Genomic DNA, 112,802 nt, shown 5'->3' with positions numbered 1-112,802 from the left:
GAACCCGCCGATGGCGACGTACAGCGGGGTCCGGGTGTCCTGGAGACCGCGCAGGACGCCGGTCGCCGCCAGGACGACCAGCATCGCGGGGATGCCGAGGCTGGATATCCGCAGATAGGTGATCGCGTACGGCGCGGCGGTGTCGGAGGCGCCGAAGATGTCGACGAGCCAGGGCGCCAGGGGGAGGGTGATGGCGATGACGGCGGCGCCCAGCAGCAGGGCGAGCCAGATGCCGTCCACGCCCTGACGGATGGCCGCCTGAAGATCGCCGGCGCCGACGCGGCGGGCGACGGCGGCCGTGGTGGCGTAGGCGAGGAAGACGAAGATGCTCACGGCCGTGGTCAGCAGGGCCGCCGCGATGGCCAGACCGGCGAGCTGCGGAGTGCCGAGATGGCCGACGATCGCGCTGTCGACCATCAGGAACAGCGGCTCGGCGACGAGGGCGCCGAAGGCGGGTACGGCGAGCGCGACGATCTCGCGATCGTGCCGGCGCCGGTCGGCATTGGGCGGTCCGGCTGTCGGCGCGCCGGACTTGGATGGGCCGGCCTCGGACCGGCTGTCGGGCCCGGACCCGGGTGCCGTGGGGACCTGTGTCATGCGGTCAATCTAATCTTCCACAGGTAAGAGATGCAATGGGGAATTGATCCTTACCGTCTGGGGAGAACCGGGCGCTGCTGTGCGCCGTTTGCTCGGATCTTGGACCAGCTTGAAAAGTTTTTCTCCCCCACAGCCGGTGGACGGAGAAAGTCCAGCTCAGAGGGGGTGTGGCGGCGAGGTCGCGAGGTTGTCCACAGAGCTGTCCCCCGGTCCGTGCACAGGTTCGCCGGGGTTCTCCACAGCATATGGTCCTTCGTCCACATGGCCTGTGGATAACCAGATTGGCGGACGGTCCCCGCAGGCCTACCGTGGACCGGCGTCCGACGTGCCGGAACCGGAGTCAGGCCACTCGATTTGTCAGTGCGGTGCCGTAGAAAGAGTGGCACGGCCAGGGCCTGTCGTGTGGATCGGGCCGCGAGCCAGGCAAGATCCACACGACAGGCCCTAGGTCCGCTGGGCGGACGGGAGGAGGTGGCCCGATGAGCATCCCCGAGCCATTGGACGACCCCTGGACCGAAGCCGGGCCGAGCGATCGTCTGCCTGCCTCCCGCCAGCGCCGCGGTGAGGCGAAGGGCCGCGACGAGCAGCACGAGCGCGGCAGGGACAACGCGTCGTGGGACGGCGGATCGCCCGGCTTCGAGCGGGTGCCTCCCCAGGATCTGGACGCCGAGCAGTCCGTCCTCGGCGGCATGCTCCTCTCCAAGGACGCCATCGCCGACGTCGTGGAGATCATCAAGGGTCACGACTTCTACCGGCCCGCGCACGAGACGGTCTTCCAGGCGATCCTCGACCTGTACGCGAAGGGCGAGCCGGCCGACCCCATCACGGTGGCCGCAGAGCTGACCAAGCGCGGTGAGATCACCCGGGTCGGCGGAGCGTCGTATCTGCACACGCTGGTCCAGTCGGTGCCGACGGCGGCGAACGCGTCGTACTACGCGGAGATCGTGCACGAGCGCGCGGTGCTGCGGCGCCTCGTCGAGGCCGGCACCAAGATCACGCAGATGGGATACGCGGCGGACGGCGACGTCGACGAGATCGTCAACTCCGCCCAGGCCGAGATCTACGCGGTCACCGAACAGCGCACCAGCGAGGACTATCTGCCCCTCGGCGACATCATGGAGGGCGCGCTCGACGAGATCGAGGCGATCGGTTCACGCAGCGGTGAGATGACGGGCGTGCCGACGGGGTTCACGGACTTCGACTCGCTCACGAACGGGCTGCACCCGGGCCAGATGATCGTCATCGCGGCCCGTCCCGCGATGGGTAAGGCCCTTGCTCTGGACACCCCGCTGCCCACCCCCACCGGCTGGACCACCATGGGAGAGGCGCAGCCGGACGACTTCCTGCTCGACGCGACGGGCCGACCCACACGGGTGGTGGCAGCGACCGGCATCATGCGTGATCGCCCCTGCTACAAGATCACTTTTGATGACGGATCGAGCGTCGTCGCCGATGCCGAACACCAGTGGCTCACGGAGACGCGCGCCTCCGGCCGATCGGCTGAGGTCAGGACCACCAAGGAGATCGCCGAAACGGTCCGCTGTCTCACGTCTGACGGGCGCGCGAACCACTCCGTACGGACCACCGCACCCCTTGACCTGCCCGAGCGCGATCTCCCCGTGGCTCCGTACGAGCTGGGCGCCCGGCTCGGCGATGCGGGCGACGACCCGGCGAGGGGACTCCCGGGGGACAAGCACATCCCCCAGGAGTACCTACGGGCCTCCCTCGCGCAGCGTCGCGCACTGCTCGCAGGCCTTCTCGGCGCCGACGGCGCGGTGACCGGCACGGGATCCGCGCGCTTCGCCGTCACGGATCGCGCTCTCGCCGAGGGCTTCCGTGAGCTGGTGCTGAGCCTCGGGCACCGGTGCGAGGTGTCGACCGAGCGCGTCGACCGCGCCGGTGAAGGGCCGGGAGAGTCGCGCTACACGATCAGTTTCACGACAGCCGACGAGGCGGCACCGGGGCCCACGCGGCGTTTCATCACGGCTGTCGAGGAAGTGGACAGCGTCCCGGTCCGCTGCGTCCAGGTGGACAACCCCGCGCACCTGTACCTCGCGACTCGTTCCATGATCCCCACCCACAACAGCACGCTCGCGCTGGACTTCGCGCGCGCGGCCTCCATCAAGAACAACCTGCCGAGCGTCATCTTCTCCCTGGAGATGGGCCGCAACGAGATCGCGATGCGTCTGCTCTCGGCCGAGGCGCGGGTGGCGCTGCACCATATGCGCTCGGGCACGATGACCGACGAGGACTGGACGCGACTGGCCCGCCGGATGCCGGACGTCTCCCAGGCGCCGCTCTACATCGACGACTCACCGAACCTGTCGATGATGGAGATCCGCGCGAAGTGCCGCCGGCTCAAGCAGCGCAACGGACTGAAGCTGGTGGTCATCGACTATCTCCAGCTGATGCAGTCCGGCGGTTCCAAGCGCGCGGAGAGCCGCCAGCAGGAGGTCTCGGACATGTCGCGAAACCTCAAACTGCTGGCGAAGGAGCTGGAGCTCCCGGTGATCGCGCTCTCCCAGCTGAACCGTGGCCCCGAACAGCGCACGGACAAGAAGCCGATGGTCTCGGACCTGCGCGAGTCGGGCTGCGTCACGGCAGGCACCCGCGTGCTCCGCGCCGACACGGGCGCGGAGGTCACGATGGGCGAGCTGCTCGCCAGTGGTGAGCGGGACATCCCTGTCTGGTCGCTGGACGAGAACCTCAGGCTCGTACCCCGCACGATGACGCATGTTTTCCCGAGCGGCGTGAAGGAGGTCTTCCGGCTGAGGCTGGCCTCGGGCAGGGAGATCGAGGCGACGGCGAATCACCCGTTCCTGACATACGACGGCTGGCGGCCGCTCGGCGAGCTCGGTGTCGGCTCGCGGATCGCGACTCCCCGTCGGATCGATGCCCCCGCGCGTACGACGGCGTGGCCGGAGCCGGAGCTGGTCATGCTCGCTCACCTCCTCGGAGACGGCTGTGTGGCGCCGCGCCAGTCGATTCACTACACGAGCAACGACGACGCGAACCTCCGCGCCGTCGAGGAAGCGGCGGCACACTTCGGGCTCTACGGCAAGCGCGCGCACGAGAAGTTTCTGCCGCCCGAGCTTTTCGGGCTCCCGGACGAGCAGGTTCAACTGTTCCTGCGCCATCTGTGGGCGACGGACGGCTCGGTGACGGTCTCCAAGTCCGGCGCGGTGCGGATCTACTACGCGACGACGAGTGAGCGGCTGGCCCGCGACCTCCAGTTGTTGCTGCTGCGTCTGGACATCCGTGGACGGCTGCGCGCCGTGGGCAATACCCGGGGGCGGCCGGGATGGACGGTTGATATCTCAGGTGTGGACGACCAGCGGCGATTCCTGGCGGACGTGGGGGTTCACGGGGCGCGGGCCAGGCACGTGATCACGGCCTCGGAGCGGCTGCGGGATGTCAAGCCGAACACCAACCTGGACACGGTGCCCAAGCAGGTATGGGACACCGTGCGCGAGCTGATGCGCGGACAGGCGGTGACGACCCGCGCCTTCCAGCTGGCGCTGGGTACGAATTACTCCGGGTCTGCGCTCTACAAGGCGTCACCGGGTCGTGCATGTCTGTCGAAGGTGGCCGAGGTCCTCCGGAGCGCCGATCTGGACATGCTGGCCACGAGTGACGTCTTCTGGGACGAGGTCGTTTCCGTGGAGAGCCAAGGAAGGCAAGAGGTCTACGACGCGACGGTGTTGGGGACGCACAACTTCGTAGCGGACGGGATCAACATTCACAACAGCATCGAGCAGGACGCGGACATGGTGGTGCTGCTGCACCGGGAGGACGCGTACGAGAAGGAGTCGCCGCGCGCGGGCGAGGCGGACCTGATCGTGGCGAAGCACCGTAACGGCCCGACGGCGACGATCACGGTGGCGTTCCAGGGCCACTACTCCCGCTTCGTGGACATGGCGCAGACCTAGGGTCTGTCCGGTGGGTCGGATCGTCCCGCGGCGCGGGTTCATCAGGTGGTGTGGTTTATCCGAGGTTCGGCCGTTTCGCTGAACTTGTCCGCCGATGATCGAGGAGCGCCCGGTCGCCGGCCTGGGGGATGTGTTCGTGATCTCCGGTGTGCCTGGTCGCACGCACTGTCCGACCAAGAGAAATGGCTCATCGTGCATTTGACTCCGCATGAGCGGGAGCGCCTGCTGATCCATGTCGCGGCCGACGTTGCACAAAGGCGCCGGGACCGCGGGCTGCGTCTCAACTATCCAGAAGTGATGGCCCTGTTGACGGTGCATGTCTTCGAGGCGGCGCGCGACGGCGCGACGGTCAGCGACGTCATGGACTCGGGGCGGCAGTTGCTCACCCGTGACGAGGTGATGGACGGCGTCCCGGAGATGATCAAGAACGTTCAGGTGGAGGCCACCTTCCCGGACGGCACCAAGCTGGTGACCATCCACGACCCCGTTCCGGAAGGCGCGGAGGAGCCGGGCGTCCACCCGGGGAAGGTCGAGCACCCCCGGCCACCCGGTGAACCGGACTCCTCGCAGGTCGGCCGGTACGACCCGATTTACTTCAACGTGCACCTCGACGGGGACACACAGGGCGTCAGTTTGCAGAGGGACGCCACCACCTTGCCGGGGCCTGGCAGGACGAGGATCAAGGTGAGGAACGAGTCGGACCGTCCCGTCCAGGTCGGCTCCCACTATCACTTCGCCGAGGTCAACCCGGGGCTCAAGGTCGTCGGTGTCGAGGTGCCCGCCGACCAGGCGGTCCCGGATGACCGCGGTCTGTGGAACTGCGACGCGGCGAAGGGCCGACGGCTCAACATCGCCGCGGGCACCTCCGTGCGCTTCGAGCCCGGCGACGAGCGCTCCGTGGAACTGGTGCAGATCCAGGGCGATGTCACGGCCGGCGGCGACACCGGCGACCTGACCAGGATCCAGGGACTGCGCGAGGGGATCGTCCGATGAGCGCCCCACAGGGACAGGGCTGCGGCCAGGGGCCGAAGCCGGGCAACGAGCTGACGCGGGCGGACTACACCGCGCTGTACGGACCGACCACACGCGACCGGGTCCGGCTCGCCGACACCGACCTCACGCTGGAGATCGAGGCCGACTGGAGCGGCGGTCCTTCGTACAGCGGCAACGAGGTGATCTTCGGCGGCGGCAAGGTGGTCCGCGAGTCGATGGGAATGTCGCACCTCGCCAGGGACGGAAGGCACACCGACGGCACCGCCACGGACCACCGGCCAGTGGACACCGTCATCACGGGCGCGCTGATCCTGGACTGGTGGGGTGTGGTCAAGGCCGACGTCGGCATCCGCGACGGCGCGATCACGGCCATCGGCAAGGCGTACAACCCCGAGACGATGGACCCGATCGCGAGCGACAGGTTCGAGACGCCGAACCGTACGACTCCGGGCAACACGGTTCCGGTGCCGGTGACGCCGGTGAGTTTCGTCATCGGGCCGAGCACCGAGGTCATTTCCGGCAATGGGCGGATCCTCACGGCGGGCGGCGTGGACACCCATGTCCACTTCATCTGCCCCGGGGAGATCCACGAGGCGCTGGCCTCGGGTGTGACCACCCTGATCGGCGGCGGTACGGGACCGGCGGAAGGCAGTACGGCCACCACCGTCACCCCGGGCGCGTGGCACATCAGGCGGGTTTTCGAGGCGCTGGACGAGTTCCCGGTCAACATCGGTCTGCTCGGCAAGGGCAGCACGATGAACGAGCACGAGCTCAACGCGCAGGTGGACGCCGGTGTCTGTGGCTTCAAGATCCACGAGGACTGGGGTGCCACGCCCGCGGTGATCGACCGGGCCCTGGAGGTCTGTGAAGAGCGCGGTGTCCAACTCGCCCTGCACGCCGACTCGCTGAACGAGTCAGGGTTCCTGGAGAGTACGCGTGCGGCTTTCACCGGGGACGGCAGGGACGCAGGGGGGAAGCCCATGAAGATGAAGGCGCGCTCCCTCCACATCTTCCATGTCGAGGGTGCCGGCGGCGGTCACGCGCCCGACATGATCGAGCTGGTCAAGGAACCGAACGTCCTCCCGGCCTCGACCAACCCGACGCGTCCTCTGACGGTCAACACCGTCAAGGAGCACGTCGACATGATGATCGTGTGCCATCACCTCAACCCGGACATCCCGGCGGACATCGCCTTCGCCGACTCCCGGATCCGGCCGTCCACCATGGCCGCTGAGGATCTCCTCCACGACATGGGCGCGATCTCCATGATGTCCTCCGACGCCCAGGCGATGGGCCGCATCGGCGAGATGGTCATGCGTACCTGGCAGACCGCGCACGTCATGAAGAGCCGCTACGGACCGCTGAAGGAGGACCTCGAAGCCGCGGGGGTCCGCGCGATCACCGACGACACGGACCACTCCTTCAACGACCGGCGGCGGCAGCCGAACGACAACTTCCGGGCCCGCCGGTACGTCGCCAAGTACACGATCAACCCGGCGATCACCCACGGCATCGACGGCCATGTCGGCGATGTGGTGACCGGGAAGCTCGCCGATCTGGTGCTGTGGGAGCCGAAGTTCTACGGCGTCAGACCGCACATGGTCCTCAAGGGCGGCCAGCTCGCGTACGCGCAGGTCGGTGACGCCAACGCGTCGATCACCACGCCGCAGCCCTACCAGGCGCGCCCGGTCTGGGGCTCCACCGGCCGCTCCCCGGGACGCAACTCGGTGAACTTCGTGGCTCCGGGCGTGGCCGGCAGACTGAACGGAGACGGCACCGGCGGCAGTCCGGGCCTCGGTCTCGGCAAGGACTTCGTGGACATCGCACGCACCCGGGACGTCACGAAGGCCGACATGAAACTGAACGGCACCGTGCCCGACAGCCTCGAAGTCGACCACAACAGCTTCGAGGTCACCATCGGCGGTGCGACCACGAGCGACGCCCGCACGGAACTCAACGGTGCGACCGTGCCGCGCTCGTACGTCAGCGAAGTACCTCTGGCACAGCGGTACTTCCTCTTCTGAACTGCCGTTCTGAACGGCTTCTGAACCGTCGCCCGCTCACCTCCGGCGAGACTTCCGACCCCGTGAATGTGAAAGGCAGCCGCTCACCCATGAGCCGTGCAGCCCTGCTCCTGCTGGCCGACGGCCGCTTCCCCGCCGGAGGGCACGCCCACTCAGGCGGCGTCGAAGCCGCGATCGCCCACAAAGCCGTACACGACACCAACAGCCTCCAGGCGTTCTGCCGCGGCCGTCTCCACACCACCGGCCTGACCATGGCCGGTCTGGCAGCCGCGGCTGCCGCCGGAGTCGACCCGCTGCTGCTGGACGAGGCAGCCGACGCACGCACCCCCGTCCCCGCGCTGCGCGCCGTCGCACGTCGGCTCGGCCGGCAGCTGATGCGCGCGGCCCGTGCCACCTTCCCGTCCGAGGAACTGGAACGGCTGGCCGCCGAGCGTCCTCGCGGCGCCCACCAGCCGCTCGTGCTGGGTCTCGCCGCCCGCGCCGCCGGGCTCACCCCGCTGGACGCCGCCTGTGCCGCGGCGTACGAGAGCGTCAGTGGCCCGGCCACCGCGGCGGTGCGTCTGCTCAGCCTCGACCCGCTCGACGCCTCGGGGCTGCTGGCCCGCCTCAGCGCCGAGACCGACGCCGTCGCCACGGCCGCAGCCCACGCTGCGGACCGCGTCACGGTCGAGGGCGTCGACGCCCTGCCGTCGGCGTCCTCGCCGCTGCTGGACATCACCGGTGAACAGCACGCCGCCTGGACCGTCCGGCTCTTCGCCTCCTGAACCTTCCCACCTCTGGAGTTCTTCGTGCACCTCGACCAGCCCGTCACCATGCCGCTCCACCACACCCACAGCGCCGAGCCGTTCAGCGCCGACGGCACCCGCCGAGCCCTCCGGGTCGGCCTGGGCGGGCCCGTCGGCTCCGGCAAGACAGCGAGCGTCGCCGCGCTCTGCCGCGCCCTGCGTGACCGCTGGTCGATCGCCGTCGTCACGAATGACATCTACACCCGCGAGGACGCCGAATACCTGCTGCGCGAGGCCGTGCTGTCGCCCGAGCGGATCACCGCGGTGGAGACCGGCGCGTGCCCGCACACCGCGATCCGCGACGACATCTCGGCCAACCTCGAAGCCGTCGAACACCTGGAGCGGACTCTCCACCCCCTCGACCTCACGCTCGTCGAGTCCGGTGGCGACAACCTCACCGCGACCTTCTCCAAGGGCCTCGTCGACGAGCAGATCTTCGTCATCGACGTCTCCAGCGGGGACGACATCCCCCGCAAGGGCGGCCCCGGCATCACCACCGCCGACCTCCTCGTCATCAACAAGACCGACCTCGCCCCGCACGTCGGTGCCGACCTAGCCACCATGGCCGCCGACGCCGAACGGCAACGCGGCGGTCTTCCCGTCATCTTCACCAGCCTCACCTCGGACGACGGCATCCGCGAGGTCGCCGAATGGGTCACCGCCCACCTCAACGCGTGGCACGCCAAGGCCGCCGTATGAGCCCCGCCGCGCAACTCGCCGCGGACCAAGGGGCACCGGCCGGGATCCCCTCCGGAGCCGAGGAGCCCGCCGGGCACCCGGACGGGGTGCGGGCCACGGCCCGTATCCGTGCCACGTACAACGGGCGCGCCACCACGCTTCCGCAGCTGCGCAGTGACGGTCCGTTCCACCTCCGGCGCATGCGCACCGACGGAAACACCGCCAAGGTGGGGATCATCGGTGCGATGAGTGCCCCGCTCGGCGGCGACCGGCTCACCATCGACGTCACCGCCGGGGACCGGGCCGTACTGGAAGTCACGACGGCCGCCGCCACGCTCGCCCTGCGCGGTCCCACGACCGCCCCGGCCACTTACGACGTACGGCTCACCGCCGGGGAACACACCACCCTGCGCTGGCTGCCCCAGCCGCTGATCAGCGCCGCGGGCAGCAACCTCCGGCAGACCTGCACCGTGGAACTCGCCGCCACCTCCCGGCTGTTGCTGCGAGAGGAGCAGCTCCTGGGCCGGGCCAACGAGGATCCGGGCCACCTCGTCAGCCGACTCCTGGTCCACCGCGCCGGAAGACCGCTGCTCGACCAGCGGACGGCGTACGGGGACCCCGAGCCCGGTTGGGACGGCCCGTCCGTCCTGCACACACACCGCGCCGTCGGCCAACTCCTGCTCGTCGACCCCGAGATGGGCACGCCCCGTGGCCCCGTACTCCTCGGCGAGGGTTCCCGGGGCGGATGCGCCGTCCTCACACCGCTGGCCGGCGGCCCGGCACTGCTCGCCACCGCCGTCGCACCGACCTCATCGGCCCTGCGGGAACTGTTGGACGAAGCCCTCGCGCACGCCCTGCGAGAGTAGAAGGCCGGGGCGCGGCGCGCCATCGCCGGATGCTTGCGGGGAGCCACCCGCACGCCACCCGCACGCCGCCCGCGCCCCGCCCCCGCCCCGTCCGGGTGCCGGTGTTCAGCTCGCCCGGGTGAGCGTCTGCTTGATGCCGTCGACGACGGCGCGGCTGGTCACGGCGCTCGTGTGGGTGACGGTACCGGGCTTGATCAGCAGGTCCTCGGGGTTGGGGTTCTCGCCCCTGGTGACCTGTACGTGCCGGGTGCCGAGGAAGGTGAGGGTCTTCTCTTCGAAGATCCACTCCTCGCGCTCACCGCTGACGTTGTCCAGGCGCGCCACGGCGATGCCCTCGCGTCCCTCGGCGTCGACGGCGCCGTCGACCGTGACGACACCGGGGATCTTCGTCACAGCCTTGTAGAGCGCGGCCTCCAGCCCGGACGGCGGGTAGCTCTCGCCGAGCAGGTCCCCGATCGCGGAGAACGCCGCCTGGTCGGGGCTGTTGCCCTGCCCTTCGCTCTCCGCGTAGACCTTCTTGAGCAGGGCGTCGGGGTCGGTGGGCAGCTTGCTCAGGATGTCCCACGACGAGGAGGAACCGTGCGGCGAGTCGAGCGTCTCGCCGCCCTCGGGGCTGACGCCCGGCTCGATCAGCCATCCCTTGTGCCCGTCGGGCGACTGCCAGACCTGCCGGCGGTGCGGCTTGTCGCTCACCACGGTGTGCTCGTCGCCGGAGGTCTTGACGTGGGTGTCGGCGGTGGTGGACTCCACGTAGAGGAACTGGTCGGCGCGCGGCTCCGGAGTCGGGGATTCCGTGGCGGCCAGGGAGATTCGGTCGAGCAGGGCGACGGTGCCGGTGGCGCTGGCGCTGCCGATCTCGGTGGTCAGGACCGGTCCGGCGGTGAGGCCGGTGCCGCTGTCGGTGCCGTCCTGTCCGGCGAGGACACCGCTGGTCGCGATCACGCCGGCCAGGGCACACGCCGCGAGTGGCAGAACGATCGCCGGGCGCCGGAACCAGCCGCGCCGCTCCTGGGGGCGGGCCAGCGCGGCGGCCGGCGCGGCGGCGGGGGCGGTGGTGCGTGTCTCGTCGTGGATCTGGGCCATGAGGCGCTCCTTGTGGAACTCGTGGCGGCCCACCGGCAGATCCCGCTCGGCCGGCGGCAGGAGACCCTCGGTCTCCCGCCACTCGGCCGGACGCGGTGAACGATCGGTGTTCATCGGTTTCCCTCCCGTGCGGACCGGACCGCGGATGCGCGGTCTCCTCTTACCTGTCGAACTGGCGCGACGAGTTCCCTTTTCTCCGCGGCGAGTTCGGCGTCGGCGAGTCTGCCCAGCTTCTTGCGGGCGCGGGACAGCCGGGAGCGGACGGTACCGACGGGGACGCCCAGGACGGTCGCCGCCTGCGCGTACGGCATGCCCTCCCACAGGCACAGCACCAGCACCTCACGTTCGCGGCGCTTCAGCGAGGCCAGCGCGCGCAGGGTGGCGGCCAGTCGCCGGCGGTCGTCCACCCGGCCGGCGATCTCGCCGGCGTGGTCGGGGATCTCCAGCGCGCCCCGACGGGCGTCGGCTACCGACGCGGCGGCCGCCGCGCGGTAACGCCGGTTGCTCCGCAAGTGGTTGCGGGCGACGTTGGTGGCGACGCCGAGCAGCCACGGACGCAGCGATCCCCCGTCCGCGTCCACCTTCTCCCGCATCCGCCAGGCCGCCATGAACGCCTCCGCCATGACGTCCTCCGCGACGGATCAGTCGGCGGTCAGCCGAAAAGCGTGGTTGTAAACGGCGCGCGCGTAGGCGTCGAAGAGCTCCGCGAAGGCGTCGGGGTCGCCGTCCCTGATCCGAGTGCGCAATTCTGTGGTCACGTCTGGGACCTGTCCGGCACGGTGTGGCGAGTTCCAGTGACGTGCGTCACAGCGCGATCGATTATTGGTTTGCCGCCTGTCGGCCCGGTCGGATAGGAAGCCTGCATGCTACGAGGCAGCAAGGTCGGGCTCAGGGCCCGGCATGACGAGGACGTTCCGATTCTGGAGGCCGAGCTCTACGGCGACGTGGTCAACGCCGCGCGGGCCGAGGCGGGGCCGTGGCGGCCGATCACGCCCGGGTCGAAGGAATCGCCGGCCGTGGTGGACGACAAGGAGCAGGGGCACGTCCCGTTCTCCGTGGTGGAGTTGGACGGCGGCGCGCTGGTCGGTGCCGCGACGCTGTGGGACCTCGACACCCACAACCGGTCCGCGCACATCGGACTGGGGCTGCTGCCGTCGGCCCGTGGCAAGGGTTACGGGACCGACGTGGTCGCGGTGCTGTGCCACTACGGCTTCGTCGTGCGCAGCCTGCACCGGCTGCAGATCGAGACGCTGTCGGACAACACCGCGATGCTGCGCTCCGCGGAGCGCAACGGCTTCGTCCGCGAGGGTGCGCTGCGCTCGTCGGCCTGGGTGATGGGCGAGTTCCTGGACGAGGTGCTGCTCGGGCTGCTCGTGGAGGAGTGGAAGCCGGCCTCGGAGGAAACGCCCTAGGCCGGATAATTTCGGCGCCGGGTCGGTCCGTCGGCGTCACAGCGGGGGGTCGGCGAAGAGTTCGACCAGCCAGCGCGCACTCTCCGCGTCCCCCGGGGCCACCCCGCCGTCGGATGTCCCGGGGAAGAGGCGGCCCCAGGCGCAGGCCCGGCCGATCGCGCCGAGGCGCCAGGCCAGGGTGGCGGCGCGTCGCAGCTCGGCCGTCGTGTGGCCGGGGCCCGTCCATGGCTCCAGGTAGGCGTCCCGGAGCCGCGGCAGTACCTCGGAGCCGTACCGGTCGCGGGCCGCCAGCGCGGGGACCAGCAGGCTGCAGAAGGGGTGCGAGACCGCCGCGTCGCCCCAGTCGAAGAAGGTGAAACGGCCCGGTGCCGGGGCGAAGAGCTGGCCGTCGTGCAGATCGGAGTGGTCGAGCGTGTCGGCGATGCCGATGTCCGCGAGCTCCGCGCACCAGTCCACGAGGCGGGGGCGCGACGCGCGCAGCGCCTCGCGGCCGGTGGGCCCCAGCTCGGTGTTGCTGTCGACGACGCTGTCGAAGATCTCCGGGAGAACGGCCGGACGGGCGTTGGGAACACCCAGCAGTTCGATCTTCTCGGAGTACGGCCGCAGGGCTCGCTGCATCTCGGCGTACTGGCGCAGCAGTTCCTCCCAGGCCCCCGGGCCGCCGGAGCCGCCGTTCAGTACGTCCCTGAAGAGCGGTCCGCCGTCCGGAAGCAGTGACCAGCCACGGTCGGTGTCGACGGCGAGCGGCTTCAGTACGTGCTCGGGGACCCAGCCCGCCAGCGCCTCGGCCAGTCCGGCTTCGAAGGCACTGCCGGGCGGGTTGGCCTTGAACCACACGGCTTCGTGCTCTTCGACCGGCATCCGCACCAGCACGGACCAGGGCCGCAGCCGCACCGTACGCCGTCCTGTCTCGCGCAGCCCATGAGCCGCGAGCCGGCGCTCCGCCCAGCCGAGGGCGGCCTCCCGCCACTCGTCCTGTTCCCAGGGGGTCACCGCGTCCGGGTACTGCCCCCGGTCCGGGACCACCGACGCATCACGTTCCATCGGTCCATCCCACCAGTGTGCCCGTCGGCGCACAACGAACTTTTGTGGCTGGGGCCGGCAGGTCAGCAGGTCAGAGGGGCGAGAGGGGCATGGGTGTGGCGGGCGGGGGGAAGCTGGGGCGACGGTTCGGGTGGCTGTGGGCGTCGTACGCCGTCAGTTCGTACGGCACGGCGCTCGGGTTCGGCGCGTTTCCCCTGATCGCTGTCCTCGTGCTGGACTCCGGGCCGGCCCAGGTCGCGGCGCTGGCCGCCACCGGGCGGGCGGTCGGAGCGCTGCTGGCGGTGCCGCTCGGTCCGTGGGTGGAGTTCCGCCGCAAACGGCCGGTCATGGTGGCCATGGACCTGGTCCGGTTCGCTGCGCTGATGAGTGTCCCCGCCGCGTTCGCGTTCGGCAGGCTCAGCTTCGCCCAGCTCCTCGTCGTCTCCGTAGTCGTCGCCGCGGCCAACATCGCCTTCAACGCGGCCGGCGGCGCGTACCTCAAGACGCTTGTGCCGCCGAAGGACCTGCTCATCGCCAACGGCCGCTTCGAGTCCACGACATGGACCGCGACGATGGTCGGACCGCCGCTCGGGGGAGCGGCGATCGCGATCCTCGGCCCGGTGACGACCGTGGCGGCCGACGCCGTCAGCTATCTGCTCTCGGCCGCGGGAATCCGCGCCATCGGCGGGAGCGAACCGAGCCCGCCCCGCCGTGCGAACCTGCCCCGCCGCGCGAGCCCGCCGCGCGCCGCCACGCCGCGGCGGCTGCGCGCGGGCGATCTGCTCGAAGGGTGGCGCGCCATCCTCGGTCAACCCACCCTGCGCCGGCTGTTCTTCAACTCCCTCACGGTCAACTCCCTGATCATGGCCGCCGAGCCGCTGCTGGCCGTACTTCTGCTGGGCAGTCTCGGGTGGGCACCCTGGCAGTACGGTCTCGCGTTCGCGCTCCCCTGCGTCGGCGGCCTCATCGGCTCCCGCCTCGCGTGCCGGCTCGTGGCACGGTTCGGGCAGCGCGGGGTGCTGATCGTCTCCGGGGTTTCGCGCGCCTGCTGGCCGGTCGGGCTGGCGTTCGTGCAGCCGGGTGTGCCCGGGATCGCGCTCGTCATGGCCATCCAATTCGGCCTGGTGACCTGCTGCGCGGTGTTCAACCCGGTCCTGGCCACCTACCGGCTGGAACACATCGCGCCCGACCGGGTCGCCCGCACCCTGACCTCGTGGTCGGTCAGCAGCAGCGCAGCCATCGCCGCGGTGACCGCCTCGTGGGGTCTGCTGGCCGCCCTCACCACTCCCCGTACGGCGATCGCCGTCGCGGGGCTCCTCCTCCTGGCCACCCCGCTGCTGCTCCCGCGAGCAACTTCCAGCTCCTGTCCGGTGGAAGACCCACCGGACAACACCTAGTCGCTGCCCCCGCCTCCGCCCCCACCGCTTCCGCAGCTGAAGCCGCCCGGTTCCGGGGACCCGTGCGTGCCGGAGCCCGGGTCCGAGGACGAATCCGGGTCGTACGCGTACTCGTAGTCCGGTTCGGCCGCCCTGCCCATACGGATCAGGGTCCGCCCCAGACCGGACGGGACCGACGTACCCGCGACGAGGCGGCGCAGCCGTCGGTCCGGGTGTCCGGCCGGTCCTTCGAAGATGTACGCGGGGAACGTCGCCTCCTTCTTGGCCGCGGCCAACTGCCGCCTGCCCGCCGGGGTGAGCCGGTGCCGGCTCCGGGCGACGAGGCCGATGGCGACCAGCTCCCGCTTGATCTCCGCGACTTCAGGCCCGCCGCGCAGGGCGTTCGCGACGACCTTCAGGCTCCTCCCGCGCTGGCAACTGGCGAGGACCGCCCGTTCGACGGGGTGCCTCGCGAGGCCGTCGCTCTCCTCGGCCGCCCGCACCCGGGGGCCGACGATCGTGACGGCCCCCCGGTCGCGCAGCGCGAAGAGCGCGGCTTCCAGGACGCGTTGAGGTCCGCCGGCCAGATAGGCCACTTCGTACGCTTCGAGTCGTCGTTCGGCCGCCGGGACGTGCCGTCGTATCGTGGTCCGCACAGGAGCCCCCGTCCCTGATGTCGTACCTGATGTCGTCTTTCGCCAGTATGGCTGCGATGCCCGGAACGGGCCCCGGCGCGACGGCAGTTCAGAGGAAGACTTGAGGTACGGCCGCGTGCGACGGCGCGGTCCCGCGCCGGGCCGAAATGCGGTCGACGCGGACCGGCCCTACCGATAGATGTGGACCATGACCTCACCTTTGGAAGACCTCCTTCCCGGTACGCGACGGGCCCTGCTGCACCGCATCGCCACCGCGCAGTCGGAGGGCCGCGCTCCCTCGCTCGTCGGCGCTGTCGCGCGCGACGGGCGCACCGTCTGGTCGGGCGGGCGCAGTTGTGTGGACGGGCATGAGCCGGACGCGGACACCCAGTACCGGATCGGCTCGATCACCAAGTGCTTCACCGCCGTTCTGGTGTTGCGGCTGCGTGACGAGGGGCTGCTCGATCTGGGTGACCCGCTGGAGAAGCACCTCCCCGGCACCGGGGTCGGTGCGGTCACCATCGCCCAACTGCTCGGCCACGGGGCGGGCTTGGCGGCCGAGGCACCGGCGCCCTGGTGGGAGCGCACCCCGGGTACGACACGGCCCGAGCTGGCGGATGTCCTCGGTGAGCACCCCGTGCTGCATCCCGCCGGGCGGCTGCACCACTACTCCAACCCTGGCTACACCCTGCTCGGTTCACTGATCGAGGCGATCCGCGGCGCGTCCTGGGAGGAGGTGCTGCGGCGGGAGATCCTGGAGCCGCTGTCCCTGCGCCGTACGAGCACACAGCCCGTCGCCCCGGCGGCAGGCGGCTGGGCCGTGCATCCCTGGGCCGACGCGCTTCTGCCCGAACCCGCCGAGGATCTCGGTCTGATGGCCCCCGCCGGCCAGCTCTGGTCGACGGCCGAGGACCTGTGCCGCTTCGGCGCGTTCCTCGCCGAGGGCGACGACCGTGTCCTGAGCGCGGCGTCCCTGCGGGAGGCCCGGACGCCCGCCACACCTCCGGAGAGCGGGGAGTGGGACGGCGGTTACGGGCTCGGCGTGCAGCTGGCCCGCCGGAGGGGCCGCACGCTGGCCGGGCACACCGGCTCCCTGCCGGGCTTCGTCGCCGCGCTCTGGGTCAGTGCCGAGGACGGGCTGGTCGCCGTCGCTCTCGCCAACGCCACCTCGGGACCGCTCGTCGGCGCCGTCGCCGCCGATCTCATCGGCATCGTGGCGGACGCGGAGCCCCGTATCCCCGAGCCATGGCGGCCACTGCCCGAGGTCGACCAGACGCTCTTGGAGCTCACGGGCCCCTGGTACTGGGGCGCGAGTCCGTTCGTACTGCGCCTCACGGCGGACGGCGGGCTGGACTTCCGGCCGCTGCGCGCGGCGGGCCGCCGTTCCCGGTTCACGGCGCGGCCGGACGGGACCTGGACGGGCCTCGACGGTTACTACACGGGGGAGACGCTGCGGGTCGTCCGGCGCCCGGACGGCCAGGTGAGCCATCTCGACCTGGGCTCCTTCGTCTACACCCGCGAGCCGTACGAGCCGGGGGACGCGGTCCCGGGCGGGGTGGACGAACAGGGCTGGCGCGGCCTGTGATGTTTCACGTGAAACCACACAAAGGCGCAGCCAGGTCTACGCCCCGGCCTCCAGGCTCAGCTTCAGTCCGACATGGGACGCGGTGAAGCCGAGCCGCTCGTAGAAGCGGAGGGCGTCCGTACGCGACGCGTCGGACGTCAGCTGCACCAACTGGCAGCCCTGGCGCCCGGATTCGTCGATGGCCCACTGGATCAGCCGGGTGCCGAGGCCGGAGCCGCGCTCGTCGGAGTGGACCCGTACGCCCTCGATGACCGACCGTGTGGCGCCCCGGCGGGAGATGCCGGCGATGATCGTCAGTTGCAGCGTCCCGACGACGCGTCCGTCGCGCTCGGCGACGACCTGGTACTGGTTCGGGTCGTCGGCGAGCCGCTCGAAGGCCCTGCGGTACGGCGTGAGGTCGTCCGGCGACTCGCGCGCCGCGCCGAGCCGGTCGTCGGCGAGCATGGCGACGATCGCCGGGAGGTCGGCGGCTTCGGCGGGCCGTATACGCAGATCGGTGGCCGGATCGGTGCCCGGATCTGCGTGCGGCTCGGTGTGCTGATCGGTCATGGACCGCAGGTTACGCCGGTGCCGACCGCGCCGGCACACGCAGCTCTTCCACGGCCCTGACCAGCGGCGCGAGCTCGGGATTCGTTGCCGCCGCGTCCAGTGCCTCGCGCAGCGCGGTGTCGTTCGTCGGCCGTGCCTCGGCCAGCAGCCGCAGGCCCGTCTCGCTGACGTCGGTGTAGATCCCGCGCCGGTCGGTGGGGCAGAGATAGCGGGTGAGCAGCCCCCGGTCCTCAAGGCGGGTGACCAGACGGGTGGTCGCGCTCTGGCTGAGGACCACGGCGTCGGCGACCTGCTTCATCTGGAGGTGCCCGCCTTCGCCGTCGTGCTGGCGGCTGAGGACGTCGAGCAGTGAGTACTCGCGGACGCTGAGATCGTGCCCGCTCTGGAGAGCCCGCTCGATGTGCGACTCGATCCTGCTGTGCAGCAGGGAGAGGGCCACCCAGCCCTGGGCGAGTGCGGTGAGTGCGGGGTCCGTGGCAGTCATGGCGTCGTCTTCCTCCGTCGTCTCCGCAGTCTCCATCGACCGGAGCTTCCTCGGCCCAGGATAGGGCACGTCTGCAATATAGCGCGCTTGCAATTAAACGGCGTCTGCAAGTATTGTCCACGCTCGTAAAGCGCACGCGCAATCAGCGCCTGCCAGGCAAGCAGCGTCGGCCGCCCAAGCGGCACCTACGCGGCCGACGCCTCGTACCTCGTACTCCGGGAAAGGCCACACCCATGCCACTCGCCCTCCTCGCCCTGGCCATCGGGGCGTTCGGGATCGGGACCACCGAATTCGTGATCATGGGGCTGCTCCCCGAGGTCGCCACCGAGTACGGCGTCACCATCCCCACCGCGGGCCATCTGGTCAGCGGTTACGCCCTCGGGGTCGTACTCGGCGCGCCGATCATGACCGTCCTGGGCACCCGCGTCAGCCGCAAGCGCATGCTGATGCTGCTGATGGGCCTGTTCATCGCGGGCAACGTGGTGTCAGCCCTCGCCCCCACCTTCGGCCTCATGCTCACCGGCCGCGTCGTCGCCTCGCTCGCCCACGGCGCGTTCTTCGGCATCGGATCGGTCGTCGCCGCGGGCCTCGTCGCACCGCACAAGCGGGCCGGCGCCATCGCGATGATGTTCACCGGTCTCACCCTCGCCAATGTCGTGGGCGTCCCCCTGGGTACGTACGTCGGCCAGAACACCGGCTGGCGCGCGACCTTCCTCCTTGTCGCGGGCCTCGGGGTCGTCGGTCTCGCCGGTGTCGCCAAGCTCGTACCGGAGCAGCCGCGCCCGAAGGGCGTACGGATCCGCCACGAGGTGGCCGCGTTCCGCAACGTCCAGGTCCTGCTCGCCATGGGGATGACGGTCCTCGGCTTCGGCGGAGTCTTCGCCGCGATCACCTACATCACCCCGATGATGACGCGGACCGCCGGCTTCGCCGACTCCTCCGTCACCTGGCTGCTGGTGCTTCTCGGCCTCGGCATGGTCGTCGGCAACCTCGTCGGCGGCCGGTACGCCGACCGCCACCTCATGCCCATGCTGTACGTGTCGCTCGGCGCCCTCTCCGTCGTCCTCGCGCTCTTCACCCTCACCGCGCACGACAAGATCGCCGCCGCCGTCACGCTCTTCCTGATCGGGGCGCTCGGTTTCGCGACCGTGCCGCCGCTCCAGAAGCGCGTGCTCGACCAGGCGTCGGGCGCCCCGACGCTGGCCTCCGCGGTCAACATCGGCGCGTTCAACCTGGGCAACGCCCTCGCCGCCTGGCTCGGCGGCCTGGTCATCGGCGCCGGGCTCGGCTACACCGCGCCCAACTGGGTCGGTGCCGCGCTCGCCGCTTCCGCGCTGCTCCTCGCCGTCGTCTCGCACACACTCGAACGCCGTGCGGCCCGTGGCGGCGACGGCGCCGCCACGGACCTCACCGGGCCCGGTGCCGCCGCCCCCGCCGCGTCAGTCCCCACGGTTTCAGCACCGACACGGCGGTCATGAAGAGATACGCGCCGGTCGCCACGGTCGGCGCCGCGACCAGGCTGATGTCGGGCACGCCACCGCTGTCCGCGGCCTGCCCGATCCCCGGCCGCAGCGCGAAGACCGTCGCGGCGCCGGTGACGAGCGTGATCCAGAACTTGATCCAGACCCAGTGGTACCGGGCCAGCCCCCACGGCGTACCCAGCGAGAGCACCAGACCACTGACGAGCGTGACGACGACGATGGGCGCGAGCAGCAGATCGGCGAAGACGTCCATCGCGCGGTAGGAGGCATCGGTGAGAGTGGGGTCGCCGGTGGTGTACGCGGTGATACCAAGCGTCAGCAGGCCGAGGGTGAGGCCCAGCCAGCTCACGGAGACGGCGACATGGACGACGAGGAGTGCCCGGCGGGCGGGCCGCTTGAGTGGTTTCACGTGGAACACGGTGTCGTGATTCGTACCGGAGGGCGTCTGACGTCGGGAGTAACCGCCCGTACTAACCTCGGCGTACATGGACAGCCCTGGGAAGCACATCGGCGACCGCCCTCGCACTCTGCACCTCTTCGACCTCGACGGCACGCTGATCCGGGGATCGGCCGCCGCGATCGAGCTGTCCCGGCAGCTCGGCGTGGGCGCCGAGATCGCCGCGCTGGAGGGGGAGTTCCTGACGGCGGGACTGGCTCCGGACGAGTTCGCCGTACGGGCCAGGGAGCTGTGGGCGGAGCTCACCGCCGCACAGGTGGAGGCGGCCTTCGAGGGAGCACCGTGGCTGGCCGGGATCCGGGAGGTCTGGGAGACCATCCGGGGGCGGGGCGACTACTGCGCCGTGATCACGCTGTCGCCCGACTTCTTCGTGGAGCGGCTGCTGCCGTGGGGCGCGCACGCGACGTACGGCTCACGCTGGCCGGCGCCGCCGTTCACCGCGCCGGTGGACCGGGCGGGGATTCTCAACGCGGCGGCGAAGGTACGGATCGCCGGCGAGCTGTGCGCGCGGTTCGGGGTACGGCCGGCGGACTGTGTCGCCTTCGGGGATTCCATGTCCGACGCGGCCGTCTTCGCGTCCGTACCGCGCGCGGTGGCGGTGAACGCGGACCACCATCTGACCGGGCTCGCCACGCACACCTACACGGGCGGCGATCTGCGTGAGGCGTTCGCGCTGATCGACGGCTCTTGAGAGATGTCCGGCGTCAGCCCAGGTCGGGCGCGTGCATCGCCCGTACGCCCTCGATGTTGCCGTCCAGATAGTGCCGCAGCGACAGCGGTACGAGATGGACGGCGGCGATCCCGACCCGGCTGAACGGCACCCGTACGATCTCGTACTCCCCGGACGGCTCGTCGATCTCCGGCCCGTGCCGCAGCGACGGGTCCATCGATTCGAGCCGGCAGACGAAGAAGTGCTGCACCTTCACGCCGGTGACGCCGCCGTCCGTGATGTGCTCGACGGTGTCGACGAAACAGGGCACGACATCGGTGACCTTGGCGCCCAGTTCCTCGTCGACCTCGCGGTGGAGTGCCGCCACGACCGTGGTGTCGTCCGGCTCGACGCCGCCGCCGGGAGTCAGCCAGTACGGATCCACACCCGGCTTGGTGCGCTTGATGAGGACGAGATGGTCGTCGTCGAGCAGGATGGCGCGTGCGGTGCGCTTGACCACGGGACGTTCGGTCATGGGAAGAGCGTGGCCCGATACGGCCGGGTCGAAACTCCTCCGGGCCCTGCGGTCACCAGTCGACCGAAGCACGCAGCAGCCATTCGTGCGCCCGCGCGATGTGCGGCAGGGCGAGTGTGCCGGTGCGTACGACGAGGAAGTACGTGCGCAGCGGCGGCACCGGCGGGTCGTAGAGGGCGACGACCTCGCCGCGTTCCAGCGCGGCTTCGCACAGATAGCGCGGAAGTACGGCCAGTCCCGCGCCCGCCGCCGCGCTCTCCAGGACGGCGCGCAGGTCCGGCGCGATGACGGCGCCCGCGGCGGCCGGCCGCGAGTCGAAGACCGAGCCCCAGTAGCGCGAGACGAGCGGCAGGGACTCGTGGACCTCCACCACCGGCAGCTGCTCCAGGACGACATGGCCCTTGCGCAGTACGTCGTGGCCCAGCCGCCCGGCCCAGCGGGGCGAGGCGACCAGCACGTGCTCCTCGTCGCAGAGCGGCGTCGCGGTGAGCAGCCCGCCGCGCGGCCTGGCGGTCGCGATGGCGAGGTCGTGGTGCCCGGCGGCGAGGCCGTCCAGGGTCTCCTCGGCGTTGCCGAAGAACGAGGCGCGGAGCGCGAGGCCCTGGCTGATCAGCGGCGTGAGCGCGGGCAGGGCGCGTACGGCGGTGAACTCCGGCGGCCCCGCGAGATGGAGCGTCCGGACGCCCGACTCGTCGTCGAGCCCGGTCTCGGTGATCTCGACCAGGGCGTCGAGATGGGGCGCGGCCCGGTGGGCGAGTTCGTCGCCGATGGTGGTGGGGGTGACGCCCCGGGCCTGGCGCAGGAACAGCGGGCGGCCCAACTGGCGTTCCAGGGTGCGTATCTGGCCGGTGACCGCGGGCTGGGAGAGGCCGAGCAAGGCAGCGGCGCGGGTGAAGGAGCCGGCTCGGTGGACGGTGACGAAGGTGCGCAGCAGGGCCAGGTCCATGTCAGCCCTCCTCAACTTCCGGTCCCACGCGAGCCCGTCCCGGAGCCCGTCGCCGGAGCCTCCAACTATAAATAAGTCGATAGGCTGCTGTCGCTACTGTGATTGGACACTGACGCAGAGTCAACTAGCCTTGTTGGCGTGGTTCTTCACGCGTGGAACCCGAGGGCGGCCCGAGCCACGAGGGGGGAGGCTCGGACCGCCTGTTCCGTTTCCGGCCCTGGTCAGGGCGCTGATTCCGTCAGCGCGCGAAGTACGTCGGCGACGAGGTCGTCCGGATCCTCGGCGCCCGCGGAGAAGCGCACGAACCCCTCAGGTACGGCGTCGCCGCCCCACCGCCCCCGCCGCTCGGCGGTCGACCGCACGCCGCCGAAGCTCGTCGCGTCGTCCACCAGCCGCAGCCCGTCCAGGAAGCGCTCGGCATGGTCCCGGTCGGGCAGCACGAACGACACCACGCATCCGTGGCGCCGCATCTGCGTGGCCGCGACGGCGTGCGAGGGGTCGTCGGGCAGCCCGGGGTAGCGCAGCCCGCTCACATCGGCCCGCCCGCTCAGCGCCCGCGCGAGCAGCAGCGCGTTCGAGCACTGCCGGTCGACGCGCAGTTGCAGGGTGGACAGCGAACGGTGGGCGAGCCAGGCCTCCATCGGCCCCGGGATGGCGCCGGCGATCTTGCGCCAGCGCCGCACCCCCGCCGCCAGTTCGGGATCTTCGCAGGTCACATGGCCCAGGAGAATATCGCCGTGGCCCGTCATGCCCTTGGTGTCGCTGGCCACGGAGAAGTCAGCGCCGAGCTCCAGGGGCCGCTGGCCGAGCGGAGTCGCGAGCGTGTTGTCGACGGCGACGAGCGTGCCCTGCTCGTGCGCCGCAGCCACCAGCCGGCGGATGTCGCAGACGTCGAGCCCGGGGTTGGACGGGGTCTCGATCCACAGCAGCCGGGCGCCCGCGAGCACGTCGAGCTGCGCGTCGCGGGCGGTGGGCGCGGTCCGTACCTCGATGCCGTACGCCGTGAGCTGCTCCCGTACCAGCGGCAGCGCCTGATAACCGTCGTCCGGCAGCACGACCGCGTCGCCGGTGCGCAGCTGGGAGAAGAGCACCGCCGAGATCGCGGCCATCCCGGAGGCGAAGGCGACCGTCTCGACCGCCCGGCCGGGGGCCTCCAGCTCGCCGATCGCCCGTTCCAGAAGGGTCCAGGTGGGATTGGTGTCGCGGCCGTAGGTGTACGGGCCGGTGGGCTCGCCCGGCAGATGGAAGTGGGCGGCGAACACCGGGCCCGGCATGGTCGGTTCGTACTTGACCGGGTCGGGCAGCCCGGCCCTGACGGCACGCGTGCCGTCCCCGGTCCCGTGCTCCATGAGTGATCAGTCCTTGTCGTCGGGGAGCACCATGTTCAGCGCCCACGACACGATCGAGATGATGAGCCCGCCGAGCACCGCCGTCCAGAAACCCTCGACATGGAAGCTCAGGTCGAGCTTGTCGGCGAGCCAGGAGGTCAGCAGCAGCATCAGCGCGTTCACGACCAGCGTGAACAGTCCCAGGGTGACGATGAACAGCGGCAGCGTCAGCAACTGGACTATCGGCTTGACGACGAAGTTGACCACTCCGAAGATCAGCGCCACGACCACCAGCGCCAGAGCCTTCTTGCCGGTGTTGTCACCGGTCAGGGTGATGTCATTGATCAACCAGATCGCCACGGCCAGGGCACCCGCGTTGGCGATCGTCTTGACTACGAAATTTCTCATGGTGTGATCGTGGCATGAAGGCATTCCGACTGGACGAGCTGGAGGCGGAACGTGCCGCCAACGACGGGGCGTATCTGCAGTTTGTACGGGAACGGAACATGTCCGTCGGCCTGTACGCGCTGGACGCCGGCACCATCGACCCGCAGCAGCCGCACCGCCAGGACGAGGTCTACCTCGTCATGAGCGGGCGCGCGTCGATCACCGTGGGCATGGAGACGACGCAGGTGGGGCGCGGCAGCGTGGTCTATGTGCCGGCCGGGGTGCCGCACAAGTTCCACCACATCACCGAGGATCTGCGGGTGATGGTCGTCTTCTCCCCGCCGGAGGGCTGAGACAGACCCTCACCCATGTCGTCAGGGTCGGATCAGGGGAGTTCCAGGGCTCCGGGACCTCCGCTCCGGCCCGCGCCGCTCTAGCATCGAAGGAAGCGGGAACGTATCTCACGTATCACGCACTCCACATGCTTCAGGTACTCAGGGAACGAGGTAAGGACGATGGCGGTACGGGAGATTGTCGCGGGAATGCCCTGGTGGGTGAAGTGGATCGCGTTGCCGGTCGTCGTTCTCGTGGTGTTCGGCGGGCTGATCGCGAGCGTCGTCGGATTTGTGATCGGGCTGCTCTTCAAGGTGCTGATCCTGGTGGCCCTGGTCGGCGGGCTCGTCTACGGCGTGCGCAAGTTCAGCTCGTCCTCGTCCTCACGCAGGGGCTGGTAGGACCGCCGGGGCCCCTCACCGGGGCGGCCCCCGCCCAGGCGTTAGCCCGCGCGGGGGAATGGCGGAGACGAAACCATGCTCCGCTCAGAAGCTGCCATTAGAGTGGCAACCCTCTGCTACATCCTGCGAAAACAGCGTAGATGGCCGCTTTGGCCAACGGATTACAGCGAGTTTTCGGCGCCGGACCTCAGAACTCTGTCTCGGGTTCCCGGCGGGCGTGGCAGGCGCGCGGGGGCGGCCTCCGCGGAGCGGGCGCACGCCCGTCGTACGCCTGGGGGATCTTTGGCCACCGCGACCACGCCAGCCGCCCCTACTCTCATCGGTTCGGTGCGGCGTGCGCTGCGCCTGCTGGAGTCGGCGGGCACCCATCCGAACGGGGCCCCGGCGAAACAGCTGGCCCGTGAGGCCGGTCTCCCCCTCCCCACCGCCTATCACCTGCTGCGCACCCTGACCCATGAGGGCTATCTGCGCCGGGAGCAGGGCGTGTTCTTCCTCGGCGACGCGGTCGACCATCTGGTGACCGGTAAAGCCGCGCAGGCCGAGCGGGCCAGACGCGCGATGATCGAGTCCATGGAGCACTGCCGCGATCTGATCGGGGCGCCGGTGTATTTCGCGGTCTACCGCGAGGGCGAGATCGAGATCGTCGCCGTGGCCGAGAGCCCCGCCGCGCCCGCCGTCGCCGAGTGGGCCGCCTTCCGCGAGACCGGGCACGCGCACGCGATCGGCCAGTGTCTGCTGAGCCAGCTCGACGACGAGGCTCGCCGGGACCATCTGGACCGGCACCCCGTGGGCCCGCTCACTCCCTATTCCGTCGCCGACGGGCGCACCATGCTGGCGCGCCTCGGCGCCGTAGGGAGGCGTACGGGACCGGTGGTGGAGCGCCAGGAGTACGCGCTCGGCCAGGCCTGCGCCGCCGTACCGGTCAGGGCGGGGGCGACACCCGCGGCACTCGCGACGTCCGTGCCGCTGCGTCAGGAGAAGAGACTTCTTCCCGCTGTCGAACTCCTATGCAAAGAGATCGGAAACACGATCGGCTCGCTGGAATTCTCTATCAGTATCTGAAATATCACTCCTTGTGATCTGTTACAGCGTCCTGGACGATTAAGAAGAGGATCAAGGGGCATCAATATCGGACGTTTCACCCCTGAAACCCTCGAAATCCCTCCGAATTTCTTTACTCTCCGTAACTCTCTGTCATCCACTGCGGGGTACTTGATGCGCGAGTTTGTTCAGGCCGAAGTCCTGATGAGTTTCCTTGTCTCCGAGGAGCTCTCATTCCGAATTCCCGTGGAACTCCGTTACGAGACGGTGGATCCCTATGCGGTGCGGATGACGTTCCATCTGCCCGGCGACGCCCCGGTCACGTGGGCCTTCGGCCGCGAGCTGCTGATCGACGGAATCAACGAGCCCAGCGGCGACGGCGACGTGTACATCTCGCCGACCGATCCCGAAGAGCTCTCCGACGTCCACATCAGGCTCCAGGTCGGCGCGGAGCACGCGCTGTTCCGGGCCAGCGCCCCGCCGCTCGTGGCCTTCCTCGACCGTACGGACCGGCTGGTCCCGCTCGGCCAGGAGATGACGCTCGGGGACTTCGAGACCAACCTGGACGACACCCTCGGCCGCATCCTCGCCGAGGAGAACGCCGGCTGAGGGCCCCCGCCCCCGGCCCCAGCCTCGGCCCCGGCCCGCGTGCCGCTACGCCTTCCGCCGCCGTCCACCGCGGCCGCCACCGCGCGGCCCCGAGGACTCCGGCCGGTCGGCCGAGACCACCAGCGCCGCCAGCGCCGTCGTCACCGGCACCGAAGCGACCAGACCGATCGACCCCACCAGGGTCCGTACGATCTCCTCGGCCACCAGCTCGCTGTTGGCCACCGTCCCCACGCTCGACTCCGCGATCGAGAAGAGCAACAGCAGTGGCAGCGCCGCGCCCGCGTACGCCAGCACAAGCGTGTTGACCACCGACGCGATGTGGTCGCGGCCGATCCGGATACCCGCCCGGTAGAGCGCGCGGGGCCCCATGTCGGGGTCCGCCTGGCGCAGCTCCCACACCGCCGACGTCTGGGTGACCGTCACATCGTCCAGCACACCGAGCGATCCGATGATCACACCGGCCAGTAGCAGACCGCTCATGTCGATCTCCGGGAACAGCCCGTGGATCAGCCCGGTGTTGTCGTCCGTGTTGCCCGTCAGACTCGCCCAGCCGATGAACAGCGAGCCCAGCAGCCCGATCAGCAGCAGGGAGATCAGGGTACCGAGCACGGCGACGGACGTACGGGCGGTCAGACCGTGGCACAGATACAGCGCGATCAGCATGATGGCGCTCGCGCCGACCACCGCGACGACCAGCGGGTTCGAGCCCTGGAGGATCGCCGGAAGGATGAACAGCGTCAGCACGGCGAACGAGATGACGAGCGCGACCAGCGCCATCAGCCCCCGCAGCCGCCCCACCACGATCACCGCGAGCGCGAAGATCCCGGCCAGCAGCGCCATCGGCACCGTGCGGTCCACGTCCGTGACCGAGTACTGGAGATCCCTCGGCGCGTCCGGGGCGTACGCCACCACAACGTCCTGTTTCACGTGAAACTGCCGTGGCGCGTCCGGCTGGACGACCTCGACGAACCTGCGCCCCTTGTCCTTGCCGCTCTTCACCTCCACCGTCGCCTTCTCGCAGTCCCCGCTCTGCGCGCGCTCCGCCTCCCGCCCCTGGGGCGCCGACGTGTCGCCCGTGGACGGGACTTGAGCCGCGTTCACGTCCTTGCAGTCGACCTGCTCGATCTTCACCACCTGGCCCTGCTGGGTCTGCCGGTCGAAGCCGACACCGGTGCGCTCATGGTCGGGGGCGCCGCCGGGCCAGAGCACGATCAGACCGACAACTACGGCCGTCGCGAAGGGAATCAGCACCGCGGCGATGACCTTGCGCAGGTGTCTGGAGACCGGCGCGGCCGGCCCATGACTGTGCGAGTGGCCGTGCGGATCAGGTGTCTGCGGGGATGGGGTCACCGACCGATCATCGCAAGAACGGCGGAGGCACTCTGTTCAGCACGCCCGATATGGCGTTAGCGTGGTGGTGCCTTTACACACGCGGGAGCTCGGAGCACCGGGCTGAGAGGGCGCTGACTGTGGAGTTCCGGGGCTTCCCCGGATCCCTGAGCTGCGTCGACCGCCGAACCTGTTACCGGGTAATGCCGGCGTAGGGAGTAGGTCTCATATGACCGTTCAGGACACACGCACGCCTGCCGCGCGAGCCATCGGCTGGCACAAGGGATACGTGGAAGGATCGCGCCCCGATCTCCGGGTGCCGGTCCGGCAGGTGCATCTCACCAACGGCGACGACGTCACGCTGTACGACACGTCGGGGCCGTACACCGACCCCACCGTCGAAACCGACGTACGGCGCGGACTCGCCCCGCTCCGGGAGAACTGGATCATCGGCCGCGGCGACACCGAGGAGTACGCGGGCCGCCCCGTCCGCCCCGAGGACGACGGGCTCAAGCACACCTCGCCACGCGGCGGGCTCCGCAATCTCGACGCGGTCTTCCCCGGCCGCCCGCGCCAGCCGCGCCGGGGCCGCGACGGGCAGGCGGTGACCCAACTCGCGTACGCCCGGCGCGGCGACATCACCCCGGAGATGGAGTACGTCGCCATCAGGGAGAACGTCGCGCCCGAGGTCGTACGCGACGAGATCGCGGCCGGCCGCGCCGTACTGCCCGCCAACGTCAACCACCCCGAGATCGAACCCATGATCATCGGCAAGCGGTTCCTCGTGAAAGTCAACGCCAACATCGGTAATTCCGCGGTCACTTCCTCCATCGAGGAGGAGGTGGACAAGATGACCTGGGCCACCAAGTGGGGCGCCGACACGGTCATGGACCTCTCCACCGGCCGCAACATCCACACCACCCGCGAGTGGGTGTTGCGCAACTCCCCCGTCCCCATCGGCACCGTGCCGCTCTACCAGGCACTGGAGAAGGTCGACGGCAAGGCCGAGGAGCTGACCTGGGAGATCTACAAGGACACCGTCGTCGAACAGGCCGAGCAGGGCGTCGACTACATGACCGTCCACGCGGGCGTGCTGCTGCGCTACGTGCCGCTGACGGCCCGCCGCAAGACCGGCATCGTCTCGCGCGGCGGCTCGATCATGGCCGCCTGGTGCCTCGCGCACCACAAGGAGTCGTTCCTGTACGAGAACTTCGAGGAGCTGTGCGACATCCTCGCGGCGTACGACGTGACGTACTCCCTCGGCGACGGACTGCGCCCCGGCTCGATCGCCGACGCCAACGACGAGGCGCAGTTCGCCGAGTTGCGGACGCTGGGCGAGCTGAACACCATCGCCAAGCGGCACCACGTACAGACCATGATCGAAGGTCCGGGCCATGTCCCGATGCACAAGATCAAGGAGAACATCGACCTCCAGCAGGAGATCTGCGAGGAGGCTCCGTTCTACACGCTCGGCCCGCTGACGACGGATGTCGCCCCGGCGTACGACCACATCACCTCCGGCATCGGCGCGGCGATGATCGCCTGGTGGGGTACGGCGATGCTCTGCTACGTGACCCCCAAGGAGCATCTGGGCCTGCCGAACCGCGACGACGTGAAGACCGGTGTCATCACGTACAAGATCGCGGCGCACGCGGCGGATCTGGCCAAGGGGCATCCGGGGGCGCAGGAGTGGGACGACGCGCTGTCGGACGCGCGGTTCGAGTTCCGCTGGGAGGACCAGTTCAATCTGGCTCTCGACCCGGACACGGCACGGGAGTTCCACGACGAGACGCTGCCCGCCGAGCCGGCGAAGACCGCGCACTTCTGCTCGATGTGCGGGCCCAAATTCTGCTCGATGCGGATATCACACGACATCCGGCGGGACCACGGCGGTTCGCAGGACGAGATCGAGGCGGGAATGGCCGCCAAGTCGAAGGAGTTCGCGGCGAGCGGGAACCGGGTCTATCTGCCGCTGGCGGAGTGAGCGGCGGTACGTGACAGAAGGAGGCCCCCGACCGGTGCGCGAACCGGTCGGGGGCCTCCTTTCTGTCTCTGTGCCCTCGTATCCGCGGAGTTCGGTGCTCCGGCTCCGTAGGTCGTAGCCGGGACTCCCACCAAAGTGGTGGTCGGGGCCGCGAAAGGTGGGCACGGGGCGGAATCACTTGTACCGGGGAGTGGCCGACGTATCGGATGAGTCCTGTAGACGCAGGCGGCAGAGCGCTTTCACCGACATCCCCAACATCCCGAGGGATAGACCTGAATGGCCACAGAAACCGGCACCGGACACGCGGCGCCCGAATCGACACCGACCCCCGTCCCGCCGGATCTGCCCCCGCACTCCGGGCTTCTGCTCGGCATTCTGTCGCTGGCCGCCTTCATGGCCGGGCTCGATCTCTTCATCGTCAACGTCGGCTTCGACGCCATCGGCCGTGAATTCGACGGCGTCTCCCTCGCGGACCTCTCCTGGGTACTCAATGCCTACGCCATCGTCTTCGCCGCACTCCTGGTGCCCCTGGGGCGGCTGTCCGACCGCTACGGCCGCAAGGCCGGATTCCTGCTCGGCGTCGCCCTGTTCACCGCCGCGTCCGCGGCCTGCGCCGTATCGACGTCCCTGTGGCAGCTGGTCCTCTTCCGGGTGCTCCAGGCGGTCGGCGCCGCCGCGCTGACGCCCGCCAGTCTCGGTCTGCTGCTCTCGGCGTTCCCGCCGGAGCGCCGGGCCGGCGCCGTACGGATCTGGTCGGCGAGCGCCGCGCTGGCGGCGGCGGCCGGGCCGGTCGTCGGCGGACTGCTGGTCAGCGCGTCGTGGCGGTGGATCTTCCTGGTGAACATCCCCATCGGTGTCATCGCGCTGGTCGTGGCGGTACGTATCGTGCCCGACTCCAGGGAAGCGGCGATGACCCGGCTGCCCGATCTGCCGGGAGCCGCGCTGCTGACGGGGGCGATCGGGCTGCTGGCACTCGGTCTGGTGAAGATCAACGACTGGTCCGCGGTCCGGACGTCCGCCGTGCTGGCCGGTGCGGTCCTCGGGGTCGCGGTGTTCTGGTTCCGGTCGCGGCGCCATGCCTCCCCGGTGATCGAACCGGCGCTGCTCCGGGTGCGGGCCTTCGGCTGGTCGAACCTGACGGCCATCGCCTTCAGCGCGGCGTTCGCCGCGAACCTGCTCACCGCGATCCTGTGGATGCAGCAGGTCTGGCACTACTCCGCACTGCGTACGGGACTCGGGATCGCCCCGGGCCCGCTGATGGTCCCGCTGGGCGCGATCGTCGCGGCGAAGCTGGCGTCCCGTGTCCCGCCGGGCCGGATGGTCGCCGTCGGCTGTCTGCTGTGCACCGCCGGTGTGCTGCTGATGGCGGCGGGCATGGGGCAGAACCCGCACTACGCGAGCGAGTTGCTGCCCGGCTGGCTGGTCGGCGGCGTCGGGGTGGGCCTCGCGCTCCCCACGATCCTCGCGACCGCCACGACGGACCTGCCGGCGGCCCGGTTCTCCACGGGCAGCGCGGTGGTCAACATGAGCCGGCAGATCGGCAGTGTGCTGGGGATCAGCCTGCTGGTCGCGATCCTCGGCACCCCGCTCACGTACGACGCGACCCATGAGGCGTTCGTCCACGCCTGGGCCGCGATCGGAATCTTCATGATGCTCGGCGCCGCGACCGCGTTCGGCATGACCTCGCGTCCTGCCGCCCGCGGCTCCCGGGCGCCGGCGAGCACGTAACCATCTCCTTTCGAGAGGAAACGTCATGAACACAGGCATCAACCTGGGCAGCGGCACCAACCTCGCCGCGGGCACCGACGGTGCGAGCACGAGCAAGACGCGCGTCGTCTTCGTCGACTGTCTGCCCGCGCTCACCCTCGGCCCGCAGCTCTCGCTGGCCCGCTTCGGTGAGATCGGCCTCGACCGCTCCACCCCCGACACCTTCGAGCGCTACCTGCACGACCTCGAACCGGGCACCGAACTGGCCGTCGCCTTCATCGGCGGCAGCGGCTCGTCGGCACCGGCGGCCGTCCGGGCCCTGCGCGGGATGCGCGGCTTCTCCAAGACCCGCGTGTACGTCGTCGGCGACGGCGCCGGCGGCCCCGTACCCGGCTGGGCCGAGGTGCACGACGTCGAGGACATCATCGCCCCGGCCGCCTTCGACGGGTTCGGCTTCGCCGACACCGTCGAGATAGGCATGCGGGCCCACGGCTCGCTGATCCTCGACCCGCTCTACACCGACTTCTACCTCGACATGACGTGGAACAAGATCTTCGACTGGTTCGAGACGACCCGCTGGGACTGGCGTGAGCTGGACCTCGACAAGCTCAACCCCGAGCTGATGAGCGCCGATGAGGTCGACTTCCTCACCGAGGCGGCGATCATCGAGTTCGGCACCCTGCCGGGCGCGCACAACTTCCTGCGCGAGTGGGAGGGCGAGACCAGCTTCTCGTCCTGGGCCCTGAGCTGGGGCGCGGAGGAGGCACGGCACTCGCTCGTGCAGGCCCGCTGCCTCGACAAGCTGGGCGTCAAGGTCCGTTCCAAGCACGCGCTCTACAAGCGCGAGCCGTACCCGATCGGCGACACCCGCGTCGGCACCCTGATGATGAACATCATCTCCGAGGCCCGCGCCGCCGAGCTCTACCGCGCGCTCGCGGCCGAGACCAAGGAGCCCGTGGTCAGGGGCATCTGGAAGCTCCTCGGCCGCGACGAGTCCCGGCACGCCCGCGCCTTCTACGTCTTCACGCAGGAGCTGTGCGACGGCAACCGGGAGAGCCAGATCGCCGCGCTCAAGATGGCGTACGTCTGGCTGGCGGACCGCAGCGACGGTCTCAAGCACCCGGCTGGGCACTTCTACCCGCACTCGACGTCCGCGAAGGGCGTGCGGCGTATCGAGACGATCCAGGACGGCGCCACCGACGCCGCCGACGGCAAGGTGCTCTCCATGGTGCGACGGCTGGTCGAGGACGACTCCATCGAGTCGTCGAAGGACCTCAAGCGCAAGCTCCGCTCGCTCATCTGACCCGGCGTCGCCGTCGGCGGAAGCCGGCGGCCGACGACCGGACAGCAGCCGACGACCGACGATCTGAGGAGCGGGGTCTTGCCCGAGTCAGCGTTCAACGACAGCGACACCGGGGCGGCGGCCGACACGGCCAACTGCTTCGGCTGCGCTCCGCACAACCCCATCGGGCTGCGGCTGGTCTTCGAGGAGGAAGGCAACGGATTCGGCACCCGTATCAAGCTCGGCGCCGACTACGAGTCGTTCCCCGGCGTCATCCACGGCGGCATCGTCGCCGCGATCCTGGACGAGACGCTGGCCCAGGCCGTGTACCGGTCCGACCGGATCTCCGCGTTCACCACCGGCCTGCGGATCCGCTACGGCAGGCCCATGGAGACCGGCGCCGAGTACACGGCCCACGCCGAGATCATCAAGCGCGACGCCCTGTCGGTACGGGCCTCCGGGGAGATCCGGCTGCCGGGCGGCGATCTCGTGGCCGCGGCCGACGGCACGTTCCACCTGCTCACGGACGACGTCCTCGGTACGTACGACAAGCGCCTGCCGACCGGACTCGTCGACGCGCTCCGCGCCTCCAACAGAACCGTCACCCAGGGGGATTGACCACCTATGGACACCACCGCGATACACGAGAAGATCCGTCAGATCATCAGCGACGAGCTCAGCACCCCGGCCGCCGGTCTGACGCCCGACCAGCACTTCCGCTCGCTCCCCAATGTCGACTCGATGCGCGTGCTCCAGATCATCCTGAACACCGAAAAGGCGTTCGACATCGAGATCGAGGACGAGGTCACCTTCCGGGTCCAGACGATCGGGGAGTTCCAGGGCGTGGTGGAGGACCTGTGCCGGCAGAAGGACCTGGCATGAGCACGGGCGGCGGCGGGGGCGGGAGCCTGGTCGACGCGCTCGCCGCCGTCGCCGCCCGCGGCTCGGGTCACGGTATGCGCCTGTTCCGCGGGGACGAGGAGGCCGAGCGCGTCACGTTCGCCGGGCTCCACGCCGAGGCGGGGGAGGTGGCCTGCGGGCTGCTGGAGCGCGGGGTCCTGTGGGGGGAGCGGGTCGCGATCGCGCTCCCCACCTCGATCGACTTCGCCAGGGCGTTCTTCGGTGTGCTCGCCGCCGGGGCGGTGCCGGTGCCGGTGCCGCCGCCGGTGCGCTTCGCCTCGCTCGACATCCATCTGAAGCGGATCGCGCTCGTGATGCGCCAGTCGAAGGTGCGCGTCGTGCTCACCGACAAGATGCTGGGCGGGCTGCTTGAGCCGACGCTCGGCGGCGCCGGCGGCGAGTTCCGGATCCTCGACGTGGCCACGACACGCGCCCCGTCACCGGTGTACGTGGACGTGGCGGCGGGTGATCCGGCGCTCGTCCAGTACACCTCGGGGACCAGCGCGAGCCCGAAGGGCGTCGTACTGACCCACGCCAATCTGCTGGCGAACGTCGACGCTATCGCCGGGGGGCTCGGCATCGACGACACCGATGTGAGCTGCAACTGGCTGCCTCTCTTCCACGACATGGGTCTGATCGGCGCGTTCCTCTCACCGGCGCTGACCGACGCCGAGACGTATCTGCTGCCGCCCGAGGACTTCCTCCGGGATCCGGGCAGATGGCTGCGGATCATCAGCCGCTACGGGGTGACCGCGACGACGGCGCCCAACTCCGGCTATCTGTACGCCCTGCGGCGCACCCCGGCCGAGCGCGTACCCGAACTCGACCTGTCCCGCTGGCGGTTCGCGCTCAACGGGGCGGAGCTGATCGACCCCGACACGCTGCGCGGCTTCTCGGCGCACTTCGCCCCGGCCGGTTTCCGAGCCGATGCCTTCCTGCCGGTGTACGGCCTGGCGGAGGGGAGTCTCGCGGTGACGTTCGCCCCGACGGGCAGGGCGGTGCGCAGTACGTGGGTACGGCGCGAGCCGCTCTCGCGGGGCGTGGTGGAAATGGCCCCGGCCGTCGGCGGCGCCGACGACGGTGCCGAGGCGGGCCGGGAGATCGTCTCGGTCGGTCTCCCGGTGGCGAACACCGAGGTCAGGCTGGTCGGCGAGGACGGTACGGCGCTGACCGACCCCTCGCTGGTCGGTGAGATCCAGATCCGCGGGGACTCGGTGATGCGCGGCTACGAGGACAACGAACCGGCGACCCGGGCCACCGTCGTGGCCGGCGGCTGGGTCTCCACCGGCGATCTGGGCTTCCGGCAGGACGGCGAACTGTTCATCGCCGGGCGGAAGAAGGAGGTGATCATCGTCTTCGGCCAGAACTACTACGCGAGCGACATCGAGACCGTCGCCGGCCGGGTCACCGGGGTGTCGAACGGCGCGGTGCTCGCGGCGGGGATGGCGTTCCGGGACGGTGAGGGGCTGGTGCTCGTCGCGGAGACGAAGGAGTCCGAGAGCGCGGCTCGTGAAGATCTGATCGCGCGGCTGCGGTTCGCCGTGTCGGACTCGCTCGGGCTCACTCCTCGGGACATCGTTCTCGTACGCAGGGGGCGACTCCCGCGTACCTCCAGCGGGAAGCTTCAACGGCACGGGGTGGAAGAGGTGTTGGCGGCGGCCGGCGCGGACTCCGCCCCCGGCTCCGACTCCGCCCCCGCATCCGATCCCGTATGACGGACCGACGAAGAGAAGGTGAACTGACCCCATGAGCGCGGACCCCACTCCGGCGACCTCCACTCGGGCGACCGGCCCCACTCCGGCGACGGACCTCACTCCGGAACTCACGGCGACGCAGCGCGAGGAGCTGCTGCGCCGCTCATGGATGGCCACCGACGGCCTCTGGTACTACCAGACCGCGTTGTCGGGCGGCGTCGACGGCGCCAACGAGGCCAACATCGCGGTGGTGCGCGAGTTCGGGCGCCAGGAGATGGTCCGGCTGATGCGCGGTCTCGGGATCGAGAAGGTCGAGACCGTCGAGCAGTACCGCCGGCTGTTCCAGGCGGCCGTGGATCTCTATCTCGGCTCGCTGTTCGAGGCGGAGGAGTCGTTCGACAACGGCACACACGATCTCAAGGTCATCACGTGTTTTGCCTACAAGGGCGTCAAGAAGGCGGGAATCGACAAGGTCTATCACTGTGGTCCGGGTGAGCGGCTGACCGGCTGGCTCAAGGCGATGGATCTGCCGGACGACATCGATCCGGATGTCGGGCTCTGCCAGATGGCGCACACGGGCTCATGCGGTTACCGGCTCGAAGTCGGTCTGCCGCACGAATCGTGAGATCGCGGAACTTGACCTAACTCATAACAGAGTTTTACTACAGAATGTAGGTATTTGGCGGAATTGTGGTGAATATTGTTTCTTGAAAGCCCCGCTTGGCCACGTATACTCCCTAAATATCACGTGGGAGGCTGCGGGATAATGGCGGGGGGCTGCCGTGGCGATCGATCCGGAAGGGCACGCCGGAAATTCCGGTCTGCCGAACGAAGTTCGCGCGAATATTGTTGAGCCATTCTTCCAGCGATTGCGGGCCATGGACAGCGCGCTGCTCGAAGAACCTGAAATAAGTGCGTTACTTGTCAACCAGGTCGAGTTATTACTGGACGACATTGCGCGGGGCGCGCGAACCGGTTTCCGCACCAGGACCGCGCCGAGCCAGGAATCCCTTCGGGGGGCGGCCGAATTCAGCAGGACCCGGGCGTCGCGCGGTATCCATCCGACCGAGACGGTCCGCGCCGCCGAGCTGTTCTACGAGACGGCGCTTCCCGTCGTCGTACGCGAGCTCCTGCCGGCCACACCCTCGGCTGACCAATTCCTGGACACCGCGCTGACGTTGAACGACGCGGTGATGACACAGATCGCGCTCGGGTGTGTCGGTTACATTAAATTCCTTCGCGAGAAACTGCACAGTTCCCATCTGGACGAACGGCACAGGCTGGCCAGGGACCTGCACGACCGGGTCGCCCACGAAGTCCTGGTGGCCATGCTCGAACTGGAACTGTGCGATCCGCTGATCCAGAGCGAGAGCGCCGTCGTACGGTCGAAGCTGAAATCGGCCGAGGAAGCGCTCAAGGTGGCGCTGCGGGAAATCGGTGATCTCTCGGGTGAGCTGCGGGAATCGGTGTCCGAAACCAACCTTGAGCGTGCCCTCACCAAATTCATCGACTCCACGGTCCCGGACCGTGTCCGGGCCGAATTGACCGTCACGGGAAATGTCGACGAAATACCGGAGGCCGCGGCCGAAGAGCTCTACTTCATCATTCGTGAGGCGGCCAGAAACGCGCTGCGCCACTCCGACCCCGACGAACTGTGGATCACGATCAGGGTCACGGAGACGCTGGTCCAGGCATCCGTCATCGACGACGGGGCGGGCTTCGAGGTGGCCACGCTCGCCAAGACCCGGCGAGGCGGCCTGATCTCGATCCGCGAGCGGACCGAACTGCTCGGCGGAAACCCCAGCATCCACAGCTCGGTCGGCGGCGGCACGACGGTCAACGTCTCCATCCCGCTGATCAACTGGCGCCGGCATGGCTGACGCGGGGAAGCCCGCGAGAGCCGACGTCACCAGCGTCGTCGTTGCCGACGACCACACCCTCTTCCGGGAGCTGCTCGCCGATCTGCTCTCTCTGGAGGACTGGCTGGAAGTCGTCGCCCAGGGCGCGAGCGGCACCGAAGCCGTGGAGCTGGTACGCGAACACCGGCCGGGCATCGCCGTACTGGACGTACAGATGCCGGGCCCGGGGATCCGGGAGACCGTACGGGAGATCGGCAGGCACTGCCCCGAGACCCGCTGCATCGTGCTGACGATGCACGACGACCCCGTGCTCTTCAGGGGCGTGCTGGACGACGGCGCCACCGCCTATCTGCTGAAGTCCGTCTCCAGCCGGGAGCTGGTCACCTCGATCCACTCCGTGATCCGCGAGCCGGAGAGGATCCACTTCTCGGTGACCCGGAACATGATCAGAGGTCTCGACGGGCCGTCCGCCGACCGGCTCCTGTCCGCGCGCGAGGTCGAGATCCTCAGCTACGTCGCGCAGGCGCGCAGCAACGCGGAGATCGCCGCCGCGCTGTTCCTGGCCGAGACCACCGTCAAGCGCCATCTGACGAACGCGTACCGGAAGCTCGGCGCGGTGTCGCGGGTGGACGCGATCCGCCGGGCGATGGACGCCGGGATCATCGCCCCGTACCAGCAGCCGTGACGCCCGCCGCCGTGTGACGCGGGCCTGGCCGATTCCCGCGGTGACCTATTCCGGCCGGTGTTCGGGTCCGCCGAAGTCGGGGCTGGAGAAGTCCGGGCTGGAGTACGTGGGGCGCTGACCGCTCGACGCGCCGTCGTCCGGGCTGGAGAAGTCCGGGCGGCTGTAGCCCATCTTCGGCAGATGCCGGGCAGGGCGGACCTTCGGCGCGGGCTCCACGCCGGGCGCGGCCAGGGCATCCCGCAGGAACGGCAGGATCCCCCGCTCCAACAGGGCGGTGCGCCACGCCTCACGGGCCCGTGACACCTCGTCGGGCCACGCGCTGTCCGATTGGCCTGCCGGGACCTGCGTCGCGCCGTTGCGCAGGGCCGTGATCAGCAGCCCGGCCCCGCCGGCAGCCAGACCGACGGCCGTGACGGCGCAGAAGAACAGACCGACCGTCACCAGGGTGTCGGAGAAGGCGGGCACCGGGCTGAGCAGTCTCAGCAGGAAGCCCACCAGCAGGAAGACGACGGCCGCCGCGCCTCCGAGAGCCGGCACCAGGACCGCGACGACGGCGGCCAGACCCGCGCCGGTCTCGCTCGCCCCTTGCACGGCCGGGCTCAGTACGGAGTTGCCCACCGGCGAGGTGGCCGGCGTACGGAATTCCTCCCGGACCTTCGCGTAGTGCTCGTACTCGACCGCCGCGGCGGTGGTTATCAGAGACGTCGCGCCCAGAGCCATGGTGCGCAGTTGTTCGGTGTTGAGGCGCTGCCCGACATCGGCGAGATCCGGACGGTCGTGCGCATGGCGCAGCGTCTCGTCGAGAATCCGCTCGAAATCGGCGCGATCCTCGTTCAGCAGATGCGGAGCGCTGTTCATGTGCGTCCCCCGATGCTCCGTAGGGCCGGATTGTCCGTACAGAACGGACGATTGGCGAAAACGGAGGAGAGCCTGCTACGGATGAGCCGATGGTAGAGCGATTAAGGCACGGGGTGACAGGGGGTTTACGGAAAACACCTGCCCCCACTCTGCTCAGTTATGGAGCGGGAGCCGTACGACCAGAAGCTTTCCGGCCATGGTCACTCCGCCGTCCATGGCGATGGCGAGCCCGTCCGCGTACACATGCGGCCCGTCGACCACGGGTCCCGAATTCTCCTCGTCGTCCGACGCGTCCTCGGTGCGGACTTCGCCGAGCAGATACGGAATCGGGCTGTGGCCGTGGACAATCCGCTGCCCGCCGTACGCGGCCATCAGCTCCCTGGCCGCGGTCGAACCGCCGTTGTCGCGGAACGCGAAACGCTTGGTGAGCTTGCGGAAGATGTCCCAGCACTCGTCCGCGTCGTTGCGGGTGAGGATGGCGCGGACGTTGTCGTTGACGTCCTCGATGCTGTCGCCGTAGTCGAGATACGCGGTCGTGTCGGAGTGCATCAGCAGATGCCCGTCCTCCTCCACGAGGGCGTCGAGGCGGGACATCCACTGGAGATGGACGTCCTGGAGGCGCTCCATGTCCGTCTTCTGCCCGCCGTTGAGCAGCCAGGCGGCCTGGAAGGTGGCGGTGCCGGCACCGGAGTTGACCGGGGTGTCGCCGAAGCGGCGGGCGCCGAGCAGCAGCAGTTCGTGATTGCCCATCAGGGCCTTGCAGTAGCCGCCGGCGGCGGCGGCCTCGGCGGAGAGCCGCATGACGAGGTCGATGACGCCGACGCCGTCGGGGCCCCGGTCGGTGAAGTCGCCGAGGAACCACAGGCGGGTGTTGCCCGCGGCCCAGCTGCCGTCACCGTCGATGAGGCCCTGTTCGGCGAGAGCGGCGACGAGTTCGTCGAGATAGCCGTGGACGTCGCCGACGACGAAGAGCGGGCCGAGGCCGTCCGCGGTGCCGGGGCTCGGGACGGGGGCGACGGTCACCTGAACGGTGTCACCGCGCTTGATCACCGGGAGGTCGCGCTCGGTGGGCGTGTAGCCCTCGGGGACCTCGTCGCGGGGGACGGCGTTGCCGGGATGGTCGGTGGGGGTGACGTCGGCGGCGGGCGCGGCGGGGGTCACGGCGGCCGTGACGGGGGGTGTGACGGCCTGGGAGTGGATCGCGGGGCCCGCACCCGCGTGGCTGCGCGGATCGGGGCGTGACGGGGCGTCAGAAACCCCCGTGGCCACCGGCGTCGGCCCGGGGGCGGACTCCGCCGCCTCGGGCGTCGGGAACGTGACGCTCCGCGGGTCCGTACGCGGCGCGATACCGAGTCCCGCCGGAGCGCCCGGCGGCGTGGCGGCGGCCGGCCGGCCGCCGGAGGTCTCGGCGGTTTCGGTTGTCCCGGTGGGCGCGACCGCGACCGTGGTCCGCTGTGGCGCGGACTCGCCGGACCGGCCCGACTCCCCGGCCCGCGTGGTCTCTTCGGTCGGCGCGGGCTGCTCCGGGCGCTCCGGCCGTACGGGAACCTGCGTGTACGGCGGCACCCGGAAATCGCGCAGCGTCGCCGTGCGCACCACGGGTCCCTGACCGGTCCCGGCCCCCTGAGTCATCGACCCCTCCACCACCGTCGCGCCTCCGTACACCTCTGGGTCCGCCTGTTCGGGCGGGGCATCCCCACCGGAGGTAGGGGAAGGTCCGCGGTGTCGTGCGCCCATCATAGGAATGCGGCCACCCCTGTGTGACGCACCAGGGGTGGTCAATCCGATTCCACCCACGTTTCGTCGGCTGTTTTCACGCGGATCGCCCGAATTGTGTGATGCGGAGCGTGTCCGTCCGCCTCAGTCCCTGGCGGGAGACCTCGGAGCGCTGACCGTGGTACGGGGCGGGCGCCGCTGGGACGAGGTCCGGACGATCAACTCCGTCGGTATCACCTGTTCGACGGGACGCCCGGTGTCGGTCCCCTCGATGGCGTCGATGAGCAACTGGACGACGGCGGTGCCGATACGGCGCGGCTTGAGCGAGAGCGTCGTGATGGGCGGCTCGGTGGTCGCGTACACGGTGGACTCACTGCAGCAGACCAGCAGCAGGTCCTCGGGCACCCGCAGGCCGTAGCGCCGCGCGGCGGCGAGCAGGTCGGTGCCGTTGGGGTCGAAGAGCCCGTACACCGCGTCGGGCCGGTCGGGCCTGGCGAGCAGCCGGTCGGCGGCGACGGCACCGGCGCAGGGGTCGTGCGCGGGGTAGGACTCGTAGACGGGGTCCTGTCCGACCCGCTCGCACCAGCGCAGATACGCGGTGGTGGAGAGCCGGGTGTAGGTGTCGGTGGTGGTGCCGGTGAGCAGTCCGATCCGGCGTGCGCCTGCCGCGGCGAGATGGTCGAGCAGATCGAGTACGGCGGCCTCGTGGTCGTTGTCGACCCAGGCGGTGACGGGGAGGGTGCCGGCCGGGCGGCCGTCGGAGACGACGGGCAGGCCCTGGCGGACGAGCTCGGTGACGACCGGGTCGTGGTCGGAGGGGTCGATGACGACGGTGCCGTCGAGCGCGACGTTCGACCAGACGTCGTGGCGGGAAGTGGCCGGGAGGATGACGAGCGCGTACCCGCGGGCGAGCGCCGCGGAGGTCGCGGCCCGTGCCATCTCGGCGAAGTAGGCGAATTCGGTGAAGGTGAAAGGTTCGTCCCCGTATGTGGTGACGGTCAGGCCGATCAGCCCCGACTTGCCGGTACGGAGGGTTCGGGCCGCGGCGGACGGGCGGTAGCCCAGCCGCTCGGCGACTTCTCGGACATGCCGGCGTGTGGCGTCGGGTAACCGTCCCTTGCCGTTGAGCGCGTCGGAGACGGTCGTGATGGAGACACCGGCTGCGGCGGCCACGTCCCGGATGCCCGCCCGACCTTGCCGGCTGCCCCGGCGGGATGTGTCCGTCCGGCTCACCTGGTGTTTCCCTGCTGGTGTCATGGCGAGCCGATAGTAGGGCTCATCAAGGTGGTGGGGCCGGTCGCACATTCACCTCCCAAGAGTCACGTTTCTGCATGATCAACAACGCTTGGAAGACGTGGAAAACAAGGTCGCTGAGCGATTCGGTTGTGGTCTGTCAAGCGTGGAGCTGGATGGGCCTGGCGACAGTCCGATGTTTCGAAGAGGTCTCAACTCACCCTTATGGGTGACGCACGCCATGGAGTCAGCCACCGGCGCGGGCCGGATGCGCTAGGGCTCCCCCGCTCGGAGCCCGGTGTCCGAGCGCCCGGCGGCGCCTCGGGGCCCGTGCGGGGGCCCGTCCGGGGCCCGGTTCCGGGAGGGGTATTCGCAGGGCCCGGCAATCCTCTTAAGGTGAGCAGTATTGGTACATCCGCATGAGATGGGCCGATCATGTGTACGGAGAACCCAGAGCGCCCGAGGAGGACCCCGCGGTGAGCGACACGAGCCCGAAGCTGCGCGCCGAGCTGGACGGCATCCCGACCTACAAGCCGGGCAGGCCGGCGGCGGTGGGCGAGGCCGTCTCGTACAAGCTGTCGTCGAACGAGAACCCCTATCCGCCGCTGCCCGGCGTGATGGAGTCCGTGCTGGCGTCGGCCGGGACGTTCAACCGCTACCCCGACATGGCGTGCACCGCGCTGACCAGCGAGCTCGCCGACCGCTTCCAGGTGCCGGTCTCGCATGTCGCGACGGGTACGGGCTCCGTCGGCGTCGCCCAGCAGCTGCTTCAGGCCACCTCCGGCCCCGGCGACGAGGTGATCTACGCGTGGCGGTCCTTCGAGGCGTACCCGATCATCACGCAGATCTCGGGCGCCGCGTCGGTGAAGGTGCCGCTGGACGCGGGCCAGGTGCACGACCTGGACGCGATGGCGGACGCCATCACCGACCGGACCCGGATGATCTTCGTCTGCAACCCCAACAACCCCACGGGCACCGTCGTCCGCCGGGCCGAGCTGGAGCGCTTCCTCGACCGGGTGCCGACCGACATCCTGGTGGTGCTGGACGAGGCGTACCGGGAGTTCATCCGCGACACCGAGGTCCCCGACGGCGTCGAGATCTACCGGGAGCGCCCGAACGTGGCCGTGCTCCGGACCTTCTCCAAGGCGTACGGCCTGGCGGGACTGCGGGTCGGCTTCGCCATCGCCCACGAGCGGGTGGCCGCGGCCCTGCGCAAGACCGCGGTGCCCTTCGGGGTGAGCCAGATCGCACAGGACGCGGCGGTCGCCTCGCTGCGCGCCGAGGAGGAGCTGCTGGAGCGGGTGGCGGAGCTGGTCGTCGAGCGCACCCGGGTCAGCGAGGCGCTGCGCGGTCAGGGCTGGACCGTGCCCGAGACGCAGGCCAACTTCGTGTGGCTGGGTCTGGGTGACCGTACGACCGAATTCGCGGCGGAGTGCGAGCGGGCGGGTGTGACGGTCCGGCCGTTCGCGGGCGAGGGCGTACGGGTCACGATCGGCGAGTACAAGGCGAACGACCTGTTCCTGCGGACGGCGGAGTCCTTCCGCGAGGAGAGCTGAGCGGATCCGGGCGGGGCGCCCTGCGGGGCGCCCCGGCACGCGGGCCAGCACACGGGGCAGGGCGCGGTCAGGGCGCGCGGTCACGGCGGGATGTTCGAAGGGGACCCCCCCTTGAAGATCCGGTCGGGCCGTGCGCCATACTTTTGCTTGTGAATGTGAACGCGTTCACAAGCATGCTCGATGCCTCCTGTTTCGTCCGCTTCCTACCGGGACTTTCGGGACAGGCCGCAGCCCCCGGCGCGGGGCCCGTAAGGAGAAGGAGAGAGACGACGTGGACATCGCACTGGCCCCCGAGACTCTCGCGCGATGGCAGTTCGGCATCACCACCGTCTACCACTTCCTCTTCGTCCCCCTCACGATCTCGCTCGCCGCGCTGACCGCCGGCCTGGAGACCGCCTGGGTGCGGACGTCGAATCCGAAGTACCTCAAGGCGACGAAGTTCTGGGGCAAGCTCTTCCTGATCAACATAGCCATGGGTGTCGTCACCGGCATCGTGCAGGAATTCCAGTTCGGCATGAACTGGTCGGACTACTCGCGCTTCGTCGGCGACGTCTTCGGCGCCCCGCTCGCCTTCGAGGCGCTGATCGCCTTCTTCTTCGAGTCCACCTTCATCGGACTGTGGATTTTCGGCTGGGACAAGCTGCCCAAGAAGATCCATCTGGCCTGTATGTGGATGGTCTCGATCGGCACGATCCTCTCCGCCTACTTCATCCTGGCGGCCAACTCCTGGATGCAGCACCCGGTCGGCTACCGCATCAACGAGGAGCGCGGCCGGGCCGAACTCACCGACTTCTGGGCCGTACTGACGCAGAACACCGCGCTCGCCCAGTTCTTCCACACCATGACGGCGGCCTTCATGGTCGGCGGCGCCTTCATGGTCGGCATCTCCGCCTTCCATCTCGCCCGCCGGGGGCGCAAGGGGCACCAGCAGCACATCCCGGTGATGCGGACCTCGCTCCGGCTCGGCCTGGTCACCCTGGTGACGGCCGGCCTGCTCACCGCCGTCAGCGGTGACACGCTCGGCAAGATCATGTACGAGCAGCAGCCGATGAAGATGGCCGCCGCTGAGGCCCTCTGGGACGGCGAGGCGCCCGCGCCGTTCTCGGTCTTCGCGTACGGGGACGTGGACAAGGGCCACAACAAGGTCGCCATCGAGGTCCCCGGCCTGCTCTCCTTCCTCGCGCACAGCGACTTCGAGTCCTTCGTGCCGGGCATCAACGACGTGCAGAAGGCCGAGCAGGAGAAGTACGGGCCCGGCGACTACCGGCCCAACATCCCCGTCGCGTACTGGGGCTTCCGCTGGATGATCGGCTTCGGCATGGCGTCGCTGGGCATCGGGCTCCTCGGGCTCTGGCTGACCCGGCGGAAGTTCCTGCTGCCGAAGCGGCTGCGGACCGGCGAGGACGAGGTGCCCCATCTCGTGCTCTTCCGCAACAAGGCGCTGAGCCCCCGGTTCGCCCATATGTACTGGCTCGTCGCCCTGTGGACGATGCTCTTCCCGCTGATCGCCAACTCCTGGGGCTGGATCTTCACCGAGACCGGCCGGCAGCCCTGGGTGGTCTACGGGGTGCTGCGCACCGCCGACGCAGTCTCCCCCGGTACGTCACAGGGCGAGGTGCTCACCTCGATGATCGTCTTCACCCTGCTCTACGCGGTGCTCGCCGTCGTCGAGGTCAAGCTGCTCGTGAAGTACGTCAAGGCGGGTCCGCCCGATCTCACCGACGACGACCTCAACCCACCCACGAAGATCGGCGGTCACGACGCGAAGGACGCCGACCGCCCGATGGCCTTCTCGTACTGAGGAGTTGAACCGAATCATGGAACTCCACGACGTCTGGTTCGTCACTATCGCCGTCCTGTGGACCGGCTACTTCTTCCTTGAGGGCTTCGACTTCGGGATCGGCGTCCTGACGAAACTGCTCGCGCGGGACCGCAAGGAACGCAGGGTCCTCATCAACACCATCGGGCCCGTCTGGGACGGCAACGAGGTGTGGCTGCTGTCGGCGGGCGGCGCGACCTTCGCCGCGTTCCCCGAGTGGTACGCCACCCTCTTCTCCGGCTTCTATCTGCCGCTGCTGGCCATCCTGGTCTGTCTGATCGTGCGCGGTGTCGCCTTCGAGTACCGCGCCAAGCGGCCCGAGGAGCGCTGGCAGCGCAACTGGGAGCACGCGATCTTCTGGACCTCGCTGCTGCCGGCGCTGTTGTGGGGTGTGGCCTTCGGGAACATCGTGCGCGGCGTGAAGATCGACGCGGACCTGGAGTACGTGGGAAACCTGGCCGATCTGCTCAACCCGTACGCGCTCCTCGGCGGGCTGGTGACGCTGACGCTCTTCACCTTCCACGGCGCGGTGTTCGCCGCGCTCAAGACGGTGGGGGACATCCGGGCGCGGGCGCGGAAGCTGGCGTTCACGCTGGGGCTGCTCACGGCTGTGCTGGCGCTCGGGTTCCTGGGCTGGACCCAGCTCGACAACGGTGACGGCGGGAGCCTGGCCGCGATGGTCGTGGCCGTGCTCGCGCTGGCCGGTGCCGTGGTGGCGATCAGGGCGGGGCGTGAGGGCTGGTCGTTCGCGCTCTCCGGGCTGACGATCGTGGCCGCCGTCGCGATGCTCTTCCTGACGCTCTTCCCGAACGTCATGCCGTCCTCGCTCAACGAGCAGTGGAGCCTGACGGTGACCAACGCGTCCTCGACTCCGTACACCCTGAAGATCATGACCTGGTGCGCGGGCATCGCGACGCCGTTGGTGCTGCTCTACCAGGGCTGGACGTACTGGGTCTTCCGCAAGCGCATCGGTACGCATCACATCGCGGACGCGCACTAGCTGACTGGGCGGGTGTTTCACGTGAAACCGATCGATCCGCGTCTGCTGCGGTACGCACGGGCCACCCGTGGCTTTCTGGTGGCGGTGGTGCTCCTGGGACTGGCCGGTGCGGGGCTGGTCGTGGCCCAGGCGATGATCATCGCCGAGGTGGTGGTGGGGGCGTTCGAGGACGGCCTCGACGCCTCCGGGCTCCGTACGCCGCTGCTCCTGCTGGGCGCGGTCGCCGTCGGGCGCGGGCTGGTCGCGTGGCTCACCGAACTGGCCGCGCACCGCGCGAGCGCGGCGGTCAAGTCCGAACTGCGCGGCCGGCTGCTGGAGCGGGCCGCCGAGCTGGGGCCGGGATGGCTGAGCGGCCAGCGCACCGGTTCGCTGATCGCGCTGGCGACCCGTGGCGTGGACGCGCTGGACGACTACTTCGCGCGCTATCTGCCGCAGCTCGGGCTCGCGGTGGTGGTGCCGGTGGCGGTACTGGCGCGGATCGTCACCGACGACTGGGTGTCGGCGGGCGTCATCGTGCTGACCCTGCCGCTGATTCCGCTCTTCATGGTGCTCATCGGGTGGGCCACCCAGTCCCGGATGGACCGTCAGTGGCAGCTGCTGTCACGGCTGTCCGGCCACTTCCTGGACGTGGTCGCCGGGCTGCCGACGCTGAAGGTCTTCGGGCGGGCGAAGGCGCAGGCGGAGTCGGTGCGGGCGATCACCTCCGAGTACCGGCGGGCCACGCTCCGTACGCTGCGCATCGCCTTCCTGTCGTCCTTCGCGCTGGAGCTGCTGTCGACCCTGTCGGTGGCGCTGGTCGCGGTGGGCATCGGGATGCGGCTGGTCCACGGGGACCTGGATCTCTACACGGGCCTGGTGGTGCTGATCCTGGCGCCGGAGGCGTATCTGCCGCTGAGGCAGGTGGGCGCGCAGTACCACGCGGCGGCGGAGGGGCTGGCGGCGGCGGAGGAGATCTTCGCGGTGCTGGAGACGGTGCCCTCGGGTCCGGGCGCGGGTGGTGAGATACCGGGCTCGCCCCGCCTGGAGCTGGAGGGCGTGACCGTCCGCCACGAAGGCCGCGCCGAACCGTCGTTGGACGCCGCCACGCTGGTGGTCGAGCCGGGGGAGACGGTCGCGCTGGTCGGCCCGAGCGGGGCGGGGAAGACGACGCTGCTGAACGTGCTGCTCGGCTTCACCGCACCGACGGAGGGCCGCGTACGGGTGGGCGGCACCGATCTGTCGTCCCTGGACCTCGGCCGCTGGCGCGAACAGATCGCCTGGGTGCCGCAGCACCCGTACCTCTTCGCGGGGACGATCGCCGAGAACGTGACCCTGGCCCGCCCGGACGCGGACGCCGCCGCCGTACGCGACGCGCTGCGGGACGCGGGGGCGTACGACTTCGTGGCCGCGCTCCCCCGGGGTGTGGACACCGTGCTGGGCGAGGACGGTACGGGCCTGTCGGCCGGCCAGCGCCAACGCCTCGCCCTGGCCCGCGCCTTCCTCGCCGACCGCCCGGTGCTCCTGCTGGACGAGCCGACGGCGGCGCTGGACGGCGAGACGGAGGCGGGCATCGTGGACGCGGTCCGCCGGCTGGCGGTGGGCCGCACGGTGATCCTGGTGATCCACCGACCCGCGCTGCTGCCGGTGGCGGACCGGGTGATCGAGCTCGGGGGAGGGACGGCGGGGGCGGCTGTGGGCGTCGAGCCCGCCGCGGTCGCGGGTCGGGCGGCCCCCGGGTCGGCGCGTGGGGGGTCGGAGCCGGTTGCGGGGGGACCCGACGAGGGCGACGCCGGTGCCGGGGCCCGGGTCGGGGCGCATCCCCTTCGTCGTACGCGCGCCGCCGTCGGGGCCCTGCGGGGTCGGTTCCTGCTGGCCTTGGTGCTGGGGAGCCTGGCCCTCGGGTCCGCCGTCGGGCTCATGGCCGTGTCCGGGTGGCTCATATCTCGCGCGTCCGAGCAGCCGCCCGTGCTGTATCTGATGGTCGCCGTGACCGCGACCCGTGCCTTTGGGATCGGGCGTGCCGTCTTCCGGTACGCCGAACGCCTCGTGTCCCACGACGCGGTGCTGCGGATGCTCGCCGACCTCCGGGTCTCCGTCTACCGGCGCCTCGAACGGCTCGCCCCCGCAGGGCTGCGCGAGGCCCGGCGCGGTGACCTGCTCTCCCGGCTCGTCGCCGACGTCGACGCCCTCCAGGACTACTGGCTCCGCTGGCTGCTGCCGGTCGGCTCCGCCCTGCTCGTCGGCGCGGGCGCCGTCGGATTCACCGGCTGGCTGCTCCCCGAGGCGGGCGCGGTACTGGCCCTCGGCCTGCTCGCCGCCGGCGTCGGCGTGCCGCTGGTCAGCGGCGCCCGCGCGCGCCGCGCCGAGCGGCGGCTCGCCCCCGCGCGCGGCCTGCTCGCGACCAGGGTCGCCGAACTCCTCGACGGCTGCGCCGAACTGACCGTCGCCGGCGCCCTCCGGAGCCGTATCGCCGCGGCCCGCGACGCCGACGCGACACTGACGGCCATCGCCTCGCGCGGCGCGAGTGCCACCGCGCTCGGCGGCGGACTGTCCGCGCTGATCTGCGGGCTGACCGTGGCCGCCGCCGCGTACGCCGGTGTGGGCGCGGTGCACGACGGGCGGCTGCCGGGTGTCGCGCTGGCCGTCGTCGTACTGACCCCGCTCGCCGCCTTCGAGGCGGTCGCCGGACTGCCGCTCGCGGTCCAGTACCGGCAGCGGGCCGCGCGCGGCGCCGAGCGGGTGTACGAGGTGCTGGACGCGCCCGTCCCCGTACGGGAGCCCGAGCGCCCGGCCGCCGCTCCCGCGACGCCGTTCCCGCTGGAGGTACGGGGGCTCTCGGCCCGGTACGCGGGGCAGGAGGGCGACGCGCTGACCGGCGTCGATCTGACGCTGACCGCCGGGAAGCGGGTGGCCGTCGTGGGGCCGTCCGGGGCCGGCAAGACGACCCTCGCGCAGGTGCTGCTGCGCTTCCTGGACGCGCGCGATGGCGGCGTACGGCTCGGCGGGACGGACGCGGCGGCGCTGGACGGCGACACGGTGCGGCGTTTCGTCGGGCTGTGCGCGCAGGACGCGCACCTCTTCGACAGTTCCGTACGCGAGAACCTCGCCCTCGCCCGCAAGGACACGACCGAGGACGACCTCCGCGACGCCCTCCGCCGCGCCCGCCTGCTGGAGTGGGCCGACGCGCTGCCGGCCGGTCTCGACACCCACGTCGGCGAGCACGGCGCGCGGCTCTCCGGGGGCCAGCGGCAGCGACTGGCGCTGGCCCGCGCGCTCCTGGCCGACTTCCCCGTCCTCGTACTGGACGAGCCCGCCGAACACCTCGACCTGCCGACGGCCGACGCGCTGACGGCGGACCTGCTGGCGGTGACGGAAGGGCGTACGACGCTGCTCATCACCCATCGGCTCCAGGGTCTCGACGCGGTCGACGAGGTGATCGTGCTCGACGCGGGGCGTGTGGTGCAGCGCGGGCCGTACGCCGAGCTGGTGGGGGTGGAGGGGCCGTTGCGGAGGATGTGGGAGCGCGAGCGGGGGCCGGTGGAGCTGGTCGGCCACGGGCCTCGACTTTCCACCGCAAATGGGACTAACTAATGTCAAGGGCATGAAGGCGCCCGAACCTCAGGACTTTCCTCAGGAATCCGCTCCGGGCGGACCCGGCGACGGGACCGAACCCCGTGACGCCGGGGCCGACACGGAGGCCGACACGGAGGCCGACATGGAGGCCGACATGGAGCGCCGGCTCCAGAGCAGGTCCACCGAGCTCACGGCCCGCGTCCCGCAGCTCCTCGAAGCCATGCGCTCCGTCGGTACCGGCCTCGAACTGCACTCCACCCTCGACCGTATCTGCGAGACGGCCGCCCGCCTCGTCGGCGCCCGCTACGCGGCGCTCGGCGCTGTCGAGGAGGCGGGCGGCCCGCTCTCCGACTTCGTCACCTACGGCGTGGACGCGGACGTCGAGCGGCGGATCGGCCGCCGCCCGGACGGCCACAGCGGACTGCTCGGCGAGCTGATCCGCCGTTCCGAACCCATTCGGCTCGCCGACCTCACCGCGGATCCGCGCGCCGTCGGATTTCCGCCGCACCACCCGCCGATGCGGACGTTCCTCGGCGTTCCGATCCGCGTCCAGGGCGAGAGCCTCGGGAATCTCTACGTCACCGAGAAGCACGACGGCGCCGAATTCACCGAACACGACCAGCACATGATGCGGGTGCTGGCGACGGAGGCGGGCCTCGCCATCGGCAACGCGCGGCTGTACGAGGCGGCCCGGCGGCGCGAGCGCTGGATCGACGGTTCGGTGGCCGTCACGACGGCCCTGCTCTCGGGGAATTCGGCCGACCATCCCGCCGAACACGTGGACGGCACCGAACACGTGGACGGCACCGCGCGCGCGGACCGGCCCGAGCACACCGACTCCGCCGAGCACACCCACCACGCCCTCACCGTCGTCGCCGAACAGGCCCGCAGGCTCGCCGACTCGGCCGCCGGCTTCGTCCTGCTGCCCACGCCCGAGGGAGGGCTGGAGGTCGTCGCCGCCTCGGCCGACAACCCCGAGGTCTTCCTCGGTGCCCGGATCTCGGGCAAGAGCCCCGTCGTCGCCCAACTGCTCGCCGGCGAGGCCACGTACGTGGCGGACTGCACCACCGACCCGCGTCTGATCTCCCCGCTGGCCTCCCGTTTCGGCCCGGCCATGTTGCTGCCCCTGCACAGCGACGGCCGGGTGCTCGGCGTACTCGTCACCCCGCGCGCGATCGGCGCCCGCCCCTACACCGATTCGGAACGCACCCTCGCGACCCAGTTCGCCTCCCAGGCCGCTCTCGCGCTGATGATGGCCGAGGCGCAGCGCGACCGGGAACGTCTCGCGGTGTACGAGGACCGCGACCGCATCGCCCGCGACCTCCACGACCTGGTCATCCAGCGCCTGTTCGCCGCCGGGATGATGCTGGAGACCGCGCAGCGCCACTCGGACGTGCCCGAGGTGCGATCAGGCGTGGGCAGGGCGGTCGACGAACTGGACGTCACCATCCAGGAGATCCGTACGGCCATCTTCGCCCTGCAACAGGGCCCCGCCGAGGCGCCGTCCGGGCTGCGCACCCGGGTCCTGCGCGAGATCAACATGGCGGCCGTGCCGCTCGGCTTCAAACCCACCCACCGCTTCGTCGGCGCGGTCGACTCGGCCGTCGGCGAACTCACCGGCAAGAACCTCATCGCCGCCCTCCGCGAGGCCCTGTCCAACACCTTCCGGCACGCGCGGGCATCCCGCATCCATGTCACGGTCGACGCGAACGCCCGCCTGCCCGACGGCACCCCCGCCGTACGGCTGTCGGTCGCCGACGACGGCGTGGGCATCCCGGCGGGCGGCAGGCGCAGCGGCCTGCGCAATCTGGGGCGGCGCGCCGAGTCGCTGGGCGGATCGAGCGAGGTCGGACCGGGCCTGGGCGAACACGGCGCCGGCACGACGGTGCTGTGGCAGGCGCCGCTCTAGGGGGTGTCTTGCCGGTCTTGCCGGGCTCGCGGTCCCTGGCACGCGTGCTCGCCGCGTTGTCGTCGGTCGCCGACTCCCCCGTAGCCCCCAAGGGGGCACGGGAGGTACCCCCTCCGCGTCGTCTCCCTCCTCCGCCTTGCGATCACACGCACCAGACCCCGCTCACTGATCCGGCCTGACCGACAAGACACCCCCTAGGGTGCGACGCGGGCGATGAGCTGCTCGATGATGACGGCGACACCGTCCTCGTTGTTCGCCACGGTGCGGCCCGACGCCGCCGCGATCACATCAGGGTGCGCGTTGCCCATCGCGTACGACGTACCGGCCCACGCCAGCATCTCCACGTCGTTCGGCATGTCCCCGAAGGCGACGACCTCGTCGGATGAGATGCCGCGCTCGGCGCAGCAGAGCGCGAGCGTGCTCGCCTTGCTGACCCCGAGGCCGCTGACCTCAAGCAGCGCGGTGGGGCTGGAGCGCGTGAAGGAGGCCAGCTCCCCGGCGGCGGTACGGGCCAGGGTGAGGAAACCGTCGGGCGTCAGGGTCGGGTGGTGCGCCAGCAGTTTCACCACCGCTTCGCCGTCGCCGTCCTCCGCCACCTGAAGCAGCTTCTCGGCGGGGGCCACGTGCGCGCCCGGGTCGTCGAGGAAGGGCGGGTACTCCGGCTCGTAGTTGAAGCTGGTCGTCGTCTCGACGGCGAACACCGTGCCGGGCGCCGCGTCGCGCAGAGCCTGTACGACGCCGAACGCGGCGCCCCGGTCCAGTCCGCGCACCTCGACCAGCTCCCCGCCGCCGCGCAGGTCGACGACGACGGCGCCGTTGGCACAGATGGCCAGCCCATGACGGTGCACATGATCGCTGACGACCCCCATCCACCGGGCCGGCCGGCCGGTGACGAAGAAGACCTCGATCCCGGCCTCCTCGGCCGCGGCGAGGGCGGCGATGGTCCGGTCCGAGACGGTCTTGTCGTCTCGCAGCAACGTTCCGTCAAGATCGGTGGCGATCAGCCGGGGGCGGGCGGGAAGCGGGGACTCGCTAGCTGAGGTCACCTGTCCATACTCCCGCACAGGTGTGCAGGTGAGCGCGGAGGGAACCACATGTGAGCGCCCTCACGCACCGAGTTGCGCGGAGGCCTCGGTGGCGATCTTCTCGAAGACGGCCTGGTCGGCGGCGAAGTCCGAATCGGCGATGGGCCAGTGCACGACCAGCTCCGTGAAGCCCAGATCCTGGTGGCGCCCCGCGAAGTCGACGAACGCGTCGACCGATTCCAGCGGGCGGGCACGGTCCGGGGTGAAACCGGTGAGCAGGATCTTGTCCATCGGCCCGGCGTCCCGGCCGACCTCGGCGCGGGCGGCGCCGAGCCTCTCGATCTGGCCGCGGATGGCCTCCACCGACTGGGCCGGGGTGCCCTCCTCGTACAGACTCGGGTCGCCGGTGGTCACCCATGCCTGGCCGTACCGGGCGGCGAGCTTCAGCCCGCGCGGGCCGGTCGCGGCGACGGCGAAGGGGAGCCGGGGGCGCTGGACGCAGCCGGGGATGTTCCTGGCCTCGACGGCCGAGTAGTGGGTGCCGTGCCGGGTGACCGCGTCTTCGGTGAGCAGCTGATCAAGAAGGGGCACGAACTCGCCGAACCGGTCCGCCCGCTCCCTCGGCGTCCATGCCTCCTGCCCGAGCGCGGTCGCGTCGAACCCGCTGCCACCGGCGCCGATTCCCAGGGTGAACCGGCCGCCCGAGATGTCGTCGAGGGAGATCAGCTCCTTGGCGAGGGTCACCGGGTGCCGGAAGTTGGGCGAGGTGACGAGCGTTCCCAGGCGGAGCCGTTCCGTGGCGACCGCGGCGGCGGTGAGCGTGGGCAGGGCGCCGAACCAGGGGCCGTCGCGGAAGGTCCGCCAGGAGAGGTGGTCGTAGGTGTACGCCGTGTGGAAGCCGAGCTCCTCGGCACGCTGCCACTTCGCGCGCCCTCCCTCGTGCCAGCGGTCAACAGGAAGGATCACGGTGCTCAGACGCAGACTCATGCTCCGAGCGTACGTCCGGCTCCCGGCGGCCGATGCGCCGGTCTCCTCGCCGCTCAGGCGCCGAAGCGGAGGTAGCGCGGGGGTACGGCGTCGGCCAGCCAGACGCCGTTGGCGCTCACCCGGAAGACGTGGCCGTCGCGGTGCATCGCCGCCGCGTCCACCGGCAGGACGACCGGGCGGCCGCGGCGGGCGCCGACGCGGGTCGCTGTCTCGCGGTCGGGCGAGAGATGGACATGGTGGCGGTTCATGGGGCGCAGGCCCTCGGCGCGGATCGCGTCGAGGCTGCGGGCGACCGTGCCGTGGTAGAGGTACGCGGGCGGCTCGGCCGGTGGCAGGTCCAGGTCGACCTCGACCGTGTGGCCCTGGTTGGCACGGATCCTGGTGCCTTCGATCGTGAAGCGCCGCTTGTCGTTCATGGCCACGACGTGGTCGAGTTCGGCGCGGGTGAGGGGGAAGCGGTGCTCGGCCGTGGCGCGGAGCAGGGCGTCGACCTCCACCCAGCCGTTCGGGTCGAGCGTGAGGCCGATGCGTTCGGGCTGGTGGCGCAGGTGCTTCGAGAGGTATTTCGACACCTTCACGGTGCGTCGTTCGTCGGGCGTTCCCGCGCCCGGTGTGTGTGTTCGGGTCATTCACACAGCGTGCCCGGTGGCGTCGGGCGCGCGCCACTCATTTCGGTCCGGTCCGGCACGCTTCGATCCGATCCACAAACGATCAGCGCGAGAATGTTTGATCCACAGTCAACTCAGGTTATCCACAGGCTATTTGGCGAATCTGTGGACAACGAGTGCCTGAATTAACCCATTTGGTCAAGTTGACTGTTCTGTCTGTGGGTTGCGGTGAGTGCGTCCAACGTCCGTGCCCGCACCTCCCGTTCGGTGGCCGCCGCGATGAACTCCGGAACGCTCTCCTCCCCAACAAGCCCCTGGACCGCGTCGATCGTCCCGGCCGGAAGCGCCACCGACCGGGTCCCGGCGCCCGACGGCTCCGGGTCCCCCGACACCAGGTGCCTCTGAAGATGCCGGGTCGCGAACACCCGCATGGCGCGGGCCAGTTCGGCGTCGACGGTCTGCCGGGCCAGCGGGCGAAGACGTCGTACGAGCGACGCCGCCTCGGCCGCGTCCGTGTCCGTCGGCGGGCGATGGCCCAGATAGCGGGCGAAGACGTGCTCGGTCGTGAACTCCAGGAAGCGCGCTGCGATGTGCTCGACCTGCCCGCGAAGTTCCCGCAGATGGGCGGAGATCGCGGACAGCGGCACCCCCGCCGCGTACAACTCGGCCGCCACCGCCAGCTCCTGAGGGCTCGGTACGAGGAACTCGTCGTCCCGCCCGGGAATCCGCTCCAGCACCCCCAGCTCCACGGCCTCGGTGAGCGCCGCCTCGTCGGGGGAGCCGCCGAACCGCTCGTCCAGCTCCGCGCGGGTGACCCGGGTGGCCCGCTCGTCCGTCCATGGGCCGTGGACCTCGGCGACCAGGCCCAGCACCCCGCCCAGACCCCGCCCCGCGTCCCACGCTTCCAGCAACTCCTTGATGGACGCCAGTGTGTAGCCCCGGTCCAGGAGATCCGCGATCTGCCGCAGCCGGGCCAGATGCGGGTCCCCGTACACATTCGCCCGGCCCCGCCGTTCCGGCGCGGGGAGCAGCCCGCGGTCCAGGTAGGCGCGGATGGTCCGGACAGTGGCGCCGCTCGCGTGCGCCAGGTCCTCGATCCGGTACCGGCCTCCGGCCGGGGCCCGCGACGCCCCCGAGTCCTCCGACACGCTCACTCCTCCCACCGCCCCGGCACGCCACCGTCCCGGCTGTCCCGGCTATCCCAGCGCTGCCCGGCCGACCGCTCCGGCAGCCGCGCGGGCCGCGGGAGAGGTCGCCAGATACTCGACGGCCCTGCGGAGCGAGCCTTCCCGCGAGGGATGGTACGACCGCCGGAAGTACCGGGGCACCGCCGCGCCCAGCTCGCCCCAGGCCGGCAACAGGCCCTTGGCTACCGCCCGGTTGTGCTCGCGCAGCGAGTAGCGCAGCCGGCCCGCGAGCTGTGGATCGTGCCGGATCAGATACGCCGCCCCGCGCACCCAGAACCAGAGCATCACCGGCGCCGCGACGGCCATCGTCTCCAGCCGGCGGGCGTAGCGCACCGGATCGGGGCCGCCGCAGTGCTGGTACATGTCGAAGGCCACCGACCGGTGTTCGACCTCCTCGGCGCCGTGCCAGCGCAGCAGGTCGAGCATGACCTCGTCCGCCCCGGCGTGGTCCAGCGCGTCCGCGCGCAGCACCCAGTCCCCGAGGACCGCCGTGAACTGCTCGATCGCGGCGACGATCGCCAGCCGGAACCGCAGCCACTCCCGCCGTGGCCACGGCACCCCGAACGGCGGCTCCTCGCCGAGGAGTATCTCGAAGAGGTAGTCGACGTGCCGGGTGTACGGCTCGGTGTCCAGGCGCTGCTCCGCGAGGTGGTTGAGCACATACGCGTGCTGCACGCTGTGCGTGGCCTCCTGGCCCATGAACCCCTTGACGTCCTTGAGCAGCACCGGGTCCCGCACCAGCGGCAGGGCCTCCTTGAAGACCTTGACGAACCAGCGCTCGCCCGCGGGGAGCAGCAGATGGAGCACGTTGATGACATGCGTGGCGGTCGGCTCGTCGGGTATCCAGTGCAGCGGAGTGTCGCGCCAGTCGAACGACACCCGCCGGGGAGCGATCACATACGGCTCGTCCGAAACGGTGATCCCTTCAGGAGCCTGGGAGTTCGGGGTCTCGCCGTCCCGGTTCACGGCTTCTTCGTCCCTGTTCACAGCGGCGGCTCCAGACGGGCGATCGCGCGCAGCGTCCTGGGCGCGAAGCGGGACAGCAGCCGGGCGCCCCGGGCCTCCGGAGTGACCGGGACGACCGCCTCGTTGCGGACGACGGCCCGCAGGATCGCGTCGGCGACCTTCTCCGGCGGGTAGTTGCGCAGCCCGTACAGCCGGGCCGTCCGCTTCCGACGCCGTTTCTCCTCCTCCGGCGAGACCCCGGTGAACCGGGCGGTGGCCGTGATGCCGGTGTTCACGAAGCCGGGACAGATCACGCTGACCCCGATGTCCTGTCCGGCGAGCTCCGCGCGCAGGCATTCGCTGAGCATCAGGACCGCCGACTTGGAGGTGCTGTAGGCGGGCAGCGCACGTGACGGCTGATAGGCCGCCGCCGACGCGGTGTTGACGATGTGCCCGCCCTCGCCGCGCGCCGCCATCTGTGCGCCGAATATCCGGCAGCCGTGGATGACGCCCCAGAGATTGACGTCCAGGACCTTCTTCCAGTCCTCGCTGGTGGTGTCCAGGAACGGCCCCGAGAGCCCTATCCCCGCGTTGTTCACCAGCACGTCCACCGTGCCGTACTCGGCGGCGCACTTCTCGGCCAGCTTCTCCATCGCCTCCTCGTCGCTGACGTCGACGGTCTCGGCCCACGCCCGCGGGGCGCCGATCAGCCGGGCCATCTCGGCGGTCCTGGCGACCCCTTCGGCGTCCCGGTCGACCGCGACGACCCGGGCGCCCGCCTCGGCGAAGGCGAACGCGGTCGCCCGCCCGATGCCGCTCGCCGCCCCGGTCACCAGGACCAACTGCCCGCCGAACCGCTCTCCGTAGGGCCCGCTCGCCACCAGGTCCCGTGCCCGGCGGGCACGGCTCTCCCGGCGGGCCTTGCCCGCCGGCCCGAGCGCCGCGCCCTCCAACGCCTTCGCCATGCCCTCCGCCTCGTCCGCCTCGTCCGCCGGTTCGGGCTCGTGAACGGTGACGAAGTCCGTGATCCAGGAGGCCAGTTGATCCGGTCGCGTCCGTGGCACCCAGTGCTTGGCCGGGAGCGTACGGCGCACCAACTGCGGCACCCACCGCTCCAGATCGTCGTAGAGCCGTTCGGAGAGGAAGGCGTCCCCGGTTGGGGTGATCAGCTGGACGGGTGCGTGCGCGTGGGCGTCGGTGCGCGGTCTGCTCAGCCGCGCGTGGACGTTGTCCCGGTAGAGCCAGGCGCCGTGCGCGGCGTCGTCCGGCAACGAGGCCGTCGGATACGGGTCGGCCTGCCGCCCGCCCCCGGATTCCGCCCCGCTGCCCGGTGCCGGGGACCTCCGCCCCGATGGCACCTTCTCGAACCGCTCAAGAATCCTCGGCCACTGCCTGCCCAGCGGCCCGCGCCACGCGAGCTCGGGCAGCACCGGAGTATGCAGCAGATACACGTACCAGGACTTGGCGCCCTGGCCCAGCAGTTGGCCCAGCGCGCGCGGCGTGGGCCGGGTCATCCGCCGCTTGATCCAGTGTCCGAAGTGGTCCAGCGACGGCCCCGACATCGAGGTGAAGGAGGCGATACGGCCCGACGTGCGCCGTACGGTCACGAACTCCCAGCCCTGCACGGACCCCCAGTCGTGCCCCACCAGATGAACCGGCCGGCGCGGGCTCACCGCGTCGGCGACCGCCAGGAAGTCGTCCGTCAGCTTCTCCAGGGTGAAGCCGCCACGCAGCGGCGTCGGCGCCGTCGAGCCACCGTGCCCCCGGACGTCGTACAGCACCACATGGAACCGCTCGGCGAGCCTCCCCGCGACCTGGGACCAGACCTCCTTGCTGTCCGGATAGCCGTGCACCAGCAGGACGGTCGGGTGCGCCGGGTCACCCAGCTCGGCCACGCACAGATCGACCCCGCCCGTGCGCACCCGGCGCTCCCGCATCCCCACCGGCCCGCCCGACGGTGACGGAACAGACTGAAGCGACATCACGCACCCTTCGCCCAACGCCGCACATGCGGCAGATCGTCATCCAGCCAGAACGCGCTCTCGGCCGGGTCCCTGGAGTCGGTGACCACCAGGATCTCTTCGAACTTGGCGCCCGTACCCCGGAATCCGAGGTGCGGCTCGACCGCCCACAGCCCGGGTCTCGGCGGGTGGTCGGAGAATCCGTACGGGCTCCACAGCGGCGACCAGCCCTCCCGGTGCCCGTGCAGCGCGTCGCTCGCCAGGCCCTTGAGCGCCTGCGTACCGAAGCCGAGGACATGCGGTGACCAGCGGCGGTCCTTCACGCGGTCGATCTTGTGGGCGATCACGCCGAAGGGGTAGGCCCGGTGTCTGTTCTCGTATCCCTGGCGGACCATCAGCCGGTCCACGTCCTCGTAGATCTCCCGCAGCGAACGCCGCTCGCGCACCTCGCGCAGGATCAGCTCGCGGTGTGCCCGGAGATCGGCGAGCAGTTTGTCGTGCAGCGGATTGGTGCCGTCGGTGCCCAGACAGCCCGAGTAGCCGACATCGGCGGTGAAACCGCGGTGGACCGGTGCCATGTCGAGGATGTACGGCATGCCTTCCGCCAGCGCGCGGTTGGTGGGGAAGAACTGGAGCGGGATCCGGAACCCCGTGAAGGCCGTGCGGTCCCCGAACCAGGCGAAGGGCAGATGGAACCAGTCGCGCACCCCGCGCGCCCGCAGCCACTCACGCTGCATCCGGGCGGCCTCGCGCTCCGTGACCCCCGGCCGCAGGCGCGCGGCCACCGCTTCGGCGCACTCGTAGGCCAGCCGCTGCACGGATCTGAATCCCCGCAGCTCCGCGGCCTGTTCGGCCGTCACCGCTGAAGCCATGCCACCCCTCCGTGCCGATCGCGGGCGCGCTGCTCGACCGCCCTCGCCGCGCCCGATAGCCGTACGTGCCCGTAACTTGACACTGATGAATGTGACAATGTCCGGCGGCTGCGTCAAGGCCCCCTCCCGGCCTGTGGATAACCTCGCCGACCCGGAACCTTCGTCGTAACTTTTTACGCTGCCCTTACGGGTCCGTACGTCTCAAGGGGGACCCCGAGACAGCCGCCAGGGCTGACGTCCGCTGTGGTGTGCGCCACTACCGTCATGAACGTGACTGTGATCGCCACTGAAGGCCTGAGTAAGCGGTTCCCCCGGGTAACCGCGCTTGACCGGCTCTCCTTGGACATCGGACCGGGCGTGACCGGTCTGGTGGGTGCCAACGGAGCCGGCAAGTCCACCATGATCAAGATCCTGCTGGGTCTGTCCCCCGCCACGGAAGGCCGGGCCGCGGTGCTCGGGTTCGACGTCGCCACCGACGGCGCCGCCATCCGCGAGAGCGTCGGATACATGCCCGAGCACGACTGCCTGCCGCCCGATGTCTCGGCGACCGAACTCGTCGTCCACATGGCGCGCATGTCCGGCCTCCCGCCGACCGCCGCCCGTGAACGCACCGCGGACACGCTGCGCCACGTCGGCCTGTACGAGGAGCGGTACCGCCCCATCGGCGGCTACTCGACCGGTATGAAGCAGCGCGTCAAACTCGCGCAGGCGCTGGTCCACGACCCCAAACTCGTCCTCCTCGACGAGCCGACGAACGGCCTCGACCCCGTCGGCCGCGACGAGATGCTCAACCTGATCCGCCGCGTCTACACCGACTTCGGCATCTCCGTCCTCGTGACCTCGCACCTCCTCGGCGAGCTCGAACGCACCTGTGACCACGTCGTCGTCATCGACGGCGGCAAGCTGCTGCGCTCCAGCTCCACGAGCGACTTCACGCAGAACACCGCGACACTCGCCGTCGAGGTCACCGACACCGACACCCACCCGGACGGCACCCGCGCCCTGCGCGAGGCCCTCACCACGGCCGGGCTCTCGCTCCACGCGGGCGAGGAGGACGGGCTGCCGGGCGCCGGCCACATCCTGCTCATCGAGGCCACGGGCGAGGAGACGTACGACGTCGTACGCGACACCGTCGCCGAACTCGGGCTCGGTCTCGTACGGATGGAACAGCGCCGCCACCACATCGCCGAGGTCTTCCGCGCGAAGGACGCCGCACAGGAGGCCGCGCGGGACGTCCGGACGGCCACCGGCGACGTACAGCCCGTACCGGCGCAGCCGGGCACCGCGGAATTCGCACTTCAGAAGGGAGGCGGCAGCGATGAGCGCTGATCTCACCCAGATCCACAACATCGGCTACCGCAACTACGACGGCCCGCGGCTCGGCCGCGCCTACGCCCGCCGCTCCCTCTACTCGCAGTCCCTGCGCGGCTCCTACGGCCTCGGCCGGTCCGCCAAGTCCAAGATCCTGCCGATGATCCTGTTCGCCGTGATGTGCGTGCCGGCGGCGATCATGGTCGCGGTCGCCGTCGCCACCAAGTCGAACGACCTGCCGGTCGAGTACACGCGGTACGCGATCTTCACCCAGGCCCTCATCGCGCTCTTCCTGGCCGCCCAGGCGCCGCAGTCCGTCTCGCGTGACCTGCGCTTCAAGACGGTGCCGCTGTACTTCTCGCGGCCGATCGAGCGCTTCGACTACGTCGTCGCCAAGTACGGCGCGATGGCCTCCGCCCTCTTCGTCCTGACCGCCGCACCGCTCCTGGTCCTCTACATCGGCTCGCTGCTCGCCAAGATGGACTTCGTCGACCAGACGACGGGCTTCGGACAGGGGCTCGTCTCCGTGGCGCTTCTCTCGCTGCTCTTCGGCGGACTCGGCCTGGTACTGGCCGCCCTCACCCCGCGCCGCGGCTTCGGTGTCGCCGCCGTGATCGCCACGCTGACCATCACCTACGGCGCGGTCTCCACCGTCCAGGCCATCGCCTTCGAGACCGGCTCCTCCGGCGCCGTCCAGTGGCTCGGCCTCTTCTCACCCATCACGCTCATCGACGGCGTACAGACCGCGTTCCTCGGCGCTTCCACGTCGTTCCCCGGCTCGGACGGGCCGTCGGCCGGTGTCGGAGTCGTCTATCTACTGGTCGTTCTCGCGCTCATCCTCGGCTCGTACGCCGTCCTCATGCGCCGTTACCGGAAGGTCGGGCTGTGACCACCATCAACATCGAGCACGCGTCGCGCTGGTTCGGCAACGTGGTCGCCGTCAACGACGTGACGATGACCGTCGGCCCCGGCGTCACCGGACTGCTCGGACCCAACGGCGCGGGCAAGTCCACGCTCATCAACATGATGGCCGGCTTCCTGGCACCCTCCAACGGAAGCGTCACCCTCGACGGCGACGCGATCTGGCGCAACGAGTCCGTCTACCGCCAGGTCGGCATCGTCCCCGAACGCGAGGGGATGTACGACTTCCTCACCGGGCTCGACTTCGTCGTCGCCAACGCCGAACTGCACGGCCTCGGTAAGAAGGCGGCCCAGAAGGCGCTCGCCACCGTCGAGATGGAGTACGCGCAGGACCGCAAGATCGCGACGTACAGCAAGGGCATGCGGCAGCGCGTGAAGATGGCCTCCGCGCTCGTCCACGAACCGTCAGTACTGCTCCTCGACGAGCCCTTCAACGGCATGGACCCGCGCCAGCGCATGCAACTGATGGAGCTGCTGCGGCGCATGGGCGACTCCGGCCGCACCGTCCTGTTCTCCTCGCACATCCTTGAGGAGGTCGAGCAGCTGGCCTCGCACATCGAGGTGATCGTCGCGGGCAGGCACGCCGCGTCCGGCGACTTCCGCAAGATCCGCCGGCTGATGACCGACCGGCCGCACCGCTACCTCGTACGGTCCAGCGACGACCGCGTCCTGGCCGCCGCGCTGATCGCCGACCCCTCGACGGCCGGCATCGAGGTCGACCTCACCGAGGGCGCGCTGCGCATCCAGGCCGTCGACTTCGGGCGCTTCACCGAGCTGCTGCCGAGGGTCGCCCGTGAGCACTCCATCCGGCTGCTCACGGTCTCGCCGTCCGACGAGTCCCTCGAATCGGTCTTCTCGTACCTCGTAGCGGCCTGAGCGGCCTTGACAAGGAGCTGTGACGTCCATGTACCACCCCACAGTCGCCCGGCTCACCTACCGGGCCCTGCTCGGCCGGCGCCGGGCCGCCGTCCTCCTCATCCTGCCGGCCCTGCTGATCCTCATCGCCGTGGCCGTAAGGGCCTTCAACGGCGTGGACGACCAGGTCGCCGCGGACGTCCTGGGCGGCTTCGCCCTCGCCACGATGATCCCCCTGATCGGCGTGATCGCGGGAACGGGCGCCATCGGCCCCGAGATCGACGACGGATCGATCGTCTATCTCCTGGCGAAGCCGGTCACCCGGCCGTCGATCATCTTCACGAAGCTGATCGTCGCGATCTCCGTGACCATGGTGTTCTCCGCGGTCCCCACCTTCATCGCCGGAATGATCCTCAACGGCAACGGCCAGCAGATCGCGGTGTCGTACACCATCGCCGCGCTGGTCGCCTCGATCGCCTACAGTGCGCTGTTCCTGCTGCTCGGCACGGTCAGCAGGCACGCGGTCGTCATCGGCCTCGTCTACGCGCTGGTGTGGGAGACGCTGTTCGGCAGCCTGGTCGCGGGCGCGCGGACGCTCAGCGTTCAGCAGTGGTCCCTCGCGGTCGCCGAGAAGACCAGCGGCGAGGGCATGATCGCCTCGGACGTCGGACTGCCGGTGGCCGTCGTGCTGCTGGTGGGCGTGACGGCCGCCGCGACCTGGTACGCGGGGCGGAAGCTGCGCACGCTGACGCTCGCCGGCGAGGAGTGAGCGGGGGCTTCCCACTGCCGTAGTTAAGTGTGCGCGCCGCCGCGACCCCTCCCTTCGGGTGGGGGTTGCCGCGTAACTGTACGTTTATCGGCTCGTTGTTCCGTGTGCGTGGAGGCAACTGGAATCCGTGACGTCGAGAGTTCGTGAAACTGGGGATTGCCGGTGCCGCGTCGAAAGCCGCACCGGTCATTGAGTGAGTAGCCACCGTGAGCCGACCTCCACCCCTGAAGCCCGGGGTGAGGGCCGTCCATCATCGGTTCACGAATGGAAGGCACACACTCATGCCATCGGAAGTCACCCTGCTCGAATCGCGCACCATGCGCGTCGAGCATCTGGGGTGCGTCGAGGTGCTCGACAAGGTGAAGGCCTTGATCATGCTCCCGGACGGTATCCACAACACGACAGACGGAGTCGCGCGCTACTTCGAAGTATCCACAGGCGTCATCAGGCAGTTGACGGCGCGCCACCGAGCGGAGCTGTCCGAGAACGGGATGCAGGTGCTGCGCGGTCCTGACCTGCGTGAATATCAGAGTGACAACATGTCACTCTCATCCGGGAGCGACCGAAGTTATCCACAGAGGCGCTCGGGGCTCACGCTCTACACCCGTCGCGCCGTCCTCAACATCGCGATGCTCCTTCGCGACAGCGACATCGCCCGACGCGTCCGTACGTATCTCCTCGACGCCGAAGAAGGCTGGCGTGAGGGGTACGCGTCGCTCGACCGGCGCGTCACCGACGTGGAGTCCTGCCTCGGCGGTGTCGGCGTGGCGCTCCAGGAGCTGGGGCCGGTGCTGAACCGGATGTCGTACCGGCTCGACAGTCTGGACCGGCGGCTCGACGCCACCAACCAGGTCGTCGGGGCGATCAGCAACCGGCTCTGCCAGATGTCCGAGGACATCAACCGCGTGGATGCCCGGGTGGACGATGTGGTCCATCAGCTGAAGGATCTGCGCCGCGGCCGTAAGCGCCGCTGACCGCTCCAGCGGGCTCGCGTCCGTCCGTGGACTTTCGCGGGCGGACGCGGACAGGCGCCGGCAAGGCTGTCGACGCGAGCCGTACGCGGGTTTCCGGAGCCGGTCACGAATAACTCGGTGGCGCCGGACTACCGCCCCGGTGCACAGTGGTGGTGGCAGGTACCACTGGACCGGGAGAGGAGCGCGGCGATGACCGGCAGTACGAGTCCGTCGAGTTCCCGACAGGGCAGTCCCGACCCGGCACCGGAGTAACCACTTCCGCTCCGTGCGGCCGACGGTGACCCGCCCGAGGGGGCGGTCGCTTCGAGCGCGCGTCCGCGCGGACCGCCCCCTTCCCCGACGCCCCGCGTTCAGCCCTGCTGAAGCAGCTTCTCCAGCACCACCGCGATGCCGTCGTCGTCGTTCGACGCCGTCACCTCGTCCGCCACGGCCTTCAGCGCCTCATGCGCGTTGGCCATCGCCACACCGTGCCGCGCCCACCCGAACATCGGGATGTCGTTGGGCATGTCGCCGAACGCGATCGTGTCGGCCGCCGTCACACCGAGCCGCCGCGCGGCCAGCGAGAGCCCCGTCGCCTTGCTCAGACCCAGCGGCAGGATCTCCACGACCCCGGGACCCGCCATCACCACGGCGACCATGTTCCCGACGGTCTCCTGCGCGACCCCCGCCAACTCGTCGTCACTCAGCCGCGGATGCTGGATGTAGACCTTGTTGATCGGCGCGGTCCACATCTCGGCGGGATCGTCGAGGAAGACCGCGGGCAGCGGGCCGTCATGCACCCGGTACCCGGGTCCGATCAGTACGTCACCGTCGAGACCGTCCCGGCTCGCGGCCAGCGCCAGCGGACCGACCTCCGCCTCGATCTTCGACAGCGCGAGGACCGCCACCTGACGGTCCAGGGTCACCGATGTCAGCAGTCTGTGCTCGCCGGCGTGGTAAACCTGCGCGCCCTGGCCGCAGACCGCCAATCCGTCGTACCCGAGATCGTCGAGGATGCCCCGCGTCCACGGCACCGCCCGCCCGGTGACGATGATGTGCGCGGCGCCCGTCTCCGTGGCGGCGGCGAGCGCGGCACGCGTCCGCGCGGAGACCTCGTGGTCCTCGCGCAGCAGCGTCCCGTCGAGGTCGGTCGCGACGAGCTTGTACGGGAACGCGGAGGCGGGGGCGGAGTCGGAAGAGGACACCGGGCCGGAGGCGGCGCTCACTTGGCGATCGGCTCCAGCGTCTCGCGCCCGCCCAGATACGGACGCAGCACCTCAGGCACCCACACCGAACCGTCCGCCTGCTGGTGGTTCTCCAGCAGCGCCACGATCGTGCGCGTGACGGCGCAGAGCGTGCCGTTCAGCGTCGCGAGCGGCTTCACTTGCTGCTTGCCGTCCTGCGCCGCCCGCATCCGTACGGAGAGCCGACGCGCCTGGAAACCGTCGCAGTTGGACGCCGACGTCAGCTCGCGGTACTTGCCCTGCGTCGGGATCCACGCCTCGCAGTCGAACTTGCGCGAGGCCGAGGCACCCAGGTCGCCCGTCGCCACGTCGATCACCTGGAAGGGCAGCCCGAGGCCGCTGAGCCACTGCTTCTCCCACTCCAGCAGCCGCGCGTGCTCGGACTCGGCGTCCGCAGGGTCGACGTACGAGAACATCTCGACCTTGTCGAACTGGTGCACCCGGAAGATCCCCCGGGTGTCCTTGCCGTACGTCCCCGCCTCGCGGCGGAAGCACGGCGAGAAGCCCGCGTACCGCAGGGGCAGCTTGTCGGCGTCGATGATCTCGTCCATGTGGTACGCGGCGAGGGGCACCTCCGACGTACCGACCAGGTAGAAGTCGTCCTTCTCCAGGTGGTAGACGTTCTCCGCCGCCTGGCCGAGGAAGCCCGTGCCCTCCATCGCGCGCGGGCGCACCAGCGCGGGGGTCATCATCGGGATGAAGCCGGCCTCGGTTGCCTGCGCGATCGCCGCGTTCACTAGGGCGAGTTCGAGCAGGGCGCCGACGCCCGTCAGGTAGTAGAAGCGCGAGCCGGAGACCTTCGCGCCGCGCTCCATGTCGATGGCGCCGAGCGCCTCGCCGAGCTCCAGATGGTCCTTGGGCTCGAAGCCCTCGGCGGCGAAGTCGCGCGGCGTGCCGATCGTCTCCAGGACGACGAAGTCCTCCTCGCCGCCCACGGGCACGTCCGGGTGCACGATGTTGCCCAGCTGGAGGAGCAGCCGCCTGGCCTCCTCGTCGGCCTCGTGCTGCACTGCGTCGGCCGACTTCACGGCCGCGGCCAGCTCACGCGTACGCGCCAGCAGCTCGGCCTTCTCGTCGCCGGCGGCCTTGGACACGAGTTTGCCGAGGCTCTTCTGCTCGGAACGCAGCTCGTCGAAGCGGACGCCGGAGGCCCTGCGCCGCTCGTCGGCGGAGAGCAGGGCGTCGACGACGCCCACGTCCTCTCCACGGGCGCGCTGCGACGCGCGGACACGGTCGGGGTCGTCTCGGAGCAGGCGAAGGTCAATCACCCCACCAGGCTACCGGTGCGCGGTTCCGCCACCTCACCTCCTTTTTCAACGTGTGGCATTTTGTCCGGATTGCCGCAATTGGGGACGGTGGGGAAAGGGTGAAAAGGAGGGGGCGCTTACGTCAATAACGGGTTGCCAATTCCCCGGAAAGGGGCACCGGTCCGTCTGTCGTTGACCCATTCCCCTTGTGGCGAGCGGCACTTGGGGCGACGTTGTCCACAGAGGATGCCTGCTCGGAAAGTTATCCACAGGCTGTGTGGGGAATCTGTGGATCGCGAGAGATTTCGCGGTGAAAGCCCAACCGGGTCCAAGGGGATTCTTCTCCCGAACCCGCCTCACACGCTCATTCGGGTGGGACCTGGTCCCTCTGACGAGTTGAACAAGGGAATTGGGGTGACATGGGCCGCTCGCGTGCCCCTGTGGACGGATGGGCGGTCGCTGAGGAGATTTGTCGACCAAGTCCGCCGAACCCTGTCGACTTGTCCCCAGGGTGGACGGTCGGCCTGTGGATAACTCTGGGGACAACCGGGGGCGACCGCCGCCCCCACCGCCCCCGGCGGCTCAGATCCGGCCGTCCTGGCTCCGCGCCAGCCAGTCGGCGGCGTCCATGAACTCCGCGTCCGACGTACCCGCCCGCAGCCGCCCCACGTCCTCCGGAGCCACGCCCGCCCTCGGGTACGACCCGAGGAAGCGCACCTTCGGGCTGATCCGCTTCAGCCCCATCAGCGCCTCGCCCACGCGCCGGTCCGCGATATGACCCTCGGCGTCCACGGCGAAGCAGTAGTTACCGATGCCCGCACCCGTCGGACGCGACTGGATGAGCATCAGGTTGACCCCCCGTACGGCGAACTCCTGGAGCAGCTCCAGCAGCGCGCCCGGGTGGTCGTCCCCGAGCCAGACCACGACCGACGTCTTGTCCGCGCCGGTCGGCGCGGACGGCCGCGCGGGCCGCCCCACCAGGACGAAGCGCGTCTCCGCGTTCTCCGCGTCGTGGATCTCGGTGACCAGGGCTTCGAGCCCGTACGTCGCCGCCGCGAACTCGCCCGCGAAAGCCGCGTCGAACCGGCCCTCCTGGACCAGCCGAGCGCCGTCCGCGTTCGACGCGGCCGACTCCCACAGCGCGTTCGGCAGATTGGCCCGCAGCCAGTTGCGCACCTGCGGCTGCGCCACCGGATGACCGGTCACCGTCTTGATGTCGGACAGCGACGTCCCCGGCCTGACGAGGAGCGCGAAGGCGATGGGCAGCACCACCTCGCGGTAGATCATCAGCGGCTCGCCCGACGCGAGTTCGTCGAGGGTCGCGGTGACGCCGCCCTCCACCGAGTTCTCGATCGGTACGAGGGCTGCCGCTGCGTCCCCGTGCCGTACGGCGTCGAGGGCCGCGGGCACCGACACCATCGGGATCAGTTCCCGGGTGGCGGATTCCGGAAGGGTGCGGAGGGCGGCTTCGGTGAAGGTGCCCTCGGGGCCGAGGTACGTATAGCGCGTGGCCGACATGTGGTCACTTTAGTCCGGCCGGCGGACAGCGCAGGACCGGACCGGGGACCGGCCTCAGGACCCGCATCGGGGCCGCCTCCGCCCCCCCCTCAGGACTCCAGCAGGCGCTGCCCCACGTACTCGCCCTCGCGCGCTCCGCCCGGCACCGCGTACAGCCCGCTCGACTCGTGCCGTACGAACGCCGACAGCGCGTCCCCCCGGTCGAGCTTGCGCTGCACCGGCACGAAGCCCCTCAGCGGATCGGCCTGCCAGCAGACGAAGAGCAGGCCGGCGTCCGGGGTGCCGTCCGCGGCGATCCCGTCGTGGAAGGAGAACGGGCGGCGCAGCATCGCGGCCCCGCCGTTCTGCTCCGGCGCAGAGATCCGGGCGTGCGCGTTCTCCGGGATGACGAGCCTGCCGTCCGGGCCGGTTTTGTCGAGGTCGAGCGCGGTCGTCTCCGTACCGCCGGTGAGCGGGGCGCCGTCGGACTTGCGGCGGCCGATGACAAGCTCCTGGCGGTCGGTCGGCAGGGCCTCCCAGTCGTCGAGCAGCATGCGGATCCGGCGTACGACGGCGTACGAGCCGCCCGCCATCCAGTCGGGTGTCCCGGCCGGCGGCTTCGCGGGGACGAAGATCCGCCGGTCGAAGTCGGGCTCCGTCGGCTTGGGGTTGTTCGTGCCGTCGACCTGGCCCATCAGATTGCGGGCCGTCATCGGGCGGGCGGTGGCGCCGGGCGAACGGTTGAAGCCGTTCATCTGCCACCGCACCTTCGCCGCGTCGCCCGCCTCCTTGAGAAGGGCACGCAGCGCGTGGAAGGCGACGAGCCCGTCGTCCGAACCGATCTGAACCCACAGATCGCCCTCGCTGCGGCGGGCGTCGAGGTGATCCGAGGAGAAGGCCGGCAGCGGGTCCAGCGCGGAAGGGCGCCGCGCGGCCAGCTTCGTACGGTCGAAGAAGGTCCGGCCGAAGCCGAAGGTGACCGTCAGCGCGGAGGGCCCCGCGTCCAGCGCGACCCCGGTGTCGCGTTCGCCGGCCGGTTCGCCCGCCATGAGCCGCCGCGCGGTCTCCGACCAGCGGCGCAGCAGCGCGGCGGCCTCCTTGCGCCCGGCGCCCGGTGCGAGGTCGAGGGCGACCAGATGGCCGCGGGCCTGCAACGGGGTGGTGATACCGGCCTGATGGGCGCCGTGGAAGGCGACGGCGGCCGAGCCGACCGTGGCGAGCGCGGTCGGCTCGTCGGGGCGCGTGGCGGCGTACGTGGCGCTCCCGCCGGCCGCTCCGGCGACGAGGCCCGCGGCGCCGGCCGCACCGGCCGTACCGATCAGCCGCCGCCGGGAGATCGCGCGGGTGGAATCAGCTCCGGCGCCGGCGGTGTCGCCGCCGGCATCGGTGCCGCTGGTCGTTGTACGGGTGTCGCTCACGGGGTCAACCGATCTTCACGTTCTTCTCGATGGTGGTCTGGTCGATGTCCGAGGTCCGCACGGTCACCTGGAAATGCCATTCGCCCGGCATCGGGATCTGTACGGTGCTCGAACTCCAGTGTCCCGGTGCCAGAAGTTCGGGGACGACGGGGAGGGGGCCGATCTGTTCGGACTTGAGGGTGTACGCGACCTTCACCTCGGGCACGTCCATCGGCTTGCCGTCCGGGCCGTCGACCCAGACGTGCATGACGTTGCCGCCGGGGCTCGCGGGGTCGACGGTGAGCCGCACCGTGCCCTTGCCCTTCGCGCCGCCGGTGTCGAACGGCGCGGTGATCTCCACGGGACCGGCGGGCGCGGCAGGCGCGGCGGCGGCCGTGCCCGAGCGGCCGACTTCCTTCTCCTGTGTACGTCCGGGCTCGGTGCCCGTCAGCGCGGTCGTGACGGCGAGCACCACAAGGGCGACGCACGCCTCCGTAAGGACGGAGCGGCGCAGCCCGGACCGCTCGGTGTCGGCGTCGCGGACGCGCTTCTTACGGGCGGTGGCCAACGCGGTCCGCTGACGGGCGAGTTGAGCGGCGCGCCCGGGATCCGCCCCGCCCTCGGCCCCGCCCTCCGCTTCGGCTTCCGCTTCTTCGCCGGCCTCGGTCTCGGCTTCGGTCCCGGTTTCGCTCTTGGCGTGCTCGCGCAGCAACCCGGTCCAGCGCCGCGAGAACCAGGCGGCACCGAGCAGTACGGCGATCAGCGCGACCTTGGACAGCAGGAGCTGCCCGTACGACGTACCGGTCAGCGCCGACCACGAGCCGACCTGCCGCCACGACTGGTAGAGCCCGGTCGCGGCCAGGACGACCACGCTGCCGAAGGCGATCCGCGAGAAGCGCCGCACGGCGGCGCGTTCGATGTCCGGTGTCCGGTAGAGGGCGACCAGCAGTGACACGAGGCCGCCGAGCCAGGCGGCCACGGCCAGCAGATGCAGTACGTCGAGCGGCATGGCGAGACCGGTCTGGATCCCGGTCGACGCGTGCTCGGACAGTGCCCAGGTCCCGGCGATGCCCGCGGCGACGACCGTCCCGCCCAGGCCGAGCCCGAAGGTGAGGTCGGCCTTCGCCTTCCCCGCGTCGGGCACCGCGTCGGACCCGGCCCCAGACCCCTCCCCGGACTCCGCTTCCGATTCCGCTACACGCTTCGCGTACGCGCCGAACAGCACCGCGATGAAGAGCGCCGCCGCGCCGAGCAGCAGCAGCCGCGAGACGAGCGCCGCCCCCGTCTTGGTGTCGAGTACGTCGGTCAGCCCGCCGAGGTCGAACGCGTCGCCGAGCTTCCCGGACCCGGTGTACGGCGTCCTCAGTAGGAGGAGGACGAGTGTCGCCGCGGTCAGGGTGACCCAGCCGCCGACGACGAGGCGTTGCAACGGCCGTACGGACGAGCCGCGTTGCCAGCAGGCGAGGACGAACGCCGCACCGCCGACGAGCAGCACGAACCCGGCGTACGAGATGTAGCGCACCGTGTCGTACAGGAAGCCGACCAGTCCGCCCCCGGCCTTCTGGTCGGGCACGGTGGCCGTGGTCTTCGACGGCGCTCCCACGGAGAAGGTGAACGCCCCCGACACGGGATGGCTGTCGGCGGAGACCGCCTGCCACGCCACGGTGTACGTACCGTCCGGCAGTCCGGGCTTGAGGTCCACCGCGTAGCGGACGGTCCCGCCCCCGCTCAGATCACGCATCTTCGCGACGTCGACGCGCTTGCTGGTGGGGTCGAGGACCCGGATGGAGTCGTCGCCCATGGCGATCTGTTCGGAGAAGGTGAGCGCGACCTCCTTGGGAGCGACATCGACCACCGCCCCGTCCTTCGGATCGCTGCCCGTGAGCGCCGCGTGCGCCGACGCCGTACCGGAGAGCGCGCCGAAGAGACCGACGATCAGTACGGCGGTGATGAGCAGCAGCCGTATGGGCCGTGTTCCGAAGCGGGGGGCGGTGGCCGTCATGGTGAGTCAGTCCCTCAGTGCCGCGTGGGGTTGTAGGTGGTCTCCTTGACGGGAAGGTCGACCTCGATCGGGCCGGTCTTCTCGAAGTGCAGTTCCACCGAGATCTGTTGGCCTTCTTCCAGCTTCTTCTTCAGGCCCATGAACATCAGATGGTTGCCGCCGCGCGCCAGATTCAGCTCGCCGCCGGCCGGGATGGCGAAGGACTTCACCTGCCGCATCTTCTGGTCCTTCGTCTCGTGGATCGTGACGTCGTCCGAGATGTCGCTGGTGACGGAGGTGAGCTTGTCCGCAGCGCCACCGCTGTTGGCGACCGTGAGAAAGCCGGACGCCATGTCGCTGACGGGCCGGGGCATGAACGCCCCGGTGACCTTCAACTGAGGCTCGTCCTCGGACGCGTCCGCCGACGAGCACCCGGCGAGCGAGGCCACCGACGCCAGTGACACCGCGGACACCAGCACCGCCCCGGCGACCGGGCGGCGAATCGCCCCTCGGCGTACGGGACGGCCGCCGCGCCCCCTCACGGGGTCTCGCCCTTGATGAGTTTCGGCAGGTCTTCCGTGTAGTCGTCGGCCGTCGTGTCCTCGCCGTACAGGACGTAACCGCCGTCTGTCTTCGGCGAGAACGCGATGACCTGCGCCCCGTGCATGGAGACGACGGAGCCGTCCTTCTCCTTGGTGGCCGGCTCGATCCCGATGCCGACCTGGCGCGCGCCGGCCTGGATGGTCGGGAAGTCGCCGGTGAGGCCGACGAACGACGGGTCGCCCGCGCTCGGCAGCCACTTGGCGAGTTCGGCGGAGGTGTCCCGCTCGGGGTCGGTCGTGACGAACACGACCTGGAGCTTGTCCTGGTCGGCCTTCGGGAGCGCCTTCCTGGCGATGGCGATGTTGCTCATCGTCAGCGGGCAGACGTCGGGGCAGTGCGTGTAGCCGAAGTAGATCAGCGTCGGCTTGCCCTTGGTCTCCTCGCGGAAGTCGTACGTCTTGCCTTCGGTGTCCTTCAGGACGAGGTTCGGCTTCTCGAAAGGCTTGTCGAGAACGGTCGCCGCCTTTGTCTTCGGCTGGGCGGAGACGTCCGCCACCGGCTTCGACGCGGCGTCGTCGCCGCCGCTTCCGCAGGCGGACAGGGTGAGTGCCGCGACCGCCGCGAGTGCGGCGGCGGTGAGCACGGTCTTCTTGCGCATGGAGGTAGTTCCCATTGGTGGAGTACGGGTCGCCCGCTGATCAGCTGGCGGGGGTGCCGGTGGACGGGTTACGGCGGCGTCCGCCCAGGACGCCGTAGGCGACACCGGCCACACCGATGACGATGCCTGCGATGCCGAGGCCCCGGGCCAGGCCGTCGCTGCTGTCGGAGGAGGCGGCGCTCTCGGTGGCCGCGCCCTCGCTCTCGGCCGACGCCTTGTCGGCTCCGGCCTTGGCGGCGTCGCTCGCCTTGGCGCCCGCCGCGGCGCCGTGGCCGTTCTCGGATGCGGCGGTCAGGGTCAGCACCGGCGCCGGGCTCTCGGGCTCGGCGCCCTCGGTCGGGGCGTCGATCCAGCGCACGACCTCGTCGTTGTCGTACGTCTGGAGGGTCTTGAAGACCAGTTGATCGGCGTCCTCGGGCAACTGGCCGACGGAGAGCGGGAACTGCTGGAAGTAGCCGGGCGCGACCCCGCCGCCGGCCGCTGCGGTCCAGGTGACCTTCGACACGGCTTCGGTGATCTGCTTGCCGTGCATCTCGATGGGCTTGGCGAGCTTGCTCTTGGTGACGGCGATCTTCCAGCCGGGCACGGCCTGCGGTGACACCGAGGCCAGCGGGTGCTCGGTCGGGAAGTTCACTTCGAGCTTGACGGTCGACGCGTCGTCGCGCTCGTTCGGCACCTTGAAGTTGACCGTCGCGTAACCGCCCTTGGTGGCTTCGCCGACCGGCTGCACACCGACGTGCGCGAGGGCGGGGCCGGCGAGCAGCACGACGGCGGTCGCGGCGACGCCGCCGACGACCGCCACGCGGCGTGCGGCGCGGGTACGGCCGGTGGTGGACGGCCGCGGGACGGCGTGACGAGACGTGTTCGTACGAGAGGCGTTCATGACAGGAGACACTCCACGGTGTGGGGGAGACGTTGGGCCGCGCGCGGATACGCGACGGCATCGCGACGTCACCGCCCTACGTACTCCGTACGGAAGGTGTCGTCGCGTCAGGCGGCGAGAGCGAGTCCGGCCGGCGGGCCGCGCCTGATCACCGAGTGCTGGAGTGCCTCCCCCGCGTACGGCGGCGGAGTGTCGTGGCGCGGGCCCGGCCGGGCGGCCGGCCCGGGAGCGGGCGTGAGCGGGAGCCCGACGCTCAGGGCCCGTACGAGGCCGAGGGCGGCCCGCAGCGCCCGCAGCCGCGCCTTGTCCGCGACGACCTCACCGAAGCCGTCGCCGAGGCCCTGGGAGGAGAGCGCGGCGAGCCGGGCAAGCGCGAGGTCGCCGCGGCGCATGAGCCAGCCGGTCGCGAGGGCCGCCAGCAGATGCGCGAGGAACATGGGCAGGGTCGGCAGCTCGGGCAGCAGCCCGCCGGCGCCGCCGGTCCCACCGGCCGCCGCGTGCGCGGCTGTTCCGGCGGACGCGCCGTGCAGGTGACCGCCCTGCGCGAGTCCGCCGCCGACCGTGGCGGGGTCGATCCCGGCGTCGGTCACGATGCGGCGCGCGTCCGCAGCGCTGAGCGAGGCCGGGCCGGCGCCGCAGATCAGCTTGGCCGCGACACGGATCAGTACGTCGTCGGCGCCGCCTCGCATCGTGAGGCGGTGCTGGCTCATCCCGAACAGGGCGTGCAGCGCGAGCTGTCCACCCGTCAGCGCGAGCGCGATGGCGGGCAGCGAACGCACACGTCCGGCGAGCGGCGCGGCGACGGCGAACACCCCGGCGAAACCGACGAGGAGCGTCCACCAGGGGACTTCCTGACAGGCCGCGAGCACATGTCCTGTCCCGGACAGCACGACACAGACCGCGGTGAACACCGCGGCCCTCAGGAGCCGCAGACCGGCTCCGGTGTGTGCTGCACGATCCGGCATGGCCGGGTCATCATCGCACTGCGGCCGGCGGCTTCGTACGGCAGGTCCGGAAGATCAGCTTCTGTCCCCTACAACGGCGGGCACCTCATGCGCGTCCGCCGAATGAGTTGTTTCACGCGGGCGATGTGCTTACGAGTCCCCTACAGGGGCAATACGTATCGGTATGTCGAGCTGTGGCCAGGAGGCTGGAGCATGAGCATCTGGTGGTCCCTCCATCTGCGGCGCGAAGCCGCGAGCGTCCCGCTCGCACGCCGTCTCCTGATCGGCACGATGGAGACCGCGGGCGTCGACCCCGACATTTCCTTCGATCTGTCCGTCGCACTGACGGAAGCATGCGCGAACGCCGTCGAGCACGGCGGTGACGACCTGCCCGGTGACCCGTCCCAGCCCTCGGCCGCCTACCGCGTGACCGCCTATCTGGACGGCGAGAAGTGCCGTATCGAGGTGTCCGACTCCGGCCCCGGATTCCCCGCCCGCCGAGCCGTGCCCCGGACCGCGGCCCTGGCCGCCTTCACCGCCGAGAACGGCCGTGGGCTCTCCCTGATCGAGCAGCTGGCCGACCACGTCCACTTCCGCAACCGGCCGGGGCGGGGAGCGGTCATCAGCTTCGACAAGATCCTGAAGTGGCGCGAGGAGACTCCGCTGGTGGCCCTGGGCGGTACGACCGCCGGAGTCTGAGCCGGCGCCCCTGCCGCCTCATGGACGCGCCGGCCCGGCCGCGCGCGAGGCACGGCCGGGCCGGTGACCGGTGACTGTCCAGCAGCTCCGGCTACTCCGGCGAGTGTCCGGAGCCGGGATGATCCCGGGTCAGCCCTGCTTGACGGCCGCCATCCAGGTCTCCACGTCGGCGGACGTACGCGGCAGACCGCCCGACAGATTCCGGTTGCCGTCCTCCGTGACCAGGATGTCGTCCTCGATCCGGACCCCGATGCCCCGGTACTCCTCCGGCACCGTGAGGTCGTCCGCCTGGAAGTAGAGCCCCGGCTCGACCGTGAGGCACATTCCGGGCTCCAGCGTCCCGTCCACGTACGCCTCCGTCCGCGCCGCCGCGCAGTCGTGGACGTCCAGGCCGAGCATGTGACCCGTGCCGTGCAGCGTCCAGCGGCGCTGGAGGCCCAGCTCCAGCACCCGCTCGACCGGGCCTTCGATCAGGCCCCACTCGACGAGCCTCTCGGCGAGCACCCGCTGGGAGGCGTCGTGGAAGTCCCGGTACTTCGCGCCCGGCTTCACCGCGGCGATACCGGCTTCCTGCGACTCGTACACCGCGTCGTAGATCTTGCGCTGGAGGTCGTCGAACCGGCCGTTGATCGGCAGTGTGCGTGTGACGTCCGCGGTGTAGAGGGTGTGGGTCTCCACGCCCGCGTCGAGCAGGAGCAGATCGCCGGGGCGTACGTCCCCGTCGTTGCGCACCCAGTGCAGGGTGGTGGCGTGCGGTCCGGCCGCGCAGATCGAGCCGTAGCCGATGTCGTTGCCCTCCACCCGGGCCCGCAGAAAGAACGTTCCCTCGATGTAGCGCTCGCTGGTCGCCTCGGCCTTGTCGAGGGTCCGTACGACGTCCTCGAAACCGCGGACGGTCGAGTCGACGGCCTTCTGGAGCTCGCCGATCTCGAAGTCGTCCTTCACCGCGCGCGCCTCGGACAGAAAGACGCGCAGCTCGCTGTCCCGCTCCGCGGTGACCTTGTCCTCCAGCGCGGCCTCGACGGACGCGTCGTGCCCGCGGACGACCCGCACCGGGCCCGTGGCCTCGCGCAGCGCCTCGGCCAGCTCGCGTACGTCCTTCGCGGGCAGGCCGAGCAGCTGCTCGGCCTCGGCGAGCGAGTGCCTGCGGCCGACCCACAGCTCGCCGTAGCGGCCGTCGAGCCAGAACTCGCCGTTGCCCCGGTCGGAGCGGGGGACGAGATAGATCGTCGCCCGGTGGCCGTCGCCGCCGGGCTCCGGCTCCAGCACGAGGACGCCGTCCTCGCTCTGGTCACCGGTGAGATACGCGTACTCGGTGGAGGGACGGAAGCTGTACTCCACGTCGTTCGACCGGGTCTTCAGGCCGCCCGCGGGGATCACCAGGCGGTCGCCCGGGAATCGCGCGGACAGGGCGGCACGGCGGGCAGCCGCGTACGGCGCCTGCGCGACGGGCTCCAGGTCGCGGAGCTCGGTGTCGGCCCAGCCCGACTTCATGTTCTCGGCCAGCTCGTCGGACACGCTCACATACAGGCCGTTCTTGCGCTGCTTCACGGGCTTGCCGGCCGACGCCTCGTCGGCGTCGTCGAGCACTGTGTCCTGGTCTCCCAGCGATTCCGGGGTCTCCGGTGTTGTCGGGATGAGCTCCTCGGCCACGGTCTGCCTCCTCTGTACGACATTGGACCTTTCGGGTCCCGGCACCATCGTATGTCTGTACGGGCGGCTGGCCAGGGGGCCTGTGGACAACTCGTCAGGCGGGTGGACCACAGGGGGTGTGCCGTTCGGAGCAGGCCGGAGAGGGATCCTCCGGTTCTGCCCGGGTTCACTCGAAGCGGACCGCGAGCATCACGATGTCCTCCGCGCTCCCGCGCGTTTCCGGACCGCGCGCGTCCGCCCCGCCGGGGAGCACCAGCCGCAGCACATGGTCGGCGATCGCCCCCGGATCGTCCCGCAGGCTCCTGGGCACGCTCGCGGCCGCCGCGTGCAGCCGGGCGAAGGCCCGGTCCATCGGGTCGCCGGTACGGCGCAGCAGGCCGTCCGTGTAGAGCAGCACCGTTTCCCCCGGCGCGGGTGAGAGCCCCACGCTCGGCGCCTCCCAGCAGGACAGCATTCCCAGCGGCGCCGACAGGGTCGTCTCGACGAACTCCGTACGCCGCTCCCCCACGATCAGCGGCGGCGCGTGTCCGGCACCGGCCAGCACGATCCTGCGCAGCGCCGGCTCGGCGTAGGCGAAGAGCGCGGTGGCGGTGCGCGCGGGCTCGGTCAGCCGCAGCAGCAGTTCGAGGTCGGACAGTACGGCGACGGGATCCTCGCCCTCCATCACCGCGTACGCCCGCAGGGAGGCGCGCAGCCGTCCCATCGCGGCCAGGGCGCTCGGCCCCGATCCGCTCACGGAGCCGACGGCCAGCCCCAGCGCGCCGTCGGGCAGCGGCAGCGCGTCGTACCAGTCGCCGCCGCCGTCCCCGCCCGCCCGGTGGCGTACGGCGAGCCGTACCCCGGGAACGCGGGGGAGCCGGCCCGGCAGCAGCTCGTCGGCGATCGTCGTCTCACGCGCGCGGGAGGACTCCAGCTCCAGGAGGCGCGCCAGATGCTCGGCGGCGTACCGGGCGTAGAGACCCACCAGATGGCGCTGCCTTTCGACCGGTTCGGCGGGTTCGTCGTAGAACCAGACCGCGGCGCCGATCCGGCCCGCCGTCTCGGCGGCGAGAGAGACCGCGTACGTCGCGCTGTAGCCGAGCCGGACGGCCACGTCACGGTGGCGCGGGTCGAGGCCCGGGTCGCCGAGGACGTCTCCTACGGACTCGGCAGCGGTCGCGGGCTCCGTGGTCTCGTCGAGCAGCCTTCCGTAGGAGGTCGCGGCGCGCGGCACGGTCTCCAGCTGTCCGAGGTCTCCATGGCTGAAACCGAGTCCTACGGTCGTACGGGGGAAGTGCTCGTCCGCGCGGGACGCCGGTTCGAGGACGACCAGGCCGCGCGAGGAGCCGACGAGGGCGGCGCCCGCCCGTACGACCTCGTTGAGTGCCGCGTCCACCGAACCGGTCCTGGCCAGGCGTTCGGTGAGTTCGTGGAGGGTGGTCAGATCGGAGACCCAGCCGGCGAGCCGGTCCTGGATCATCACCACCGGCGCGCCGGTGGGCTTGTCGAGGGGCGCGACAGTGTGCGCGGGAGCCGGAACTGCTGAATCGATTCCAGCCACTTTCGGCATGTGCGGAGCGCTCATGGCAACCGGCTTTCTGACTGGTGCGTTTCGCGCAATAGCATCGCAAACCACCAGGTGATTCTGCGCCACTATCAGTGCATCCACATGTACACGCACAACTGAGGCGATGTCCAGCATTGTCATGGCGGAACAACTGGTGTCTGTGCGACGGTTAACTTGGCGAGAAAATGACCCCAGCGCAGTATTCTGCGATCGACTGAGGGGACTCGACAGGGGCCTCCCCGGTGAAGCGCAGGCGACATCGAGGAGGAGCGTCATTCCGCACGTGACGGGTACGTGAACGGTGACGGACAGGGGCAGTTGGGACGGCCCCGGAACCTGACGGACGGCTCCGGCGTCTTAACCGCCGTAGCCCGCGCGCCATCCCGGAGTGGCAGGACTGTCACAGCACGACGGCAGACCATTGAGTGCGCCACCCATCGCCACGCGTTAACGAAGACAGACTGCGTTCGGCCCAGGAGCGGTGAGCCCTGCCGCAGGTTGGCGAAGTCCGACTGTGCCCCGTCCAAAGGGGCGGCGGAGCGTCGACGACATGCGTCGACTGTACGCACAGCGATACGCACAGTGAAGCCATGCACACAGATTTTCCGGTGTGGCATGGGGACCTCGGCGTTCAACGGAAAGGAACGAGCGCTCATGCGCGAGATCCTCGGAAGGCGACGCAGGCTCCTGTTCAGGCGCAAGGGGATGCCTGCCCCACTCGAAGCGGCGCTGACCTGCGCCACGGCGTGGCAGTGGCCCGTACTTCCCGGAGCCGGCCTCAAGACGTCCGGCGGCCGGGGTGATCGTGGCCGTGGCTGCGCCTGCCCGGATCCCGAGTGCGCCGTACCCGGCGCGCACCCCTTCGACCCAGGCCTGCTGGCCGCCACGACAGACGAACGCATGGTGCGCTGGTGGTGGGCCAACCGGCCCACGGCCCCGATCGTGCTCGCCACCGGGGGCACCGCGCCCTGCGCGGTGAGTCTGCCCGCGGCCGCGGCGGAGCGTGCGCTGGTGGCACTGGACGAGATGGGGATGCGCCTCGGCCCGGTCGTGGCGACCCCCACGCGCTGGTCGCTGCTGGTGGCCCCGTACACCCTGGAACGGCTCGGTGAGCTGCTCTTCGCCAAGGACTGGGTGCCCAGTTCGCTCCGCTTCCACGGCGAGGGCGGCTATCTGGTGCTCCCGCCGTCCGAGGCGGTCGGCGGTCAGGTCCGCTGGGAGCGGGCGCCACTGCCCGGCTCGGCGTCGCCGTGGCTGCCGGACGTGGAGGCGGTCGTGGACGCGCTGGTCGAGGCGAGTACGAGCGCGCCGGACGGCGGCAGCAGGCTCGCGTACTGAACACGGGGGCGCCGGGGTGCCTGCGCACCCCGGCGCTCACGTCGTGTGACGGGATCGGCCCCCAGACCCACGTTCCGGACGGGAACGGGGGTACCCGGGGCCGTACGTGCCACCGAAATGCGTCAGGTGATGAATTGCTTTCCGCGTTCGGCCTGATGGGGCCGGAGGGGCGCACCGTGCGGTCCCACCGCGTGGCCGAAGACGGCGACGAGCCGGGTTCTTGTGAAACTCCGCGTGAACATACGGCGGGAAAGCCCGAGCGGTACCGGACGGTGGCCGAGTTCGCGGAAAGTGACGAGGAGACCGGGCCGCTTGTGGCTCGGATCGGGCAGTAACTCGGCTGCTCGCCCGGCCAGTTGAGGGGTCGGGTCCGCTTCGCGGTAGCGACGGCCGGGAAGCCCCCGACGCCGCCGCAACTCTGCAGTCTCCACTCCGGAAATTACAGGAAGGGCGCCGGGGAACGAAGGCGCCCGGTCGCTGGCGACGGGGGATGCACCAGCGACCGGGCTTCTAGAACGGTAACAAGAGATCGGCGGTTAGCAAATTCGATCTGATGTATTCGGACAAGAAATTACTTGCCGGTACGGGCAGTTGTGACCACTGTCACTGAGTGCGACGGCGCCCGTCACGCTCAGCTGAGGGTCACTTGACGGTTGGTGAGACCGCCCCGCGCGCGCCGCTCGTCCCCGGTCAGCGGAGCGTCCACCGCGAGGGCGGCCGACAGCCGTTCCTGGAGCTCGGCGGCGGGCTTCTCGCAGTCCTCCGCGCGCATCGCGCTCGGCAGGTCCCAGACCGGGACCGTCAGCCCGTGCGCCCGGAAGGAGCCGACGAGCCGCGTCCCCTCACCGAGGCTCGACGTGCCTGCGGCGTGCAGCCGGGCGAGCGCGTCGAGCAGCTTCTCCTCCGGGTGCGGCATGACCCACCGCAGATGGTTCTTGTCGGGTGTCTCGCACCAGTACGCGGCGTCCGTGCCGGTGAGCTTGACCGTCGGAATCGCCGCGGCGTTGGCGCGCTCCAGCGACGCCGTCACCTCGGGGGTCGTGTTCTCGGCGTCCGGCACCCAGAACTCGAAGCCGGGGTGGACGACCGGCGCGAAGCCGGCCGCCGGGTCCAGCAGGTCCTGCAGGCGCGGCCCGTCGGCCGGAACGCGCTGCGCGGCGACAGGGTTGCCCGGCTCGGCGGTCAGTGCCCGCCGGAGCGTGTCGGCGAGGTCGCGGCTGAGGTCGCCGGACGACGTGTCGTTCTGGAGGGCCAGCAGGACGGAGCCGTCGTCGCGGCGCAGCGCGGGCCAGGCCATCGGCAGGACGGTCGCGAGCGTCACGGACGGTACACCGTCGGGCAGGCCGCCCTTGAGCGTCAGTTCGGCCGTCGCGGCGGGCACCAGCTCGCGCAGCGCGATCCAGTCGCACTCGCCGGCCAGCCCCTCGAAGGGGCGCTGGACCAGCTCGGTGACGGCGTGGGCGGCTTCCCGGCCGTGACAGGCCTTGTAGCGGCGGCCCGAGCCGCACGGGCAGGGTTCGCGGGCGCCCACGACCGGAATCGGCCCGTCCGTGAGCTGAGCTTTCGCGGACTGAGCCTTCGCGGCCTTGGTCTGGGGGCGCTTCTTGGCCATGGTGGCTTCTCCCGTTGGCGGCAGTGCGGTGTCGGCGCGAGCCTAGCCGTACCGCGTATCGCCATGGGCGCAACGCCCCTTCGGGGAGCGCCGGGTGGGGCGCGTACGGGGCTGTCCGCCGGTACGTCCGCCCGCTCGTCGGCTCAGCCGGAAGCTCAGTCGTCGGCCGAGTCGAACGCGTCGGCGAAGTCCAGTCCGGGGACGTCGACGCGCGTAGCGAAATCGTCGGGCCGGTGTCCATCCGTGACGATGACCCACACCGTCACCTCGCCGGCGGAGCCGTTCCGTACGCCCCAGTCCTGGGCGAGCGAGCTGATGATGTTGAGACCGCGCCCGCCGCGCGCGGTGACCGAGGGTGTGGCCGGAACAGGTCGCGTCGGGCCGCCGCCGTCCGTCACCTCGACGGTCAGCCGGCCCGCTCCGTCGACCTCCCAGGCCGCGCGTACGTCGCCGTCGCCGATCTCCGCCCGGCCCAGCGGCCTGCCGTGCCGGCAGGCGTTGCTCAGCAGTTCGGAGAGGATCAGTACGGCGTCGTCGACGACCGTGTCCGACATCCCCCGGCGGCGCAGCTGCTCGCGCATCCGATGTCTCGCCTGTCCCACGCCCGCAGGGCCATGGGGAACGGCCATGCTCGACGACGTGGGCACTTCGTGTGCCACCACAAACGCCACCCCCGAGACCTCCTTTGCCCCACGCCACGGTGTGAATGCCCCAATGGCCTGGACCGGAAACCGGCCAAGGGAAGACCAGTGACGCACTCAACAGGCTCGAACACGTACCGAACGCGCCGGTGTACTCCAAGTCACCCTCTGTGCACTCCAATCCCCGGCAAATCAGGCAAGGCGCCCCAGTTGGGACAGCACCTGTTTGGGGCGGTTCGTAATGATTGCCTCCACTCCGAGGCTCGCGCAGAGTTCGACGTCTTCCGGTTCGTTGACGGTCCAGACGTGGACACGGTGACCCGCTCTGTGCAGCCGTTCCACATAGCCCGGCTGATTGCGCACGATGCGGATGCCGGGCCCCGCGATCCGGGCTCCCGCGGGCAGCCGTCCGTCGCGCAGCCGGGGTGAGACGAACTGCATCAGATAGACGGTCGGCAGTTGCGGCGCCGCGTCGGCGATGCGGTGCAGCGAGCGGGCCGAGAAACTCATGATGCGTACGGGCGACTCCCCGGGGGCCGGACCGTCGAGTCCGAAGCGCTTCAGCGTCTGGAGCAGCCGCTCCTCCACCTGTCCGGCCCAGCGGGTGGGATGTTTGGTCTCGATGGCGAGCTCGATGCGCCGGTCGGTGTCGGCGATGAGTTCGAGCAGGCGCTCCAGCGTCAGTACGGAGGTGAGGGAGCGGTCCTTCCAGTCCGGGCTCTCCTCGCTGTCCATGGTCTCCATCCACGAGCCGAAGTCGAGGGTGGCCAGATCGGCGAGCTCCAGGGCGGAGACGGCGCCGCGTCCGTTGGAGGTGCGGTTCACACGGCGGTCGTGTACGCACACGAGGTGTCCGTCGGCGGTCAGCCGTACATCGCATTCCAGTGCGTCGGCGCCGTCCTCGATGGCCTTCTTGTATGCGGCCAGAGTGTGTTCAGGGGCGTCCTCGGAGGCTCCTCGGTGGGCGACGACCTGGATGCTGGGCTGCCGTGCTTGAGTCACCCCGCCATGGTGTCACCGAGACGGGGTAAGCGTCGGGCGGTGCCCCTCCAGGGCCCTCCTGCGGATGCGTCCCGTTTGTCCAGTAATAAAGGATGGCGGGGAGACACACAGGTCCTGCTTACCGTGGTCTGACGGGCGGTGGGAAAAGCTGAGGGCAGAGACGTACCAGAGACATGTACATGCCGAAGGGGTCTACCGACACCTCAACGCGGCGGAAAACAGCGGAACTCTTGCCGAAGACTGATGCGGAACCTGAGGAGTAAAAGACTGTGAGCACCGAGAACGAGGGCAATGCGGTCCCGTCCGCCCCGTCCGTACCTCCCGTGCCGGTTGCCGCTCCCGAGGGCACGCCCGCGTCCGCCCCGGGGGAGTTCACCCATGAGCGGCAGTACGCGGGGCGGTCGGGCAACCCGGATCAGCCGGGCGATCCCGGTCAGCCGGGCAGGTCCGGTGAGCCCGGTCACGGCTCCGAGCCCACCACGCAGTTGCCCGGAGCCGTACCGGCGTACCACCCCGGCTCGACGGGACCCGGCGGCTCGGCCCCCGACGCCGGATGGCCGCCGCCCCCGCCCCCGCCGAGCCAGCCTCATTACGGAGGCGGCGGCGGATGGGGCGAGCCGCCCGCGTCCGGCCCCCAGCCGTCACGCAAGCGCCCCGGCGGGCTCATCGCCGCGGTCCTCGCGTCGGCGCTGGTCGCCGGTGTGGTCGGCGGCGGGATCGGCTTCTGGGCGGCGGACAACAGCGACGACGGCGTCGGCGGCGGATCGACCACGGTCTCCGCAGCCGACCCGGCCCTCAAGCGCGACGCGGGCAGCACGGCCGCGGTGGCTGGCGAGGCGCTCCCGAGCGTGGTCACCATCACGGCGCAGGGCCAGGGCGGCGACGGCGGCACGGGCACGGGCTTCATCTACGACAAGCAGGGCCACATCCTCACGAACAACCACGTGGTGGCCTCGGCCGCCGACGGCGGAGACCTGACGGCGACGTTCTCCAACGGCAAGGAGTACGCGGCCGAGGTCGTCGGCCGTGCCGAGGGTTACGACGTCGCCGTGATGAAGCTGAAGGACCCGCCGTCCGGGCTGAAGCCGCTGGCGCTGGGCAATTCGGACAAGGTGGCCGTCGGCGACTCGACGATCGCGATCGGCGCGCCGTTCGGGCTCTCCAACACCGTCACCACGGGCATCATCAGCGCCAAGAACCGCCCCGTGGCCTCCGGCGACGGCACCAGCGACAAGAACTCGTACATGAGCGCCCTTCAGACCGACGCCTCTATCAACCCCGGCAACTCCGGCGGTCCGCTGCTGGACGCGCGGGGCGCGGTGATCGGTATGAACTCGGCGATCCAGCCCACGGGCGGCGGCGGTGGCGGTGGCGGCGGCCAGTCGGGCTCGGTCGGCCTCGGCTTCGCCATCCCGATCAACCAGGCGAGGAACGTCGCCGGGGAGCTCATCAGGACCGGCCAGCCCGTCTACCCGGTCATCGGTGCGACGGTCTCCATGTCGGAGGGCGGCGACGGCGCGACGATCTCGGGCGACGACGCGAGCGGCAGCCCGGCGGTGACGCCGGACGGGCCGGCCGCGAAGGCGGGGCTCAAGTCGGGTGACGTCATCACGAAGTTCAACAACGTGCAGATCGACAGCGGTCCGACGCTGATCAGCGAGATCTGGACGCACAAGCCGGGCGACAAGATCAAGATCACCTACACGCGCGACGGCAAGCAGTCGCAGGTCGACGTCACGTTGGGCGAGCGGAAGGGCGACACGCAGTAGGAGCGGGCGGGGGCTGCAGAAGGACGGGCGGGGCGCCGAGTTGGGGTTCGGCCCCGCCCGGCTGTCCGCGTGCGGCCGGTCTTCGCCAGGCGGCTGAGGCACCCGCGAAACGCTGATTTAACCGCGACGGCCGGGCCGTGAAATATGCCTCGGACACCTTTCTCCCAGATCTGACGTAATGACCCGTCCGGGAGAGGTATGGCATGCGAGGAATCCTGCGTCGAACCGCGTTGCTGACGGCGGTCGTCGCCCTGACCGCCGGTACGGCCACCGCCGCCGAACAGCACAAGTCCCCCGCCAAGCGCCCGAAGGTGGCGGTCATCGGCACCGGCGGAACGATCGCCGGAGTGAGCGAGAGCAGGGTGGACTTCCAGGACTACCAGTCCGGCAAGATTCCCATCTCCGAACTCGTGGGCGAGCTGAAGCCGGAGGTGAACGAGATCGCCGACGTGTCCACCGTGCAGTTCGGCAACAAGGGCTCGGGCAGCTACTCCATAGCCGACTTCCGCGAGTTGACCCTGGCGGTCGACAAGGCCCTCCGTACGAATGACGCGGCCGTCGTCACCACCGGCACGGACACGATGGAGGAGTTCGCCTACTGGCTCGATCTGACGGTCCGCAGCGACAAGCCGGTGATCCTCACCGGTGCGATGCGCCCGTGGACCGTCCTCGGTACGGACGGCCCCGCGAACCTCTACAACGCCATCCAGCTCGCCGCCAGCCGTAAGACCACCTGCTTCGGCAGCGTCATCATGCTCAACGACGAGATCCAGGCCGCGCGCGAGGTGCGCAAGACGGACGCGCTGCGCATGGACACCTTCAACAGCGGCGCGAGCGGGTCGCTGGGCGTGGTGGACCAGGAGCGCGTCCGGATCAACAGGGCGCCCGCGCGGGTCGAGAAGTGCGGTAAGCCGGGCTGGCGCACCCCCTTCGACGTCGGCGGCATCGCGGCCAAGGACCTGCCGAAGGTCGAGATCGCGTACAGCTATCAGGGCGCGGGCGGCGAGGCCGTGAAGGCGTTCGCCGACGCGGGCGCGGACGGCGTCGTCACGGCGGGTACGGGCGCGGGCGGCATCTCGTCGTCCATGTCGGCGGCGCGCGCCGACGCCACCAAGCAGGGCGTGGTGTTCGCCTCGACCACGCGTACGGGCAGCGGCGCCGTCTACGACGCGGGAGGCGAGGGCGCGGTGATCGGGGCGGCGGACCTCACCGCGCAGAAGGCCCGCATCCTGCTGCTGCTCTCGCTGGCGAAGACGGACGACGTGGACAAGATCCGCGGGTGGTTCACGACGCTGGGGACGGCGGAGTTCACGAGTCACGGGTAGTCGAGGGGGCGGGCTGGGGACGGCCGGGGCGGGCCTCAGCGCGGGTGACCTCGGCGAGGCGGTCGGTGAGGAAGGCGCGCTCGGCGTCGTTGTCGGCGAGCGCGACGGCCCGCCCGTACGCGACGGCGACGACGGCCCGGTTGAGCGCGACGACCGGGGTCTCCTTCTCGTAGATCGGAATCGCGTACCGCGGCATACCACTCGCCGCCCTCCGGTCCGCCCGTTCACCGCGTGGTTCGCCAGTTGTCCGTCTCCGGGCCCATCGCCCCGTACTCGATCTCGCCGCCCCGCGCGTACGTACTGACGACGACTCCGCTCTCGGACCTGGTGGTGTCGATCAGCTTGAGCCCGGTCGGGACCGTGCCCTTCCCGAACAGCCGCTTGCCGGAACCGATGAGCACCGGGAAGACCAGCAGGTGGTACTCGTCCACGAGGTCGTGCTCGATGAGCGTCTGAAGCAGTTCACAGCTGCCGTGCACCTGGATCTCGCCGCCGTCGCCCTCCTTGAGCGCGGCGACGGCATCGGCGACGTCGCCCGTCAGCAGCGTCGAGTTCTGCCACAACACGGAGTCCAGTGTCCTCGACGCGACGTACTTCGGCATGGAGTTCAGCTTCGACCCGATCGGATCGTCGTCGGCGGCGAGCGGCCAGGCGGCGGCGAAGATCTCGTACGTCCTGCGCCCGAGGAGCAGCGCGTCCGCGCGGCCGACCACCTCGGTCATCCGGTCGAGGAGATCCATCCTGAAGAGCGGCGCGGACCATCCCCCGTGCTCGAACCCGCCGTCGCGGTCCTCGTCACCGCCGCCGGGGGCCTGCATGACCCCGTCGAGGGAGAGGAATGTGGTCACCATCAGCTTTCGCATGCGCGTTTCCTTCGCTCGTTGGCTCACAAGCTCTTCAGCAGCTCGCGGGCTCTTCGGTTCGTACGCTTGAGCCGCCCCCGTGCCGGCGGCCTCACCGACAACGGCGAACGGGACTGCCCGCCATCGACAGGGCGGGAGAAACACATATTCAGGCGGGGACATGAGGCGCGCGGCGCGACACCCCGGTCCGGAGATGGTCCGGCGTCGACGAGGGCTTCGTCTTCCGTACGAAGGCTGAGCGCAGTGCGTGGTACGGCGCGCCGGGATCGAAGAACGTGCGCCGCATCCGGGCCAGTTCCGCCTGTCGGTACGAGCTCAGCGGCGCGACGGCCTCGTCCCTCTCGCGCGCCGCCTTCTTCTTACTGATGCGCTGTTGTGTCCCCGGCGCCGACGCGAGACGGGAGGCGTGGCGCGCGACCGCGGAGCCGAAGTCCTCGGGCGTGCTGTCGATGACGACATCGACCAGCCCGATCTCGCGCGCGCGGGCCGCCGTCACCGGGAGGGCGGCCCGCGTCAGGCGCTCGGCCTCCTCGTCGCCCACCCGGCGGGGCAGCGTGTAGGTCCAGTACTCCGACCCGTACAGCCCCATCAGCCTGTAGTGCGGATTGAGTACGGCCCCGGCCCGGCACCAGACCTGGTCGGCGGCCAGGGCCAGCATGGCGCCGCCGGCCGCCGCGTTGCCGCCCAGCGCGCTCACGAGCAGCCGGTCCGTCGTGGTCAGCAGGGCCGCCACGAGGTCGTTCATGGCGTTGATGTTCGCCCACGACTCCCGCGCGGGGTCGGCGGACGCCTCGATGACGTTCAGATGGATGCCGTTGGAGAAGAAGTCCCGGCCCCCGCCGAGCACCAGCAGCGTGGTCGGCCGGGAGCAGGCGAACTCGTACGCCCGGAGCAGGCGCCGGCACTGCGACGTACTCATCGCGCCGCCCGGGAAGGCGAACGACAGGAAGCCGGCCGGTCCCTCCTCGCGGTAGCGGATGTCACTCCATGTGCGCCGCCCGGCGGGCAGCTCCCAGGGGACGCCGGCCTCGGGCAGCACCGGCATCCGGTCGCCGATGGCGAGTACCGCGGGCAGCTTGAAGGTGGCCGCCTCGCCCGCCTTACGGCGGGGACGCAGCTCGGGGATCCACACCGCGCCGTCCACGGTCGCCCGGCAGATCGCACCGGACCTGGTGGCCAGCAGCTCTCCGGGCTCGCCGCGCAGGGTGTCCTCCGGGTGGCCGCCGTGCAGGTACCACTCCTCTTCGAGGAGTACGTCCAGTACGCCGGGCTGCGAGTCCGCCCCGCGCAGTTTGCGTACGACGGTCCCGGTCGGGTCCGAGGCCCAGTCGATACGCCTGAGACTCTGGTCGAAGTACGGCCGAGCGCACACCGCCGCTCCAGGGGCGTCCTGCGGTCGCGGAACGTAGGTCCCGGAGGCGAAGCGCTCCACCGCGAGCAGCACGGCTTCGATGGCGGCGTCGGACACCTCGTTGCGGTAGAGGTCGCTCTTCCCGACCGCCGGTACGGGACACCGGACGGAGGCCCACACGTCCCCGCCGTCCATCTCCGCCGAGGCTTGGAGGACGGTCACGCCCCAGTCGGCGGCGCCCGTGTGGACGGCCCAGTCCAAGGAGGACGGGCCGCGGTCGCCGGCCGGTCCCGGGTGGACGATCAGACAGACGTGCGCGGACCAGATGTCGGCCGGGATCGCGGTCCTGAGCATGGGGGCGACGACGAGATCGGGGGCGGTGCGACGTACGGCTTCGCGCAAGTGCTCGTCGCCCAGGGCCAGTTCGGCGCGGACGCGGTGCCCGCGGTCCCCGAGCTCGGCGAAGACGCGCTGGGTCAGGCTGTTGAACGCGCTCGCGACCAGCAGGATGTCCACGACAAGCTCCCTCACGCCGACCGGTCGGGGCGGCCCGTACGCCGCCCGTCGCCGATCATGACCCACGCACGGGCTCCGGTCCGCCGCCGACCCGCCAAGCGGCGGAGTGCCGTGCCCCGCGCGCACGAGCGGAATTCCCAATCCCCGTACCGGGAAATTGCCACGTACTAGTGAAAGCGCTCGCGGCACCCATTCGTCACGGCCTTACGAGGTATTGATCTCCCCGGTCTCCCCGGGCGAGGACCGAGTCGAGTACCCCACTGCAAGAGGGCCAGAAAAGATGGGCACCAAGGACCGACCGGCCGAGTCCCGGCAAGGGAATCCACGGCATCAAAGGCGTCTAAGGAATCTAAGGAATCAAAGGCGTGCCGGGCGTACTGGACCTGCCGGGGAGAAGGTCGCTGACTGGGCGGACGGCCGATTGGGCCTCCACAAGGTGGTCAGGGCCACGATGCGAAAGGCTTTCCCGGACCACTGGTCCTTCATGCTCGGGGAAATCTGTCTCTACAGCTTCGTCGTCATCGTCCTCACGGGTGTGTATCTGACGTTCTATTTCCACCCGTCGTCGGCACAGGTCACGTACGACGGCAGCTACGCGCCTCTGCGCGGTCAGCTGGTCTCGGAGGCATTCGACTCGGCGCTGCACATCTCCTTCGACGTCCGCGGCGGCCTTCTCATCCGACAGGCCCACCACTGGGCGGCGTTGGTGTTCGTCGCCGCCGTGCTGGTGCACATGATGCGTGTGTTCTTCACCGGCGCGTTCCGCAAACCCCGCGAGGTCAACTGGCTCCTCGGATTCGCGCTGCTGGTCCTCGCCATGTTCGCGGGGCTGACCGGATACGACCTGCCGGACGACCAACTGTCCGGAACCGGCCTCGCGATCGTGAACGGAACGCTCCTGTCCACCCCGATCATCGGCTCCTACCTGTCGATGTTCCTCTTCGGCGGGGATTTCCCGGGAAACGACCTGGTGGCGCGTTTCAACACCATCCATATCCTGGTGATCCCCGGCCTTGTGGCGGCACTTGTGGTCGCCCACCTGGCCCTGCTGCTCTACCACAAGCACACGCAGTACGCCGGCCCCGGCCGCACGAACAGCAATGAGGTCGGTCTGCCGGTCCAGGTGTACGCGGTGAAATCGGCCGGCTATTTCTTCATGGTCTCCGCCGTGATCTTCATTGCGGGAGCCATCGCGCAGATCAACCCCATCTGGCTGTACGGCCCTTACCGGCCCGACCAGGTATCGGCTGGCTCACAACCCGACTGGTACATGGGTGTGGCCGACGGACTTCTCCGCGTCATGCCCGGCTGGGAGATCAATTACCTGGGCCACACCCTGGCGCTCGACAACTTCCTCCCCTTGCTGGCCGGCGTCGGCCTTTTCCTTGCCATGGGCGTATATCCCTTCATCGAAGCCTGGGCCACCGGCGACGACCGCGAACAGAACCTCCTCGACCGCCCCCGCGACCGCCCGGTCCGCACCGGGCTCGGTGTCGCGTGGCTGAGCGTCTACCTGGTGGCCCTGCTCGGCGCGGCGAACGACCTGATCGCCACCCATTTCCATCTCTCCGTCAACACGGTGACATGGGCGGTCCGTTTCGGCCTGTTCGCGGTCCCGCCGGTCACCTACGTGATCGCGAAGCGCTGCGCCCTCGGCCTCCAGCGCCGCGACCGCGAGAAGGTCCTGCACGGCCGCGAGACGGGTGTCATCAAGCGCCTGTCGTACGGCGAGTTCGTCGAGATCCATGAACGCCTCACCCCGGCCCAACTCCACTCGCTCACGGCCCACGAACAGTACGAGCCCCTTCCCCCGCCCCCGGAACGGGCCTGGACGGGGCGCCTCCGCACCCGGCTCAGCCGCGCCTACTACGGCTCCGCCGCACAGATCACCAAACCCACGGCCCGCGAATACGAGGAACTCACCGGCGGCCACGGACCACGTTGAGGAACTCACCTGCGGCCACTGACCGCCTTGTCGACGGAGACGTTGTCGAAGGCCGCGGCGGTGTTGAAGACCCGTACCCCGTTGGCCCCGCTGCCGTACGTGGCATCGGTCACCGAGATCTTCGGCGTGGCCATGTCGTCGACGTACACCTTGATCGCGGAGCCGACTGCCGAGATCCGGATGTGGTGGGACGGCCCGGCGGAGCGGGACAGCTGGGCTGAACCCAACTGTGTCCAGGAGTCGTTCGCCCTGCCGAGCACCACCTTTCCGTTCCGGCTGATGCCCGCGTAATAGCCGGTGTAACTGTCCACGCCGACCGACGGTCGCGTCGCGCGGAACACCAGACCCGCGTCACCGCGCCCCGAGGTGACCTTGACGTCGGCGTCGTAGGTGAAGTCGGCGAAGTTCGTGTCGAGCAGTGCCTTGCCACCCGGCGAGCTCTCGGCCCGATAGCGTCCGCCGTCGGCCGACCAGGACCCGCCGTAGGTCTTCCAGCCCAGGGCGTTGCCGTCGGCGAAGTTGTCCCCGACCCGCATCGTGACCGGTTCGATCGTGCCGTCGGCGTTGAAGTACATGCGGTCGTAGGCGAGTTGGCGGTTGTTTCCGGCGGTCTCGCTGAGCGGCCTGCGGTGATAGACGATGTACCAGATGTCCGTGCCGGGCACATTGACCACGGAGTTGTGGCCGGATCCCTTGGCCACGGCGGGGTCTTGGGCGAGTACCTTCTCAATCTTGGCGAAGGGCCCGGTCGGTGAGTCGGACATGGCGTACGAGACCGAGTAGTCCGGACCGGTCCAGCCTCCCTCGGACCACATCAGGTAGTACTTGCCGTCGCGCTTGAACATCTGCGAGCCCTCGACATAGTCGGCGGGCGTGATCTCCTTGTACGTGCTGCCGTCGGCGAAGGTGCCGAGGCTGGTCATGTCGTCGTTGAGTTTGACGACGTTCGCGTGGCCCCAGCCTCCGTAGTACATATAGGCCTGACCGTCGTCGTCGATGAAGACGTCCTGGTCGATGGGCTGGGCGCCGTTGTGGAACTGCCCGATCAGCGGCCGGCCGATGGCGTCGGAGTACGGCCCTTCCGGCTTGTCCGCGACGGCGACGCCGATACCGCCGAGGCTGTCGTTGTTCTGGATGTCGTTGGCCGCGAAGAACAGGTAGTACTTCCCGTCGCGCTCGACCGGCGCCGGCGCCCACACGGCGTACTCGGCCCAGGAGATGTCCTCCGTCGTCAGCACATCGCTGTGCTTGGTCCAGTTGACCATGTCGGTCGACGAGAAGGCGTCGAGGTACGTCTGCTCCCCGTACGCCCTCGACGTGGTCGGATACACCCAGTACGTGTCGTCGTACACGGCGATGTCCGGATCGGCGTACCACCCGTCGACGAACGGATTACCGGCGCCGATCTCCGGCTGTCCGGGCACCGCGACGGCGGCACTGGGCGAGAACGTGGCGACCAGACAGCCCGCGAGCAGCGCGGCCATGGTCTTCGCGTGGAATCTGAGCATTCGAGCGTTCATCGTCGGCAGCTCCGCATATGGGGGTCGGCAGCACGAACACCGGTCTCGGAAGAACATTCCCGCACACTAAGTAACAGGAACGTACACGTTCCATCAATGCTGCCCGTCCGGCTGAGGGGGCGTCAATAGCCGGTGAAATACGCATCGTTCGGGGCCCGCGCCGGCCGTGCGCGGGTCAGCGAGATTCGAGCGCGTCGAGTGCCACGGCCTGGGTGATGGCCAGGCGGCGGTCGATGTCGGGGGCGAGGATGTCCAGTACGTACCGGTCCCGCAGCCCGAACTTCTTGTCCACCGCCATCAGTCGCTTGCCGCTCTCGGTGAAGTCGAAGTGGTACGGCCACAGGAACGGCACGAAGTCGGTGAACGGCAGCAGCCCCCAGATCCGGCGCACCACGCCCACCACCCGGTTGCGCTCCTGGCCAATGAGGTCCATCGTGCCCGGCTGCCGCACGTTCCACGTCGTGCGCGCCACCGAGGCGAGAGGGTCCTGACGGAACGACCCGATGATCTGGCCCGTCCCGCTCCGCACCTCGTACTCGGCCCCGATGTCCAGGACTTGACTGGCCTCGAACGTGGACAGGACGCTTTTCCTGGACTCGTCCGTGTAGATGGTCATCTGTTCCTTGAGCGATATCCGCTTCTGCTCGGCGAACGCCACGACCTCGCCGTCGGAACCGTCAGGCCGGGCCACGGTCACCACGTAGCGGTTGGTCGTGAGGCTCATCCGCTGCCGGATGTTGAACCGCTCGTACGCCTGTATGTCCTCTGCCCGCATGCGTGTGTTGTCCATGTGACGCCACGTCTCCCGCTTCTTTTCTCTCCGGTACTGCCCGGCGCGCACCGCCCCGGTGTGTGCCGCCCGCCGGGCGTTCCCGCTCGGCCGTCCCATCGTCACCGCGGCGGCGGGCCGGGCGCAGTCGCCGGAAGTCGCGGCCCGCGGCGACGAAAGGTGGCGGGGGCGAGGGTGCGGGCGATCCGGTGATGTCCAGGCTGGTCACGCGTTGTTGACTTTCGTCGTACGGCGGCACGACGGAGGAGCGATGCCGGCGGCTCCGGGGCGCTGCCTATCGTTCATCCGTGGAATCGAGAGTGGAACAAGCAGACGCCGCCCGCCTCGCACGGACCCTCCGGCGCAGGCTCACGGCAGGGGTTCCCTGGAGCACGGGACGGATCGTCGGGGAGAGCGTGCTCGCCATCGCCCTCGCCGGGTTCGCGGGGCTGGTCGACGGCGTGGCGGCCGGGTTCGGGGGACGGACGCTCGCGGTCGCGGCGGGCGTCGCCCTGCTGTCGGTGGCCCGGCGCTCGCTGCCCGCGACGGTGCTGGTCCTCTCGGCAGCCCTGGCCGGGGAGTTGATAGCGGTGACCCCTCTGCTGGTCTACGCGAGCTGGTCGGCGGGCAGCCGCATCACGAAACCCTGGCGCGTGGCCGCCGCGTACGGTGCCGCGCTCGCACTCAATACCGCGCCCGCTCTTCAGGACGACATCAGCACGGCGTCCGGTCTGCCACTGCCCGTCGAGAGCGGGCTGGGCGCGGGGGCCTTCCTCATCTTGTCGATCGTGCCGGGGCTCGCCGCCCGCTACCGGGCACAACGCCGGGCGCTGCTGGAGGCGTTGCGGCGGAGCAACGACCATCTCGTGCGTGAGCAGACGGTGGTGGCCCGTGAGGCGCGCCTGCTGGAGCGCAACCGCATCGCTCACGACATGCACGACAGTCTTGGCCACCAACTCGCGCTCATCTCGGTGCACGCGGGCGCCCTCCAGGTCGATCCGGAACTGACCGATCGCCAGAGGGAAGGGGTACGGATCCTGCGGGAGGCCTCCGTCACCGCCATGGGGGAACTGCGTGAGGCCGTCGGCATCCTCCATGGGGCGGCCACCGACGGCAACGGCGGGGAGGGCGACGGGGATGGCGGTAGGGATGGCGGCGGGCAGCCGGTTCCCCGGACGGTCGCCTCCATCGACGGTCTGGTCGCCTCGTCCCGGGCCGCGGGCGCGACGGTGGAGCTGCACCGGTCGGGCGTCCACCGGCCGCTGGCGCCCGCCGCCGACCACGAGGCGTACCGCATAGCCCAGGAGGGCCTGACGAACGCTCACAAACACGCGCCGGGCGCCCCGATCAGGCTCTCCTTGCGCTACGAGCCGGACAGCCTGGTGGTGGAGGTCGCCAACGGGCCGGTGCCGGGCGGCGGTTCGGAGGCACCGGCCGCCATCGGTGGCCAACAGGGGCTGAAGGGGCTGCGGAAGCGGGTGGCGCTCGTCGGCGGCATGGTGCACACCGGCCCTACCTCGGACGGTGGTTTCCGTATCGCGGGAATGCTGCCGTACGGCGGTAGCGGCGCCGGGAGTGGTGGTGAGGCGGGGGACGGCGTGTACGGCGGGGACGGCGCGACCTCCGGCGGACGGGCGAACGACTTTGTGGGGCAGATACCGCCGGGTGCGGTGGACCACGGTGGAACGGTCACCAATCGTTCCCAACCGCAGACGGAGTTCACCACCACCATGAGCACCAGGAAAAACGTGGCCATCGGCTGCGCCGGCACCGCCGTCGTCCTCATCGCCGGAATCATCGCCTTGGGGGTGTGGGGAGTGGGCGCGCTCAAGGGCGAGTTCGAGAAGGCGGAGATATCGCCGAGTGTGTACGAGTCGGTGAAGGTCGGCGACCCCGAGGCGGACGTGCAGGGCAAGCTGCCCGACGAGGACTCGGCGCTGACATCGGACCTGAAGGACCAGGGCCCGGCCCTGCCCGAGGGCGCGAGCTGCCGCCACTTCGTCTCCGCTGCCGACGACCTCGACACCACGACGGTCTTCCGGTTCTGCTTCCGCGACGGGAAGCTGGTCGCGAAGGAGACCTACAAGGCCGTGTGAATGACTGCTTTCGCCCCTCTGCGCGATGCGTCGGACCGGTCCAGGGCATGATGGCGAGGCCACGCCATCCGCTTCATGACCAACACGCGCAGGAGGCTGTGTGATCCGGGTCCTCGTCGCCGACGACGAGCCGCTCATCCGGGCCGGCATCAGGATGATCCTCACCTCGGCCGACGACATCGACGTGGTCGCCGAGGCGGGGGACGGCCGCGAGGCGGTGGACAAGGCCCGGGGCAACGCCGTCGACGTGGCCCTGCTGGACATCCAGATGCCGGTGATGGACGGGCTGACGGCCCTGGCCGAACTGGGCCGCGCCGCCCCGAAGGTGCGGGTGCTGATCCTCACGACGTTCGGCGAGCGCGACAACGTGCTGCGGACGCTCGGCCACGGCGGCGCGGGCTTCCTGCTCAAGGACTCCGCGCCCGGCGAACTGATTCAGGCGGTGAGGGCCGCGGCGGCCGGCAACGCGTACCTCTCACCCGCGGCCACCCGGCACGTCGCGGACGCCCTCGCCTCCTCCGAGGCGACGACCCGCTCGGAAGCCGCCAGACGCCGCCTCGACGGGCTGACCGGCCGGGAACGCGAAGTGCTCGTCCTGCTCGGGGAGGGCCTGTCCAACGCGGACGCGGGCAGACGGCTGCACATGAGCGAGGCCACGGTGAAGACGTACGTCAGCCGCATCCTGACCAAACTCGCCTGCACCAACCGCGTCCAGGCAGCCCTCCTCGCCCGCGACGCGGGCCTCCACACGTGAGGCCCGCCCCCGGTCCCCCGGACGAGGAACAGACCACCGCCACGATGAACCACCCACAGCCGGTACGCTGTACCCGCTCCGCCGCTGGTGGGCGGGGCGTGGGTGGGTTGCCCGAGCGGCCTAAGGGAACGGTCTTGAAAACCGTCGTGGCAGCGATGTCACCGTGGGTTCAAATCCCACACCCACCGCAGGTAAACGGCCCCTGACCAGTACGTATGGTCAGGGGCCGTTGCCATGCCCGCTCCCTGCCGGTCACCGCTGTTCCCCCTGGTTTCCCGCTCTATCGGGCACGCAAGGGGCACGCGGGGGGCACGGCCATGCAGTGCTTTGGAGGTGCCGAGGACTGCCCGCTACTGGCTGATCGGGATCTCGTAGACGATCTCGCAGTGCGCCGCGGGCACCACGATGTCGGCCGTTTCCACGGGTCGGCCTTGGTCGCTGTAGTACGTCCGCCGGATATGCGTCACGAGTGCGGCCTTCTGGATGCCGAGTAGCGACGCCTCCTCGGCGGTCGCCTGCCGCGGCTCCGGCTGCTCCACCGCATGGCTGACGGTCACTCCGATCACGGCCATGCGGTTCACGACACCAGCCCCGGCGTGCGGCCCTCCCTCGGGGAGGACGACGAGTGTGCCGCCGGTGAGGTCGTACGGCTCCCAACTCGTCGACAACTGCACCGGCCTGCCGTCCGCCAGAAACTCGTACGTCGTCCGCACGCACAGCTCGCCCTCGACAGTCCCGAGCCGCGCCGCGATCTCCGCCGGGGCCGGCACCTTCGCGTCGGTCCGGCTCTCCCAATCGCCCTGCCTGCCAAGTGCCTTCATGTCCCCGCGGAACGGAGACCCACCCGGCTGCTCACGCGCCGATGACCGGACTACCCGCACCCGCTGCCGGGACTCGGCGACGTACGTGCCCGATCCAGCCCGGCCCTCCAGTACTCCCTGGGAGATCAGCAACTCCTGTGCCCGGCGCACCACGTTCTCGCCCACGCCGCACTCCTGGCCGATCTGTGCGCGGGAGGGGAGGCGGTCCCCCGGTCCCCAGACGTGCTCCGCGATGCGCTGCCGGAGTTCTTCGGCGATGCGGAGATAGGGCGGCTGCTCAGGCATATGGAAAATCTAGTCCACTAGGTCTAATCTAGTTAACTAGCTTCACTGAAAGTGATCGATGGTGACGGAGGCTGCCCTGTGCCCGGTTCGGGAGTTAGCGCGGCGGCCATCGCTGCCCGGCTGTCCGCCGTCGGCCTCCTCGCACGCGTAGAAGAGCACGCCCGGTTCACGTCGGTCGAGGCGGAGGTGCCGAAAACGCTCTCCGTCGAGACATGGCGGGAGGTTCTGGAAGTGGTGGCTGAGGCCGATCGATTCGGGCTCCTGGCCACCAGCTTGAACGGCCGCACCTTATGGGCGGTCGTACGCAAAACGGTCCCCACGACGGGCGATGTCGGGGGACCGGGCTATCAGCGATAGGAGCTGAACAGCGTGCTTAACCGTATCCGCCGTGCCGCCTCGCTCTACAGAGAGCGATACTTCCCCAGGGGTCGGCATCGCCGCCCCTTAACGCCCTCTCGGCCGTTGGTCGCACCCACCTCCGCCGCACCGGCTGACGCGTCGACCGTCGACCTGGGCCGGGCTTCCGACGGCGCTGTCCACCGTCGCCCGCTGAGGGGTGAGGACGTTGCGCTCGTCCGTCCGTACCTGCTGGCGTGGGAAGAGCGTGCACGGACGCGAGCGGTGATCGTCGCGCCTCGTCTGCCGGCCGATGCCTGGTCGGCCCTCGCGGGGGTTCGCTGATGCCCCCTCGTCGACAGCCGAGCGGTGCGGACACCACTTCCGTCCCCTACCGCTCGATCGCGTGCCGGATCGGCACCCACCCCTCCTGCGTTGAGTCCTCCCCGTTCTTGGCGCCCGTCGACGTCCCGGTGATCTATGAGGCGTGTGACTGCCCGTGTCACTCGACGCCCGACCGGTCCGCGCCCGTGGATGTGACGCTGTGAGGCCTCAAGTCCCCGGCGGTGCACTGGTTTCCCACATCGAGGTCACCGCAGCCACCGTGCAGCGCGGCGACATCATCCAACTCGGCGGCCACGCATGCCGGGTGAGAGACCTCTCTCAACTCCCCCAGGGGGCCAAACAACTGGTCTTCGAGTCGGGCGAGCTGCTGGCCATACACACGCGTACCCGGCTCGTCGCCGTGCGACTGCTGAGAAGGCGGTGACCGGCTCCGTGCCCTCTCGTCACCATGACATCGCCGACGATCTCCGCCACCAGATCTCGACGGGCAGCATCAAGCCCGGCGAGCGCCTGCCGTCCGAAGCCGGCCTGGCCGCCAGGTACAAGGTCAGCACAGTGACCCTACGACGCGCCCTCGCTGTGCTCCAGTGCGAAGGGCTCGTCGAGAAGATCCACGGCAAGGGCAACTACGTCCGTCGCCCTCGCCGCAAGATCATGTACGTCGGCGGCTGGGGCACGCTGGACCCCTGGACCGCTGCTGAGCCAACGATGCGCGTCACGGTTCGCAGCACCACGGTTCCGGCCTCCGTGCACCTGACGACGCTACTGAAGGTGCCAATGGGCAGCCCTCTCGCGGAGTACTCCTGCCTCAGCCTCGAACAAGGATCGCCGCACGGCCTGGCCCGCATCTACATCCCGCGCGACCTGGCCCCGGCCGGAGTCCTCGACGACGACTCCGTGTGCCGGGAGGCAGCCACGAGATTCGCCGTCCTCGGCCCGTCGCCGGCCACCGTCCGAGAGACGGTCTGCGCCCGCTCTCCCACCCCGGACGAAGCGTCGGCCCTCCGGATCGGATCCACCACGGCCGTCCTCGCGATCACCCGCATCGCCACCGACTCCACGGGCCGCGTCATCGAAGCCGCGCTCCTGGCCTTCCCCGGAGACCGCGTCGATGCCGTCTTCACCGCTCACCACGTGCTCGACGAGAGGCAGACCCAAGGATGACAGCACCGAACGAACTGCGGCTCCTCCCGTGGTCGGGCCCGGGGGACAAGCCCTGCTACCTGAGCACCGACGACCCGGACGGTTACATGTCCCGCCTGGCGGACAATATCGAAACAGTCCAACTCGACACGGCGAACGAACTGTTGGAGGAGGCTTCAGAAGCTCTCGACAACCGGGACACGTCCCTTGACGAGATGCGGTGCCTGGTCAAGGAGCTGACCGGAGCTCTGCGGGACATCGTCCGTGTCGCAACGAGCCGCGGTCGCCTCCTGGCAACGAGCGATCCGCGTGAGTCCGCCCATTGATCTACGGTCCTGCCGAGCAGCACAGCAAGAGAGGCCCATGGCTCTGACCAGCTCAGGCGCCATGGGCTTCGGGCTGTGTTGGCCGACATCCGTCGACCTTGGACGGTCTGAGGACTGCATCATCCCGAACCAACTTGGGATGACCGCGATGCTTGGCTGCTGTATCTGCCACCTGCGTTGATGGTCCGCTGGCGTCCATGGTTGTTCGTGGTCGTGCCAACGGGTGCGCATCTGGTGCGGACCCGTCTGCGGCTACGGGCTACCGGCCCGCCGGGTTGCGTGTCACCGTGCCGTGATCGACTTAGCCGCCCCAAGATCAACGCGCATGACGGTGCGGAGCTCGGACACGGCAGCATCGAACCTCTCCTCCAACTCCGCATAGGCCGCGTCATCGACCGAGGCACCTGCCACGAGCAGGTCTCGGGTGTCCCTCAGAACCACGAACGCTGATCGTGAGGCTTCCACGATCTCCGGTGGTGCGACGATGGCCAACTGGTGGCGGATCTCGTACGCCCCAGGCGTCAGGAACATGTCACGGACTCTCCGCGGCCGCTCGGCGGCTGGCATGTCCTCCTGGGCGCACTCATTGAGCCCTGTGCGGATCCGTGAGAGAGCGGCTGTGTAGTCGGCATACAACTGCCGTCGCACATCGAGGTCCTGGCCGGCACGGTCCCTGCGCCACCTGGCCCGATCAGCGAGCAAGGTTGAGCCAACCCCGATCGCTGCACCAAGTGCCGTACTGACCAGCGGTATCCACTCCATGACAAGAGAGGCTAGAACCTACTCCTGTCGCCCACCCGGCGGTTGCGACTAACGGCTGAAGCCCGTGCAGCTACGGAGCTTGCGAAGACGGAGCGCTGCCTTGTAAGCCTGGCACCGACCACAGGACGGTCTTGGCTGGTCAGCCGCCATACACCAGCGCCATGTCAGGCGGCGCGTGCTTGCGCGGCCTCACACCCCAATTGACCGCGGCTGACTGCTCAATCAGGCATGGATCTGGCACGCGCAACGAGGCAGCGCCACCAATCCTCACGGTCGACCGTCGAACGCTGTCTCTCGGGGCCTAAGCCAGGTGGCCGGCCCTCGCCCGACGCCTACGGGTCAGGCAGGCCCGAAGGGAGAGGCGTAGTCGACTATTTGCGCGCAGGTGCACTGTTTTCCACAGGCACCGACGCGAACTGCCGGAGATCAATATGCTGCCGTCGACGCTCATGCCCCCTTGACCGACACTCGGTGCGGGCCGATCAGGGGGACATCAAGGGAGCTGTAGAGGGGCAGTGACAGCCATGATCCAAGGGCGGCAAAGGGTGCCGACTCTGATGCTATGGACTGCAACCCCCCTGCATGGGGCGGCACCTGCGCCCTCCTCCAGGCTGGCCCGACTGCCAGGCGCATGGAACTGCGCAAGTGACGTGACCCGTCGTAGAAATCGATACGAGTGGTTACATTGCGCGACCTCTGATCGTTACAGTGCTCTCGTGATCAGAGAGCAATGGGACGGCGGCGAGTGGGAAGAGCACTGCCGGCGCCTACTCGCCATGAGGTACGACTCCAAGATCCAGTTCATCCCAGCGCGTGACGGCGGGGATGGGGGACTAGAAGCCTTCCGGCTCGATGGTGTCGCGTATCAGTGCTATGCCCCTGAAGAGGCATTTTCTGTCGATTCGCAGACCAAGAGTCAAAAGAAGAAGATCTATACGGATCTCAAGAAAATTTGCGACGACGTACCAGGCACATGCCGACTGCTGGGCGAAATCCGCTTGCATACATGGATCTTGATGACTCCTCAGTTCGACAGCCGCACTCTAGTTGAGTATGCCCGGAAGAAGAGTCATGAAATACTAAACCTAACCCCTGCTCCCGCATGGCGCGCTGACACCTTCGAGATCCTAATCATTACCGATGAGGAATTTGCGGCGGAGCGAACAAGATTGTTTGGCGAGGTGGACGCCAGGCTAAATATTGATATTCCGAGGGTCGATGATTCTTATTTCGCGTCCGCTGCGGGCACTGAAATAGGGGAGCGGATCGACGCTAAGCTGTCTATTGACCAAGTAATGGCATCGGATCCGGAGTTCCTCGCCGAATGCAGAAATGAAATGATTGCTGTCTTCTTTCGAGGGCAGGGTCAGATGGAGTTGCTGCAAAGGGACTATCCGACCCTGTATCAGGCAGTCGATCGCAGACTTAAGAATGTTTTGTCGACGTTGACGATGACTGTCGCGGGTATACGGGAACCTGGTTTTGAGGTGATGGCGACATTGGTGCGCAAGCTAACTGACGGGCTTCAAACAGACGCACCTGGTCTCTCAAGTGTCTTGTGTGAGCAGATAGCCTGGTACACCGTGGCGGACTGGCTAATCCGATGCCCGCTGAAATTCAGGAGGGTTGCATGACCTCTTGGCGCCCAAGCCAGTTTTCATTCGCCCCGAATGATGGAACAGGGGGCGGTGAAGTCGTCGATATCAGAGGTCTTCCCACTCATGTTCCGCTCTCCCCCATCGAAGCTTTCCCCGTAGCTCTCCCGGTACCTACGCGGAGAAGAGCAGCGTGGCGAGTTACGATGGCTACTCTAATTCTTGGTTCTTGTCGAGGTAAAGCGGCCTCTATAGAGCAGCTCCATTTCCTGATGTGGGCTATTTCGGGTGAGGAAAACATGCGGTTGTTCCTCTCCGCTTGGAACTCGAACGACTCTCGTAAACTGCCATTGCGGCGCCTGAGCCCAGATCTCGCCGATACGCTTGCCATTGCTCGCGCGGAGGGACTGATAATGGAAAAGGGCAAAGCTAGGTTCGTCCTGCTCTCTAAGGGGGAAGAATATCTGCGCCTTATCGGAGCAGATGATGGCGTGCTTGTAGAAGAGAAGAGGTTTCTTGCTGGGCTCAGGCCCATATCCGCTACACGAATGTGGGAGAGGTTGGGAAGAGTCCAGCCGCCAACGGGGGCTGCTGCGAGGGGGAACACGTGACAATCAAGCTGGTTGAACTTGAGGTTTGTTCGCGAACTACTGCGGGTAATTTGCGGTACTCGGCAACGTTCGGCGATGGATTAAATGTCCTGGCTGCCCCCAATAGCTTCGGTAAGTCTACCTTCCTTCAAGCTGTTATTTACGCTTTGGGATTGGAAGGCATGTTTTCAGCTGGGCGCAAACCGCCATTCGGCCCAGCAATGTTGTCTGTAGCGGATTTTCCAGATGGGACGCGCGGCCGAGTGCGCGAATCATGGGTCACGTTGACCGTGGCGAATGGTCACGGACACGTCCTGCGCTCAAAGAGGTTTGTCGTATCTGACGAGATCGACATTTTTCTGGTTCAAACATGGCAGGCTCGAAGTTATGGAGCTCTACATGAGGCCAGGCGAGTCGATATGTTTGTTCGTCAGCCTGGCTCTGCTGCCCGTGAGCTTGGATTCCATCACGAGCTCGCCCGTTTTATAGGGTGGGATCTGCCAATGGTCCCTGGGTTCAACTCTGCCGAGGTCTCACTGTACGTTGAGTGCCTCTTTCCGTTGTTCTACGTTGAGCAGAAATCTGGTTGGTCGGGCGTTACACCGAGAATGCCTACATACCTTCGGATTCGAGACATGCTCCGCAGGTCGGTCGAGTTCATTTTGGGGCTATCGACTTTGGACCGGCTTCGGGCTGTCGCTGCCCTGCGGGCGGAGGAAGACAGCCTCAGGACCTCATGGCAGCTTTGCGTTCAACGGGCTTCCGAGGCGGCGGGCACAATGCAAGCACGGCTTTCATTCTTGAGTGAAAATCCTGTAACGCCCACTCGTCACCAGGACGCTGTGGCTGAGGTTTTTGCGAATGGACAATGGGTTCCACTGCAATCAGTCATTGCACCGTGGCGTGAACGGCTTCGACACTTGGAATCATCCACTCTAATTCCAGCCGGTCAGCGAACAGATACAGCGCGTGCTGAATTGACGACTGCGGAGGGCGAACTCAGGAAGCTCGGAGCGAGTCTGCGATTGATTACAGAACAGCTTAATCTGGTTCGCAATGACGTGGATCTGCTGGCTTCCCGACTGGCTTCATTGAATGCAGAACGGGAAAAGCTGCTAGATCTTCGAAAGCTACAGAGGATGGGAAGCGGTCTCGAGATCGCGGCAATTTCCGATGATTCTTGCCCAACGTGTGGGCAGTCTCTGGATGGGCGCGAAGTAGGCACGGGAGTCGCTGCAGATATCGACCAGTCGCTACTTGAGAACGAAGCGGAAAAAAGCACACTCGAGTCTGTGCGGGATGCGGCATCGCAAAGGCTCAATTCCCTAGACAGGGATAGGCGAGCGGTAGAGTCTCTGATCAATGACTCTCGTCAGAGAGTGCGGCATTTGCGTGATGAGTTGGCAGGGCCTTCTGCCAGTCCAAGTAAGGCTCAGGTGCAGGAGCAGGTCCAGTTGACCTCGACGATCGATCAGGGGGTGCGAATCCTTGATTTTATCGAAGATGCGAATGAAATGCTTCGCGAAATGGCGGACAAGTGGCAAGATGTTCGTGACCGAATGAGGGATCTAGGTGATAATGCGACGAGCCCTGAAGATCAAGCGATCGTGGCGCGATTTCAGCAGAGCTTCAGGGAGCAGCTAGCCGATTATGGCCTTCGCAGCATTCCTCCCAATGAAATCTCGATTGATCCTGAAACGCTCCTGCCGGTAAATGATGGTATGGAGTTGGCGTTCGATTTAACTATGGCGATTAGTGCGTCGGATATGATCCGAACCAAGTGGGCGTATTATGTTGCCCTATTTGAAGCTGCGCGGGTGTCAAGTAGAGGCCAGCATGCGAAATTGTTGATTTTCGACGAACCTCGGCAGCAGGAGACCGATCGGGGTAGCCTCTCGGAGTTTGTGAAAAGGCTCAGTTCGGGCGCTGCAGCCGGTTGCCAGATCATTTACGCAACTAGTGAGGACCCGAGGGAGCTTCAGCAGGTCTTGCAAAACGTGCCTTACAGCATGCTTCCTGCGTCTGGAAGCCATCTGTTGGCGCCTCAGTAGGAGCAGCCAGTTAGCCAAGGTCGGCGGAGCTGCTTTGGGCTGGAGCTGCTTTGGGGCGAGTGATCATGGCCCCGTAAGCTTCCGGCGAGTCGGGCAGTCTGTGGACCTGCCCGTTAAAGCACGACGTGGGGGCCATGATCTTAGAGGCTCGCCCCAAAGTGGCTGCCTAAAGCCGTGGAGCCGACCGCACCAGCCACAGAGGGTGTCTCCCCAATTCATGCCCGCAGCCGAGCGCGCCGCCTGGCGCGGCCAGCCGGGGCGGAGACAGGAGGCAGGCCGCGCCGCTGAGGCGGCGCGCGCCCGCGCTGTGCGCGGGCCTTGATGAAGTAGAGAAAGTCTTATCCCGCTGTGGTGAGTTGCTTGCCGTCGTGGCTCCGCACGTGAGGGCCGTTGCCGTCCAAGGCGTCCAGGAGACGGACCGCGTAGACCTCGGACATGCGCTCGCTGACCTCGTCCGGCGTGAGCCAGGAGACGGCTGTCGACTCGCTTGATGTGCGCTCGGTGCCGCCGGAAGGCTTGCAGCGGAAGACTAGGGCGACGATGCCTCGGGTCGTGTTCTTGTAGACGCCGGTGAGGTGGTCCACCTCGACGCGGATGCCTGTCTCTTCCCAGACTTCGCGGGCGACGCCGGCTTCGGGGGTCTCGTCGAGTTCGAGGATGCCGCCGGGGAGCTCCCAAGCGCCGTTGTCGGCTCGGCGGATCGCCAGGAGGCGGCCGTCCTCGCGCACCACTACTCCGGCTACGGACACGGAGTGCAGGGGAGAGGGTGTCGCTTCCTGTGGTTGACTCATGTAGAGGAGCATAGGAGGCAGGGAAGGACTATGGGAACTGCGGCGGGAGGGGCCGGTTCCGGGCCTCGGTATGTGCAGATCGCTGATGACCTCGTGCAGCAGATCCGTGCGGGGGTTCTCAAGGCTGGCGACATGGTGCCGAGTGAATCCGAGCTGGTGGACCGCTACGGCGTCTCCGGCGGGACGATCCGTAAGGCCATGGTCGAGGTGCGGGCGAGTGGGCTCGTCGAGACCCGGCACGGCAAGGGCTCGATCGTGAAGAACCGGCCCCCCGTGCGGCACCGCTCCTCCGATCGCTTCCGGCGCTCGCTCCGGAAGGGTGGCCAGGCCGCCTACCTCGCCGAGTCTGCACAGTCCGGCGCCACCGCGAAGGTCAGCGTCCTCTACATCGGCCCCATGGACGCGCCCGAGGATGCCGCCGAGCGCCTGGGCGTCCCCGTCGGTGCGCAGGTGTTGGCTCGTCGGCGCCTCTACTTCCGTAACGGCACCCCGGTCGAGACCGCCTCGTCCTACCTGCCCTGGGACGTGGTGAAGGAGATCCCGGAGCTGTTCGCCGAGAACCCCGGGGGCGGTGGCATCTACGCCCGACTTGAAGACCACGGGCATAAGTTCGCGGAGTTCGTCGAGACGCTGCAAGCCCGCCCGGCCTCGAAGTCGGAAGCGTCGGAACTGGCGCTCAGCCCGGGTGCGCCCCTGGTGCATCTGATCCGGGAGGCCCGTACGACCGCGGGTCGCGTGGTCGAGGTGTGCGACACGCTCATGGCCGCTGACCAGTTCGTTTTCGAGTACCGGATCCCTGCTGGCGACTGACGCCCGCTCAACTCCCCGCAGCCCGTCGCGAGTTCTTCTTCGCGGCGGGTTGACTCATGTATAGGAGTGATGCACTCTTCTTCATGTCACTCATATGCATGAGTGGCGGAGTTCAACATCTATAGAGGAGTGATCTGCTGTGCGTCAGATTCCCGTCGACACCTCCAGCGCGGTCGTGATGGTCGCCAAGACTCCGAAGGCCAAGGTGCGTGACCGTCGCACCGGTGAGATCGCCACCGACATGGAGACCGGAGCTCAGCTCATGACGGTGGACGTGATGTTCGCGGCGAACGAGGAGGTGGAGATCCTGTCCGTCACCGTTCCGGAACCCGGGATCAGCGGTGAGCTGTCCATGGGCACGCCGGTCGCGCTCACCGGCCTGGTCGCACGTCCGTGGGAGAACGACTTCAACGGCCAGCGGCGGCACGGCATCGCGTTCCGAGCGGTCGCCGTCACCTCGCTCGCCGATGTCGCCGCCACAGGGTCGAAGGCGGCCTGATCATGACCGCCTTCACGGTCGCTCTGGTGCTGGTCGTCGCCGCTGCGGGTCTCCTGCGGTGGCAGCGGCCCGCCTGGTACTGGCTGGCCTTCGGGGTCACTTTGGCCGGGCTGCGGGTCTTGGTCCGGTACCGCTCGGTCATGGACGCGTGCGGGTTGACCGTTCCGCCGGCGCGGTGGCGGTTATCTCTGGCTCGGGCCACCAGCCGGCCGATACCTGAGCCCCGCCCACCGCGTATCCGGCGACTGCGGCCGACTCGCACCGGCCTGGTCCTCCGACTCAAGCTCCGTCCCGGCCAAGACGTCTTCGACATCGCTGCGGCCTCGGACCGGCTTCGGCACTCGTTCTCGATGTTCGGCGTGACCTCGCGTGAGGTGCGGTCCGGTGTCGTCGAGGTGCGGATGACCGGGTACGACGTGCTCAAGCGGGTGCAGATGCCTGCTGAGACGGAGGCCCGGGCGATGCGGGTACCGGTCGCCCTTCGGGAGGACGGGTCGGTGCACTACCGCGACTACCGCGCGATACCTCACGCCCTCACCCTCGGCGCCACGGAGTCCGGCAAGTCAGTCTACCAACGCAATCTGGTCGCCGGCCTTGCTCCTCTGGACGTTGCCCTCGTCGGCATCGACTGCAAGCAAGGGGTCGAACTCTTCCCGCTGGCGCGCCGGTTCTCAGCGCTGGCCGACAGCCCTGACACCGCTGCCGAACTCCTCGATGCACTCGTGGCGCGGATGGCGGACGTCTACCGCCTCATCCGTACCCAGCAGCGCATCACCGTCGATGTGCCGGACGCGGAGATCGCCGCCGACATCTGGGACCTGCCTGATGAGCTCCGCCCGACCCCGGTCGTCGTCCTGGTCGACGAGGTGGCCGAACTCGCCCTGTACGCAACGAAGGAGGAGGAGAGGCAGCGGGACCGCATCATCACCGCCCTGGTCCGTCTCGCGCAGCTCGGCCGCGCCGCCGGTATCTACCTCGAAATCTGCGGACAGCGCTTCGGCTCCGAACTCGGCAAGGGCATCACCATGCTCCGCGCCCAACTCACCGGCCGCACTGCCCACCGTCTCAACGACGAGACCTCAGCCAACATGGCCTTCGGCGACATCGCCCCGGACGCGGTCCTCGCCGCCATCCAGATTCCCGCCGAACTGCGAGGCCTCGCCATCGCGGGAGACGCGTCCGGCGGTTGGCACCGCATCCGCGCTCCGCACACCTCGCTCCGCCAGGCCGTGAACCTCTGCAACCGGTACGCCGACAGGACCCCGGACCTGGCTGAGCTGGCCCCCTTCCGGCCCGCAATGACCGGTACCGCCACCGATCTTGCGCCATCGGCGAAGGCCTCTCCGGCCACCGCCTGATCTCTCTTGCCCCCACCCGGTAGGCGCGACCGTCTTCGCGCCGAGTCCCTACCACTGCCATGCCCAGAGAAGGGAGAACCGCCATGTGCCCCGACTGCGAGGACTTCGCCCGGACCGTGCTTCTGCTCGGCCAACTCGCTCTGTACGCCGACATGGTCGGCGCCGACCTCGACTTCGTGGACGTCGTCAGCCCGTCCCTCGCCGTGTCGCTGCCGGAGCCGCCGCCGGGCACGTTCCCGGACGACTCCGCCCCCGCTGAGGACTCCTGATGGGCGCCCGGCACGGTCTCCGGATCGACGCGGTGTTGATCCAGGCGGTTATCGCCGGAGCTCTGTCCTTCGCGCACCTGCACGACCTCGCCGCCGCGGCCGGACAGGACGGCTGGAAGGCATGGGCCTACCCGGTCAGTGTCGACCTGCTCCTTGTCGCCGCCTGGCGTCGGCTGCGCAGCGAGGGTCCGTCTCGGTTGGCCTGGTGCTGGTTCCTGATCGCCCTGTTCGCGTCGCTCGGCGCCAACGTCGCCACCGCCGGGTTCCTCGACCTGGCCGACCCGCCGGCCCCGCTCCGGCTCGGCATCGCCGGATGGCCCGCACTCGCCTTCCTCGGCGGCACTCTCCTCGCCCACTCGTCGGGGAAGCCGGAGCCGGTTCCTCCAGCCGCTGTAACGGAGTCGAAGGACGTCGCGCCGACGCGTGTGCCTGACGCCGCCCCGATCGCATCCCAGACCGATGAACCCCCTGCGACGAAGGCCCTGTCCTCGCCCCCGGCCCCGTCCCCGGATACGCCCGTTCCCGCCGTGCTGATCGACCACGCCCGCAAGGTCGCCGACGAGTACCGCACCCGCACCGGATCACAGATCGACACCGACACTCTCCGCTCCCGCCTCGGTGTTCCGCCCCACCTCGCCGACGCCATCGCCGCCCGCCTCAGCTGACCGCAAAGGGAACTGAGATGACCCACGATCCCGCCGACCTGACCGTCGCCGACTACCTCGACGGAGCGCGTGAGATGGCCGCAGCCGGACGTCCCTTCCTCGCCCACCTGCTCGCCGAGGAAGCCGCACGGCGCGTCGACGACCCGGCCACCGCCCGCAGCATCCGCGCCCAGTACACCGACCCGACGACCGACAGGGGCTGACCGGTATGCCCGCCCGCGACAGCTTCCACTCCGTGATGCGTATCGGCCCCGTGCAGATCGGCACCCACCGCGACCGCACCGGCCGCACCGCCCACGCCGCCGTCTGCACTGCCGATCGCTGCGGCTGGTCCGCCGACTACTCCAGCCGGACCGCCGCCCAACTCGCCGCCCGTACCCACCGCTGCACCGTCCGTTAGGAGACAGCGTCCATGGACGTCCCCCTCTGGATCGCCCTGCTGGTTGTCGGCTACCTCGGCATCAAGCTCTTCCGCCCGCCGGTGTGGCTGATCTGCGTGCTCCTCCTCGGCGGCTACCTCCTCGCCGACAGCCTCTTTGCCTCCGTCATCGACACCGCCGTCAAGTAACCCGCGCCCGGGAGAGGAGAACCACCCATGTTCCAGCCCAAGATCCCGACCATGCCGCAGCCCACCGGCCTGGTCACCCTGCCTGCCGTCATCCAGCCGACCACCGTCACGCCGGGCACGCCGGTCCAGCCCTCGGCGCCCACCACTGCCCCGGTGCCGTCCCGTCCGGTCGTCCAGCTCACCCCGGGCACCGCGTTCGCGCTCGTCGGCGCCGGCACCGCCGTGGTCCTGGTCGTCGGCACGGTCCTGGTCTCGCTGCTCCTGGCGGTCGCCGTCACCAGCGCCTCGGTCGCGGTCTGCGCGGTCGTCCTGCGCTCCCTGATCGCCTCCGCCGCCAAACGCCGCTGACCGGCCCCCGGGCCGCCTCGATACCGCCAAGCATCCGCCGCCCGGGAGCCGTCCCCACCGATCGATCTCCCTACCGGAAGGAACCCCCAGCATGGCCCACCGGGCCTCACCCTCGACACAGAAGCCGTCCATGCCCGCCCTACCGCTCGACCCGGCTGTCCTCGGGGACGTCCTCCGGGCGGCCTCGGCCTCCGACTACACCCGCTGGGAGGACCAGATCCGCCGCACCGGCGGCTGCGCCGACCCGGTTCACCTGAGCGGCTGGGTCACCCACAAGGACAAGACCACCGGCGAGACCCTGCACCGCTACTCCACCGCGTACGAGCCGGGCGGGCGCCTCCGTATCGCCTGCGGCAACCGCCGCGCCTCCCGCTGCCCCTCCTGTGCCTGGACCTACGCGGGCGACACCTACCACCTGATCCGCGCCGGCCTCGCCGGAGACGACCGCCGTGACATCCCCGCCGCCGTCCGCGACCACCCCCGCGTCTTCGCCACCCTCACCGCCCCGTCGTTCGGCCCGGTCCACAACCGCCCCGACCGTGGCACCTGCCGCTGCGGCAACCCGCACGCCACCGACGCCCCGGACCTCGGCACCGCCCTTGACCCGAACACTTACGACTACGCCGGCGCCGTGCTCTTCAACAACCATGCCGGGCAGCTCTGGCAGCGCTTCACCACCCGGCTCCGCCGCGAACTCGCCGTCCGCGCGGGCATCCGGCGCCGTGAACTCGGCGACCATCTCCGCCTGTCCTTCGGCAAGGTCGCCGAATTCCAGAAGCGTGGAGCCCTCCACTTCCACGCTGTCGTACGCCTCGACGGCCCGGACGGACCCGGCACACCGCCACCCGCCTGGGCCACGGTCGACGCCCTCACCGACGCGATACGCGCCGCCGCCGCGCACTCGTACACCTCGGTCTCCGTCCCGGCTGCCGGTGACCAGCCGTCCCGGACGTTTCGTTGGGGCCGACAGCTCGACGTCCGCCCGGTTAAGGCCTTCGGCGACGGCTCCGACGTCACCGAACAGGCGGTTGCCTCCTACGTGGCCAAATACGCCACCAAATCCGCCGAGAACACCGGAACCCTGGACCGCCGCATCGGCGAACTCGCCGAACTCGACCGCCACCGCGTCCCCGACCACACCCGTCGGCTCATCACCGCATGCCGTGAGCTCGACAGCCTCTATCCGGACCGGCGCCTTTGGGCCTGGGCGCACATGCTCGGCTTCCGCGGCCACTTCTCGTCCAAGTCCCGCGCCTACTCCACCACCCTCGGCGCCCTCCGCCAGGAACGCACCGACTACCGCGCCGCTCAGGAAGCGCTCGCCCTCGGCCTCGCCGACCGCGACCCGGACACCGTCCTCGTCCTGACGGGTTGGCAGTACGTCGGCCACGGGCACACCCCCGGCGAAGGGGCCCTTGCCGCCACCATCGCCCGTGACCTCCAGACCAACCGTGACACCGCCCGCGAGGCACTGAACGGTCGCGCCGCTGACGAAGGGGAGTGGTGACCGTGGACCGACTGCTCACCGTGGGCCAGGTCGCCGAACGCCTCGGCACCGGTCTCCGCTTCCCGCGTCGGCTCATCGAGGAACGTCGCATCGCGTTCGTCAAGGTCGGCCGACACGTCCGCATCCGGGAGAGTGCCGTGGACGAGTACGTCAGTGCCCACACGGTGGAACCGATCGTCCTGCGGCCCACCTCGCCGTACCGGCGGGCTGCCTGATGGCCGGCAAGCGCACTTCCCGCCGCGCCTTCGGCCGGATCCGCAAGCTGCCGTCCGGCCGCTTCCAGGCTCGATACCCGGGGCCTGACGGCGTGCTGCGTGCTGCTGATCGAACGTTCGCCACCACGACGGACGCCGATCGTTGGCTGGGACGGAAGCGCATCGAGATGGAAGAGGGCCGCTGGCTCGATCCCGCCGAGGGACAGACCACCGTCCGCGACTGGTCGGCTCGCTGGCTCGCCGCTGTCTCCCCGCAGCTGAAGCACAAGACACAGGCGTCGTACCGCTCCCTGATCAACTCCTTGATCATTCCGGCGCTCGGTGATCGTGAGCTGTCCAGCCTTCGGCCGATCACCGTTGCCGAATGGGTCGGCTCGATGAAGACCCGGGGTCTCAGTGCGTCCCGGATCAGGCAGGCGTACCGGGTGCTCTCGCAGATCATGCGGGCGGCTGTCGACAACGAGATGATCGGGCAGACGCCATGCAGGGGCGTGAAGTTGCCTCGGATGCCGCAGACCGAGCCGCACATCCTCACCCCGCTGGAAGCCTCACGGATTGTGCGGAGCGCGACGAAGCCGCATGATCTGCTGATCTCCTTGCTCGCCTACGCGGGTCTGCGGGTCGGGGAGGCGTTCGCGTTGCGGCGAGCGGACATCGATGTGTCCGGCGGCCTGGTCCTCGTCGATGAGAACCTGGCCGAAGCGAATGGCACCCTCGTCTTCGACACTCCCAAGTCCCATCAGAGGCGGGTCCTGCGGATCGGGCCGTCACTCGCGGCGCGGATCGGCCGGCACTTGGAGACGCTGCCCGGCGGGGAGGACGCTCTCCTCTTCGTCACGCCTGGCGGCAAGCCCCTGCGCTACAACCAGTGGCGCAAGGCGTACTTCGATCCCGCCGTGGCGGGCGCCGGGCTCACCGACGTCACGCCGCACGATCTCCGCGCCTCGCACGGGACGTGGGTCGCCGACCGGTACGGCGTGATGACCGCCGCTCACCGCCTCGGGCACTCGAACGCGAGCGTAACCACTCGGCACTACGCCAGGCCTGTGGTTGGTCGCGACGACCAGGTAGCGGAAGCTGCGGACGGCTGGCTCAGCGGCCAAGAAGGAGACGATGTCACTCCGGAGTGTGGGCCGATCTGAGCAGGCGGACACCCGGTACGGCGGGCGGCAGGCTCCCGGGTCTGGGCAGTCTCCACCGGACAAGTGCATGACAACTAAGTGTAATCGGTTGAATGTGTTGTGTAGTCTTTCTGCTGCTAGCGGGGCACTGTCCGGCTAGCACAGGTATGCCTGGCCCAAAACCAGCGGCAAACCCTGACAGCTACAGAGAAAGACGTAGATGTGAAGATTGCCCTGGTCATGCTCGTGATCGTTTTCCTGCTAGCGCTCGTTGCAGGACTTGCGGCCTCATTGGTTGCGGTCCAGCTAGGCGAGTCACGTACAACGGTTATCGAGTGGGGAGGTAAGTGCGCAGTTGGCGTGGCCACACTCGGTCTCGCAACTGTTGGTCTTCTCCTCCTCCATACCTGAAACACGCTGCCCCGGCGATCATTTGCCGGGGCAGCTCACATGACCACACCGTGCCGTGCGTGTTCTGCGGAGCGGCCTGGGGCACGTAGCGGGCACGACGGTGATGACGAGGGCTCGGCCAAGGTGCTGATGACCCGTCTGAGCTGCGGGGCAGGGGTAGGCGCCCCTGATCGGCAAAAGGTCTTGAAAACCGTCGTGGCAGCGATGTCACCGTGGGTTCAAATCCCACACCCACCGCGCAGGTCAGCGAACGCGCTGGTCAGAAGGGGCGCCTCCAACTTGGAGGCGCCTCTTCTGCGTTGAACCTGTCTCACTGCTTCTCGCCTGTGGACCACTATGGATCAGTGTCTGTCCCCCAGGCGTCCCCCAGATTCTCGGTGACGTCTGGAGCGAAGCCGAGGGCTCTCGGTCGGCGACAGGCAGACCCGGGGCGTGGTCGGCAACTCCACTGCTGGGAGAGCTGAAGCTCTGACCCAGTGGCGCAGGTCTGAGTTCAACTTTTTCTACGGTCAAGGCGGCTCGCTCCGCTC

Annotated in this window: 104 protein-coding genes, 1 tRNA gene, 2 pseudogenes and 1 riboswitch (1 of these 108 running past the window's edge); of the genes and pseudogenes, 62 read left to right on the top strand and 45 right to left on the bottom strand. The window is 69.4% G+C overall.

What is annotated here, in order from left to right:
* A protein-coding gene (locus ACFWV8_RS19175; RefSeq protein WP_384203259.1) for an MATE family efflux transporter crosses the window boundary here: on the bottom strand, positions 1-597 show its start. Its footprint begins 810 nt before the window's first position; 597 of the gene's 1,407 nt are visible here — the first part of the coding sequence; it begins with the start codon at positions 595-597; the stop codon falls past the left edge of the window.
* Positions 598-1,076: 479 nt separating this feature from the next.
* On the opposite strand from ACFWV8_RS19175, the gene dnaB reads away from it, so the two are divergent.
* The 7 genes and pseudogenes from dnaB to ACFWV8_RS19140 all read left to right on the top strand — a co-directional run bounded on the left by dnaB (position 1,077) and on the right by ACFWV8_RS19140 (position 9,872).
* Positions 1,077-4,526 (top strand): replicative DNA helicase, encoded by a 3,450-nt coding sequence (gene dnaB / locus ACFWV8_RS19170; RefSeq protein WP_384203256.1) that lies wholly within the window; start codon positions 1,077-1,079, stop codon positions 4,524-4,526.
* Between the two features lie 192 nt (positions 4,527-4,718).
* Positions 4,719-5,015: pseudogene (locus tag ACFWV8_RS19165) on the top strand (urease subunit gamma); the annotation flags it as partial.
* Positions 4,995-5,519, top strand: coding sequence for an urease subunit beta (locus tag ACFWV8_RS19160; RefSeq protein ID WP_384203282.1), 525 nt, complete (start codon positions 4,995-4,997; stop codon positions 5,517-5,519). The pseudogene ACFWV8_RS19165 and the gene ACFWV8_RS19160, both read left to right, overlap by 21 nt.
* Positions 5,516-7,543 carry an urease subunit alpha gene (locus tag ACFWV8_RS19155; protein ID WP_384203254.1) on the top strand — a complete coding sequence of 676 codons (2,028 nt, stop codon included), beginning with the start codon at positions 5,516-5,518 and terminating at the stop codon, positions 7,541-7,543. Before ACFWV8_RS19160 ends, ACFWV8_RS19155 begins: the two co-directional genes overlap by 4 nt.
* Before the next feature lie 89 nt (positions 7,544-7,632).
* On the top strand, positions 7,633-8,307 hold the full coding sequence (locus ACFWV8_RS19150) for an urease accessory protein UreF (RefSeq protein WP_384203251.1): 675 nt from the start codon (positions 7,633-7,635) through the stop codon (positions 8,305-8,307).
* A 24-nt stretch (positions 8,308-8,331) separates the two neighbouring features.
* Positions 8,332-9,027: an urease accessory protein UreG gene (gene ureG / locus ACFWV8_RS19145; protein WP_384203248.1), complete on the top strand. Its 696-nt coding sequence runs from the start codon at positions 8,332-8,334 to the stop codon at positions 9,025-9,027.
* Positions 9,024-9,872, top strand: coding sequence for an urease accessory protein UreD (locus ACFWV8_RS19140; RefSeq protein ID WP_384203245.1), 849 nt, complete (start codon positions 9,024-9,026; stop codon positions 9,870-9,872). The genes ureG and ACFWV8_RS19140 overlap by 4 nt, the downstream gene beginning before the upstream one ends.
* 105 nt (positions 9,873-9,977) lie before the next feature.
* On the opposite strand, the gene ACFWV8_RS19135 is transcribed toward ACFWV8_RS19140, so the two are convergent.
* Positions 9,978-11,069, bottom strand: a complete 1,092-nt coding sequence (locus tag ACFWV8_RS19135) for a CU044_5270 family protein (protein WP_384203242.1) — start codon at positions 11,067-11,069, stop codon at positions 9,978-9,980.
* Positions 11,066-11,713, bottom strand: a pseudogene (locus tag ACFWV8_RS19130) (RNA polymerase sigma factor). The gene ACFWV8_RS19135 and the pseudogene ACFWV8_RS19130 overlap by 4 nt, the downstream one beginning before the upstream one ends.
* A gap of 105 nt (positions 11,714-11,818) precedes the next feature.
* On the opposite strand from ACFWV8_RS19130, the gene ACFWV8_RS19125 reads away from it, so the two are divergent.
* Positions 11,819-12,367, top strand: coding sequence for a GNAT family N-acetyltransferase (locus ACFWV8_RS19125; protein ID WP_384203239.1), 549 nt, complete (start codon positions 11,819-11,821; stop codon positions 12,365-12,367).
* A 36-nt stretch (positions 12,368-12,403) separates the two neighbouring features.
* On the opposite strand, the gene ACFWV8_RS19120 is transcribed toward ACFWV8_RS19125, so the two are convergent.
* On the bottom strand, positions 12,404-13,411 hold the full coding sequence (locus tag ACFWV8_RS19120; RefSeq protein WP_384203236.1) for an aminoglycoside phosphotransferase family protein: 1,008 nt from the start codon (positions 13,409-13,411) through the stop codon (positions 12,404-12,406).
* Positions 13,412-13,500: 89 nt separating this feature from the next.
* Between ACFWV8_RS19120 and ACFWV8_RS19115 the strand changes: the two genes are divergently transcribed.
* Positions 13,501-14,787, top strand: coding sequence for an MFS transporter (locus tag ACFWV8_RS19115; protein WP_384203234.1), 1,287 nt, complete (start codon positions 13,501-13,503; stop codon positions 14,785-14,787).
* Here ACFWV8_RS19115 and ACFWV8_RS19110 read toward each other — a convergent pair.
* The gene (locus tag ACFWV8_RS19110) at positions 14,784-15,422 is read right to left on the bottom strand and encodes a TIGR04222 domain-containing membrane protein (protein WP_384203231.1); all 639 of its coding nucleotides are present in this window, start codon (positions 15,420-15,422) and stop codon (positions 14,784-14,786) included. The genes ACFWV8_RS19115 and ACFWV8_RS19110 overlap by 4 nt on opposite strands.
* Positions 15,423-15,609: 187 nt before the next feature.
* Between ACFWV8_RS19110 and ACFWV8_RS19105 the strand changes: the two genes are divergently transcribed.
* Complete coding sequence (locus ACFWV8_RS19105; protein WP_384203228.1) at positions 15,610-16,986, top strand: serine hydrolase domain-containing protein; 1,377 nt, start codon at positions 15,610-15,612, stop codon at positions 16,984-16,986.
* Between the two features lie 36 nt (positions 16,987-17,022).
* Here the strand turns inward: ACFWV8_RS19105 and ACFWV8_RS19100 are convergent, their stop codons facing one another.
* Together ACFWV8_RS19100 and ACFWV8_RS19095 are read right to left on the bottom strand one after the other, a co-directional pair.
* Positions 17,023-17,535: a GNAT family N-acetyltransferase gene (locus tag ACFWV8_RS19100; protein ID WP_384203225.1), complete on the bottom strand. Its 513-nt coding sequence runs from the start codon at positions 17,533-17,535 to the stop codon at positions 17,023-17,025.
* A 10-nt stretch (positions 17,536-17,545) separates the two neighbouring features.
* A complete protein-coding gene (locus ACFWV8_RS19095) occupies positions 17,546-18,019 on the bottom strand; it encodes a MarR family winged helix-turn-helix transcriptional regulator (RefSeq protein WP_384203222.1) in 474 nt (157 codons plus the stop codon).
* Between the two features lie 233 nt (positions 18,020-18,252).
* On the opposite strand from ACFWV8_RS19095, the gene ACFWV8_RS19090 reads away from it, so the two are divergent.
* Positions 18,253-19,497, top strand: a complete 1,245-nt coding sequence (locus ACFWV8_RS19090; RefSeq protein WP_384203219.1) for an MFS transporter — start codon at positions 18,253-18,255, stop codon at positions 19,495-19,497.
* Here ACFWV8_RS19090 and ACFWV8_RS19085 read toward each other — a convergent pair.
* The gene (locus ACFWV8_RS19085; RefSeq protein ID WP_384203216.1) at positions 19,427-19,909 is read right to left on the bottom strand and encodes a DUF2269 domain-containing protein; all 483 of its coding nucleotides are present in this window, start codon (positions 19,907-19,909) and stop codon (positions 19,427-19,429) included. The two genes, ACFWV8_RS19090 and ACFWV8_RS19085, sit on opposite strands and share 71 nt — an antisense overlap.
* 76 nt (positions 19,910-19,985) lie before the next feature.
* Between ACFWV8_RS19085 and ACFWV8_RS19080 the strand changes: the two genes are divergently transcribed.
* Positions 19,986-20,648 carry an HAD family hydrolase gene (locus ACFWV8_RS19080; RefSeq protein WP_384203213.1) on the top strand — a complete coding sequence of 221 codons (663 nt, stop codon included), beginning with the start codon at positions 19,986-19,988 and terminating at the stop codon, positions 20,646-20,648.
* 13 nt (positions 20,649-20,661) lie between these two features.
* On the opposite strand, the gene ACFWV8_RS19075 is transcribed toward ACFWV8_RS19080, so the two are convergent.
* The 4 genes from ACFWV8_RS19075 to ACFWV8_RS19060 form a co-directional block, all read right to left on the bottom strand.
* Complete coding sequence (locus tag ACFWV8_RS19075; protein WP_384203209.1) at positions 20,662-21,141, bottom strand: NUDIX domain-containing protein; 480 nt, start codon at positions 21,139-21,141, stop codon at positions 20,662-20,664.
* A 52-nt stretch (positions 21,142-21,193) separates the two neighbouring features.
* Positions 21,194-22,087 (bottom strand): LysR family transcriptional regulator, encoded by an 894-nt coding sequence (locus ACFWV8_RS19070; RefSeq protein ID WP_384203206.1) that lies wholly within the window; start codon positions 22,085-22,087, stop codon positions 21,194-21,196.
* Between the two features lie 221 nt (positions 22,088-22,308).
* Positions 22,309-23,436 carry a cystathionine gamma-lyase gene (locus ACFWV8_RS19065; RefSeq protein WP_384203203.1) on the bottom strand — a complete coding sequence of 376 codons (1,128 nt, stop codon included), beginning with the start codon at positions 23,434-23,436 and terminating at the stop codon, positions 22,309-22,311.
* Positions 23,437-23,442: 6 nt separating this feature from the next.
* Positions 23,443-23,823 carry a phage holin family protein gene (locus ACFWV8_RS19060; protein ID WP_384203200.1) on the bottom strand — a complete coding sequence of 127 codons (381 nt, stop codon included), beginning with the start codon at positions 23,821-23,823 and terminating at the stop codon, positions 23,443-23,445.
* 14 nt (positions 23,824-23,837) lie between these two features.
* On the opposite strand from ACFWV8_RS19060, the gene ACFWV8_RS19055 reads away from it, so the two are divergent.
* The 4 genes from ACFWV8_RS19055 to ACFWV8_RS19040 all read left to right on the top strand — a co-directional run bounded on the left by ACFWV8_RS19055 (position 23,838) and on the right by ACFWV8_RS19040 (position 26,186).
* Positions 23,838-24,155 (top strand): cupin domain-containing protein, encoded by a 318-nt coding sequence (locus ACFWV8_RS19055; protein ID WP_384203197.1) that lies wholly within the window; start codon positions 23,838-23,840, stop codon positions 24,153-24,155.
* Positions 24,156-24,317: 162 nt separating this feature from the next.
* Positions 24,318-24,536: a DUF5326 family protein gene (locus ACFWV8_RS19050; protein ID WP_384203194.1), complete on the top strand. Its 219-nt coding sequence runs from the start codon at positions 24,318-24,320 to the stop codon at positions 24,534-24,536.
* A 282-nt stretch (positions 24,537-24,818) separates the two neighbouring features.
* Positions 24,819-25,598 (top strand): IclR family transcriptional regulator, encoded by a 780-nt coding sequence (locus ACFWV8_RS19045; protein WP_384203191.1) that lies wholly within the window; start codon positions 24,819-24,821, stop codon positions 25,596-25,598.
* Between the two features lie 153 nt (positions 25,599-25,751).
* Positions 25,752-26,186 (top strand): SsgA family sporulation/cell division regulator, encoded by a 435-nt coding sequence (locus tag ACFWV8_RS19040; protein WP_384203189.1) that lies wholly within the window; start codon positions 25,752-25,754, stop codon positions 26,184-26,186.
* Positions 26,187-26,231: 45 nt separating this feature from the next.
* Here ACFWV8_RS19040 and ACFWV8_RS19035 read toward each other — a convergent pair whose 3' ends face one another.
* Positions 26,232-27,536 carry a YibE/F family protein gene (locus ACFWV8_RS19035; protein WP_384203186.1) on the bottom strand — a complete coding sequence of 435 codons (1,305 nt, stop codon included), beginning with the start codon at positions 27,534-27,536 and terminating at the stop codon, positions 26,232-26,234.
* A 71-nt stretch (positions 27,537-27,607) separates the two neighbouring features.
* A riboswitch (TPP riboswitch) is annotated at positions 27,608-27,750 on the top strand.
* Between ACFWV8_RS19035 and thiC the strand changes: the two genes are divergently transcribed.
* The 9 genes from thiC to ACFWV8_RS18990 all read left to right on the top strand — a co-directional run bounded on the left by thiC (position 27,745) and on the right by ACFWV8_RS18990 (position 37,626).
* Positions 27,745-29,499, top strand: coding sequence for a phosphomethylpyrimidine synthase ThiC (gene thiC, locus ACFWV8_RS19030; RefSeq protein WP_329385098.1), 1,755 nt, complete (start codon positions 27,745-27,747; stop codon positions 29,497-29,499). (Overlaps the previous riboswitch by 6 nt.)
* Positions 29,500-29,775: 276 nt before the next feature.
* Positions 29,776-31,227 carry an MFS transporter gene (locus tag ACFWV8_RS19025; RefSeq protein ID WP_384203183.1) on the top strand — a complete coding sequence of 484 codons (1,452 nt, stop codon included), beginning with the start codon at positions 29,776-29,778 and terminating at the stop codon, positions 31,225-31,227.
* Positions 31,228-31,252: 25 nt separating this feature from the next.
* The gene (locus tag ACFWV8_RS19020; RefSeq protein ID WP_384203180.1) at positions 31,253-32,509 is read left to right on the top strand and encodes a ferritin-like domain-containing protein; all 1,257 of its coding nucleotides are present in this window, start codon (positions 31,253-31,255) and stop codon (positions 32,507-32,509) included.
* Between the two features lie 78 nt (positions 32,510-32,587).
* Positions 32,588-33,106, top strand: coding sequence for a PaaI family thioesterase (locus ACFWV8_RS19015; protein ID WP_329385104.1), 519 nt, complete (start codon positions 32,588-32,590; stop codon positions 33,104-33,106).
* Positions 33,107-33,112: 6 nt separating this feature from the next.
* The gene (locus ACFWV8_RS19010) at positions 33,113-33,370 is read left to right on the top strand and encodes an acyl carrier protein (RefSeq protein ID WP_384203177.1); all 258 of its coding nucleotides are present in this window, start codon (positions 33,113-33,115) and stop codon (positions 33,368-33,370) included.
* Positions 33,367-35,103: a fatty acyl-AMP ligase gene (locus ACFWV8_RS19005; RefSeq protein ID WP_384203174.1), complete on the top strand. Its 1,737-nt coding sequence runs from the start codon at positions 33,367-33,369 to the stop codon at positions 35,101-35,103. The genes ACFWV8_RS19010 and ACFWV8_RS19005 overlap by 4 nt, the downstream gene beginning before the upstream one ends.
* Before the next feature lie 31 nt (positions 35,104-35,134).
* On the top strand, positions 35,135-35,707 hold the full coding sequence (locus ACFWV8_RS19000) for a hypothetical protein (RefSeq protein ID WP_384203171.1): 573 nt from the start codon (positions 35,135-35,137) through the stop codon (positions 35,705-35,707).
* Between the two features lie 157 nt (positions 35,708-35,864).
* Positions 35,865-36,962: a sensor histidine kinase gene (locus ACFWV8_RS18995; RefSeq protein ID WP_384203169.1), complete on the top strand. Its 1,098-nt coding sequence runs from the start codon at positions 35,865-35,867 to the stop codon at positions 36,960-36,962.
* Positions 36,955-37,626: a response regulator gene (locus tag ACFWV8_RS18990; RefSeq protein ID WP_384203166.1), complete on the top strand. Its 672-nt coding sequence runs from the start codon at positions 36,955-36,957 to the stop codon at positions 37,624-37,626. The genes ACFWV8_RS18995 and ACFWV8_RS18990 overlap by 8 nt, the downstream gene beginning before the upstream one ends.
* Positions 37,627-37,671: 45 nt before the next feature.
* Here the strand turns inward: ACFWV8_RS18990 and ACFWV8_RS18985 are convergent, their stop codons facing one another.
* The 3 genes from ACFWV8_RS18985 to ACFWV8_RS18975 all read right to left on the bottom strand — a co-directional run bounded on the left by ACFWV8_RS18985 (position 37,672) and on the right by ACFWV8_RS18975 (position 41,457).
* Positions 37,672-38,484 (bottom strand): hypothetical protein, encoded by an 813-nt coding sequence (locus ACFWV8_RS18985; RefSeq protein WP_384203163.1) that lies wholly within the window; start codon positions 38,482-38,484, stop codon positions 37,672-37,674.
* A gap of 153 nt (positions 38,485-38,637) precedes the next feature.
* Positions 38,638-40,116 (bottom strand): metallophosphoesterase, encoded by a 1,479-nt coding sequence (locus ACFWV8_RS18980; protein WP_384203161.1) that lies wholly within the window; start codon positions 40,114-40,116, stop codon positions 38,638-38,640.
* Between the two features lie 228 nt (positions 40,117-40,344).
* Positions 40,345-41,457: a LacI family DNA-binding transcriptional regulator gene (locus tag ACFWV8_RS18975; protein ID WP_329385120.1), complete on the bottom strand. Its 1,113-nt coding sequence runs from the start codon at positions 41,455-41,457 to the stop codon at positions 40,345-40,347.
* Positions 41,458-41,909: 452 nt separating this feature from the next.
* Here ACFWV8_RS18975 and hisC point away from each other — a divergent pair, with 452 nt between their 5' ends.
* The 5 genes from hisC (at position 41,910) to ACFWV8_RS18950 (ending at position 51,269) form a co-directional block, all read left to right on the top strand.
* A complete protein-coding gene (gene hisC / locus ACFWV8_RS18970; protein WP_384203157.1) occupies positions 41,910-42,989 on the top strand; it encodes a histidinol-phosphate transaminase in 1,080 nt (359 codons plus the stop codon).
* A gap of 271 nt (positions 42,990-43,260) precedes the next feature.
* The gene (locus ACFWV8_RS18965) at positions 43,261-44,790 is read left to right on the top strand and encodes a cytochrome ubiquinol oxidase subunit I (protein ID WP_329385125.1); all 1,530 of its coding nucleotides are present in this window, start codon (positions 43,261-43,263) and stop codon (positions 44,788-44,790) included.
* 16 nt (positions 44,791-44,806) lie between these two features.
* Positions 44,807-45,808, top strand: coding sequence for a cytochrome d ubiquinol oxidase subunit II (cydB, locus tag ACFWV8_RS18960; RefSeq protein ID WP_384203154.1), 1,002 nt, complete (start codon positions 44,807-44,809; stop codon positions 45,806-45,808).
* 21 nt (positions 45,809-45,829) lie between these two features.
* Positions 45,830-49,378: a thiol reductant ABC exporter subunit CydD gene (gene cydD / locus ACFWV8_RS18955; protein ID WP_384203151.1), complete on the top strand. Its 3,549-nt coding sequence runs from the start codon at positions 45,830-45,832 to the stop codon at positions 49,376-49,378.
* 124 nt (positions 49,379-49,502) lie between these two features.
* Positions 49,503-51,269, top strand: coding sequence for a GAF domain-containing sensor histidine kinase (locus tag ACFWV8_RS18950; protein WP_384203279.1), 1,767 nt, complete (start codon positions 49,503-49,505; stop codon positions 51,267-51,269).
* 194 nt (positions 51,270-51,463) lie between these two features.
* Here the strand turns inward: ACFWV8_RS18950 and ACFWV8_RS18945 are convergent, their stop codons facing one another.
* The 7 genes from ACFWV8_RS18945 to ACFWV8_RS18915 all read right to left on the bottom strand — a co-directional run bounded on the left by ACFWV8_RS18945 (position 51,464) and on the right by ACFWV8_RS18915 (position 58,854).
* On the bottom strand, positions 51,464-52,315 hold the full coding sequence (locus ACFWV8_RS18945; protein WP_384203148.1) for a Cof-type HAD-IIB family hydrolase: 852 nt from the start codon (positions 52,313-52,315) through the stop codon (positions 51,464-51,466).
* A 60-nt stretch (positions 52,316-52,375) separates the two neighbouring features.
* Positions 52,376-53,281 carry an LLM class flavin-dependent oxidoreductase gene (locus ACFWV8_RS18940; protein WP_384203145.1) on the bottom strand — a complete coding sequence of 302 codons (906 nt, stop codon included), beginning with the start codon at positions 53,279-53,281 and terminating at the stop codon, positions 52,376-52,378.
* Positions 53,282-53,334: 53 nt separating this feature from the next.
* Positions 53,335-53,910 (bottom strand): RNA 2'-phosphotransferase, encoded by a 576-nt coding sequence (locus ACFWV8_RS18935; protein WP_384203142.1) that lies wholly within the window; start codon positions 53,908-53,910, stop codon positions 53,335-53,337.
* Positions 53,911-54,074: 164 nt separating this feature from the next.
* Positions 54,075-55,037 carry a MerR family transcriptional regulator gene (locus ACFWV8_RS18930; protein ID WP_384203139.1) on the bottom strand — a complete coding sequence of 321 codons (963 nt, stop codon included), beginning with the start codon at positions 55,035-55,037 and terminating at the stop codon, positions 54,075-54,077.
* Positions 55,038-55,085: 48 nt separating this feature from the next.
* Positions 55,086-55,997, bottom strand: coding sequence for a metal-dependent hydrolase (locus ACFWV8_RS18925; protein WP_384203276.1), 912 nt, complete (start codon positions 55,995-55,997; stop codon positions 55,086-55,088).
* 62 nt (positions 55,998-56,059) lie between these two features.
* A complete protein-coding gene (locus tag ACFWV8_RS18920; protein ID WP_384203136.1) occupies positions 56,060-58,003 on the bottom strand; it encodes an SDR family oxidoreductase in 1,944 nt (647 codons plus the stop codon).
* On the bottom strand, positions 58,003-58,854 hold the full coding sequence (locus ACFWV8_RS18915; RefSeq protein ID WP_384203133.1) for a M24 family metallopeptidase: 852 nt from the start codon (positions 58,852-58,854) through the stop codon (positions 58,003-58,005). The genes ACFWV8_RS18920 and ACFWV8_RS18915 overlap by 1 nt, the downstream gene beginning before the upstream one ends.
* A 264-nt stretch (positions 58,855-59,118) precedes the next feature.
* Here ACFWV8_RS18915 and ACFWV8_RS18910 point away from each other — a divergent pair, with 264 nt between their 5' ends.
* The 5 genes from ACFWV8_RS18910 to ACFWV8_RS18890 all read left to right on the top strand — a co-directional run bounded on the left by ACFWV8_RS18910 (position 59,119) and on the right by ACFWV8_RS18890 (position 63,684).
* The gene (locus ACFWV8_RS18910) at positions 59,119-60,183 is read left to right on the top strand and encodes an ABC transporter ATP-binding protein (RefSeq protein WP_384203130.1); all 1,065 of its coding nucleotides are present in this window, start codon (positions 59,119-59,121) and stop codon (positions 60,181-60,183) included.
* The gene (locus tag ACFWV8_RS18905) at positions 60,173-61,054 is read left to right on the top strand and encodes an ABC transporter permease subunit (RefSeq protein WP_329385153.1); all 882 of its coding nucleotides are present in this window, start codon (positions 60,173-60,175) and stop codon (positions 61,052-61,054) included. Before ACFWV8_RS18910 ends, ACFWV8_RS18905 begins: the two co-directional genes overlap by 11 nt.
* The gene (locus tag ACFWV8_RS18900) at positions 61,051-61,962 is read left to right on the top strand and encodes an ABC transporter ATP-binding protein (protein WP_329385155.1); all 912 of its coding nucleotides are present in this window, start codon (positions 61,051-61,053) and stop codon (positions 61,960-61,962) included. The genes ACFWV8_RS18905 and ACFWV8_RS18900 overlap by 4 nt, the downstream gene beginning before the upstream one ends.
* A 28-nt stretch (positions 61,963-61,990) precedes the next feature.
* Complete coding sequence (locus tag ACFWV8_RS18895) at positions 61,991-62,710, top strand: ABC transporter permease subunit (RefSeq protein WP_384203126.1); 720 nt, start codon at positions 61,991-61,993, stop codon at positions 62,708-62,710.
* Between the two features lie 281 nt (positions 62,711-62,991).
* Entirely contained in the window at positions 62,992-63,684 is a 693-nt protein-coding gene (locus tag ACFWV8_RS18890; RefSeq protein ID WP_384203123.1) for a hypothetical protein, read from the top strand.
* A gap of 350 nt (positions 63,685-64,034) precedes the next feature.
* Here ACFWV8_RS18890 and ACFWV8_RS18885 read toward each other — a convergent pair whose 3' ends face one another.
* The 9 genes from ACFWV8_RS18885 to ACFWV8_RS18845 all read right to left on the bottom strand — a co-directional run bounded on the left by ACFWV8_RS18885 (position 64,035) and on the right by ACFWV8_RS18845 (position 74,078).
* Positions 64,035-64,889, bottom strand: a complete 855-nt coding sequence (locus tag ACFWV8_RS18885; protein ID WP_384203120.1) for an HAD family hydrolase — start codon at positions 64,887-64,889, stop codon at positions 64,035-64,037.
* A complete protein-coding gene (gene serS, locus ACFWV8_RS18880) occupies positions 64,886-66,175 on the bottom strand; it encodes a serine--tRNA ligase (RefSeq protein ID WP_384203117.1) in 1,290 nt (429 codons plus the stop codon). Before serS ends, ACFWV8_RS18885 begins: the two co-directional genes overlap by 4 nt.
* A gap of 561 nt (positions 66,176-66,736) precedes the next feature.
* Positions 66,737-67,672 (bottom strand): prephenate dehydratase, encoded by a 936-nt coding sequence (gene pheA / locus ACFWV8_RS18875; protein WP_329385171.1) that lies wholly within the window; start codon positions 67,670-67,672, stop codon positions 66,737-66,739.
* 89 nt (positions 67,673-67,761) lie between these two features.
* Complete coding sequence (gene efeB, locus ACFWV8_RS18870) at positions 67,762-69,069, bottom strand: iron uptake transporter deferrochelatase/peroxidase subunit (protein WP_384203114.1); 1,308 nt, start codon at positions 69,067-69,069, stop codon at positions 67,762-67,764.
* 4 nt (positions 69,070-69,073) lie between these two features.
* Positions 69,074-71,050, bottom strand: coding sequence for a copper resistance CopC/CopD family protein (locus ACFWV8_RS18865; RefSeq protein ID WP_384203111.1), 1,977 nt, complete (start codon positions 71,048-71,050; stop codon positions 69,074-69,076).
* A gap of 14 nt (positions 71,051-71,064) precedes the next feature.
* Entirely contained in the window at positions 71,065-71,505 is a 441-nt protein-coding gene (locus tag ACFWV8_RS18860; RefSeq protein ID WP_384203273.1) for a copper chaperone PCu(A)C, read from the bottom strand.
* Positions 71,506-71,567: 62 nt separating this feature from the next.
* Entirely contained in the window at positions 71,568-72,230 is a 663-nt protein-coding gene (locus ACFWV8_RS18855) for an SCO family protein (protein ID WP_384203108.1), read from the bottom strand.
* 40 nt (positions 72,231-72,270) lie between these two features.
* Positions 72,271-73,113, bottom strand: a complete 843-nt coding sequence (locus ACFWV8_RS18850; protein WP_384203105.1) for a YcnI family protein — start codon at positions 73,111-73,113, stop codon at positions 72,271-72,273.
* Positions 73,114-73,220: 107 nt separating this feature from the next.
* A complete protein-coding gene (locus ACFWV8_RS18845) occupies positions 73,221-74,078 on the bottom strand; it encodes a hypothetical protein (RefSeq protein WP_384203102.1) in 858 nt (285 codons plus the stop codon).
* A gap of 192 nt (positions 74,079-74,270) precedes the next feature.
* Between ACFWV8_RS18845 and ACFWV8_RS18840 the strand changes: the two genes are divergently transcribed.
* Positions 74,271-74,756 carry an ATP-binding protein gene (locus tag ACFWV8_RS18840; protein ID WP_329385184.1) on the top strand — a complete coding sequence of 162 codons (486 nt, stop codon included), beginning with the start codon at positions 74,271-74,273 and terminating at the stop codon, positions 74,754-74,756.
* Between the two features lie 129 nt (positions 74,757-74,885).
* Here ACFWV8_RS18840 and ACFWV8_RS18835 read toward each other — a convergent pair whose 3' ends face one another.
* A complete protein-coding gene (locus ACFWV8_RS18835; RefSeq protein WP_384203099.1) occupies positions 74,886-76,457 on the bottom strand; it encodes an aminopeptidase P family protein in 1,572 nt (523 codons plus the stop codon).
* Positions 76,458-76,575: 118 nt separating this feature from the next.
* Entirely contained in the window at positions 76,576-78,090 is a 1,515-nt protein-coding gene (locus ACFWV8_RS18830) for a PP2C family protein-serine/threonine phosphatase (RefSeq protein ID WP_384203270.1), read from the bottom strand.
* Positions 78,091-78,609: 519 nt separating this feature from the next.
* Here ACFWV8_RS18830 and ACFWV8_RS18825 point away from each other — a divergent pair.
* Complete coding sequence (locus tag ACFWV8_RS18825; RefSeq protein ID WP_384203096.1) at positions 78,610-79,293, top strand: bifunctional DNA primase/polymerase; 684 nt, start codon at positions 78,610-78,612, stop codon at positions 79,291-79,293.
* 631 nt (positions 79,294-79,924) lie between these two features.
* On the opposite strand, the gene ACFWV8_RS18820 is transcribed toward ACFWV8_RS18825, so the two are convergent.
* The 3 genes from ACFWV8_RS18820 to ACFWV8_RS18810 all read right to left on the bottom strand — a co-directional run bounded on the left by ACFWV8_RS18820 (position 79,925) and on the right by ACFWV8_RS18810 (position 82,548).
* Positions 79,925-80,905, bottom strand: coding sequence for a DUF5926 family protein (locus ACFWV8_RS18820; protein WP_384203093.1), 981 nt, complete (start codon positions 80,903-80,905; stop codon positions 79,925-79,927).
* A 155-nt stretch (positions 80,906-81,060) separates the two neighbouring features.
* Positions 81,061-81,663, bottom strand: coding sequence for an ATP-binding protein (locus tag ACFWV8_RS18815; RefSeq protein WP_384203090.1), 603 nt, complete (start codon positions 81,661-81,663; stop codon positions 81,061-81,063).
* 75 nt (positions 81,664-81,738) lie between these two features.
* Positions 81,739-82,548, bottom strand: a complete 810-nt coding sequence (locus tag ACFWV8_RS18810; protein ID WP_329385198.1) for a glycerophosphodiester phosphodiesterase — start codon at positions 82,546-82,548, stop codon at positions 81,739-81,741.
* A 269-nt stretch (positions 82,549-82,817) separates the two neighbouring features.
* Between ACFWV8_RS18810 and ACFWV8_RS18805 the strand changes: the two genes are divergently transcribed.
* Together ACFWV8_RS18805 and ACFWV8_RS18800 are read left to right on the top strand one after the other, a co-directional pair.
* Positions 82,818-84,317: a trypsin-like peptidase domain-containing protein gene (locus tag ACFWV8_RS18805; RefSeq protein ID WP_384203087.1), complete on the top strand. Its 1,500-nt coding sequence runs from the start codon at positions 82,818-82,820 to the stop codon at positions 84,315-84,317.
* A 203-nt stretch (positions 84,318-84,520) separates the two neighbouring features.
* Positions 84,521-85,642: an asparaginase gene (locus ACFWV8_RS18800; protein WP_384203084.1), complete on the top strand. Its 1,122-nt coding sequence runs from the start codon at positions 84,521-84,523 to the stop codon at positions 85,640-85,642.
* Here the strand turns inward: ACFWV8_RS18800 and ACFWV8_RS18795 are convergent.
* The 3 genes from ACFWV8_RS18795 to ACFWV8_RS18785 all read right to left on the bottom strand — a co-directional run bounded on the left by ACFWV8_RS18795 (position 85,626) and on the right by ACFWV8_RS18785 (position 88,372).
* The gene (locus tag ACFWV8_RS18795; RefSeq protein ID WP_384203082.1) at positions 85,626-85,838 is read right to left on the bottom strand and encodes a hypothetical protein; all 213 of its coding nucleotides are present in this window, start codon (positions 85,836-85,838) and stop codon (positions 85,626-85,628) included. The two genes, ACFWV8_RS18800 and ACFWV8_RS18795, sit on opposite strands and share 17 nt — an antisense overlap.
* Before the next feature lie 28 nt (positions 85,839-85,866).
* Positions 85,867-86,505, bottom strand: coding sequence for a dihydrofolate reductase family protein (locus tag ACFWV8_RS18790; protein ID WP_384203079.1), 639 nt, complete (start codon positions 86,503-86,505; stop codon positions 85,867-85,869).
* A gap of 148 nt (positions 86,506-86,653) precedes the next feature.
* Complete coding sequence (locus ACFWV8_RS18785; RefSeq protein WP_384203076.1) at positions 86,654-88,372, bottom strand: hydrogenase maturation protein; 1,719 nt, start codon at positions 88,370-88,372, stop codon at positions 86,654-86,656.
* Between the two features lie 451 nt (positions 88,373-88,823).
* On the opposite strand from ACFWV8_RS18785, the gene ACFWV8_RS18780 reads away from it, so the two are divergent.
* Positions 88,824-90,317 (top strand): cytochrome bc complex cytochrome b subunit, encoded by a 1,494-nt coding sequence (locus tag ACFWV8_RS18780; protein WP_384203073.1) that lies wholly within the window; start codon positions 88,824-88,826, stop codon positions 90,315-90,317.
* Between the two features lie 5 nt (positions 90,318-90,322).
* Here ACFWV8_RS18780 and ACFWV8_RS18775 read toward each other — a convergent pair whose 3' ends face one another.
* Together ACFWV8_RS18775 and ACFWV8_RS18770 are read right to left on the bottom strand one after the other, a co-directional pair.
* Entirely contained in the window at positions 90,323-91,837 is a 1,515-nt protein-coding gene (locus tag ACFWV8_RS18775; RefSeq protein ID WP_384203070.1) for a family 43 glycosylhydrolase, read from the bottom strand.
* 175 nt (positions 91,838-92,012) lie between these two features.
* Positions 92,013-92,627 carry a hypothetical protein gene (locus ACFWV8_RS18770; protein ID WP_384203067.1) on the bottom strand — a complete coding sequence of 205 codons (615 nt, stop codon included), beginning with the start codon at positions 92,625-92,627 and terminating at the stop codon, positions 92,013-92,015.
* A gap of 287 nt (positions 92,628-92,914) precedes the next feature.
* Between ACFWV8_RS18770 and ACFWV8_RS18765 the strand changes: the two genes are divergently transcribed.
* From ACFWV8_RS18765 to ACFWV8_RS18755, 3 genes are all read left to right on the top strand, one after another.
* The gene (locus ACFWV8_RS18765; RefSeq protein WP_384203064.1) at positions 92,915-94,702 is read left to right on the top strand and encodes a sensor histidine kinase; all 1,788 of its coding nucleotides are present in this window, start codon (positions 92,915-92,917) and stop codon (positions 94,700-94,702) included.
* A gap of 100 nt (positions 94,703-94,802) precedes the next feature.
* Positions 94,803-95,456, top strand: a complete 654-nt coding sequence (locus tag ACFWV8_RS18760; RefSeq protein WP_384203061.1) for a response regulator — start codon at positions 94,803-94,805, stop codon at positions 95,454-95,456.
* Positions 95,457-95,557: 101 nt separating this feature from the next.
* A tRNA-Ser gene (locus ACFWV8_RS18755) sits at positions 95,558-95,644 on the top strand.
* Between the two features lie 162 nt (positions 95,645-95,806).
* Here ACFWV8_RS18755 and ACFWV8_RS18750 read toward each other — a convergent pair.
* On the bottom strand, positions 95,807-96,562 hold the full coding sequence (locus ACFWV8_RS18750; RefSeq protein WP_384203058.1) for a GntR family transcriptional regulator: 756 nt from the start codon (positions 96,560-96,562) through the stop codon (positions 95,807-95,809).
* A 78-nt stretch (positions 96,563-96,640) separates the two neighbouring features.
* Here ACFWV8_RS18750 and ACFWV8_RS18745 point away from each other — a divergent pair, with 78 nt between their 5' ends.
* The 5 genes from ACFWV8_RS18745 to ACFWV8_RS18725 all read left to right on the top strand — a co-directional run bounded on the left by ACFWV8_RS18745 (position 96,641) and on the right by ACFWV8_RS18725 (position 98,712).
* Positions 96,641-96,919, top strand: a complete 279-nt coding sequence (locus tag ACFWV8_RS18745; protein WP_384203267.1) for a hypothetical protein — start codon at positions 96,641-96,643, stop codon at positions 96,917-96,919.
* A gap of 12 nt (positions 96,920-96,931) precedes the next feature.
* Positions 96,932-97,243, top strand: coding sequence for a hypothetical protein (locus tag ACFWV8_RS18740; RefSeq protein ID WP_384203055.1), 312 nt, complete (start codon positions 96,932-96,934; stop codon positions 97,241-97,243).
* A gap of 199 nt (positions 97,244-97,442) precedes the next feature.
* A complete protein-coding gene (locus tag ACFWV8_RS18735; protein ID WP_384203054.1) occupies positions 97,443-97,667 on the top strand; it encodes a hypothetical protein in 225 nt (74 codons plus the stop codon).
* Positions 97,664-98,407, top strand: coding sequence for a GntR family transcriptional regulator (locus tag ACFWV8_RS18730; protein WP_384203051.1), 744 nt, complete (start codon positions 97,664-97,666; stop codon positions 98,405-98,407). The genes ACFWV8_RS18735 and ACFWV8_RS18730 overlap by 4 nt, the downstream gene beginning before the upstream one ends.
* On the top strand, positions 98,404-98,712 hold the full coding sequence (locus ACFWV8_RS18725; protein ID WP_384203048.1) for a hypothetical protein: 309 nt from the start codon (positions 98,404-98,406) through the stop codon (positions 98,710-98,712). Before ACFWV8_RS18730 ends, ACFWV8_RS18725 begins: the two co-directional genes overlap by 4 nt.
* Before the next feature lie 282 nt (positions 98,713-98,994).
* Here ACFWV8_RS18725 and ACFWV8_RS18720 read toward each other — a convergent pair whose 3' ends face one another.
* Positions 98,995-99,474 (bottom strand): hypothetical protein, encoded by a 480-nt coding sequence (locus ACFWV8_RS18720; RefSeq protein WP_384203045.1) that lies wholly within the window; start codon positions 99,472-99,474, stop codon positions 98,995-98,997.
* 716 nt (positions 99,475-100,190) lie between these two features.
* On the opposite strand from ACFWV8_RS18720, the gene ACFWV8_RS18715 reads away from it, so the two are divergent.
* Both ACFWV8_RS18715 and ACFWV8_RS18710 read left to right on the top strand, forming a co-directional pair.
* On the top strand, positions 100,191-101,108 hold the full coding sequence (locus ACFWV8_RS18715) for a hypothetical protein (RefSeq protein ID WP_384203042.1): 918 nt from the start codon (positions 100,191-100,193) through the stop codon (positions 101,106-101,108).
* A 568-nt stretch (positions 101,109-101,676) separates the two neighbouring features.
* Positions 101,677-103,710: a hypothetical protein gene (locus ACFWV8_RS18710; protein WP_384203039.1), complete on the top strand. Its 2,034-nt coding sequence runs from the start codon at positions 101,677-101,679 to the stop codon at positions 103,708-103,710.
* Positions 103,711-104,048: 338 nt separating this feature from the next.
* On the opposite strand, the gene ACFWV8_RS18705 is transcribed toward ACFWV8_RS18710, so the two are convergent.
* Entirely contained in the window at positions 104,049-104,513 is a 465-nt protein-coding gene (locus ACFWV8_RS18705; RefSeq protein ID WP_384203036.1) for an NUDIX hydrolase, read from the bottom strand.
* 18 nt (positions 104,514-104,531) lie between these two features.
* Between ACFWV8_RS18705 and ACFWV8_RS18700 the strand changes: the two genes are divergently transcribed.
* The 12 genes from ACFWV8_RS18700 to ACFWV8_RS18645 all read left to right on the top strand — a co-directional run bounded on the left by ACFWV8_RS18700 (position 104,532) and on the right by ACFWV8_RS18645 (position 111,882).
* Positions 104,532-105,311 carry a GntR family transcriptional regulator gene (locus tag ACFWV8_RS18700; protein WP_384203033.1) on the top strand — a complete coding sequence of 260 codons (780 nt, stop codon included), beginning with the start codon at positions 104,532-104,534 and terminating at the stop codon, positions 105,309-105,311.
* A 139-nt stretch (positions 105,312-105,450) separates the two neighbouring features.
* Positions 105,451-105,810: a hypothetical protein gene (locus ACFWV8_RS18695; protein ID WP_384203030.1), complete on the top strand. Its 360-nt coding sequence runs from the start codon at positions 105,451-105,453 to the stop codon at positions 105,808-105,810.
* 2 nt (positions 105,811-105,812) lie between these two features.
* A complete protein-coding gene (locus ACFWV8_RS18690) occupies positions 105,813-107,168 on the top strand; it encodes an FtsK/SpoIIIE domain-containing protein (RefSeq protein WP_384203027.1) in 1,356 nt (451 codons plus the stop codon).
* 83 nt (positions 107,169-107,251) lie between these two features.
* Positions 107,252-107,437 carry a hypothetical protein gene (locus ACFWV8_RS18685; protein ID WP_384203024.1) on the top strand — a complete coding sequence of 62 codons (186 nt, stop codon included), beginning with the start codon at positions 107,252-107,254 and terminating at the stop codon, positions 107,435-107,437.
* Positions 107,437-108,102, top strand: a complete 666-nt coding sequence (locus ACFWV8_RS18680; RefSeq protein WP_384203021.1) for a DUF2637 domain-containing protein — start codon at positions 107,437-107,439, stop codon at positions 108,100-108,102. Before ACFWV8_RS18685 ends, ACFWV8_RS18680 begins: the two co-directional genes overlap by 1 nt.
* Before the next feature lie 17 nt (positions 108,103-108,119).
* A complete protein-coding gene (locus ACFWV8_RS18675) occupies positions 108,120-108,305 on the top strand; it encodes a hypothetical protein (RefSeq protein ID WP_126931169.1) in 186 nt (61 codons plus the stop codon).
* Between the two features lie 5 nt (positions 108,306-108,310).
* Entirely contained in the window at positions 108,311-108,502 is a 192-nt protein-coding gene (locus ACFWV8_RS18670; RefSeq protein WP_003967784.1) for a mobile element transfer protein, read from the top strand.
* Positions 108,503-108,514: 12 nt separating this feature from the next.
* Positions 108,515-108,670: a hypothetical protein gene (locus tag ACFWV8_RS18665; protein ID WP_010060553.1), complete on the top strand. Its 156-nt coding sequence runs from the start codon at positions 108,515-108,517 to the stop codon at positions 108,668-108,670.
* A 27-nt stretch (positions 108,671-108,697) separates the two neighbouring features.
* Positions 108,698-109,018 carry a SpdD-like protein gene (locus ACFWV8_RS18660; protein ID WP_384203017.1) on the top strand — a complete coding sequence of 107 codons (321 nt, stop codon included), beginning with the start codon at positions 108,698-108,700 and terminating at the stop codon, positions 109,016-109,018.
* Positions 109,019-109,109: 91 nt separating this feature from the next.
* A complete protein-coding gene (gene repSA, locus ACFWV8_RS18655; RefSeq protein ID WP_384203014.1) occupies positions 109,110-110,525 on the top strand; it encodes a replication initiator protein RepSA in 1,416 nt (471 codons plus the stop codon).
* Entirely contained in the window at positions 110,519-110,740 is a 222-nt protein-coding gene (locus ACFWV8_RS18650; protein ID WP_384203011.1) for a helix-turn-helix domain-containing protein, read from the top strand. Before repSA ends, ACFWV8_RS18650 begins: the two co-directional genes overlap by 7 nt.
* Positions 110,740-111,882: a tyrosine-type recombinase/integrase gene (locus ACFWV8_RS18645; protein ID WP_384203008.1), complete on the top strand. Its 1,143-nt coding sequence runs from the start codon at positions 110,740-110,742 to the stop codon at positions 111,880-111,882. Before ACFWV8_RS18650 ends, ACFWV8_RS18645 begins: the two co-directional genes overlap by 1 nt.
* Positions 111,883-112,802: the final 920 nt, after the last annotated feature.

Source organism: Streptomyces sp. NPDC058665 (genome assembly GCF_042714995.1).
In the GTDB taxonomy this organism is placed as follows: Bacteria; Actinomycetota; Actinomycetes; order Streptomycetales; family Streptomycetaceae; genus Streptomyces.
The sequence above is the reverse complement of the archived record's forward strand: the minus strand, read 5'-3'. Positions and strand labels throughout refer to the sequence as shown.

Excerpts from the sequence above, each read along its gene's own strand:
- dnaB (WP_384203256.1), top strand. The coding sequence starts at position 1,077 with ATGAGCATCCCCGAGCCATTGGACGACCCCTGGACCGAAGCCGGGCCG.
- ACFWV8_RS19155 (WP_384203254.1), top strand. The coding sequence starts at position 5,516 with ATGAGCGCCCCACAGGGACAGGGCTGCGGCCAGGGGCCGAAGCCGGGC.
- ACFWV8_RS19150 (WP_384203251.1), top strand. The coding sequence starts at position 7,633 with ATGAGCCGTGCAGCCCTGCTCCTGCTGGCCGACGGCCGCTTCCCCGCC.
- ACFWV8_RS19140 (WP_384203245.1), top strand. The coding sequence starts at position 9,024 with ATGAGCCCCGCCGCGCAACTCGCCGCGGACCAAGGGGCACCGGCCGGG.
- ACFWV8_RS19135 (WP_384203242.1), bottom strand. The coding sequence starts at position 11,069 with ATGAACACCGATCGTTCACCGCGTCCGGCCGAGTGGCGGGAGACCGAG.
- ACFWV8_RS19125 (WP_384203239.1), top strand. The coding sequence starts at position 11,819 with ATGCTACGAGGCAGCAAGGTCGGGCTCAGGGCCCGGCATGACGAGGAC.
- ACFWV8_RS19120 (WP_384203236.1), bottom strand. The coding sequence starts at position 13,411 with ATGGAACGTGATGCGTCGGTGGTCCCGGACCGGGGGCAGTACCCGGAC.
- ACFWV8_RS19115 (WP_384203234.1), top strand. The coding sequence starts at position 13,501 with ATGGGTGTGGCGGGCGGGGGGAAGCTGGGGCGACGGTTCGGGTGGCTG.
- ACFWV8_RS19105 (WP_384203228.1), top strand. The coding sequence starts at position 15,610 with ATGACCTCACCTTTGGAAGACCTCCTTCCCGGTACGCGACGGGCCCTG.
- ACFWV8_RS19100 (WP_384203225.1), bottom strand. The coding sequence starts at position 17,535 with ATGACCGATCAGCACACCGAGCCGCACGCAGATCCGGGCACCGATCCG.
- ACFWV8_RS19095 (WP_384203222.1), bottom strand. The coding sequence starts at position 18,019 with ATGACTGCCACGGACCCCGCACTCACCGCACTCGCCCAGGGCTGGGTG.
- ACFWV8_RS19090 (WP_384203219.1), top strand. The coding sequence starts at position 18,253 with ATGCCACTCGCCCTCCTCGCCCTGGCCATCGGGGCGTTCGGGATCGGG.
- ACFWV8_RS19080 (WP_384203213.1), top strand. The coding sequence starts at position 19,986 with ATGGACAGCCCTGGGAAGCACATCGGCGACCGCCCTCGCACTCTGCAC.
- ACFWV8_RS19075 (WP_384203209.1), bottom strand. The coding sequence starts at position 21,141 with ATGACCGAACGTCCCGTGGTCAAGCGCACCGCACGCGCCATCCTGCTC.
- ACFWV8_RS19070 (WP_384203206.1), bottom strand. The coding sequence starts at position 22,087 with ATGGACCTGGCCCTGCTGCGCACCTTCGTCACCGTCCACCGAGCCGGC.
- ACFWV8_RS19065 (WP_384203203.1), bottom strand. The coding sequence starts at position 23,436 with ATGGAGCACGGGACCGGGGACGGCACGCGTGCCGTCAGGGCCGGGCTG.
- ACFWV8_RS19060 (WP_384203200.1), bottom strand. The coding sequence starts at position 23,823 with ATGAGAAATTTCGTAGTCAAGACGATCGCCAACGCGGGTGCCCTGGCC.
- ACFWV8_RS19055 (WP_384203197.1), top strand. The coding sequence starts at position 23,838 with ATGAAGGCATTCCGACTGGACGAGCTGGAGGCGGAACGTGCCGCCAAC.
- ACFWV8_RS19050 (WP_384203194.1), top strand. The coding sequence starts at position 24,318 with ATGGCGGTACGGGAGATTGTCGCGGGAATGCCCTGGTGGGTGAAGTGG.
- ACFWV8_RS19040 (WP_384203189.1), top strand. The coding sequence starts at position 25,752 with ATGCGCGAGTTTGTTCAGGCCGAAGTCCTGATGAGTTTCCTTGTCTCC.
- thiC (WP_329385098.1), top strand. The coding sequence starts at position 27,745 with ATGACCGTTCAGGACACACGCACGCCTGCCGCGCGAGCCATCGGCTGG.
- ACFWV8_RS19025 (WP_384203183.1), top strand. The coding sequence starts at position 29,776 with ATGGCCACAGAAACCGGCACCGGACACGCGGCGCCCGAATCGACACCG.
- ACFWV8_RS19020 (WP_384203180.1), top strand. The coding sequence starts at position 31,253 with ATGAACACAGGCATCAACCTGGGCAGCGGCACCAACCTCGCCGCGGGC.
- ACFWV8_RS19010 (WP_384203177.1), top strand. The coding sequence starts at position 33,113 with ATGGACACCACCGCGATACACGAGAAGATCCGTCAGATCATCAGCGAC.
- ACFWV8_RS19005 (WP_384203174.1), top strand. The coding sequence starts at position 33,367 with ATGAGCACGGGCGGCGGCGGGGGCGGGAGCCTGGTCGACGCGCTCGCC.
- ACFWV8_RS19000 (WP_384203171.1), top strand. The coding sequence starts at position 35,135 with ATGAGCGCGGACCCCACTCCGGCGACCTCCACTCGGGCGACCGGCCCC.
- ACFWV8_RS18990 (WP_384203166.1), top strand. The coding sequence starts at position 36,955 with ATGGCTGACGCGGGGAAGCCCGCGAGAGCCGACGTCACCAGCGTCGTC.
- ACFWV8_RS18985 (WP_384203163.1), bottom strand. The coding sequence starts at position 38,484 with ATGAACAGCGCTCCGCATCTGCTGAACGAGGATCGCGCCGATTTCGAG.
- ACFWV8_RS18980 (WP_384203161.1), bottom strand. The coding sequence starts at position 40,116 with ATGACTCAGGGGGCCGGGACCGGTCAGGGACCCGTGGTGCGCACGGCG.
- ACFWV8_RS18975 (WP_329385120.1), bottom strand. The coding sequence starts at position 41,457 with ATGACACCAGCAGGGAAACACCAGGTGAGCCGGACGGACACATCCCGC.
- cydB (WP_384203154.1), top strand. The coding sequence starts at position 44,807 with ATGGAACTCCACGACGTCTGGTTCGTCACTATCGCCGTCCTGTGGACC.
- ACFWV8_RS18950 (WP_384203279.1), top strand. The coding sequence starts at position 49,503 with ATGGAGGCCGACATGGAGCGCCGGCTCCAGAGCAGGTCCACCGAGCTC.
- ACFWV8_RS18940 (WP_384203145.1), bottom strand. The coding sequence starts at position 53,281 with ATGAGTCTGCGTCTGAGCACCGTGATCCTTCCTGTTGACCGCTGGCAC.
- ACFWV8_RS18935 (WP_384203142.1), bottom strand. The coding sequence starts at position 53,910 with ATGACCCGAACACACACACCGGGCGCGGGAACGCCCGACGAACGACGC.
- ACFWV8_RS18920 (WP_384203136.1), bottom strand. The coding sequence starts at position 58,003 with ATGTCGCTTCAGTCTGTTCCGTCACCGTCGGGCGGGCCGGTGGGGATG.
- ACFWV8_RS18915 (WP_384203133.1), bottom strand. The coding sequence starts at position 58,854 with ATGGCTTCAGCGGTGACGGCCGAACAGGCCGCGGAGCTGCGGGGATTC.
- ACFWV8_RS18910 (WP_384203130.1), top strand. The coding sequence starts at position 59,119 with ATGAACGTGACTGTGATCGCCACTGAAGGCCTGAGTAAGCGGTTCCCC.
- ACFWV8_RS18905 (WP_329385153.1), top strand. The coding sequence starts at position 60,173 with ATGAGCGCTGATCTCACCCAGATCCACAACATCGGCTACCGCAACTAC.
- ACFWV8_RS18895 (WP_384203126.1), top strand. The coding sequence starts at position 61,991 with ATGTACCACCCCACAGTCGCCCGGCTCACCTACCGGGCCCTGCTCGGC.
- ACFWV8_RS18890 (WP_384203123.1), top strand. The coding sequence starts at position 62,992 with ATGCCATCGGAAGTCACCCTGCTCGAATCGCGCACCATGCGCGTCGAG.
- pheA (WP_329385171.1), bottom strand. The coding sequence starts at position 67,672 with ATGTCGGCCACGCGCTATACGTACCTCGGCCCCGAGGGCACCTTCACC.
- ACFWV8_RS18865 (WP_384203111.1), bottom strand. The coding sequence starts at position 71,050 with ATGACGGCCACCGCCCCCCGCTTCGGAACACGGCCCATACGGCTGCTG.
- ACFWV8_RS18855 (WP_384203108.1), bottom strand. The coding sequence starts at position 72,230 with ATGCGCAAGAAGACCGTGCTCACCGCCGCCGCACTCGCGGCGGTCGCG.
- ACFWV8_RS18850 (WP_384203105.1), bottom strand. The coding sequence starts at position 73,113 with ATGAACGCCTCTCGTACGAACACGTCTCGTCACGCCGTCCCGCGGCCG.
- ACFWV8_RS18845 (WP_384203102.1), bottom strand. The coding sequence starts at position 74,078 with ATGCCGGATCGTGCAGCACACACCGGAGCCGGTCTGCGGCTCCTGAGG.
- ACFWV8_RS18840 (WP_329385184.1), top strand. The coding sequence starts at position 74,271 with ATGAGCATCTGGTGGTCCCTCCATCTGCGGCGCGAAGCCGCGAGCGTC.
- ACFWV8_RS18835 (WP_384203099.1), bottom strand. The coding sequence starts at position 76,457 with ATGGTGCCGGGACCCGAAAGGTCCAATGTCGTACAGAGGAGGCAGACC.
- ACFWV8_RS18830 (WP_384203270.1), bottom strand. The coding sequence starts at position 78,090 with ATGCTGGACATCGCCTCAGTTGTGCGTGTACATGTGGATGCACTGATA.
- ACFWV8_RS18825 (WP_384203096.1), top strand. The coding sequence starts at position 78,610 with ATGCGCGAGATCCTCGGAAGGCGACGCAGGCTCCTGTTCAGGCGCAAG.
- ACFWV8_RS18820 (WP_384203093.1), bottom strand. The coding sequence starts at position 80,905 with ATGGCCAAGAAGCGCCCCCAGACCAAGGCCGCGAAGGCTCAGTCCGCG.
- ACFWV8_RS18800 (WP_384203084.1), top strand. The coding sequence starts at position 84,521 with ATGCGAGGAATCCTGCGTCGAACCGCGTTGCTGACGGCGGTCGTCGCC.
- ACFWV8_RS18795 (WP_384203082.1), bottom strand. The coding sequence starts at position 85,838 with ATGCCGCGGTACGCGATTCCGATCTACGAGAAGGAGACCCCGGTCGTC.
- ACFWV8_RS18790 (WP_384203079.1), bottom strand. The coding sequence starts at position 86,505 with ATGCGAAAGCTGATGGTGACCACATTCCTCTCCCTCGACGGGGTCATG.
- ACFWV8_RS18780 (WP_384203073.1), top strand. The coding sequence starts at position 88,824 with ATGCGAAAGGCTTTCCCGGACCACTGGTCCTTCATGCTCGGGGAAATC.
- ACFWV8_RS18775 (WP_384203070.1), bottom strand. The coding sequence starts at position 91,837 with ATGAACGCTCGAATGCTCAGATTCCACGCGAAGACCATGGCCGCGCTG.
- ACFWV8_RS18770 (WP_384203067.1), bottom strand. The coding sequence starts at position 92,627 with ATGGACAACACACGCATGCGGGCAGAGGACATACAGGCGTACGAGCGG.
- ACFWV8_RS18750 (WP_384203058.1), bottom strand. The coding sequence starts at position 96,562 with ATGCCTGAGCAGCCGCCCTATCTCCGCATCGCCGAAGAACTCCGGCAG.
- ACFWV8_RS18725 (WP_384203048.1), top strand. The coding sequence starts at position 98,404 with ATGACAGCACCGAACGAACTGCGGCTCCTCCCGTGGTCGGGCCCGGGG.
- ACFWV8_RS18720 (WP_384203045.1), bottom strand. The coding sequence starts at position 99,474 with ATGGAGTGGATACCGCTGGTCAGTACGGCACTTGGTGCAGCGATCGGG.
- ACFWV8_RS18705 (WP_384203036.1), bottom strand. The coding sequence starts at position 104,513 with ATGCTCCTCTACATGAGTCAACCACAGGAAGCGACACCCTCTCCCCTG.
- ACFWV8_RS18700 (WP_384203033.1), top strand. The coding sequence starts at position 104,532 with ATGGGAACTGCGGCGGGAGGGGCCGGTTCCGGGCCTCGGTATGTGCAG.
- ACFWV8_RS18690 (WP_384203027.1), top strand. The coding sequence starts at position 105,813 with ATGACCGCCTTCACGGTCGCTCTGGTGCTGGTCGTCGCCGCTGCGGGT.
- ACFWV8_RS18685 (WP_384203024.1), top strand. The coding sequence starts at position 107,252 with ATGTGCCCCGACTGCGAGGACTTCGCCCGGACCGTGCTTCTGCTCGGC.
- ACFWV8_RS18680 (WP_384203021.1), top strand. The coding sequence starts at position 107,437 with ATGGGCGCCCGGCACGGTCTCCGGATCGACGCGGTGTTGATCCAGGCG.
- ACFWV8_RS18675 (WP_126931169.1), top strand. The coding sequence starts at position 108,120 with ATGACCCACGATCCCGCCGACCTGACCGTCGCCGACTACCTCGACGGA.
- ACFWV8_RS18670 (WP_003967784.1), top strand. The coding sequence starts at position 108,311 with ATGCCCGCCCGCGACAGCTTCCACTCCGTGATGCGTATCGGCCCCGTG.
- ACFWV8_RS18665 (WP_010060553.1), top strand. The coding sequence starts at position 108,515 with ATGGACGTCCCCCTCTGGATCGCCCTGCTGGTTGTCGGCTACCTCGGC.
- ACFWV8_RS18660 (WP_384203017.1), top strand. The coding sequence starts at position 108,698 with ATGTTCCAGCCCAAGATCCCGACCATGCCGCAGCCCACCGGCCTGGTC.
- repSA (WP_384203014.1), top strand. The coding sequence starts at position 109,110 with ATGGCCCACCGGGCCTCACCCTCGACACAGAAGCCGTCCATGCCCGCC.
- ACFWV8_RS18645 (WP_384203008.1), top strand. The coding sequence starts at position 110,740 with ATGGCCGGCAAGCGCACTTCCCGCCGCGCCTTCGGCCGGATCCGCAAG.